Here is a 114363-nt window from a genome sequence, read left to right on the forward strand (position 1 = left end):
CCGCCGAAGAGATCCTCGAGTCACTCGCCCGATTTTGTAGGCGAATTTCCGGCGCGGGACACTAGCGTCGCGACATCGAGCCGACCGACCGGAGGCAAGTCATGGCAGAGAAGACACAGCGCACACCCGGTACCCCCGGCGCGTTCTCGCGGTGGATGCAGCAGAAGGCGAACGCCCGCATCTGCCGCAAGATCCGGCGTGGCAAAGGCGGGTTCATGGGCATGGACGTCCTGATACTCAACACAGTCGGCCGCCGCAGCGGGCAGCGGAGGGAAACCCCGGTGGCGTGGTTCGCCGACGGCGAGGACGCCCGGCTGATCGTCGCGTCCGGCGGCGGGAGCAGGCACCCGGACTGGCACGCGAACCTGATGGCGCGCCCCGGCAGCGCGACGATCGAGCTGCCCGGCGGCGAAGCCGTCCCGGTGACACCGCACCGGCTCGACGGCGCCGACCGCGAACAGGCGTGGCAGCGGATCACCGCCGCCCAGCCCCGGCTCGCGAAGTACCAGGACAAGTCCGACCGGAGGTACCCGGTCATCCGCCTCATCCCGAGGTGAGGCAGCCGGAACCGCCCGCGAACCTGCCCGGAAAGCCGACTGAACCGGGCCACCGACCCGTACGTGTATGCACCGAGCGGGTTGGTGGCTCATCGTCGGCACACGCACGGACAGGAGAAGGTCATGGCGCAGCGCGGTCCGCTGGTCACAGCGGTCGTCGTGGTGGGCGGTCTCGTCGGTCTCATGACGGCCAACGCCTCCGGCGGTCTCGTCACCGCGGGCAACACCACGCCGGACCAGGAGAACGTCGCGGCGACCGGCACCACAGCGCCTGTCACCACCACAGAACCCCCTGCGCCGCCGGTCACCACGACCGAGCCGCCGCCGCCACCCGCCTCGACGACCACCGAGCCACCCGCGCCGCGCAAGCCCGCGTTCCCCGCCGAGGCGGTCTACGCCGGCCGCGCTGCCGACAGCCCGCTCGCGATCGCGGTCGCGGTGAAGGGCGACGAGGCCGCCGCCTACCTGTGCGACGGCGCGAACGTCGAGTCGTGGCTCAAGGGCACGGCGAGCGAGGGCACGCTCGAACTGAAGTCCAAGGACGGCGCCACGACGCTGACCGGTGAGCTGGTCGGCGCGAACCTCAACGGCACGATCACGGTCGCCGGGCAGCCCCAGCAGTTCAGCATCGCACCGGCGTCCGCACCGGCCGGGCTGTACCGCGGCGATGGCGACGCGACCACGCTCGGCTGGATCCTCCTGCCCGACGGCACGCAGGTCGGCATCGCCCGTTCCGCGTCCGGCACCGCACCCGCGCCGCCGCTCGACCCGGCGAAGGGCGCGGTGACGGTCCGCGGCGAACGGGTCGGCGCCGAGAAGGTCTCCGGGCAGACCAGGTTCGGCTGAGCCGCGATCTCCGGTTCCGCGGGGGAACCGGGGCATGCGACAGAGGGTGCCGGGGTGCTGTGCCCCGGCAGCACGAAGGAGATTCCGATGACCACGCGACCGCCTGAGCTGCCCGACTTCGGGCCGACCGGACCGCCGCTCGACTCCGACCTCACCCAGCCCGTGCCTTCGCACTGGCTCAACGAGACCGCGACCAACGTCGCGCCGGTGGTGTTCGACGACGAGGACGACTACCGGGACCCCGTGAACGTCCGCGGTGTCGTCGGCGCGCTGGCGATCGGTGCGCTCGTCGCCGTCGTCATGGGGGTGTACTGCAGCACGCACGAACCCACCGGCGAGGCGCTGAACCTCGCGGGCTTCTCCGACGGCATCCACGCCAAGGCGTGGCTGGGTTCCGTCGCGTTCGTGCTCGCGATCGTCCAGGTCCTGTCCGCCATGGCGATGTGGGGCAGGCTGCCCGGCTTCGAAGCGGGCCGCGGCACCGCGGTCCTGCACCGCTGGTCCGGCCGGGTCGCGGTGGTCGTGTCGCTGCCGGTCGCCGCGCACTGCCTGTACGCACTGGGATTCCAGGCCTTCGACACCAGGGTGCTGCTGCACTCGTTGTTCGGCTGCTTCTTCTACGGCCTGTTCGTCTGCAAGATGGTTCTCCTCACCCGCTCCCGCACCCCCGGTTGGGTGGTGCCCGTCGCCGGCGCGGCCGTGTTCACCGCGCTCGTCGTCCTGTGGGTGACGTCCTCCCTCTGGTTCTTCTCCGAGTTCGGGGTGAGTCTCTGATGAGTCACGAGATCCCCCGCCGCGCCGCGGTGGGGTTCGCTGTCGTGGGCGCCGCCTGTGCCGCGTGCACCCGGTACGGTGCGCCCGCCGCGCAACCCGAGACGCGCACGACCCCCGACGCGCCACCCCAGCTGCTCGGCAAGGCCATCGACGTGCCGGTCAACGGCGGCGTCGTGTTCCGGGACCAGAAGCTCGTGGTGACCCAGCCCGCCGAGGGCGAGTTCAGGGGGTTCTCCGCCGTGTGCCCGCACCAGGGCTGCATCGTCGACAACGTCGCCGCGGGCACCATCAACTGTGACTGCCACGGCAGCAAGTTCGCGCTCGACGGGTCGGTCACCACCGGGCCCGCGACGCGGCCGCTGCCCCCGGTCGAGGTCAGCGTCAACGAACGAGGCGACCTCGTCACGGGCACGACGGAACCGGGGACGACGGAACCGGGGACGACGGAACCGGGGACGACGGAACCGGGGACGACGGAACCGCCCGCGCCACCCGAGCAGGCGCCGACCACCGGCGCGCCGGAAGGGCTCGCGTCGACGGGGGACATCCCGGTCGGCGGTGGTGCGGTGTTCCAGGCCGAGCAGGTCGTGATCACACAGCCCTCGCCGGGCGAGTTCCGCGCGTACTCCGCCGTGTGCACCCACCAGGGCTGCCTCGTCAACGAGGTCGCGGGCGGCACCATCAACTGCGACTGCCACGGCAGCAAGTTCGCGCTCGACGGATCCGTGTCGCAGGGACCCGCCTCCGCACCCCTGCCCCCCGTTGCCGTTAAGGTGACCGGGGATCAGATCTCGTTGGCATGAACCGAACTCGGTTCACAACCGTGTTCCAGTCGTGAGCGAAGTTGCGTCAAGTACCCTGCTCATCGACCGGCCACTCGGGCAGGTGATGGCGGCCGTGGCAATGATCGGCAGACGTTCCCGGCGCACCCGCGCCGCGAACCCGGCCGAGGACCTGATCAAGTCCCTCTACGCCGAACACGGCCGGAGCCTGCTCGACTACGCGACCCGGCTGACCGGCGACCGCGCCGCGGCCGAGGACGTCGTGCAGGAAACCCTGCTGCGGGCGTGGAAACACGCCGACGCGCTGCAGTCCGGCGTCGGTTCCGTGCGCGGCTGGCTCCTGACCGTGGCCCGCAACCTCGTCACCGACCGGGCCCGCGCCCGCGCCGCCCGGCCGACCGAGGTCAACCAGCCCGTCGACGTGCCTGCCGCACAGCGCGACCACGCCGACGCCGTCGTCGACACCATGACCGTCATGGGTGCGCTGGAGGGCCTGTCGCCGGAGCACAGGGCGGTGCTCGTGGAGGTGTACTACCGGGGCCGGACGGTGAACGAGACCGCCGCCGTGCTCGGGATAGCTCCCGGTACCGTGAAATCGAGGACGTATCACGCGGTCCGCGCGCTGCGGGCGACGCTTGGCCATTCGGGGGAGGTGCGCCGATGACCGGTCCGGTGCACGACCGGGCTCAGCTCGGCGCGTACGCACTCGGCGCACTCGACCCGGTCGAGGCACGGCAGGTGCACGAGCACCTGACCACCTGCGTGGACTGCCAGCGCGAGGTCAACGAGCTGATGATGATCCGGCGCGCACTGGACCAGGTGCCCCCGGAGGCGTTCGTCGACGGTCCACCCGAGAACGGCGATCTGCTGCTGCGGCGCACGCTGCGCCAGGTCCGCACGGAGACACCGGAGGCACCGCGCCGCCGCCTGTCGGCCGGGTTCGCGGTCGCGGCCGCCGTCGCGGTGGCCGTCGCACTGGGCGGCGGTGTCCTGCTCGGCCGCGAGACCGTGTCCACACCGGTCGCCCAGTCCCCGACGTCCACCCTGCCGTCCAACGCCCGCCTCGCGGCGGCCACCGACCCCGGCACCGGCACCTCGATGAACATCGCGATGGAGCCGAGGAAGGGCTGGGTCTGGGTCAACGCGAACGTGCGGGGCCTTGCCGCGGGACTGCACTGCGAGATGTACGTGGTCGCCGAGAACGGCGAGGAGATCCTGGCCGGTGGCTGGCTGGTGTCCGAGGAGGGCTCGGCGAACGGCACCGACCTGGAAGGCACCGCCCTGATCGAACCGGACCAGGTGCGTGCCATCGAGATCCGCACTCAGGACGGTCAGACGATGGTCTCCGTCCCACTCTGACCCATCCCGCTCCGCCCCGGCGCGTCCGCAGAGACGGGTGCCCTGAAAGGCGCGTTCAGGGCGCTCAGCGCCCTGAACGCGCCTTTCAGGGCATTGGGCATGCGTCCTGGCCGGGTGGTGGTGTGACCCACGTCACACATCTCCGGGTTGGTGATCTGAACGTTGCCACCGTTACCAAACGTATATACGGGTAGCACCTGCAACGAGGCGTGCCCGCGAGAAAAATCTTGACGCGGCTTTATCGTTCTGATATCTACTGCAGAGGAGTTCATCCATGAGGATGCCGAGCTCTAGAGTTGCCGGGCTCGCTGTACTGGCAACCATCTCCGCGCTCCTCCTTGGTGGCTGTCAACTGCGCGAAGGTGCGGGCAGCGAGTACGGCGACATACAAGGCATGTGGAAATCGGCTGCGCAATTCGGAATGGGACAAAACTGAGTCGCGGGCGAAGACAACCATGCGACACAGAATTGTTCGCTGGACCGTTGCCGTGTTCCTCGTGGTCCTCGGCGCCGCCTGCCCCGCGGTGGGTGTCGCGATGGCGAGCGCGAGTCAGGCGGCTCAGCCCGGCCAGCAACGTGCCCAGCAGCCCATCTCCGACCTGGACCGCGAGTTCCTCACGGTGATCCGCTTCGCCAACCTGTGGGAGATTCCCATGGGCAAGCTCGCGGCCGAGCGGGGCAACTCCCAGGCGGTCCGCGACACCGGCGCCGTCCTGGCCGCCGACCACACCAAGCTCGACGTCGCGGTGAAGGAGCTCGCTGGCCGGTTCGGTGTGCGGCTGCCCGACAAGCCCTCGTCGTCGACGCAGGGGTGGATGAACGAGATCTCGGCCAAGACCGGCGACGACTTCGACAGCACGTTCGCCGATCGGCTGCGTGCCGCGCACGGCACGGTGTTCGGGCTGATCGCCGAGGTGCGGTCGGGGACCCGCGACCCGGTCATCCGTGACTTCGCCACCCAGGCCAACGAGATCGTGATGAAGCACATGACCCTGCTGGAGGGCACCGGGCACGTCAGCGCCGAGCACGGCATGTTCGCCGAGGCCGCGGCCCGTCAGACCAGCTATCCGGAGAACACGTTGACACGTGGCGACCTACTGCTCGCAGGTGTCGTCGCCGTCCTGATGATGGCGGCCACCATCGGCATCGTGCGGACCTTCAGCGCACCCGGACCCGCGGAATGATCGCGATCGCACTGCCACAGCACGACATCGGTGTCCGCGAGGTCGCCGCCCTGTCGGCGCGGGCCTCCTACGTCTTCATGTGCCTGACGCTCTGCTGGGGCGTGCTCACCGCCACCGGCTGGATCAAACGGCTCACCGGGCACCAGGCCATCCGCTCCGCGCACATGATCCTCGCGGTCTTCACGCTCGCGACCGGCATCACGCACGCGATCGTGTTCCTGCTGCTGCGGGAACAGGGCCTCGACGTCTTCGGCATCACGGTGCCCTTCACCGGCAAGCTCCGGCACGCGCTCGGCATCCTCGGTCTCGAGATCATGCTGGCGATCACCGTCACCACCGGCATGCGGCGGTTCATCCGCTACCGCAACTGGCTGCGGTTCCACCAGTTCGCCTACGTCGCGGTCGGCATGGTGGTCGTGCACTCGTGGTTCGGCGCCATCGCCAACGGCCACCTCGCACTGCTGTGGCTCGGTGGCATCACGGTGCTGACCCCGGCGGTGACACTGACCGCGCTGCGGTTCCTCCCGCCGAAGCTGCTGATCCGCGCCGGGCTGCTCGCGGCGGCACCGGCCACCACCGGCACCCAGCTCGCGGTGGTCGAGCCGCCGCCACCCGGCCCGCGCGTCGGGAGGAAGGTGCAGGTCAGCGTGGACAACCAGCGCTGCAAGCGGTACGGCATCTGCCAGGCGGAGTCGCCGCAGCTGTTCCAGCTCATGGAAGACGGACGACTGCGCTACGTCCGTGACCCCGACACAGACAGCCGCGCGCAGGCGCAGGCGGCGGCCCGGTCCTGCCCCATGCAGGCCATCCAGTTGCAGGAGGTACGCACCCGATGAACCGGGACGAACGGATCGTCGTGGTCGGCGCCGGCCTGACCGGTCTGCGGACCGCGGAACGGCTGCGCGAGCTCAAGTTCGAGGGCGAGATCATGCTCCTCGGTGACGAGAAGCTGCCGCCGTACCACCGGCCCGCACTGTCCAAGCAGCTGCTCATGGGCACGCTGCGGTCGAGCGACCTCACCCTGCCCGCGTACGAGGACCTCAACGCGAAGTGGCGGTTCGGCACGCAGGTCCGGCAGCTGGTGCCGCACAACAAGGTGCTGCACCTGCCAGGCGGCGAGGAGCTGACCTACGACGGTCTCGTCATCGCGACCGGCGTGGAAGCCAAGCGCCCCAACGACCTCCCGTACTACGACCCGCGCGTGCTCGTGCTGCGCACCATGGCCGACGGGCTGGAACTCGAACGCGTCATCGGGTCCACGAAGGGCCGGGTCGCGGTCGTCGGTGGCGGGTTCACCGGCTGCGAGATCGCGGCGAGCCTGCGGCACCTGTCCCGCGAGGTGACGCTCATCGGCCGCCAGGACACCCTGCTCGGCAACGTGCTCGGCCCGGAGCTCGGCGAGTGGCTGACCAACCTGCACCGCGACCACGGCGTCGACCTGGCGCTGGGCAACTCGGTGCAGGAGTGGTCGCCGGGGCCCGAGGGCATCGGCCTGCGGCTGACCGACGGCACCACGCTGCTCGCGTCGTGCGTCGTGGTCGCGGCGGGCACCGTGCCGCTCACCGGCTGGCTGCGTGGTTCGGGTCTGCCGCTGGACAACGGCGTCGTCTGCGAACCGACGTGCCACGTGGTCGGCGCGGAGGACGTCGTCGCCGCCGGTGACGTGGCCCAGTGGCCGAACCTGCGGTTCGACAACGTGCCAAGGCGCGTCGAACACTGGCTGAACGCGGTCGAGATGGGCCGTGCGGCCGCGGAGAGCCTGCTCGCCGGCCGCGGCGCGGCGGAGCCGTTCACGCCGATGCCGCGGTTCTGGACCGAGCAGTACGGCGTCCGCATCCAGGCGGCCGGGATGCCGAAGCTGGGCAAGGACATCATCACGCTCGGCACCCCCGACGAGGGCACCGGCACCGTGTACGGGTACTCCAAGGAAGGCCGCCTGATGGGCGTGGTCGGCCTGGACTGCCCGTCGTCGGTGCTGGCGTGGACCGACAGCGTGAGCAGACAGAACCCCGCGCCGCGCAGGAGCACACCCGTCGAGCAGGCACCCGCGGTCGCCGTCGGCGGCGGCGCGGCGAAGCGTGGCAAGGGGCGGCATTCCCTGCCGGCCAAGGGCAAGCAGCGCCAGCGCGAGGAGAAGCGCGAACACGAGATCGCGTACGTGGAGGAGCCACCGCACGAGGTCGGCGTCGGTACGGGCCAGGTCCCCGCGGGACGGCCCAAGAGCGTGGTCGACTCGTTCAGCCGGATGCTGCCGGTGAAGGTCCGGCAGCCGCGCGGCGGCCCGGTGCCACCACCGCCCGGCACCCCGGTGCCGCCCGGTGCGCGGTCGAACGGTGCGCCGGTGCCACCGCCTCCCGCCGCGCGGTCGAACGGGATGGCGACGCCGCCGCCGGGCACGCCGGTGATCGGCACGCCGGTGCCGCCGCCCGGGACGCCGGTGCCGCCGCCGGTGCCGCCGTCCGGCCCCCCGCACTTCGGTGCGCCGTCGAACGGGAGCGGCCGGGTCGCGCCCCCGCAGTTCCGCGCCGCGGGCCCGCCGGAGCCGCTGAGCGGCAGGCTGGCCGCGGAGGAGGCCCTCGCGATCGACGTGACCGGCCAGATGGCACTCCTCGACGCGAACGGGCACGTCCGCCCACCGGAGTTCCACGACCCGATGTCCGGTCCCGCCACCATGGTCGAGGGCATGCCACCCGCCACGGGCGCCGCCATGCCACCGGCCCGCCGCGGTTCGGACGGGTCGTTCGCCCACGGCCCCGTCGACCCCTTCGCCGCACCACTGACCGGACGCGGCCCGTCCGACTCGTTCGGCGCCATGTCACCCGCACGCGGTGGTCCGTCGGATTCGTTCGGTGCACTGCCGCCGGTGCGACGGAGCGGGGTGGGTTCTTCCGGTGGCATGCCTCCCGCAGGTGGTGGTCCGGCGGATTCGTTCGGCGCGCTGCCGCCGGTGCGACGCGGCGGGGTGGGCTCTTCCGGCGGTACCCCGCCAGCCCGGCGCGGCGCATCGGATTCCGTTGGTGCGCTGCCTCCGGTGCGTCGTGGTGGCGAGGATTCGTTCGGTGCGCTGCCCCCGGTCCGGCGTGACGCCGAGGCGTCGTTCGGCGGGCTGCCGCCCGTTCGTCGTGGTGGCGAGGACTCGTTCGGTGCGCTGCCGCCGGTGCGTCGGGGTGCTGAGGGCTCGTTCGGTGCGCTGCCGCCTGCCGGGCGGGGTGGCGGGGATTCGTTCGGTGGCACGCCCCCCGCGCGGCGTGGTGAGGACCTGGGCGGGCTGCCGCCAGCCCGGCGCGGCGCGGCGGACTCCTTCGACGCCATGCCGCCGGTTCGGCGGGCGGTGAACACGCGGCCCCCGCGTGGTTCCGGCGGGGCGTTCGGGCGCGGTACCGCCCGAGGGCCGGAGGACCCCTTCGCGCCACTGGACGAGTCACCCGATCGGACGCCTCCGATCAGCGGGAGTGCCGACGAGACCATCGTCGAGGGGATGCCACCCGCGTCCCGGCACCGCACCGGTGGACCGACCAACGGGGGCCGTGCCGCACGGCGGCGGGCCGAGGAACGGCTCTCCCGCACGATGGATCCCGCCCTCAGCAGCATCCGGCTCGCGCCCGCCCTGCCGAGTGTGGACGACACGTTCGACCGGCTGCCCAAACACAGCAGGCCCGACGACGACTACCTGGTCCGGCCCCGTCCAGGGCCGGAGGACTCCTACGACCGGATGCCCGCGGTCGAGCGCCCGGTTCGGTCTTCGGGAGGCCGGCGGCGCGCCTGACCTTCCCCTCCACCGGCCGCGTGTCACCCGACGAGACGGGTGGCACGCGGTCTGTCCTTTGTGGATGATTACGGTGCGCGATAGCGATGACTGTTCGTAGTCGCGCGTTATCCTCGTCACCATGAAGGTGGTACCGCTGAGGGAGTGTCAGTGGCAAGGTTGTGCCCCGAACACAACCATAGGGGAGTTCGCGTTGATTTGTGACGAAACGGCGGAGGCCGTCCAGTGACCACCGCAACCCGAACGACCAGCTATTTCACCACGGTGCAGCACGAACTGCTGCGTGCCCAGGTTCGGGACTTCGCCGAGGCGAAGGTCGCGCCGCGGGTCGGTGACATGGAGGCGGCCAAGGCCGTCCACGTGGAGCTGTCCCGCCTGATCGCTCAGCAAGGGTGGCTGGGCGTCACAATCGACCCCAGATATGGGGGAATGGGCCTCGGGCACCTCGCCAAGACGATCATCATCGAGGAGTTGTCGCGGGTCAGCGGCGCCATGGGCGCGATGGTCCAGGCCTCTCAGCTCGGGGTCGCGAAGATTCTCCACTTCGGCAGTGAGAAGCAGAAACGCCGCTGGTTGCCCATGATCAGCGACGGTCGCTGCATGCCGACCATCGCCGTGACGGAACCTGAATCCGGCGGGCATGTTCTCGGTATGTCCGCTACCGCCGAACGGGTGAGAAACGAGTATTTCCTCAACGGCAGGAAAGTGTTCGTCGGGAACAGTCACGTCGGTGACCTGCACGGGGTGGTGGTCCGCACCGGACCGGGCTCGCGTGGATTGTCCGCGTTCCTCGTGGAATCGACGGCACCCGGTCTGTCACTCGCCCGCCACCAGCCGACGATGGGACTGCACGGGTTCAGCTTCGGTGAGCTGATCTTCGAGAACTGCCGCGTCCCGGCGGAGAACCTGCTCGGCTCCGAAGGGGACGGTCTCGCCGTCGCCTACTCGTCGAGCGTCCTCTATGGACGGCCGAACCTCACCGCGGTGTCGCTCGGCATCCACCGCGCGATCGTCGAGCAGACCGTCGAATTCGCTACCGCACAGCGCAGGTACGGTGCACCGCTCGCCGATCTTCCCACGGTCAAACAGAAACTGGGCCAGATGCAGTCCCAGCTGATGACCGCGCGGCTGGCCGCCTACCACGCGGCGCACCTACTCGACGAGGGCAGGTCGTGTGACGCCGAACTGATCAGCGCCAAGCTGCTCAACGTCGAGTCCTCTTTGGACAGCGCGCGCACCGCGATGGAGGTGCACGCGGCCTACGGGCTCTACCCCGACAGCAACATCGAGCGCTTCCTGCGCGACGCCAACCACATCTACGCACCGGCCGGCACGTCGGACGTCCAGCGGATCCGGCTGGCGGAGGTGGCGCTCGGCACCTACCGGGAACAGTGGTCGGCGCGGTTCTCCGAGCAGCTCCGCGCGAGCAGCGGGCTGCTCAACGGAGTGGCCCGCGCCGCCGACGAGCCCGTCATCGACGCCGAGGACGGCGACACGTCCCCGTCCCGCTGGTGGCGCCGGTAGCGGGGTGACCGTCCGGCGCCACCCACCGTCACTGCTCGCGGCGGTGGATCAGGTCCACGACCTCGGCGGCCAACGACTTGATCATCTCCAGGCCGGGCCTGCCCCAGGTGCTCTCCTCCGTGTTCACCACGCAGATCGTGCCGAGCGCGGTGCCGGTGCGGTCGATCAGCGGCGCACCCATGTACGCGCGCACGCCGATCGAGTTCACCACCGGGTTGACCGCGAACCTCGGGTACGCGCACACGTCGTCGAGCACCAAAGCCTTGCGCCGCACCACGACGTGCGGGCAGTAGCCGTGCTCACGCGACATCGTCCGCCCCGGCGTCGCGCGGGACGCCGAGGACGCCGCCTCCAGCGCGTCCGCCTTCGCACTGTCCGGGCCGTACAGTCCGGCGAAGTACTGCTCCTCGTCGCCGACGAAGTTGACCATCGCGTACGGCGCGTTCGCCGCCGCGGCCAGCCGGGCAGCGAACCTGTCGAACTCCGGGTCCGGCCGGTCGCCGAGCCCAAGCTGCGCGAGCCGGGCGAGGCGCTGCGGGATCTCGGGGTCGTGCGGCGCCTTCAACAGTCGCTGGTCGAGGATGTCGTGGTTCATGACTGGTGGCTCCGAATCATCGGGGGAGTGGCGGCACGGAACGTCGCCAGGACGGACTCGAGCAGGGTGATCAGCACCGTGCTCGCCGAATGGGTCTTGCGTGCGTCACACCGGACGAGCGGCACGTGCGGCTTCAACGCCAGCGCCTGCCGCACCTCCTCGTCCTGGTAGTGGTACCCGCCCTCGAACTCGTTGAGCGCCACCAGGAACCGGATGTCGCGCCGCTCGAAGAACTCGACCGCACCGAAGCAGTCGGCGAGCCTGCGGGTGTCGGCGAGCACCACCGCGCCGAGCGCGCCCCTGGACAGCTCGTCCCACATGAACCAGAAGCGGTCCTGGCCGGGCGTGCCGAACAGGTAGAGCACGAGGTTCTTGTCGGAGAAGGAAAGGCGGCCGAAGTCCATCGCCACCGTGGTGGTCGACTTGCTCTCGACCCCGGCGACGCTGTCGGTCGCGACGCTGGCCGCGGTCAGTGTCTCCTCTGTGGTCAGTGGCTCGATCTCGCTCACCGCGCCGACGAACGTCGTCTTGCCGACGCCGAAACCGCCCGCGACGAGGATCTTGACCTGGATGGGGAACAGCTCAGACGAACCGTCGGAGGCCATCAATCACCGCCTCCAGAATGGCTGGGTCGTTGGAGTAGGAGTTCTCCGGCGCGAACTTCGCGATCACCGCGCCGAGTTCGATCAGGTCGGAAAGGACCACCTTCGTGACGGTCACCGGCCGGTGCAGCAGCGCGGCCACCTCCGCGACCGACGTGGGGGACGTGCACAGCTCCAGTGCCTTGGAGTGCTCGACCCCGAGCTGGTTCTTCCTGACCATGCCACTGCCGGTCGCCCGCACCAGCGACATCAGGTCGAGCGGGGTGCTCGGCTGGGTCCTTCCACTGGTCATGGCGTACGGGCGTACACCGAACAGGTCGGGGTCGTCGGCGGTGGCCTCGTCCGGACCTCTCATCGTCAACGAGTTCCATTGCCCTGATGCGCGCCCTGGTGGGCGACGTGGTAGCGCGACGGGGTCACGAGCACGGCCGGCACCTGGGTGCACAGGCGCTGCATCTCGTAGCTGAGGATGCCGGCGTCGACCTCACGGGCCGCGAGCACCGCCAGCACACTGCCCGCACTCGCCGCGGTCACGAACAGGATGATCTCGTTGAGCTCGGTGATCACCTGCCGGACGCCGTCGGCGCCGTCCTCGGAGAACTTCTTGCCGACCTGGTTGGCGAGCGAACACATGCTGCTCGCGAGCGCCGCGAGCCGGTCCGCGCCGTCGATGTCGAGGCCGTACCAGTACTTCGGAATGCCGTCCACCGACAGCAACAGCGCGCTGTGCGTGTCGGGTACCGCCTCAACCAGCCGGCGGAGCAGCCAGTTCAGGTCGTCGGCCATGTCGTGGAGTCTCCTCTGTTCGTCGCTTCACGGTTCTGCTCCGCGAGCCAGTGGTCCCGGCCCGCCTGGACGGTCTTCATGAGGTTGGTGTTGTGGCCAGGAACCGGCGTGGTCACCTGCGGCGGCTCGAGCAGCTCCTCCCGCAGGTGGCTGCCCTTGCGCTGCGGCAGCGGCGGCGGCGTGTCACCGCTGACGGCGGCCGGGTCGGCGAGCTTGGCGGCGTCCTCGGGGGAGATCCCGCCCGCGCCACCGGAACGGAGGTCGTCGTAGGAGCGGCCAGGGGCACGCACGGGCAGCCTGGGCAGCTCCTGCTCGCCCCCTGCCCGGTTGTCGGTCCTGCTGTCGGCCCTGCCGCCAGTGGCGGGCTCGGTGGCCGGGTGGCGGTTGGCGGTCGGGCGGATCGGGCCGAGGCCGGGGGTCGAGGCACTGCCGGCGGCGGTGGGTATCGGCAGCGGTGCCGGCACCGGCTCGCTCCTGGGGGTCGGGGACGGCATCGGCGATGGCTTCGGCACCGACGGCAGCGACGGCGACGACGCGCTCGCCGCGGCCGCGACGAGCTGCTCACGCTTCTGCGGCACGGGCTGCGGCACCTGCTTGGCCACGGAAGGTGGCTGCGCGCGGTGCCGGGCGTCCTTCTTGGGCTCCGGCGCGGTCAGCAGCTGCGGCGGGATCACCACGGCGGCCGCGATGCCGCCGAAGATGTTGGACTGGAGGCGGACGCGGATGTCGTGCCGGCGTGCCAGCTCACGGACCACGGCGAGGCCGATGCGGCCGTCCTCCAGCAGCTCGCTGATGTCGATGCGGGTCGAGCCGTCGAGCAGGTGGTTGATGCGCTCCAGGTCCTCGTAGCTCATGCCGAGGCCGCGGTCCTGCACCTCGATCGCGAGGCCCGCGGTCACCTTCTGCGCGCGGACCTCGACCTTCGGGCCGTCCGGCGAGGTGAAGCGGGTCGCGTTCTCCAGCAGCTCGGCGAGCAGGTGGATGATCTCGGCGACCGCGTGGCCGTGGATCTCCACGTCCTCGACCGGCACGATCGCGATCTGCCGGTAGTGCTCGGCCTCGGACACCGCGGCGAGCAGCACGGCGTACACGCTGACCGGCTTGGTCGACCTGCGCTGCGGCGACTCGCCGCCCAGCACGGCCAGGTTCTCGCCCTGCCGCCTGGCCAGCGTGAACAGGTGGTCGATCTCGTAGAGGCCGTCGAGGAGCTCCGGGTCCTCGTTGTCCTGCTCCAGCTCGTCGATCCGCTTGATGGCGCGGTTGATGAGCGACTGCAGGCGCCGCGCCAGCTTGACGAACACCTCGCGGCGCTGGCCGGGGTCGTCGGTGAGCACCATCTGGCCGTCGCCGGGCTGCGACCACAGCGGCGCTGGCTCCGGCGCGCGGGGGACCATCTCGACCGCCCGCTGCTCCTGGACACGTGGTTCCACCGTGAGCGGTTGTGGTGGGGGCATCGGGGCCCTGGGCTGCGCCGGTCTGCGGGCCAGCGGCGTGACCTGCCGGACCGCGGACATCGCCATGAGGACCGCGACGAGCACCGCGACCACACATCCCGCGACGACGCCGACCGACACCGCGAGCGCGCGGGCGTCGTTGGTGGCGATCATCAGCACACCGGCACCGCCGCCGAGCACGACGAAGGTCAGGAGGAACAACCCGATGTGCAGGAGTCTGGTCTGCAGGCGCTCGATGCCGTCCGCATAGGCGGTCTGCATGTCGTTCTCCACCCGTAAACCCCAGGGCGGGGTAGGCGTCTCAGACATCGGGTCCTTCCTGTGCGAGGAGGAGGCAACACGAACCGACGCACGTCGAGCCGGAAAGCGCAGCAGATGCTACCGCAAACGGACTAGTGGACTTTGGCCCTGTGCTTGGAACTCCGGGTTACCACACTCCATCGTGCGCATGTCCGCAGTTCAGCCGGGTGACGTGACCTGGCGCAGCAGTGTCGAGAAAATTTCGCGGTCCACAGTGGACGGATCGATGGCCAGCCAGCCGCCGATCTCGCGGACGAACCGCTCCGGTGTGTACGCGAGACCGTCGCCGACAGTGATCGCCCCTGCTCGGGCGGGGTAGATGAGCAGCGCGCCACGGATCTCCGCGTCCGGCAGCAGTGCTCGGTAGGCGGCGAGCCGCTCCGGCAGCCGGACGCTGCCGCCGCGGAACGGATGTCCGTTGCGCAGCACGGCACCCGAGTCGGCCACCTCGTAGTGCCCTGGCAGCCACGACTCCGACTCGACGAGCACCAGCCTGCGCCCGCACAGCACCGCGTGGTCGAGGTCGGCGAACACGGAGCCCTCCTCCGCGGCGAGGCCGTGACAGATCCGGACGCCGGGAATCCTGGCCAGGTACCGTGCCAGCAGGTCCGCGGTCAACCGTTCCGCGACCTCGTCCTCCTCGACGCCCGGTGAACCGAACACCGTCCGGTTTCCGAACGCGTTGGTGAATTCCCGGTCGACCCGTTGTGCCGCAAGGTGTCTTCGTCCGCATTCGAGCGCCGCGCCGCCGCCTGTCAGCAGGAACACGAGCACCAGCCACGCGGGTGCACCGAGGAGAGCTGTTGCTAGCACAAGAAAAGCGGTCGCGCCAGCCGCCATCAGTGTGACCGTCCGGCCGGGACCGTTCCTCGGTTCGAGCACCACGCGACGCACCCTGCGCACCTCGTCCCACCAGGGGACCGTGGCGGGCTCGATGACCGGCAGCGTCGGCACGTGCGGTGCCCGCGGCCGTGGCCGCCGCTGCCGGACCGGCTCCGGTGGCGGCTCCGGCTCGTCGTCCGGCTCGTCCTCGCCCTCGTCGTAGTAGTCGTCGCCCTGGTCGTAGCCCGCGCGCCGCTCGGGATCGGCGAGGGTGTCGTAGGCCTCCCGGAGCAGCCGGAACGCGCCCGCGGTGCCGCCCGTGTCGGGGTGCATGGCCTTGGCGAGCGCCCGGTACGCGGACCTGATCTCGGCGGTCGACGCGTCTGGCGCCACGCCGAGCAGCTCGTAGTAGTCGATCCCGCGCACCAACACCGCCGTTCGTCAGGTTCCCGCGCGGCACAAGGTTAAGGCCGGTGCGCGGGAGGCGGGCAGGAGGTGGCCCCGGCGTCACCACATCGGTGGAACGCGGAACAACGACGGCCCGCCGGGACTTGACACGGGTAGAACCCGACGAAAGGTGATCCATGTCCCGTGAGATCAAGACACCAGGTCCCGACCACCCCATCACCGTCGGGAAGAACCCGGCACGGGTGATGGTCAAGGTCGGTGACCAGGTCGTGGCGGACACCACGGCGGCGCTCGTGCTCCAGGAGTCGAACTACCCGCCTGCGCAGTACATCCCGATCGCGGACGTCGACCCCGCCGCCATCACCCCGACCGACACCAGCACGTACTGCCCGTACAAGGGCGACGCGAGCTACTACACCCTGGTCACGGGGGACGGCGAGCTGGCAGACGCCGTGTGGACCTACCGCGAGCCCTACCCCGCGGTCGCCGAGATCGCAGGCCACGTGGCCTTCTACCCGAACAAGGTCGAGATCACCCAGAGCTGAGCCGCAACCACGCCAGTGCCTGTCGGGCGTGGTCCAGCACCGAGATGTGCCCTTCCCCCGGCACGAGCCGCAGCTCGGCGCCGGGGATGTGGCGTGCCAGCCATTCGCTGTGCGCCGCGGGGACCATGATGTCGTCGCGGCCGTGCATGAGCAGGGTCTTCGCCGTGATCGCGGCCGGGCCGAAGCCCCACGGGCCCGCGTAGGCGAGGTCGTCGTCGACCGGCGCGTGCCGGTCGCCTGCCAGCGCCGGGCCGACGACCTCGCCGAACCACGACCACGTGCCCGCCAATGCCGCCCAGTCGGCCGGGGTGAAGTCCGGGTCGCCCGGTTCGACCTGCTCACGGGCCGCGCGGCCGGTCGCCGCGGCGCGCAGGGTCGCCGCGCTGTTCGGGCCCATGCCGGCGAACCAGTCGAGCCCGGCCGCGCCGAACGGGGCCAGGCAGGAGATCGCGGCCACCGCCCGCACCCGCCCGGGCAGCAGCGCGGCGCACGCGAGTGCGTGCGGACCACCACCCGAATGGCCCAGCAGGGCGAAGGTGTCGACACCGAGCGCGTCCGCGACCACCTCGGCGTCCTCGGCGGCGGACGCGATGTCGCGGCCGGGACGAGCCGATGATCCGCCGTATCGCGGACGGTCGTAGGACACCCAGCGCAATCCTGGTTCGAAGAGCGGTTCCGGGGGTAGTCCCGTGTTGGGGGTGCCATGGTGCCAGAAGACGACGAGGTCGCCCTGTCCGGTGTCGTACGTGTGCAGCGTTCGCCCGCCGGCAACACGCAGGTCGGTCTCCTTCACGAACCGGCACCCTAGCCGGAACGGGAGGTCATCGTGCCGGACAGTCCACTGTGGAAGGCCGGGCGGCTCGTGCTGGTCGTGGTCGTCGTGGTGGCCGCGCTCATGTGGCTGGTCGCCCAGGTGCCCAAGCTGAACCCGTTCACGACCGAGACCAGGGACCGCACCGGGCCCGCCATGCTCCAGGCGGTCCGCGACCTGAGCCAGTACCACGCCGCGGAGGGCGACTTCCAGGTCGTCGTCGACGTCGAGCACGACGTGGCGTGGGTGCCGGACGTCATCGCCGGGAACCGGACCCTGTTCGTGGCGCGTGGCTCGGTGAGCGCGTACGTCGACCTCGGCACGCTGTCGGACGAGGCGCTCACGGTCGACGAGGAGAAGAAGACCGTGGTGGTCCGCCTCCCCGGCCCGAAGCTCGCGAAGCCGAACATCGACCAGGAACACACCTACCTGTACTCGCAGGACCGCGGCGCGTGGGACCGGGTCAAGTCGCTGTTCGAGGAGACCGACCAGCGCGAGTTCTACCTGCTGGCCGAGAAGCGGATCGGGGACGCCGCCAAGGAGGCCGGGCTGACCACACGCGCGGAACGCAACACCCGGCAGATGCTGACCGGCATCTTCACGTCACTGGGCTACGAGGCGGAGTTCCCGACCGACCGCACGTAGTTGGTGTGAATGGTCGGTCGTCGTGTGCTGGTCGCGTGGTTCCGGTTGGAGTTGTGGGTTTGTCCTCGCCGGACGGGCAGGTCTCGGGGTGGCGAAGGGGCATGTCGGCGGCGGTTTGGGCAGGGAACCCCTATGGGTGGGCTTGCGCCACCGTCGGGGTTGCGTCGGTGCGGGCCCCGCAGCCCGGGTTCGGTGCTGTGAAAGGCGCGTTGACGGCGTGGCAATGCCCTGAACGGCCCATTCACGGCACTCGTTGTGCCGTGAACGCGCCGTCGGGCACCAAAGCCCGGGCGCTACGCGTCCGCCCCGCGAAGCGGGGCCTTGTTCGCGCAATCCCGGCGGTGGCGCAAGCTCACCCGGACCCGACCGCAGCCGAACAACCCTCCGCCAGTGGTTCCGGCACTGGCACGAACCACTAGGGAGTGCCGGTCCAGTCCGCGGGGACGTGGCCGACGCGGACGCGTTGCGGGTGGTCGCCGACCGGCACCGACGCGATCTTGCGGCCCGTCGCGAAGTCGATCGACGTCACCCGGTCCGAGCCGCTCTCGGAGATCACGCACGCGCTACCGTCGCCGGACACCGTTGCCCAGTACGGCTTCGACGCGGTCACCAGCGGTCCCTCCCGCAGCGAGGCCCGGTCGACGACCGTCGCGTAGTCGTCCATCGTCCCGGCCACGCACAGCTTCGTCCCCGCCGGGTTGATCGACATGCCGTGGTGGCGGGAGTCGTTGATCCACGTCGTGCGGTCCTCGCTGGTCGCGGGGTTCTTCGGCAGCGTCTTGTCCCGCGTGATGCGGTCGGTCGCCACGTCGTACTCGAGGAACCCGTTGTAGAACGACACCTGGAAGTACAGTTTCGACTCGTCGGGCGTGAACACGGCGGGGCGCACTGCGTCGGACAGGTCGCGGCGGCCGAACGCGTCGAGGCGTTGCCGCATGTCGACCACCCGGACCTGGTCGAACGTGGTCGCGTCGGCGATCGTGATGCGGCGGTCGCCCTTCGTCCAGTCCAGTGCCGGGGCGTCGAGCGCGGTGTTGACCTCGCCGATGGAGGAGTTCCACACGTACCGGCCGCCGTCGGTGAACACGTTCTCGTGCGGCTTGTCGCCGGTGCGGAACGAACCGAGCTGGCGGCCGGTCACGATGTCCAGCACGTGCACGGTGTTCGACGTGGACGCGGAGACGGCGACCTTCCTGCCGTCCGGTGAGACCGCCATGTGGTCGGCGCGGAAGCCCGACACCGGGAACCGCCAGTTCACGCCGCCGTCGACGAGATCGATCGACACGACGTCGGCGAAGCTGGGCCGCGAAACGACGACCGCGGATCCGTCCGGCGTGGTGTACATGTCGTCGACGAACTGGTCGTGGCCCTCGCCGACGGTCTCCCGGATGCCGAGGAAGAACGCGAGCTTCACGGGGTTGAGGTAGATCTCGCGCAGCCGCTCGTCCTTGTCCGGGATGACGTCGATGCGCCCGATCTTCGTGAGGTCGGGCGTCGACGCAACCACGTCGGCCGTGCCCTCCCAGTTGTTGCCGACGATCAGCACCTCCCGCAGCGCCACCGCGGGTGCGGTGGGTGCGAACGCGGTGATCGACACGGCCGCGAGCGCGGCCGCGAGCAGGGGACGCCACTTCATCGGAGCCTCCGAGCAGGGGTGTTACCGTTCAGTAGCTCACAGCAAACCAGTGGTTCACGCGGACGCGGTAGGCGCTGGGCGCCAACGCGTTCCCGGCCGGTTGTGGCTCGCGCACAAGGCGGTGGCTTCGAACGATGAGCGGGGATGTCCTGGGGGTGGTGCTGGCGGCCCTCGCGGCCGACCCGGCCCTTGTCGACGAGGTGGTCACCGCGGCACGGGAGGCGTCGCCGGAGGTCGCGCGCCTGCCGGAGGCGGAGAACCGCCGCCACATCGCGGTCGTGGTCGCCGCCGCCATCGCCGCGGTCGATGACCCGGCCGAACCCGGTGCCGAGGTGTTCGCCGCAGCCGAGGCGCTCGGCGCGGACCGGGCGGCGCAAGGGATCCCCCTGGAGGCGCTGTTATGCGGCGTGCACGCGGGCCGCACCCGTGCCGTCGACATCGCGGTCGCCTGCGGCAGGGACGCGGGTGTCCCGCCACAGGAGATGCTCGACGCGCTCGTGCGGTTCAACCGGTACGCGGGCGCGCTGGAACGGCACGTGATCAGCGGCCACCACCGCGCGGAGCTGACCGCCCGCGACGCGCACACCCACGTGCTGCGCAGGCTGCTGCACGGCGCGGACGTCGCCGACGAGGAGCTCACGCGGGCGGGCCTGCGGCCCGACGGCCGGTACCACTGCGTGCTGACCGACGTGGCCGACCCGGTCCGCGCACGCGAGCTCGAACACCGCCTGACCGGCGCGGGTGGCGTTTTCGGCCTGGTGGAAGGACGTCTGGCCGGGTTGTCGGTCCGCACCCCGGTGCCCGCCGACGTGCCGGACCTGGTGGTCGTCGCCCCGGCCGCCGCGCTGTCCGAGGTCCACACCCGGTACGACCTGTGCCTGACCGCGATCCACGCCGTCCCCGGCCTGCGCGGTGTCCGGCAGCTCACCGAGCTGGCCGGCGAGACCGCGCTCGCCGCGCAACCGGTGCTGGCCGAGTTGCTGGCGGCGGAGTACCTCGGTGCGCTGGACCGCACCGACCCCTTTCACCACCAGCTCGTCTGCACCGGCCGCGCGTACCTCGACCACGGGCAACGTCTTGACCAGACCGCGGAGGCGCTCCACGTGCACCCCAACACGGTCCGGTACCGGCTGGGCAAGCTCGGTGAGCTGACCGGCACCCGCCCGGCCCCGACCACGGTGCCGGAAACCCTGCGCTGGTGGTGGGCCCTGCACACGTGGCTGGGCTGAGCCGGTTTCGCCAGCAACAGCCATCTGTCGCCGAGGGGGTGTTCGACGCGTGGGCGGCAGAGGCGGGGCATCAACGCTGCCGAGCAGGCCGGATCACCATCTCGTTGACGTCCACGTTCGCGGGCTGGGCGATGGCGTACGCGATGGCGTCGGCGATCGCGGACGGCGGGATCGTGTCCGCGCGGTAGCCGCGCATCATCTCCCGCGCGCCTGGCTCGGTGATGGTGTCCGCCAGCTCCGACTCGACGACACCCGGCGACACGGTCGTGACCCGGATGCTCGGGTCCGCCTCCTGGCGCAGTCCCTCGGTGATCGCCCACGCCGCGTACTTCGTCGCGGAGTACACGGCTGCCGTCGGCACCACCTGGTAGGCGGCGATCGACGCGACGGTCACGAAGTGCCCGCCGTGCTGGCGCTGGAAGTGGGGCAGCCCGGCGGCGATCCCGTGCAGCAGGCCGCGCACGTTCACGTCGATCATGCGGTCCCACTCGTCGACGAGCAGTGAGTCCAGCCTGGACAGCGGCATCACGCCCGCGTTGTTGACGATGACGTCGACCCGGCCGTGCCGGGCGACCGCGCCGTCGACGAACGCGGTCATGTCCGCGCGGTCGGTGACGTCCAGCCGGGCCGCGTCGACGGACCCGCCGTCCGCGCGGATCTTGTCCGCCAGCTCGGTGAGCCGGTCCTCCCGCCGCGCGCCGACGACGACGTGGTGCCCGTCGGCCGCGAGGCGCAGGGCGGTGGCCTGGCCGATGCCGCTGCTGGCGCCGGTGACGAGTACGACCTTCATCTCTTCTCCTTGTTTCGTGGCAGGGGGTGGCACGCCACGTGCGGGCACGCGGCGTCGATGTGCGGAACGGGTTACGCGGTGAGGCTGCCCAGCAGGGACAGTGCTTCCGCCGACGCGCTGCCGGGCTCCGCGTGGTAGACGACCAGCTGCTGGCCGGGCGCGCTGTTCACGGTGAACGCCTCGTACGACAGCGTCAGCTCACCCACGAGCGGGTGCCGGAACCGCTTGGTCTCCCGCGTCTTCTGCCTGACGTCGTGGCGGGCCCACAGCCTGCGGAAGTCCGCGCTCTTGACCGACAGCTCACCGACGGTCTCGATCAGCCGGGGATCGTCCTGGTCGAGGCCCGCCGCCGCACGCAGCCCGGCGACGGTGTTGACGGCCACGCGCTCCCAGTCCGGGTAGAAGTCACGCGCGTCGGGGTCGAGGAACACCAGCCGGACCAGGTCGTCGCTGTGGGCGTGGCCCGCGAACAGCGCCGTGCCGAGGTCGTTGCCGGCCAGCACCTCGAGGCACCGGCCCAGCACCACGGCGGGGGTGGCCGTCCAGGCCGCCATCATCCCCGTCAGCGCGGGACTGACCTGCTCCCGCCGCCTGCGCCGCACCCTGGGCCGGGGCCGGGCCAGCTCGTGCAGGTAGGCGGTGGCCTCCTCGTCGAGGGCGAGCGCGTGCGCGAGCGCGTCGACCACCTGCGCCGACGGGTGCCGTTCCCGGCCCTGTTCGAGACGCACGTAGTAGTCGCTGCTCACGCCCGCGAGCGTGGCGACCTCCTCCCGCCGCAGCCCGTTCACCCTGCGTCGTCCGCCCGGCACGAGGTCGACGTCCTCCGGCCGCACCAGCTCGCGCCGCGCCCGCAGGAACGCACCGATCACGTTGTCCATGTGTTCGAGGCTAGCTCCGCGACCAGCGGAAAGGGTGGTCCTGCGACACCCAGGAAACCCGGTCCCACCCGGCCACGGCGGAACCGAAGATCATCGGTGGCAGTCGAACCGGCGCCGAATTTCCCCAGGAGGGGTTTTGGCGGAGCGGATACGGGGTATCGGGGTCACGAGCTCTCGGGTGCGGACCGGCACCGGTGAGGAGTCCGGAACGGAGGGACGCGATGGCGCAGACACCGGTGATCGAGGACCAGGGCACGCCCATCTTCGACGCGCTCGCCGCCGAGGTCGGCTTCGAGTGGGGCGGCTGGTTCGACCAGAAACCCGAGGCCGACGCCGGGCACGACGGGTGACGGTCGGGTCGGACCCGGGCTTGTGGACCTGCCCGCGCGTGTGCCGCGCCATCCGGCGCGAGGCGTAGAACACGGCCGGCTACAGGGGCCAGCAGGGTTCTGCCAGGCGAAACCGGCTGGAGCTCGTTGCCGCCGGTAGCTGTCGTGCCGCTCGTGACGTCTCCTGAGTCGGACAGAGCGGAGCCGCCGGTCGGTCGGCGGCGTTTCTGTTGATTTCCTGCCCGTAGCACAGCGGGCGGGTTCGACGCGCCTCCGGCGACCGGACCTGGGTCCCCTCGACCGTTCTCCCGTTGGAGGCTGAGTGGCGCCGCGGCTCTCGTCGCTACGGTTTGCGCCCCACGCCCCCGACGATGCAGCGAGCAGCCCCACTGAGACCGCCGATCCTGGGCCCGTCCGGCCACCATTCGGCACACACCGAGAGACCGGGCGGGTCCTGGGCGTTGGGGGCGACCATCTCGAGACCATCGACCATCGCCATGACCTCCGCCCTGGTGCGGAACCGGCCCGCGCCGATCGGCCCGTTGACGAGGACGTCCTCCACGCGCTTGGCGATCGGCGTCAGCTCCGGGGTCTCCGGGTCGATGAAGTGCGAGAACACCACGTAGCTGCCGGGGGCGAGCGCGTCGATGTACTCACGCATGATCCGCGGTGCCGCGGCGTCGTCACAGACGTAGTGCATGGTGCCGACCAGCAGCAGCACGACCGGCACGGTGAAGTCGATGGTGGCGCGCACGGTCTCGTTCTCGACCACCCGCCGCGGCTCGAAGATGTCCGCGTCGACCATGCGGACGCGGAAGTCGTCCTCGAGCAGCGCGCGCCCGTGCGCGAGCACCACCGGGTCGTTGTCCACGTACACGACCCGCGCCTCGTCGTTGTGGCGCTGCACGATCTGGTGGGTGTTCTCGGCCGTCGGCAGGCCCGAGCCGCAGTCGAGGAACTGGCCGATGTCGGTTTGCGTGAGGAAACGGCAGGCGCGGTTGCGGAACCCGCGGTTGCCGCGCGCGAGATCCGCCGCTTCCGGCACGGCCGCGGTGATCTCGGCCATGACCTGCCGGTCGACCTCGTAGACGACCTTGCCGCCCAGGAAAGCGCCGTACACGCGGGCAATGCTGGGCCGGGTCGGATCGACCCCGACCGGGACCTGGCTCGGCGAGGCCGAACGCGACGTCGAATGCGATGTCATCGGGGCAAAAGAGTAGCCGCGCGATCACGCCGCTGTGGCTCTGGTCACTCGGTCGGGCGAAGTGAGCGAGCGACCAAACGGGCCCGGTTGGTGCTCACCCGGACCGTCCCGCTAGGCGGGGTTGCTGGACAGGACCGCCTGCGAGTCGATCAGCCACGTGCCGTTCTGGTTCAGCATGGTGTACCGGTGGCGCTCACGAGTGCGGGTGCCGTCCGTGAACGCGTAGAGGACGGTGGCCTCGACGGTCGTGGGGCCGGTGGTGGCGATCTCCGACGCGGACACGGAGCTGACGCGGCCCCACCAACGGTCGTAGCTCGCGCGGCCCTGGGCCTGGTACCCGGGGCTGAGACGGTTCCACCCCTCGGCGCGGCTGCCGGGCATCATCGCGTAGTAGGCGGCGATCGCGGCGCCGGGATCCGCGGGCTGCTGCGGGGGCTGCTGCGGGGGCGTGGTCGTCGTCGTTGTCGTGGTGGTCGTCGTCTCGGTGGTCTCAGTGGGCTCGGTGGTCTCTTCCGAGGCCGGGGGCTCCTCGGAGGTGGTGGTCGGCGCGGTCGTCCGCGTGGTCTCCCCGGACGGCGCGGCCGTCGAGGGGGTGCCCTCGCGGTTGAGGAGGGAGGTCACCAGTGCGGCCGCCACCGCCACGACGACGAGGACGGCCGCGAACAGGACGGCGCGCCCACGTCTGCCGGTGCGGTCGTCGGGCGGCGGCGGAGCGGACGGTGCCATGGCGGCGGTGGACTCGGCGGCGGCGGACTCGGCAGCGGCGGGCGCGGCTGCCGCCGCTGGCGCGACCGCGGTCGGTATCGGGGTTTCGTAGGTGACACCGGCGAGCGCGTCCCTGGCCTGCACCATCGTCGGCCGCTGCTCGGGGTCCGGGTTGAGCAGCCACATCAGCACGTCGGTCAGCGGCCCGGCCTTCGTCGGCGGCGTGATCGCGCCGGACGCGATCCGGTACAGCTGCGCCATCGGGTTCGAGTCCTTGCCGGAAGGCGGCTCACCCTCGACGGCCGTGTACAGCGTGGCACCGAGCGAGTACACGTCCGACGCGTACGTCGCGGGGTTCCCTTTGGCCACCTCGGGCGCGAGGTAGGCGGGGGTGCCCGCGAACGTGCTGGTCAACGTCCCGGCGATGTCCTCTGCGACCCTGGCGATCCCGAAGTCGGTGATCTTGACCGTGCCGTCCTCACCCACGAGGACGTTCGCCGGTTTGACGTCCCGGTGCACCACCCCGGCCTCATGCGCGCCGGCCAGCCCGGCCGCGGCCTCCGCACCGATCCGCGCGACCTCTTCCGGCGGCAGCGTCCCCAGCCCGGACAGGCTCGTGGACGGGAGGTACTCCATGATCAGGTACGGCTGGCCGCCGTCCTGGACCACGTCGAACACGGTGATCAGCTGCGGATGCTGCAACCGGGCCGCGATCCGCCCCTCCCGCATGGTGCGGCGGATCATCTCCTCACTCTGCGAGGAGGTCAGCTCGGCGGGCACGAGCACCTGCTTGACCGCGACCTTGCGGTGCAGCCGCTCGTCGTAGGCCTGCCAGACGACCCCCATGCCGCCACTGCCGAGCCGTTCGGCCAGCCGGTACCGGCCCGCGATGATCTGCTCGCTCATTGCTCTCCGTCTCGCGCTATTCCCCCTATGGATAGCACGAGGCCACAGGACGGAAACGACTACTGCATGCGCGGGGCGGGTACGTTCGGGAACGGCTCGGCGGCACTGAGTCCGAGCATGTCGAGCAACTCGGCACAGTCGTCGGCGTCCCGGGCCAAGGACGCGACCGCGACCACGGCACGCCTGCGCTGGTCGGCAGACAGATCGACAGCGGTGAGCTGATAGTCGAGGACTTCTTTGGTAGGCATGCCCGCCCTGTACCCGCCCACGCCCCAAGCCAAACCGTCCCACAGGTGCTGTCGGTGACGTGTACCGGGTGGCCGTTCCCATGGCCTGGGTCACGGTGTTCCCCGGCGCCCACATCGGCTTCGGGAACGGGGGGAAAGCGGTGTCAGGGCTCAGCCATGCAGCGTTGGCCGGTAGATGAGCTCCTGGATGCGGCCGTCGAGGGTGCGGCTCTCGATCAGCTCCAGGTCGAAGTCGGCGGCGTCGCGGAAGATCTGGTCCGCTCCGGTCTGGCCGGAGATCACCGGGAAGACCGTCACCTGGACGCGGTCGACCAGCCCCGCGGCCATCAGCGACCGGTTCATCGACAGGCTGCCGTGTGACCGCAACGGCACCTCGGACTCCGCCTTGAGCCGGGCGACGACGTCGACCGCGTCGCCGCTCACGAGGGTCGCGTCCGGCCAGTCGAGCGGTCCCCGCAGCGAGGTCGACACCACGGTGGTCGGCACGTTCCTCATCCGGGTGTTCACGGGGTCGTTCACCTGCGACTCCTCGGTGCTCGGGCCCAGCACCTCCACGAACTGCCGGAAGGTGTTGGCCCCGAGAACCATCCGGTGCTCCTCGCTGTACACGGCGAGGCGGCGGTCGAGAAACTCGGGACCTTGCTTGCCCCAGTAGCCGCCCCAGTCGCCGTTGCTGTTGTAGGAGCCGAAGCCGTCGAGGGTGGAAAAGACGTCGAAGGTGTAGGTGGTGGCCATGATGCTCTCCTCGGGTGCGGTTGATCCGGTGAGGAGACCGACCGGGAACGGCGCCGGTCTCTCACCTGGACAACGAACGGGCTCGACGCCGTTCGACACCATCGCGAAATCTGAAGGCGTACGTCCGGACGCGGTCCCAGGGCTCGGCCGCCAGGGTGGCGACAGGCACCGTGGTCCCCCGAGCGTCATACGCCGATCCGCGGGGCTGGGTCGTTACAGGGTGTAGGTGCGGGCCACCGCGGTCACGTTGCCGTCTTCTCTTGTGCTCGGGGTTGCCGAGTTGGGGATCGGGGTGGTGTCGGGGAGGCCTGCTGTGGTGTCGATGGCTGTCAGCCGGGGGTTGGGGGCTGTCGTCCTGATGGTGAGCGTGACGCCTTCCGCGGGGAGGTCCTGGAAGCGGAGTTCTGTTGGCCACGTGTCCTTGCGGGTGCCCGTGACGGGGGTTGTCGCGGCGTTCGTGCCCGGCACCCTGGCTGTCGCCCTCGTTATCGGTTCGTTCAGCCTCAGGGTGATCGACCTGGCGTTGCGGGGGGAGCGGATGTGGAACGTGATCTCGTCGTTGTTCTTCGTCACGTTCGTCAACTCTGGGCCTTCCGCGTTGATCGCCGGTGCCGGGCCGGTCCACACCGGGCCTCGCTGGTAGCCCTTCGGCAGGGCGTCTGTGTTCCGGGAGTCGACGTGGGTGGCAGCCCAGTCGCCGGGAGTTCGTTCTGCGCTCACCCACGTCGCTTCGCCGGTGTCCGCGTTCAGTACGTAGGCCAGGTGGGTCGGGGCCGGGTGGGCGGCATCGGGCCGGTCCACTGCCAGGCCTGCGGCTACCAGGGCTGCGCTTACCAGTAGTGCCGCGGCTGGGATGGCCTTCGTGGTGTGGCGGCCTCGGGATTTCGCGGCGGAATCGGGTCCGATGCCGGGGAGGAGCAGTTCTGTGGCCGGTAGCAGCAGCAGGCCGAACAGGACCGCGAACGTCGCGCCCACGCCTGCCAGTGACAGGCCTACCGCGCCCAGCAACATGTAGGCGAAGTACGGGAGCAGCGCGCTTCCCGCTATGGAGCCCACCGCCAGTGCCGCCACTGACCACTGTGGACGCGGTGCAAGCAGGGCCACGGTCGCGCCGAGGGTTGCCATCAGTGCCGGGATCGTGAACAGGAACGACGCACCTGGTGCGTATGCGGCCAGCGCAGTGCCCAGCAGGGCGTGCCACGTCAGGCCGCCGAGTGCCAGAGCGGTCGAGCCCAGACGGCGGCGTAACAACAGGTACCACGTCAGCAGTGCCACCACCGCCATCAGCATGACCGCCGCGTTGAACAGTGCCGGGCGGTGCAGCAGGCCGCCGCCCGTCTCGTAGGACGGTCGGGCCCACGTCAGCACCGTCCACACCAGCTGGCCCAGACCGAACGCCACCGCCAGCGGTACCGCCGCTGTGGCCGCCGCGAGTGCCGTCCTGCCGACGGTGGTCAGCCCGCGGCGGGTTGCCAGCCACGTCAGCAGGGCCACGAGCAGCAGCGCCACCACCGCCAGCGGCCACACCAGTGCGTTGGGGTAGCTCACTTTCATGCCCAGCAGGTCGAAGTAGGTGTTGTCGTGGTCCGCGCTCATCGTGCGCAGGTCGGCGTCGCCGAGGGCGCGGGTCAGCGTCAGCATGTTGTCGCCGTGGTGTTGCAGGCTGCCCCGGTCCAGGTTGGCCAGCGAGTCGCCTGCCGTGTGATACCGGGCCGCGCCCTCGATGTAGGCGAAGTTCAGGCCGCTGAAACCGGCCTCCGCGAACCGGGTGAAGTCGGTGTTGTTCGGCAGCACCCGGTACACCTCGACCATCGACGAGTCGCCCCTCGGGTGCGGGACCGTGTCGTTGAACAGGTCCACCAGCCGCGCGTTGTTCTGGGACGTCTCGAACATCAGCGAGGGGCCGCTGACGCCACGTGCCTCGAAGTTCAGCACCACGCCGTCGCGCCGGCCGAGTGGGTGTTCACGCAGGAACGCCTCCGCACCGAGCAGGCCGTGCTCCTCGCCGTCGGTGATCAGCAGCACGACGTCGTTGCGCGGCCGGTCACCGGTGCGCAGCGCACGCACCGTCTCGAGCATGGCGGCCACCGCCGCGCCGTCGTCGGAGGCGCCAGGCCCCTGCGCCGCCGAGTCGTGGTGCGCCGCCAGCACGACCATTCCCGACGGGTCGGTGCCCGGCAGCGTGGCGATGATGTTGTCCACCCGGCCGAACGTGGCCAGTCCGTCCGCCGTGTAAACGCCCACCGCGTGCTGCACCGCCACCGACAGGCCCGCGGCGCGCAACTCGTCCGTCAGGTAGCGCTCCGTGCGTTCGCCTGCGGGACTGCCCATGGGGCGTGGCTCGCGCGCGAACTGCTCCAGGTGGCGCATCGCCCGCTCGGCGCTGAACGTCGAGGGCACGGCCGACGCCGGTTCCGGGGCCACGCCGCGCTGGAGCAGCGCGGCACCGGTGATCACCCCGGCCGTCACCAGGAGGAGCACCAGACCGGCCACGGCGCGGCGGGGTGTGTCGAGAAAGGTCACGAAGGCGACAGTAGGCGGGCAGGGCGGGCAGCGTAATGATGACGGCCGTAACGATTCACTGTGGTGATCAGCAGTAGTGGAACGCGTCTACGCCGTCGACCTGCCCGAGGGAACCGCCGCACGACCGGTGACCGCGCGCCGCGCTTCGTGTTCCGGTCCGCCGGGCGGCGTCGACCTGGACTGTCCACATCGGCCTGTCCGGCGCCGGTTCTGGTTGCGGTTGCCGGGAAGGACGCCTGACGTTCCTCTGCCCGTACTCTGCCCGTACCGCACCCGTACCGAACGCCGCCCACGGATCGACCGGTCGCCGCGGCACCGCTAAAGTCCCGTCGCGGTGGACCGAGTGAGGAGACCGTGCGGATGATTCGGGCTGTTCGAACGATGTTGGCGGGAGTCGTCTGCGCGGTACCGGCCCTGACGGGCTGCTCGGTGAGCGTGGAGACCGAGCCGGAAGCGGTCATCACGGAGGAAGTCCTGGAGAAGGGCATCGCCGACGCGCTGGAGAAGTCCGTCGGGCAGCGGCCGGACTCGGTGGAATGCCCCGGCTCGATCAAGGCGGCGGCGGGGGAATCAGTCCGATGTGAACTGAGCGCTGGTGCCGACCGGTACGGGTTGACCGCGACCGTGTCCTCGTACGACAAGGACAACGGCAACGCGGACTACGACATCGAAGTGGACGACGAACCGGCCGGTTAGCCTACAGAGAAGGAACAGCCAATGACAGGCACATCCCAGGAAGCCGGCGCGGGGGCCGCATGAGCGGCATCGGGAAGTGGAGCCTCGGTGTCGGTGCCGGGCTCATCGTCGTGGCCGTGCTGTGTTCGGTGCTGGCACAGGTCCCCGCCGCGGTGATCACCGGCATTCTGGGCCTGGTCGCGGTCGGCGTCGCCGGGTACGACGCGATCTACTACTGGCTGGACCGGGTCCAGAAGCGCCGTCGAGCGGCCAGGTCGCGCCAGGAACGGGAACGCGAGGCCCGCGAGGGCCGCTGAGCCGTTGTGCCGGGCGGGCCGGGCCGGTAAGACATTGGCGGTACGAACACCCTGCGCCACGAAAGAGGTCGGTATGCGAACACGCAGGATCGGGTCGGCACTGTCGGTGGGGGTGCTGCTCGCCGCGGCACTCACTGCCGGTGTCGCCCCCGCGGGTGCGGAGACAACCGGTGAGCGGCCGTTGGCGGTCGGGCGGGACGGCGCGGTCGTGTCCGACACGCTCGAGTCGACCGAGGCCGGGATCGCGGTCCTGCGCCGGGGCGGCACGGCGGCCGACGCCGCGGTCGCGGTCGCGGCGACACTCGGTGTCACGGACCCGTTCGTGGCGGGCCTCGGCGGTGGCGGCTTCTTCGTGCACTACGACGCCCGCACCCGCAAGGTCTCGACCATCGACGGCCGGGAGACCAACCCGATGGCCGGCGACGAGACGATGTTCATCGACCCGGCGACCGGCCAGCCCTACCCGTTCGACCGGGCCGTGACCAGCGGCCTGTCGGTCGGTGTGCCCGGCATGCTGGCGACGTGGGAACGCGCGCTGCAGCGATGGGGCACCCGCGACCTCGGTGAGCTGCTCCGGCCCGCGATCAGGGTCGCGGAGGACGGCTTCCTCCTCGACGACGCCGTTCGCCGCCAGATCGTCTCGAACGCCGAACGGCTCGCCCAGTTCACGTCCAGTGCCGAACTGTTCCTCCCCGGCGGTGCGGTGCCCGAGGTCGGCACGCTGATGCGCAACCCGGACCTCGCCGACACCTACCGCGAGATCGCGGCGCGCGGCACCGACGCCTTCTACTCCGGCCCGATCGGCCGCGACATGGTCGATGCGGTGCGGACGCCGCCGCTCGCGCCGGACGCCACCATCGACCCACCGGCCGGCCTGATGACCGAGGCCGACGTCGAGGCCTACCGCACGATCGACCGTGCCCCGACACACGTGCGCTACCGGGGCTACGACGTCTACGGCATGGCTCCTGCCTCCAGCGGTGGCATCACCGTCGGGGAGGCGCTGAACATCCTCGAACGGTTCGACATCTCCGGGATGGACCGGGCGCAGGCCCTGCACCACTACCTGGAGGCCAGCAGGCTCGCGTTCGCCGACCGGAACCGCTACATCGGTGACGCGGACTTCGTGGACGTGCCGCAGCGGCAGCTGCTCTCGGACCGCTACGCGCGACAGCGGGCCTGCGAGATCGACCCGGCCGCGGCCGGTGTCAGCCCCGTCGCGCCAGGCAACCCGTTCGGTGGCGGCGCCTGCAAGCAGACCGGGACGGCCACGCCGAGCAAGCCGGAGGGCACGCACACCAACCACTTCGTGGTCAGCGACCGGTGGGGCAACGTCGTCTCCTACACCAACACCATCGAGCAGCTCGGCGGCAGCGGGATCGTCGTGCCGGGTCGCGGTTTCCTGCTCAACAACGAGCTGACCGACTTCAACTTCGCGCCGACCCAGGGCGACGCGCCCGACCCGAACCTGCCCGCGCCCGGCAAGCGGCCGCGCTCGAGCATGTCACCGACGATCGTGCTCCACCACGGCAAGCCGTTCCTCGCGGTCGGCTCGCCGGGCGGGTCGACGATCATCACGACCGTGCTGCAGATCCTGGTCAACCGGATCGACCTCGGGATGAGCCTCCCCGAGGCGATCGCAGCACCGCGTGCCACCCAGCGGAACACACCGACGACGCTGGCCGAGTCGGGGTTCATCAACGCGCCGACCGGCGCGCGGCTGGCCGCGCTGGGACACACGTTCACCACGAGCACGGGTATCGGCATCGCGGCGGGCCTGGAGTTCGGGCCACGCGGCCTGGTCACCGCCGTCGGCGAGCCGACCCGGCATGGCGGCACCTCCGCGGCCGTCGTACGGCCCGCCCGCCGGTGAGGCCAAGGAGGTAGCCGGGCAGGGCCGCCCTGGCTCGCGCGAGCGAGCAGGGCGGCCCTGTTCATTTGTCCTCGCCGGACGGGCAGGTCCCGGGATGGCAGGGAGTCCGTTGGTCGGTGGGCTTGCGCCACCGTCAGGGTCGCGCGGGCAAGGCCCGCTTCGCGGTCGGGCGCGTAGCTCCCTGCACGACAGAACCCACTGGTCACACCTGCGCCGATCAAGGCCGTCCACGCCTGAACCGTCCGGTCCAGGCACGGAACCGTCCCGGCTTCCTGTGGTCCTCGTCGGGTGGGACTCGCACGGCCATCAGCTCGTCGACGACGTCCGCGACCTCTCGGCCGTCTCCCGGGTCGATGGCGCCGGCGATCAGGATCTGGGCCGCCTTGCCCAGCATCGAGCGCCGGTCGTGGTGGTCGATCACCTTGCCGCCGGCGGCTCCGATGTGGCGCAGGCTGAGCCCCTGGGCCATCCCGGTCAGCATCATCGTCAACTCGTCGAGGGAGATCCCCGGGCGCAGCGAAACACCGCGCGCCGCGAGGATCTCCGCGTACACGTCGCGCCAGTAGCCAAAGGAGTGCCTGTACACGCCGTCGAGCGCCTCCCTGATCTGCTCGTGGAAGTCGGCCAGGCCGGTCACCAGGTACTGGAACCGCGCCGAGGTTTCGTCGGCGTACACGACTTTCATGTCCTCGTAGGCGACCTTGTCCACCGCGACGCTGAAGGCCGCCGCCTCGCGCAGCTCGGCACGTGTCGCTTCGTCGAGCATCCCGTCGGTCAGCGAGTACCGGTCGCGCAGGGCGTACCGGACCAAGTCGCCCATGTACAGGGCAAGAGTGCGCCACCGATCCTTCATGGTGCCGATCGAGGGCCTCGTAGCCGCCTTCGTCCAGTCGGGCGGCGTTCCGAAGAGCGCGCGAGCGGTGCGCTCGTCGTGCCGCGCCTCACGAAAGATCAGCTCCGCCTCGTTGGCGATGTTCTCCCGCGTCAGCGTGCACAGCGGGCGGTGCATGTGCTCCTCGCCCACGAAACCCAACAGCTCCCGCTCGGCCAGTCGTCGGCCGCTCTCGAGGCACGCCCGGGTCACCGGGCTGTTGGCCAGCTTCCGGCCGGTGAGCAACCTGCCGCTCTTCGTCCGCACATTGATGGCCACGTCGTCCAGGGGACCGTCATACATGGTGACGGAGTATCCCGGGCCTTGGCCCGAAACTGTTCCTCCGCTCGGGAGGAACGGCGCGGAGTACCAGGTCAGCGTGTTTCCGGGTTTCCTGTGCTCACCGATTACCACAGAGAGGTGACTACGTTGAGCAGGCACTCCCGCAAGCCCCGGCGACAGTCGCGGTTCGTCCTCGTGTCGCAGGTCTGCCTCGTCGTGCTGCAGCTCTGCCTCGCCCTGACCGAGAGCGTGGACGCGATCACCAGGTTGCTGGGCGACCTGTGGTGAACGGCCAGGTCGGCACAGGTCCGGACTCCTTCAGCGCGTGTGCGCTCGACAAGCGCCGGTGCGAGACGAGGCCTCATGCGGGGGCTCGTGGCGATGTTTCCGTCGACAGCAGGAGGCGCGGCTGTCGTGCGGGTGCCTGCCGTCCTTCGACGTCGTCGGCGGGACGTGTCAGTCGTCGTCGGAGACGAGGCGCAGGGAGATCGAGTTGATGCAGTAGCGCTGGTCGGTCGGGGTGTCGTAGCCCTCGCCCTCGAAGACGTGGCCGAGGTGGGAGTGGCAGTTCGCGCACAGGACCTCGACGCGGCGCATGCCGAGCGTGCGGTCCTCGCGCTCGACGATCGCGTCACCGGCCAGGGGCCCCCAGAACGACGGCCAGCCGCAGTGCGACTCGAACTTCGTGTCGCTGCGGAACAGCTCCGCTCCGCAGGCGCGGCACTCGTACACGCCGATCTTCTTCGTGTCGGTGTACTCGCCCGTCCACGGACGTTCGGTGCCGGCCTCGCGCAGCACCGCGTACTCCTCCGGCGTCAACTGCTGACGCCACTCCTGCTCCGACTTCACCACACGCGGCTGCTGCTCGGTGTCCATGCCTTCCAAACTACGCGTCAGCGGGTGAACGTGTTGACCACGAACACAAGCGCGTCCCATGCGGTGATGGTCACACCGAGCAGGATGAGCAGCACGAGGATGGCCGCCATGAGCTTGTAGTGGCCACCGAGGCGGTTGGCCGAGTCGGCGAAGTCGCCGACGTCCGACAGGTAGCCTTCGACCGTGTAGCTGGGCCGCACCTGCTGCTGGCGCTCCAGGTGCCGGGCGAACGCCCGCGTCTCCGGGTCGTCCGGGTCGAGACCGATCAGCTCGTCGTCGATCGGTTGCGACCCGTTCTCCGGTTCGTCCGGATAAGCGGTGGCCGCCATGGTCCCACCGTAACCTCTCTACCTCGCCTTGTCGCCGAGGTCGCGCTCCGGGCCCGTCTCACCCGGTCTGACGTGCACGAACGACGTGAAACCCCACTCCTCCAGACGGCTGAGCTGGGCGCCGAACTTGCCGGACCGGCGCACCGGTGACACCGCCCTTCCCCCCTCCCGCAGCTCGCGGGCGATCGCCAGGACCGAGGGGATCGGCGTGTCCGCCTCGTACAGCACCGCGACCGCAGCACGTGCCGGTGCGGTGGCCAGCAGGTCCACGATCCGCTCGAACCCGATCGAGAAGCCGCAGGCGGGCACTTCCGTGCCGAGGAAACGGCCGACGAGCTGGTCGTAGCGGCCGCCACCGGCCACCGAGCCACCCGACGCCGGGTGCGTGACCTCGAAGATCTGGCCCGTGTAGTAGCCCATGCCGCGGACCAGTGTCGGGTCGAACTCCCAGGTCAGGCCGGGTAGGGCGGCGAGACTCCCGGCCGTGGTGGTCAGGTCGGTCAGCACGTCGTCGCCGAGGCCGGGCAGCGCGGCGGACAGCTGGTCGGTGAGCTTCGCCGCGTCCAGGCCCTGCAGGCCGGTGATGGTCTCCTGGAGCCGGGTGATGGTCGCGTCGTCGATGCCGAGGCGGTCGCTCAGTTCGGTGCGGACGCCCGCCCAGCCGATCTTGTCCAGCTTGTCGAGCGTGATGAACAGGCGGTCCCAGCCCTCGGCGGGCACCCCCGACCGCTCGGCCAGCGCGGACAGGAACCGCCGGTCGGAGACCCGTACGGTCGTACCGGAAAGGCCGGCGGCGGCCAGTGCCGCCGACGTCGCCTCGATCAGCTCCACCTCGGCCAGCACGCTCGGCTCACCGAGGACGTCGATGTCGCACTGGTAGAACTGCCGGTACCGGCCCTTCGCCGGCCGCTCCGCCCGCCACACCGGACCGAACTGGAACGAGCGGAACGGCTGCGGGAGCGTCGCCCGGTTGGCGCCGTAGAAGCGGGACAGCGGCACGGTCAGGTCGAAGCGCAGACCGAGGTCGACCAGCTCGGACAGCGGGGTCCCGGCGGCGACCCGCGGTTCGAGGCCGCGGCGCAGCACCTGGTAGATCAGCTTCTGGTTCTCGCCGCCCTGACCGCCCTGGAGGCGCTCGATGTTCTCCAGCGCGGGGGTCTCGATGCGCTGGTAGCCGTAGCGGCGGTAGACCTCCGTGATCCGGGCCAGCACATGGTCACGCACTGCGACGGCCGAGGGCAGCAGATCACGGGTTCCCCTCGCGGGGGTCAGGTCCATCTTCACCGCCATAACGCTACTTGACCAGGCGAAGCGCTTTTCGGTGACTCTGCGCTGACGGGGGCGGCCGCTAGGCTGGCGTCGTGGCCGAGGCGATGGAGTTCGAGGTGGACGGGCACGCCGTGCGCGTGTCGAGTCCGGACAAGCCCTACTTTGCCGAGCTGGGGATCACGAAGTCCGACGTCGTGCGGTACTTCCTGTCGGTGGGCGACGGCATCCTCGGCGCGCTCCGCGACCGTCCGACCACGCTCGAGCGCTGGCCGGGCGGGGTGTTCGAGGGCGCGAGGCTGTCCACCCGCGCCGACAGCCGAGGCGACGCGTTCTACCAGAAGCGGGTGCCCAAGGGCGCGCCGCCGTTCGTGGAGACCGCCAGGATCACGTTCCCGAGCGGCAGGCCAGCCGACGAGGTCTGCCCGACGACACTCGCCGTGGTCGTGTGGGCGGTCAACCTCGGCACGCTGACGTTCCACCCGTGGCCGGTGCGGCGGCCCGAGGTCGACCACCCCGACCAGCTGCGGATCGACCTGGACCCACAGCCGGGCACCGACTTCCGGGACGCGGTGCGGGTCGCGAGGGAACTGCGCGCGCTTCTGGCCTCGCTGGGCATGGAGGGCTTCCCGAAGACCTCCGGCGGCCGCGGCCTGCACGTGTACGTCCCCATCGAACCGAGGTGGACCTTCGTCGAGGCGCGGCGCGCGGTGATCGCACTCGGCCGCGAGCTGGCGCGACGCATGCCCGACGACGTGACGGTGAGCTGGTGGAAGGAGGAACGCGGCAAGCGGATCTTCATCGACTTCAACCAGATGGCGCGGGACCGGACCATCGCGTGCGCCTACTCGATCCGGCCCACCCCGCGCGCACAGGTGTCGGCACCGGTGACGTGGGACGAGCTGCCCGACGTCATGCCCGCGGACTTCACCGTCCACAGCATGCCGGAACGGTTCGCACAGGTGGGCGATCTCCACGCGGACGTGGCGGCGAAGGCGTTCTCCCTGGAACCGCTGCTGGACCTGGTGGCCCGCGACGAGGCGAAGGGCGAGGGTGACCTGCCCTACCCGCCGGAGTACCCGAAGATGGCGGGCGAGCCGAAGCGCGTACAACCCAGCCGCGCCCGGAACGACTAGACGATCGATCTCGTGGAGCTGGCCGGTCGGGTGCTGGTCTGCTTCTGGGCGTTGTGGCGTGGGTTTGTCCTCGCCGGACGGGCAGGTCGCGGGGATGGCGGGGAGCCCCTCGGTGGTGGGGTTGCGCCACCGTCGGGGTTGCGTGGGTCGTTGCCCGCGCTTCGCGGGCCGGGCGCGTAGCGCCCGGCTTTGGTGCCGTGAAAGTGCCATTCACGGCACCGGGCCGGGCCGTTCGGCGGATGTTCCGGCGGGCGTGTTCAGGGCGTTGGGTTCGGTCGTGAGCAGTGGCTCACCTTGCGGGTGCGCGGGCTCGTTGCCCCGAAAGCGCCTTTCGGGACACCGGCCCTGCCCTGAACGCGCCTTCACAGCACCGGAGCCAGGGCGCCACGCGCCCGGCCCGCGCAGCGGGCCCCCGCCCATGCCACCCCGACGGTGGCGCAAGCCCACCCGAACCCAACCGCAGCCGACCGCTCCTCCGCCACCCCCGAGACCTGCCCGTCCGGCGAGGACAAATCCACCACGCCAGCCGCAGAGACCTCCGGCGAGGACGACCCACCCCGGAGAGGCGAGGACAAACCTCCAGGCAGAAACACGATCGATCATCCAGCTGCTCAGCCGACCTTCTGCCACGGCTCGCAGCCCGCGGTCTCCACCAGTTCGTCGAGGTTGACCGTGAGGGTGCCGGGCCCGGTGATCACGCCGTTGTCGATGAGGCCGCCCTCGCCGTCGGACCTGGTCCAGTAGCAGCCGCCCGCGTTGGTGCCGCTCGGGCCGGTTGTCTGGTAGATGCCTGGTTGCACCTCCACGCCCACGGTGTGGAGGCCGTCCAGCAGCGTGGTGGCCGGGACCTCCGGGGGCGGCGCGACCGTGACCGTGACCCGCACGGCGCTGGTCTGGACCTGGGTCACGGTGACGGTGACCTCGATGGGCGAGGCGCCCGCCGCGTCCTCGCCGCTCGCCGCGGTGCCGACTATGGCCGCGACGACCGTCACGACGATGCCCGCGACGGTCAGCACCAGCCACGGCCACACCGGCCAGCGGCGGTTCGACGTCGTCATGAGGGCGGCTCCTCACCGGGGTGTTGCTGCCTTGGCGTCGTCATCTTTGTCGAAACCGTTACGGCGCCGCGACATCCAATGCGGTGAACATGTGCTTCGTCCGGGGTTTCCGGCGGCGGGCACGCCTGCTGGTTGCTTTCGGCGGGATCGCAAGGAAGCATCGAGGGACGGAAGCCGGAAGGGAGGTCATCGTGACGAAGTCGTACGTCGTGCGCTACGTGGGTGGGCCGCTCGACGGGCGCGTCGACACGCTGCCCGAGCTGCCGGAACAACCACGCGACACCGTCACGCACGTGCACCTGCACGAAGGTCCGAAGATCGTGCACCACTACGACCTCAACTACGCCGTCGAGTACGGCTGCGAGTACAAGGTGCGCGAGACCGAAGACGGCGACTGACGCCCTACGGGCAGCTCCGCCCGCGCGGGCGGCGCGTGGAAGCCTTGGGCGCGCTTCGGTATCGCGTAAGAGTCCTGTGTGGATGTCCGGGCGATCTCGTTTCCCGGTGTGCGGCACGGGGAAGCCGTTCGTGACCGCGACGCCGTACTGGCGCGCCGGGGTGAGCGGACGTCCGCACCACACTGTTGGGTGGTTACGGCGGGCAGACCGTTCCGTTGCGAGGGATCGCGCCGTCGGTGAGGAACCTCGTCGCCGCGGTCGTGGCGCACACGGAGAAGCCCAGAGCGCCGTGGCCCGCGCCCTGCCAGGAGAGGAAGACACCCGAATCGAGCTGCTGTGCGGCGCGCTGGCTGCCTTCGAGCGGGGTGATGGCGTCGCTCGCGGTGCCGAGCACCAGGATGGGCGGTGCGCCGCGGCCGGTGGGGGTCGGAAGCGGGTGGTCGGGCACCGTCCACGGGCCGCAGAACGCGAGGCGCTGCGCGGCGACCGGACCGAACAGGGGGAACTTGTCCTGCCAGTCCTCCGCCGCGGTCCTCACCTGGTCGGGTGACATCCGCGTCTTCATGTCGTTGCAGGTCGTGACCAGCGTGCCGTCGAGGGACGCGGCCTGGACCTCGCTGCCCAGCACGGTCGGGGCCAGGATGGTGAGCAGGCCGCTGCCGTCGCCGTCCGCGGCCTTCGCGAGCGCCGAGGCCAGGTCGGCCCAGGTCCTGCGGTCGGACAGGCCGATCCTGACCGCGTGCATGGTCGCGCCCGCGGTGATGTCGACGCCGTCGGTGCCGGGGAGGGCGTTCGTGCGCAGCTCGCCGAGCAGCTCGAGGAATGCGCGCTCGGGTTCGGCGCCCAGCTCGCAGCCGCGCTGCACACAGTCGGCGACGAACGCGTCCCATGCCGCCTCGCCGCCCTTCGCGACGCCCTCGAGCGCGAGCTGCGCGTCCGGCGTCGGGTCGGGGACACCGTCGAGGACGAGCCGGCCCACCCGATCGGGGAACCGGTCGGCGAACATGCTCACCACGCGTGAGCCTTCGCCGTGGCCGATGGCGTTGAGCCGCGACACGCCGAGACGGTTGCGCAGCGTGTCCAGGTCGGCGGCCGTGCGCCAGGTGTCGAATGCGGGGAGCTGGCGTTCCAGCACGATCGAGCACTGCTGGCCCGCGGTCTGCGCGGCCTCGAACCAGGCCTCGACGTCCAGCGCCGCCGGGTCCGGTTCGATCATCTCCCTGCGGACCTGCTGGGGGAGGCAGTTGGCGGCGGCCGAGTTGCCGGTTCCGCGCCGGTCCATGCCGATGAGCTGGAACTCCTCGAAGAACTCCGGCGGGAGGGACGCGGCGAGCCGGGCGGCGTAGATCGTGCCGGGAAGGCCGTCGACGTCGTTGACGACCGCGATCGGGACCGGGCCGTCACCTGCCTTGAGCAGTTGGATGCGCGCGGTGTCCCGACCGGGGGCGTACGGGGAGTCGAGGACGCCGTTCACCCGCCCGCAGTCGGTTCTCAGCCAATCGGGGAGCTGCTGTGCGGACAGGGCGTCAAGGATCTCGTCGGAGCAGGTGCGCCAGTGGATGCCGCTGTCGGCTTCTTCCAGCGGCGGGACCTCGTCGGGTTGGACCGACTGGGTCACCGATGCGCCGGCGCCGTCGTTGGTGACGATCTCGGGGCGGATCGACGGGCCCGCCGTGCACGCGGACAGCGTCGCCGCGGCGACCAGCATGGCCACGCCTACTCGCCAGGCCGTCACCGTGTCCTGTCCTCCCCTTTGTGTGGTCCGTTGCAGGGTGGCACGGGGGAGGTGAGAACGGGGTGAACGTGGCCCGGCCGCCCGGTGCCCGTCAGGACAGCACGTCGGTCAGGTCGAACCTGACTGGTTCCTCCAGCTGTGCGTACGTGCAGCTCTTCGGGTCGCGGTCCGGGCGCCAGCGGGAGAACTGTGCGGTGTGGCGGAAGCGGACGCCTTCCATGTGGTCGTACCGCACCTCCACCACGCGTTCCGGGCGCAGCGGTACGAACGACAGGTCCTTGCCCGCCTGCCAGCGGCTGCCTTCCGCGTTGCGGGGGGTGCGGTTTCCCTCCTCCTGCTTCGCCCACGCCCACGGGTGGTCGTCGAAGTCCGTGACCAGTTCCTGCATCTCCTCGAACAGCTCTTCGCGCCGTGCGAGGGGGAACGCGCCGATCACGCCGACGCTCGCCAGTACGCCCTCGTCGTCGTAGAGGCCCAGCAGCAGTGAGCCGATGCGGTTCGGGGCGCTCTTGTGGACCCGGTAGCCCGCCACCACGCAGTCGGCGGTGCGTTCGTGCTTGACCTTGTACATCACGCGCTTGTCCGGTTCGTACGGCCCGTCGAGCGGCTTGGCGATGATGCCGTCCAGGCCCGCGCCCTCGAACTGTTCGAACCACTCCTGCGCCACCGCCGGGTCGGTGGTCGCCTTCGTCAGGTGGACGGGGGCCGCCGCCGGGGCCAGGGCCTTCTCCAGCGCCGCGCGGCGTTCGGCGAAGGGGCGCTCGGTGTAGTCGGTGTCGCCGAGTGCGAGGAGGTCGAAGGCGATGATCTTGGCGGGGGTGGTCTCGGACAGCATCTTCACCCGGCTCGCCGCCGGGTGGATGCGCTGGGCCAGCACCTCGAAGTCGAGGCGGTCGCCCGTGGGGCCGACCACGACGATCTCCCCGTCGATCACGCAGCGGGTGGGGAGGTTGGCCTTCACCGCCTCGACCAGCTCCGGGAAGTACCTGGTCATCGGGCGTTCGTTGCGGCTGCCGATCTCCACGTCGTCACCGTCGCGGAAGATGATGGACCGGAAGCCGTCCCACTTCGGCTCGTAGCTCATCTCGCCCGTCGGGATCTTCTTGACCGGCTTGGCCAGCATCGGCTTGACCGGCGGCATGATCGGGAGCTGCATGGCGTCATTCTGACCCGGATGGCGTCGCCTTGCGATAGCGCAGCATCAGAAAACCCTCGTCGGAGAGCACCGACTCCAGCGTGAGGGGCAGCGGCTCCTTCGCGGGCAGGCCGTCCGCGACGCGGACCGCGCCAGCGCCGGTCAGCAGCGGGGCCACCGTCAGGCACAGCTGGTCCACCAGGTCCGCCGCGATGAGGTCGGCGAACAGGGTCGGGCCGCCCTCGCAGCACACCCGCAGCAGGTCGCGGTCCGCCAGCGCGTCGAGTGCCCCGGCCGGGTCGACGCGGTCCTCGCCCGCCACCACCACGTCGGCACCGGCGTCCGCCATGGCCTTGCGCCATTCGACGGGGGCCGCGTCCGAGGTCAGGACGATCGGGGGCACGGTCGTGTGCGCGACCAGCGGGGACGTCGGGTCCACCGAGCCGCGGCCGGTCACCACCGCGATCGGCGGGACGTCGGACAGGCCAAGCCGCGAGCGCCGGGCCGCGCGCAGTTCCGTGTGCTTCACGCCGCGGTAGCCCTCGGTCAGCGCGGTGCCCGCACCGACGAGCACCACGTCGGCCAGGTCACGGCCGAGCGCGAACACCTTCTTGTCCGCGGGGCTGGACAGGCCACGGGAACGGCCGGACACCGTCGCGGCGCCGTCCGCGCTCGCGACGAAGTTGACCTGGACGTAGGGCCGGGTCAGCTCGGTGGGGTAGGCGTAGAGGTCCTCGAGGGCGCGATCGTCGACGGAGGGGCCGGGGCTGAGCAGGTGCATGGCCCAATCCCAGCACGGGTCAGCGGCGCTTGCCGTTCCGGTGCTGGTTCACCAGAGCCCACACGGACACGGCCTGGTTGTCCTCTTCGCCGGAGCGTGATCTGCGCGTGAGTGGATCCGCGCGGCCGGCACCGGACTCGAGCTCCTGTCGGATCTGGTCGTAGATCGGGGTGTCGGACAAGTGCATCCCTCCCGTTCGCAGCCAAACCCTCGCAGGCTACGGAGCGTACCGCTTCGGATCCGTAGCGGCGGCAAGGGGGTTGCTTATGAAAACCGGTCGCCTGAAACGCCCCGATACCGGACGATCTGCGCTATGGGCGCGGGATTTCTGGAGGCAGGCGGGCTTGGCCATCGGCTCGACGACGGCAGACAACTGTTCACCGACGCGTCGTTCCGGGTCGGCACGGGGCAGGTCGTCGCGCTCGTCGGCGCGAACGGGGCGGGCAAGACGACGCTGCTGCGGTTGCTGTCCGGTGACCTGCCGCCCAAGCAGGGCGGCGTGACCGTCCAGGGCGGACTCGGGGTGATGCCGCAGTTCATCGGGTCGGTGCGGGACGAACGCACGGTCCGGGACCTGCTGCTGGCCGTCGCGCCACCCGCGTTGCGGGCGGCGGCCACCGCGCTCGACGAGGCCGAGCTGGCCATGATGGACACCGACGACGAGCCGACTCAGTTGCGTTATGCGACTGCTCTCGCCGGGTGGGGCGAGGCGGGCGGCTACGACGCGGAGGTCCTGTGGGACACCGCGACCGTCGCCGCGCTCGGTGTCCCCTATGACCGTGCGCAGTTCCGTTCCGTGTCGACGCTGTCGGGCGGCGAGCAGAAACGCCTCGTGCTGGAGGCGTTGCTGCTGGGCCGCGAGCAGGTGCTGCTGCTCGACGAGCCGGACAACTACCTCGACGTGCCGGGCAAGCGGTGGCTGGAGGAGCGGCTCGCGGCGTGCGGCAAGGCCGTGCTGCTGGTCAGCCACGACCGGGAGCTGCTCGCGAGCGTCGCCACCCACATCGTCACGCTCGAAGGCGGCACGACCTGGGTGCACGGCGGCGGGTTCGCCACCTGGCACGCGGCCCGCGAGACGCGCTGGGACCGCATGGCCGAGCTGCGCAGACGCTGGGACGAGGAGCACCAGAAGCTGAAGGACCTGGTCCGCAACCTGCAACAGGCCGCCATGATCAGCGACGGTCTCGCACCCAAGTACAAGGCCGCCCAGACCCGGCTGCGCAAGTTCGAGGAGGCCGGGCCGCCGCCGCTGCCGCCCAAGCAGGAACGGGTGCGGCCGCGGCTGCGGGGCGGACGGACCGGGCTGCGCGCGATCCAGTGCCACGGTCTCGAGCTGACCGGCCTGATGAAGCCGTTCGACCTGGAGGTGTTCTTCGGCGACCGGATCGCGGTGCTCGGGTCCAACGGCTCCGGCAAGAGCCACTTCCTGCGGCTCCTCGCCGGTGACACCGTCCGGCACGAGGGCGCGTGGAAGCTCGGCGCGCGAGTCGTGCCCGGGTTGTTCGCACAGACCCACCAGCACCCGGAGTGGGTTGGGCGGACGCTGCTCGACGTGCTGTGGCGTGGCGAGGGCGACCGCGCGGGGCTCGACGAGGGCGCGGCGTCGTCGAAGCTCTCGCGCTACGGTCTCGCCGGCGCCCGCTCGCAGCGGTTCGAGACGCTCTCCGGCGGACAGCAGGCCCGGTTCCAGATCCTGCTGCTCGAACTGTCGGGCGCCACGCTGCTCCTGCTGGACGAGCCGACGGACAACCTGGACCTGACGTCGGCGGAGGCGTTGCAGGAGGCACTGGAGGCGTTCGAGGGAACGGTGTTGTCGGTGACGCACGACCGCTGGTTCGCCAGGTCGTTCGACCGGTTCCTGGTGTTCCGGTCCGACGGTCAGGTGGCCGAGACGGACGGGCCCGTGTGGGACGAGACGCGGGTGCGGCGGGCGCGGTGAGCGACGCGGTCGTGACCGGTGGGGCACCCGGCGTCGATGCGGGCCTCGGCGTGAGCGGTGCCAAACGTTTGCGCGCGGACGGGCACCCGGAGGGCATCGCACCCGCGGTGGTGGTGATCACCGGGATCATGGCGGCAGGCAAGTCGACGATCGCGCAGCTGCTCGCCGGGCGGTTGCCGAAGGCAGCGCACGTGCGGGGCGACCTGTTCCGCCGGATGATCGTGTCCGGACGGGCCGACATGACACCGGGCGCGGACGAGGAAGCCGTGGCGCAGCTGCGGTTGCGGCACCGGCTGACCGCCGCGGTGGCCGACGGGTACGCCGACGCCGGGTTCACCGCGGTCGTGCAGGACGTGCTGCTCGGCGACCACCTCGACGACCTGCTCGACGCGGTCGCGACCCGGCCCAGGTACCTCGTGGTGCTGGCACCCGAGCCCGCCGCGGTGGCGGCACGGGAAGCGAACCGGGCGAAGACGGGTTACGGCGCGTGGACGGTCGAGGACCTCGACCAGGGACTGCGGGCGATGCCGAGGCGCGGGCTGTGGCTCGACTCGACCCACCTGACCCCGGCGGCCACCGTGGACGCGCTGCTGGCGGGGCTGGACGAGGCAGCGGTGTAGGTGGTCCCGCACCCGGCCGGACGGGTGGGGGACCACGTTCTACCGCACCCGGTGGTTGGCCAGCGGGACCAGGCTGACCGGGCCCAGTGCGCTGTCCTCCAGTGCGACCACCGCCAGCGCGAGCGTGTTCTTCCCTTGTGTGCGCAGCACTCCCGAGGGCAGGACGAACTCGCGTTGCGGGCCGAGGTCGGCCGTGAACTGACCCATCTGCCAGCCGTTCACGAACATCAGCACCCGGTAGGCGCCGGTGCCGTCGAACCGCAGTGCCACCGGGACGTCCTGGTCCCGAGGCAGGTCGAGCCCGAACTCCGTGCGGTACCAGGTGACGCCGGGCGCCAGCGTGCCCGCCGCCGGTCGCCAGTCACCTGACGTGTGACCAGGCAGGTGCCAGCCCGCCCGTTCGCCGAGCAGGCCGCCGTTGTTCAGCGGGCCGCGGACCGGGTCCGGTTCGTTGCCGCGCAACCGCCACGAGACCGGAGTGTCCGCACCGGTCAGCGACGCGCCGACCAGGCCGCGCGGCTGTTTGAACCGGGTGTCGTCGGCGGTCCAGTCGTCGTTGTGGCCCATGTTCCCGACCAGGACCGTCAGCACGGCGGGCGTGCCGGGGGCCAGCGGCGGCAGCGTGAACGTGCCCGGTCCGGGGTCCGGGTTGACGGGTGCGTCCGAGTCGGCCTGTGTGCCGCCCTTCGCCCAGCCGAGGTACGTGTCGTTCAGCCACACCTGGTAGACGCCGTTCTTGCCGGTGATCGCGTTCAGCTTGACCGCGGTCTCCGCACCGGTGGCCGTGAAGCGCCCGCGGTACCAGATGTGCCCGTGGTCGTAGCCGTACGTACCGGCAGGCAGCCCTCGGTCGGCGACGGTCCAACCCGAGTCGTCCACGACGGACTCGCGCTGGGTGCGCCAGCCGGTCAGCGCGGGCAGCCGCACCGGGTCCGGGCCACGCAGCGTGCCGACGAGGGATCCGCTCGACGTCGTGCGGGTCGGTATCACCGTCGAACCCACCACGAGCCGCCGTGCCGGACCGAACACCTCCACCGACGTCCGCGCCGACGTGTCCGCCCGCAGCCGCACCGTCGAGCCGGACACCGACGCGTCACGGACCAGCGACGGGCTGCGCACCAGCACCGAGCCGTACTGCCAGAACTCCGCCGCCGTCTCGTTCGTGCCCAGCAGCAACAGCATCGGCGGGCGGCCGCCACCGGTCACCAGCACCCGGGACAGGCCCTGGTGCCGGTAGCCGAGCTTCAGGTCGCCATCGGCGAACGACGACCGTACCGACCCGGCCAGCACCTTCACCGTGGGTCGCGACGCGTACCGCAGCACCGTCGAACCGTCGGTCCCGGTACGCCCGTACAGCACCGCGACGTCGCGGCCACCGGAACGCGTGTGCGTCATCAGCTCCGACGACGACCACACGAGCCGCTGCCCGCCCATGTCGTAGCCCGCGACCAGCACCAGCGCGTCCCGCGCGCCGACCGTCACCGGCACGGTGTACCGGCCGTCCGGTGTGGACCAGTCCAGTGTGGATGATCCGCCGCCGGGAGAGCGGGCGAGCACGAACTGCGTTCCCGTGTCCGGGTTCGCCCTGGCCAGGGTCTCGACCGCCGAGGAGGACGACACCGGTGCGGTCGCGGGATCCGTGTGGGTCAGCGGTGTCACCGCGCGCACGAAGTGGCCCTGCCGCTTGAACTCCGCGTACTTGTCCGTCAGCTGCCGCGACTCGGTGATCGCCGCGCCGTAGTCGTAGGACGTGTACACGTCGTTCGGCTGCCCGAGCCAGCCCCAGTTCGTGCCGCCGAACGCCATGTAGTACCCGAACATGGTGGCGCCACTGGCGATCAGGTTCGACTTGTAGAAGTACCGCATGTACGACGGCCCGGTCAGCTCGCGGCAGCGGTCGTACCCGGCGCGGTTGAGGTCGATCGCCCCGGCCTGGTACTCGGCCGCGTACACCGGTGCGTCCTCCGACAACCGTTCCGTGGTCCCCGGACCCCACGGCCCCCACAGCTCCGGTGTCTGGCACTCGAACGACTGCGGGTAGTCGTCGACGCCCGGGATCTGCACGGCGCCGAGACCGGAGGCCCATGTCGGGGTCCATGACGCGTCGCAGCACTGGTTGTGCGTGATCGGCACGTCGATGCCCGCCGCCCGCGCGGTGTCCTGCAGGTCCTGCATGTACTGCGCGTCGGTGTTGGCAGCGTACTCGTTCTCCACGTTGTACGCGATCACCGAGCCGCCCCGGGTGATCTGGTGCCGCGCCAGGATCGGGTTGATGTTGGCCAGCCACTCCCGGTACGCGGCCGTGTAGCCGGGGTCGCTCGACCGCGCCCGGCCGGGGACCTGCTTGAGCCACGCGGGGAACCCGCCGCCGCTGACCTCGGCGTTGATGTAGGGCCCCGGCCGCACGACCACGTACAGGCCCAGCTCCTCGGTGAGCCGCAGCAGCCGGTCCACGTCCCGCACGCCGGAGAAGTCGTACTCGCCGGGCGCCGGCGAGTGGTATGCCCAGTTGAAGTACAGCGAGACGCCGTTGAACCCGGCCGCCCGGACCTTCTCCAGCACGTCCCGCCACAGCGCGGGGCTCGGCAGGCGGAAGTAGTGGAACTCGCCGCTCCACAGGAACACCCGCTGCCCGTCGACCTTCAGCGAGTACCGGTCGTAGGTCACGGTGTGCGCAGGGGCCGCCGCCGCGGCCACTGGCGTGACAGCACCCGTGACCAGCAGCAACGCCAGCAGCAGAACCAGGCGCCGCACGACGCCGTTCGCTCCTCGGGTCCCGCTCATCGGATCGTGAACGTGTCGACGCGCAGTTCTCCGGTGAGCACCAGGTACACGTCGTGCCTGCCGTCCGCGCCGGTCAGTGCGGCGGCGACGGAGGTGTAGGTGTACTTGTCGGCGGTGCCCGGCGAGGTGGCCGTGCCGAGGAGTCTCCCGGCCGGGCCGCCGAGCCGGACCTCGATCGTGCCGGCACCCGCGACCCGCGCGGTGAAGGAACGCGCCCGCCGCAGTTCGCTGTCGTGGAAGGAGACCCAGCCGGGTCCGCCGACCGAGTCGCCGCGTGCCTTCGACGTGTCCACCAGGGACACGTCCGCGTAGTCGTCGAAGTCGACCGCGCGGGTGGTGCGGGACAGGTTGCGCGCCGGGATCGTCTCGCCCCGCACCCGCACCGACCCCCGCTGCCGGATGTCGGCGCAGGACGCGCCGACCAGCACGTCGTAGGTGCCGCCCTCGACGACCCAGCGGCCGCGGGTCACGTCCCAGTGCGCGAGGTCGCGCACTGGGACGGAGAACCGGACCGTCCTGGTCTGTCCCGGCAGCAGGTGCACGCGCTGGAACGCACGCAGCGTCCGGTCCGGTCGGGGATCACGTGACTCGCGCTGGTGGGTGTAGAGCTGGACGACCTCGTCGCCTGCCCGGTCGGACGTGTTGGTGACCGGCACGCTCACCTCCAGCGCCGACTCGGTCGTCAGTGGACCCTGGGAAGCGACCCCCGGGCCCCCGTACCGGAACGTGCTGTAGGACAGGCCGTGCCCGAACGGGTACAGCGGATCGCCCTCGAAGTACTGGTAGGTGCGGCGGGCCTTGATGATGTCGTACTCGAGGATGTCGGGCAGGTCCGCGTCGCGGCGGTACCACGTCTGCGTGAGCCGCCCGGCCGGGTTGACGTCGCCGAACAGCACGTCCGCGACCGCGTGCCCGGTCTCCTGGCCCGCGTGCGTGGTCCACAGGATCGCCGGGACGTTGTCCTGTTCCCACGTGAGCGTGGTCGGGTAGCTGTTCTCCACCACGACGACCGTGTTCGGGTTCGCCGCGTGCACGGCCCTGACCAGCGCGGACTGGCTCTCCGCGAGTGCCATCGTGGTGCGGTCGTGGTCCTCGCGGCCGTTGATGAACGGCATGCTCCCGACGACCACGACCGCCGCGTCCGCGCCCTCGGCCGCGGCGACGGCCTCGGCGATCCCGCTGGAGATCGTCTCCTTGACGAACGGAGTCGCGCCGGCCGCGTCCGGGGAACCGAGCAGGAGCCCGCCGTCGGGCGCCACCGTGAGGTAGTTGTTCGGGCCCTCCCAGTCGTTGACGGTCTCGTAGCCGACGTACCTGACGACGACCGTGCCGCCACCCGCGTCCTCGAACGTGAACTGCTGGTGGACGAACCAGTCGCGGGGCTGCGGAGCCCGGTTCACGAATCCGCTGGTGGCGCCGAAACCGTCGCGCTCGACGTACTTGCCGTTGGCGACGCTGCGCAGCGTCACCACGCCCTGGCCCCAGTCGAACACGTCGAACCGCTGGGCCTCGCCCGCGGCGGAACCACCGACCGTGAGCGGTGCCCCGTCCGCCGCGGTGCTCGCGGTGACGTACCGGCCGTCGGTGGTGCGCAGGGCGATCCGGTCGACCGCCTCGCCGCCGGTGACGGTGACCCGTTCCGCGATGCCCGCGCGCGGCGTGACCACGTACGGCAGCCTGCCGGAGTACCAGTCGGTGTACAGGGTGTCGGCGAGCGGACCGACCACGGCGACCGTGCCCGCGGGCCGCAGCGGCAGTGCGCCGTCGTTCTTCAGCAGCACCACGGCCCTGCCCGCGGTCTCCCTGGCGAGCCGCCGGTGTGCCGGGCTGTTCACCACGTCCATGGTGATGCCGCCGTACGGGCCGCCGCCCGGGTCGAACTCGCCGAGCCGGAACCGGATGGTGAGGATGTGCCGCACCGCCGAGTCCACATCGGACTCCGCGAGCAGGCCCTGCGCCAGCGCGGCGTTGACCGCGTCGATCGTCGGTCCCGCGTTGGTGTTGTCGACGGTGAAGCTGTCCAGTCCGGCCTTCAGCGTGGCCGCGTCCGCCTGCGCCAGGGTGTCGAAGTACGCCTGCGAGCCGATGAGGTTGTTGGGGTTGCCCGCGTCGGTGACGTTCATGAGCACCTGGTCGGTCCAGGTGCGCACCACGTCGTCGAAGTCCGGCAGCACGGTCGCGGGGCGCCCGTTGACCAGGTTGTACGCGGCCATCACGCCGGTGGCCGCGCCGGCGGCGATCGGAGCCCTGAAGGGGACCTCGTAGTACTCCTTCCTGACCCGCGGCGGCAGGTTCGACGACGTGCGGTCGCGGCGGATCTCGTTGTTGTTGGCCAGGTAGTGCTTCAGCGTCGGCGCGGTCTTCAGGTGGCGGGGGTCGTCACCGGCCATGCCGCCCGCGTACGCCGTGGCGATCACGCCGGTCAGGTACGCGTCCTCGGAGTAGCCCTCCTCGTTGCGGCCCCAGCGCGGGTCCCGCAGCAGGTTCACCACCGGCGCCCACGCGTTCAGGCCCCACACCACCGGGTTGTCCGAGTGGTACCCGCGGATCTCGTCGCCGACCACCGAGCCGACCCGCCTGATCAGCGCCGGGTCCCAGGTCGAGGCGAGCCCGACGGCCTGCGGGAACACCGTCGCGACCGCGGTGCGCACCGCGCCGGGGTCGGGGGTGGACGTGATGTCGGTGGACCACGCGACGCCGTGCAGCGCCTCGGTGCCGGTCTTGAACATCGCCATGCCGAGGCGGGGGATCGCGGGCTGGTACTGGTGCAGCAACGAGACCTTCTCCGGCAGCGTGAGCCGGGTGAGCAGGTCCTCGACGCGGGATCGCAGTGGGAGCCCCGGGTTGCGGAACGGGTGACCCGTCGCACTGGCCTGGGCCGGGACCGCGAGCGCGGCCGCCGTGACACCTGCTACCGCTAGGAACGTACGTCTTCTCATGACCACTCCATCGGGTTCAGAGGCGGACGGTGAGCGAACCTTCTTCTGCGTCGACGGGTTCGGCGCCCGCGACGGCGACGCGCCAGCGGGCGGGCGGCTGGTCGGCGACGACCTCGACGACCGCGCCGCGCCGGGTGGTGGTGAAGGTGACGGCGACGTCGCCGGACACCGTGGGGACGACCGTCGTCACCGGCGAACCGTCGGCCAGGCCGTACACGTGCAGGGTGACGCCGTCGGCGTAGTCGTAGTCGGGCCGGTCGTCGACCGCGCCGACGGGGAGCACCGCGCCCGGCCGGACCAGCAGCGGCACGCTGTCGACGTCGTGGGTCTCCCGGACCCAGCGCGGCCCGGTCACGGTCCCACCGGTCAGGAAACGGGTCCATTCCCCGGCGGGGACGTAGTAGTCGACCACCCCGTCCTCCCGGAACACGGGCGCCACCAGCAGGTCCGGGCCGAGCATGTACTGGCGGTCGAGGTGTGTGCAGGCCGGGTCGTCCGGGAACTCGACGACCATCGCACGCATCATCGGAACACCGGTCAGATGCGCGGTTCTCGCCGCCTGGTACAGGTAGGGCATCAGCGTCGCCTTGAGCTTCGTGAAGCGCCGCAGCACGTCGACGGCCTCCTCGTCGAACGCCCACGGCACGCGGTAGGAGTAGTTCGCGTGCAGACGGCTGTGCGAGGACAGCAGTCCGAACGCGATCCACCGCTTGAACAGCCACGCCTCCGGGGTGCCCTCGAACCCGCCGATGTCGTGGCTCCAGTAGCCGAAACCCGACATCGTCAGCGACAGTCCGCCGCGCAGCGACTCGGCCATCGACTGCGGCGTTGAGAGGTTGTCCCCGCCCCAGTGCACGGGGAACTGTTGCGTGCCGACCGTCGCCGACCTGGCGAACACGACCGCGTCCCGCTCGCCGCGCCGCTTGCGCAGCAGGTCGAACACCGTCTTGTTGTAGAGGTAGGTGTAGTAGTTGTGCATGTCGACGGGATCGGACCCGTCGAAGTACTCGACGTCGGTCGGGATCCGCTCGCCGAAGTCGGACTTGAAGCAGTCGACCCCCATGTCCAGCAACGCGTCGAGCTTGGCCGCGTACCACTCGCGGGCCTCCGGGTTGGAGAAGTCCACGACCGCCTGGCCCGGCTGCCACAGGTCCCACTGCCACACGTCACCGCCGGGCCGCTTCAGGAAGTAGCCGCGTGCCCTGCCCTCCTCGAACAACACGGAGCGTTGCGCGACATAGGGATTTATCCACACGCACACCTTCAGGCCGCGTGCCTTGAGCCTCGCCAGCATCCCGCGCGGGTCGGGGAAGGTCTTCGGGTCCCACTCGAAGTCGCACCACGACAGCTCCCGCATCCAGAAGCAGTCGAAGTGGAACACCGACAGCGGCAGGTCCCGCTCCGCCATGCCCTCGATGAACGAGGTGACCGTGGCCTCGTCGTAGTCGGTGTTGAACGACGTCGACAGCCACAGCCCGAACGACCACGCGGGCGGCAGCGCGGGCCTGCCGGTGAGCGCGGTGTACTTCGCGAGGATCTCCTTCGGGGTCGGCCCGTGGATCACGAAGTACTGCATGGTCTGGCCCTCGATGCTGAACTGCACCTTCGAGACGTCCTCGGACCCGACCTCGAACGACACCGGCCCAGGGTGGTTCACGAACACGCCGTAGCCGGCGTTGGTGAGGAAGAACGGCACGTTCTTGTACGCCTGCTCGCTGCTCGTGCCGCCATCGGCGTTCCAGATGTCGACCACCTGGCCGTTCCTGGCGATCGGGCCGAACCGCTCACCCATGCCGTACACGGCGTCGCCGACGCCGAGGTTCAGCCGCTCCCGCACGTGCGGACCGTCCGGTGTGGACATCAGGCCGAGGTCGTGCTCACCGCTGGACGTGAGCACCCGGCCGGCCGCGACGAACTCCAGCCGCCACGGGTTCCTGTGCACCCGTACCGACAACGCGCCCGAGGTCAGCGTGGCGGTCCGGTCGTCGACCGAGGTGGTCGCCTGCGGGCCGGACGGGAACAGCTCGAACCGCGGTGACTTCGTGGCGCCGCCCGCGTGGTGGGTGACCCGCACGCCGACCACGTCCGGCATCGGCGAGGTGAGGTCGACGGTCAGCACCGCACCGCTCTGCAGGTCCCGCCGGTTGCGCACCGCGTAGGTGGGGGCCAGGATCCGCAGCCCCTCCGGGGTGTCCGCCACGTCGAGCACCTCGACGGGGTAGGCGGGCGTGACACCCGTGCGCATCAGCCAGTGCCCGTCCGTGAACTTCATGCCGCCGTCCCCTCGCAGGCTCCGTGACGGCCCGTGTCCAGTTGGTTCACTCCGCAAGCTCCGCTCACTTGACCGCTCCCACCGCGATGCCCCGTGTCAATGTCCGTTGGAAGATCAGGAAGAACACCACCGCCGGGATGATCCCGAGCAGGGCCGACGCGCTCTGCGCGGTGGCGTCCATGAGCCGTTGCCCCTGCAGCACACCGAGTGCGACCGGGACCGTCTGGTTGTCGTTGGAGACCAGCATGATCATCGGGAGGAAGAACTCGTTCCACGTCCAGATGAAGAAGAACACCAGCAGCACCGACAGCGTCGGCCAGCTGATCGGCACGACCACGCGCCACAGCACCTGCCAGCGGTTCGCGCCGTCGATCCTGGCCGCCTCGACGATCTCGCGCGGGAACGTCGAGAGCACCGAGGACAGCAGGTAGGTGCCGAACGCGGCCTGGATCGCGGTGAAGATGATGATCACCGCGAGCTTCGTGTCGTAGAGGCCGACCTCCTTCGCGAGGAAGTACAGGGGGTAGACGAGCGCCTCCTGCGGCATCAGGTTCGCCAGCAGGAAGACCGCGACGATCCACATGCGACCCTTGACCCGGCCGATGCCGAGCGCGTACGCGGTGAGGACCGACACCAGTACCGCGAGCACCGCGACCGAACCGGCGATCACCGTGCTGTTGAACAACTTCGTGCCGAAGTCGACGCGGACCCAGAAGTCCACTACGCCCTGGAAGTACAGGGCGTCCGGAAGTGCCAGCGGGCCGTTCGCCGTGTAGTCCCGCGGCGACTTGAACGCGTTGAGCGCCACCAGCAGGAACGGGAACAACGTCAGCGCCGCGAGGACGGCGAGCACGGCGACGACGAGTCCGCGGGCGTGTCGATGATCCGCTGCGCGAGCTCCGCTCATGGCTCCTCCCGGTTCTGCAGGCGCAGGAACCCGAAGGCGAGCGTGCCGATGATCGCGGTCAGCACCGTCGCGATCGCGGCGCCGTAGCCGACGTTGGCCTTCTCGAAGAAGTTCTGGAACGAGAAGTACGCCGGGGTGTTCGTCGACCCGCCCGGCCCGCCGCGGGTCAGCACGAAGATCTTGTCGAACGACTTGAGCGCCGCGATCGTGCAGGTCAGCAGTACGACGAAGATCTCCTGCCGGATCTGCGGCACGGTTACCGACCACAGCCGCTGCCACCAGTACGCCCCGTCGAGCGCCGCCGCCTCGTACAGCTGCGGGTCGACGCGCTGCAGCCCGGCCATGAAGATCACCAGCGGGTAGCCGATCTGGATCCACACCAGCACGAACATCACCGACAACAGCGCGGTCTTCTCGTCGCCGAGCCAGTTCTGCGTCCACGAGCCGAGCCCGAGGAACCGGAGCAACTCGTTCGCCGACCCGTGCTCGGGGTGCAGGATCCAGCCCCACACCACGCCCGCGACCACTGCCGGGAGCACCTGCGGCAGGTAGAACGCGGCCCGCAACGCCGTGGTGGTGCGCGGGTTGCGCTTGGCCACCACGTCGAACAGCGCGGTGGCGAGCAGCAGCCCGACGAACGTCGGGACGACCGCCATGGCGAGGATCAGCGCCGCGTTGTTGCGGAAGGAGATCCAGAACGTCTCGTCCGCGAACAGCTTCCGGTACTGGTCGAACCCGACCCAGTCAGGTTCGCCGACGCCCTGCCACCTGGTGAAGCTGATGCCGACGTTCATCACCAGCGGCACCGCGATCACCGCGGCGAACAGCAGCACCCCCGGCACGAGGTAGGGGAGATACCCCCGCCCCCCGCCGCGCCTTCGGCGAGTGCCCCGAACGACGCTTTCGGGACGTTCAGCGTCCCGAAGGCGTCGTTCGGGGCTTTTCTCAGCCACCGACATTGGCGAGGTTCTCCTCGTAGGGTCCGGCCAGCTCGGCCAGGACCTCGTGCGGCGACGCCGAGCCGTTGATCAGCTTCTGCGTCGCGGAAACCAGCACGTCGTAGTAGCCGGGCGCGGGCCAGTCCGGGTAGTAGCCGAGCCCGTCGCGGTCCACCAGCGTCTGGTAGTCCTCGATGAGGTGCTTGCTCTTCTCGTCGGTGATCGCCGCCGGGTCGGCCGCCACCGGGATGCCACCGGAGTTGCCGAGCAGCTCCTGGTTCGCCTTCTGCATGGTGATGTCGATGAAGTCGTACGCGAGGTCCTTGTTCTCCGAACCCTGCGGCACGACCCAGAGGTTGCCGCTGGAGCCCAGTGCCAGGTCGCTGCCGGGGAACAGCGCGGTGTCCCAGTCGAACTTCACCGTCGACTGGACCCGGCCGTACCACCACGAGCCGGACATCATGATCGGGAACTTGCCGGACATGAACGCGACACCCATGCTCTCCGCGTCGATGCCGGCCGCGTCCTCGCCGATGTAGCCCTTGCGCACCCAGTCGGCGAACGTCTCGGCGCCGTAGGTCCACGCCTCGTCGTGGAAGTCGACGTCGCCCTTGTACTGCTGGAGGTTGTCCACCCACTCGGTGTCCGCCCTGGACAGCGCGAGCTGGTAGAGCAGCTGCTGCGCCGGGTACTCCTTGCCGCCGACCGACAGCGGCGTGACCCCGGCGGCCACGAACCGGTCCATCGCCGCGACCAGGTCGTCGAACGTCTCCGGCACCTCGACGCCGTGCTGCGCGAACAGGTCCCTGTTGTAGTACACCATCGTGTACTCGGCGTAGTTCGGGACGCCGAACCACTTGTCGCCGCCCATCACGCCGCGCTCGTCGTACTTGCACGTGGTCTGCAGGCTCTCGCTGAGGAGCTTGTCCCAGCCGCGCTCGGTGACCTCGGCGGACAGGTCGGTCAGCAGCCCCTGCCTGGACAGCAGGCCGGCGGTCGCGTTGCCCTTGTTGTACTCCATGAGGTCCGGCGCCTCGTCGGAGTTCAGCACCATCTGCGCGTTCTTCTGGATCTGCTCGAAGCCCTTCTCCTCGAACGTCACCCGCACGCCGGGATGGGTGCGCTCGAACTCCTCGATCGCCGCGGCCCACGCCTTGCCCATCGCGCTGTCCGGGCCCTCGTAGTGCCACAGGCGCAGCTCGTCCTGGTCGCCGCCCGCGTCGTCGCCGCAGGCCGCGAGCAACGGCACGGCCAGCGCGAGTACCGCGATCAGGGCCTTTCCTGGTTTGAACATCGTTGTTCCTCCCGTCTGTCGAATCGCTTCGACGACGTGCCTGCCGGATGGGTGGGGGAGTGGGAGTGGCTACCTGGGGACGCTGGTGCTGGCTCGGACGGTCAGTCGCGGGGGGAGCAGTGTCGCGTCGGGCACCTGACGGCTGGTCAGCTTCGCCATCAGCAGCCCGACCGCCTGCCGCCCGACCTCCTCGGCCGGGATGGCCACGGAGGTCAGCGCGGGCATGGTGTACTCGGCGAGCTCGTCGGGGCAGATCGCCACCACCGACAGGTCGTCGGGCACCGACCGGCCGGCCTCGCGGAACGCGGCGAGCAGCGGTGCGACGACGGGTTCGTTGTGGACGACGACGGCGGTGAGATCGGGATGCTCGGCCAGCAGTTCCGCGGCCACCTTCTGGGCACCGGCCTGCGTGGCCTCGCACGCGTGCACGCTGGCGGCGACACCGTGCCGTGCCGCGGCCTCGGTGAACCCGGCCGTGGTGCGGGAGGCGAACCCGGTCTCCCGTTCGTAGACCTCGGGTGGCGACCCGACCAGCGCGACCCTGCGGTGGCCCAGCTCCGCGAGGTGATCGACACACGCCGCGCCCGCCGCGGTGAAGTCGAGGTCGATGCAGGTCAGGCCGTCGGTGTCGGCGGGGAAGCCGATCAGCACGGCCGGCCGGCCCAGGTCCTTCAGCACCGGGATCCTGGGGTCGTGCAGCTCGACGTCCATGACGATGATCGCGTCGACCATCGACGTGCCCGCCACGCGCCGCAGCCCGGCCTCGCCCTCGTTCTGGGTCAGGAGCAGGACGTCGTGGTCGTGCTCGCGGGCCGCGATGACGACCGAGGTCGCGAACTGCATGATCACCGGCACGTGGATGCCGGTGCGCAGCGGCACCACCAGCGCGACCACGTTGCTGCGGTTGGACGCGAGTGCCCTGGCCCCGGCGTGCGGCTGGTAGCCCAGCGCCCTGATGCTGGCGAGCACCCGCCTGCGGGTCTCCTGGGTGATGGACCGCTTGCCGGACAGCACGTACGACACCGTGCTGGGGGCGACCCCAGCGTGCCTGGCGACGTCCTCGATCTTGGCTGTGCCCATCGGTCGCTCCGCAAGCTTCGCTCCGTGTCGAACCGCTTCGACGATGAATGCTAGGTAGCCCATCGGGGCATGGCAATGGCTTGGGCTTGCTGAAAGCCCCTGCAAGGTTTTACATGTCACTCATGAATCAGGAGTGGTGGCGAGACGCCGTCATCTACCAGGTGTACGTCCGCAGCTTCGCCGACGCGGACGGCGACGGCGTCGGTGACCTGCCGGGCGTGCGCTCACGGCTGCCCTACCTTGCCGACCTCGGCGTCGACGCGGTGTGGCTGACCCCGTTCTACGCCTCGCCGATGGCCGACGGCGGCTACGACGTCGCCGACTACCGCGGGGTCGACCCGCTGTTCGGCACCCTCGACGACGCGAAGGGCCTGGTCGCCGACGCGCACGCGCTCGGGCTGCGGGTCATCGTCGACATCGTCCCCAACCACACCAGCGACCGGCACGAGTGGTTCCAGCAGGGCATGAAGGACCGGTACGTCTTCCGGCAGGGGAAGGGGGACGCGCCGCCCAACGACTGGGAGTCGGTCTTCGGCGGCCCGGCGTGGACCCGCACGGAGGACGGCGACTGGTACCTGCACCTGTTCGCGCCAGAGCAGCCGGACCTGAACTGGGACAACCAGGAGGTGCGCGCGGAGTTCCTCGACATCCTGCGGTTCTGGCTGGACCTCGGCGTCGACGGGTTCCGCGTCGACGTGGCCCACGGGATGGTGAAGGCCGAGGGGCTGCCCGACGTGGGCCGGCCCGGCCAGAGCGCGCTGCTCGGCTCGGCGCCGCTGCCGTACTTCGACCAGGACGGCGTGCACGACATCTACCGCGAGTGGCGCCGGGTGCTCGATTCCTACGACGGCGACCGGATGGCGGTGGCCGAGGCGTGGGCGCCGAGCCCCGAGCGGACCGCCCGCTACCTGCGCCCTGACGAGCTGCACCAGGCGTTCAACTTCCACTTCCTCAAGACCGACTGGGCGGCGGAGCCGCTGCGCGCGGTCATCGACGCGTCGCTCGCGACCGGGACACCCGCGACGTGGGTGCTGTCGAACCACGACGTGGTGCGGCACGTGACCCGCTACGGCGGCGGCGAGACCGGTCGCAGAAGGGCGCGGGCTGCGGCACTGCTGATGCTGGCGCTGCCCGGGTCCGCGTACGTCTACCAGGGCGAGGAGCTGGGGCTGCCGGAGGTGCTGGACCTGCCGGACGAGGTGCTCCAGGACCCGGTGTGGGAGCGTTCGGGGCACACCGACCGCGGCCGCGACGGCTGCCGGGTGCCGATCCCGTGGACCAGCACCGGCCCCTCGCTCGGCTTCGGTCCCGGCCCGGCGTGGCTGCCGCAGCCGGAGTCGTGGGCCAAGCTCGCCGTCGCCGAGCAGCAGACCTCGCCGGAGTCGATGCTCTCGCTGTACCGAGCGGCCCTGCGGTTGCGCGGCAGGCTGGCGTTCGGGTCGTTCGAGTGGGTGGCCGCGCCCGTGGACGTGCTGCACTTCCGCCGCGGCTCCTTCCACTGCCTCGCGAACCTGAGCCAGTCGGTGGTGCGGCTGCCCGACCCCGGCCCGGTGCTGCTCGCGTCGTCGTACTACGGGCTCGACGGCGAGGTCGTGCTGCCCCCGGACACCGTGTTGTGGTGGGAGGAATGAGGTGGCTCGCCTAGAGTCGTCAGGTGTGACCGCCCGTCTCAGTGACATAGCGACGCAGGCGGGTGTCAGTGAGGCGACGGTCAGCCGGGTGATGAACGGCAAGGCGGGCGTGTCGGCGGCGACGCGGCAGGCCGTGGTCGCCGCCATGGACGTCCTCGGCTACGAACGCCCGCCCCGGCTGCGGGAACGCAGCAGCGCGGGCCTCATCGGGCTGATCACCCCGGAGCTGTCGAACCCGATCTTCCCGGCGCTCGCACAGGTGATCGAGCAGGTGCTGACATCACGCGGCTACACGCCGGTGCTGTGCACGCAGACCCCCGGCGGGTCGACGGAGGACCAGCTGACCGAGCTGCTCGTCGAACGCGGCGTCACGGGGATCATCTTCGTGTCGGGCCTGCACGCCGACTCGACCGCGGACATGGACCGGTACGTGAAGCTCGCGGGCCGCGGCGTGCCGTTCGTGATGATCAACGGGTACACGGAGAAGGTGTCCGCGCCCTTCGTGTCCACCGACGACCGCGCCGCGATGCGGCTGGCGGTGTCGCACCTCGCGGAGCTTGGCCACGAGCGGATCGGCCTGGCGATCGGGCCGAGGCGGTTCGTGCCGGTGCTGCGGAAGATCGAGGGGTTCGTACAGCACATGCGGACCGCGCTGCCCTACACCGCGGAGCAGGCCGAGGAGTTCGTGCAGCACTCGCTGTTCACTGTGGAGGGCGGGCAGGCGGCCGCGTCGGCGTTGCTGGACAAGGAGTGCACGGCGATCGTGTGCGGCAGCGACCTGATGGCGTTCGGCGCGATCCGCGCCGCACGGCAGCGCGGCCTCTCGGTGCCGTCGGACGTGTCGGTGGTGGGGTTCGACGACTCGCCACTGATCGTGTTCGCCGACCCGCCCCTGACCACGCTGCGGCAGCCGGTGGAGGCGATGGGGCAGGCCGCGGTCAACGCGCTGCTCGAGGAGATCGGCGGCACCCCCGCCCCGCACGCGGAGTTCGTGTTCATGCCGGAACTGGTGGTACGCGGTTCGACGGCGGCCAGATCACGTTAGATGGTGGTCGGTGCCGGTCGGGTCGGGTACGCGGCGTGATCGGGCGTTGCCAGGCCGACGGGATGGCAGGAGCCCCTTTCGAGTGGGCTTACACCACCATCGGGGGTGCCCTGGCTTTGGTGCCGTGAAAGGCGCGTTCAGGGCGTCGGGCGCCCTGAACGGCCCATTCACGGCACTGGTTGTGCTGTGAATGGGCCGGGCGAGCGGGGGCTCACCTCAGCGGCGGAACCAGCCGCCGTCCACCGTCACCGTGCCGCTCGAACCGGTGCGCATGGTCCGGTTCGCTCCCGTCTCCCAGAGCACGGGCTGCCCGTCCTGCCTGATCACGAACTTGTACTCGATGTTCGTGTTCGCGGGGAGCACCCCGGCGCCGTCCCAGCGCGGGTACGTCGACGAGTTCGTCGTCAGCGGCACCGCGTTCGCCGGGTTCCACGAACCCAGCTCCGGGACGTTGCCCACGACGAACACGTTCTGCCCGAAGGCGGTCTCGGCCTGCACCGTGTACGAAGCGCTGACCTGACCCGGGTTCTGCGTGCCGCCGCCGATGTGGAACGCGACCGCCGACTTCGCGGGTACCGGCACCGTCGCCCGGCCGCCGGACACCGTCACCTGGTTCGCACACGCCGTGATCACGTTGCAGTACGAGCCGTCGGGCATGCCCGTGGCGAACGAACCCGTGTACGCGCCGCCGCTGTTGTTGATCGCCACGAAACCGGCCGAGCCGCGGCTGAAACCGATCACGTTCGACCTCGGCGACTGCCAGTTCGCCACCGCCGCGGCACCGACCGCGTTGTGGAACGCCACCATGCCGGTCACCGCCCGGTCGCGGTTGAGGCAGTACCAGCCGTTGCCACAGTTGGTGTCCGTGACGAACCCGCCCGAGTTCGGCGGCGCGCCCTGCGGGTCCGAGTACTCGAAGCCCGCGTACACCGTCGGTGTCGTGTGCTTGTACGCCAGCTGGAACACGTTCGCGAGCACCGCGGTCGCGCCGTCCTTGTACGTGAGGTGCCGCCCGTCGCGCTCGGTGTCGTGGTTGGTCACGAACGACACCGAGTTGGCCGCGGGCAACAGTCCCTGCCCGAACGACGACAGCGACGTGATGTCGCCCCGGAACGCGGACTTCAGCTTGTCGCCGTAGGTGAAGTCGAGCACGTCGCCGCTGCCGTAGTAGTCACCGGGCGACGGCGGCTGGCCGGGGAACACCTCGTGGAACACGTACGGGCGCGCACCGGAGGTCGTGTTGTTCAGCCTTGCCACCACATCCGCCAGTTGCGCGGCGGGGATGTGCTTCGCGGCGTCGACGCGGAAACCGTCGACGCCCAGTGCCAGCTGGGAGTTGAGGTAACCGGCGAGCTTGCCGCGCACCCCGGGGTCACTCGTGTCGAGGTCCGGCAGGTCGAGCAGTTCGCAGTGCTGGACCTCCCACAGATCGGACCAGTTCGCGATGTCGCGGTCGCAGACGTCGACGTTGTACTCGCCCCGGTCGTACATCGGCGGGTCGTACTTGTCGCCGAGCACCGTGCCGTCGTAGCCGGTGCCGGTCTGCGCGGCGGTGTGGTTGACCACCGCGTCGGTGTACACCTTGATGCCCGCCGCGTGGCAGGTGCCGATCATCGACGCGAACTCGGCCCGGGTGCCGAACCGGCTGTTCAGCTTGTAGGAGTAGGGCTGGTAGACGTCCCACCACACGCCGCTCGGGTGCTTGAGCGACTCGGCTGGCGGGGCGACCCACACCGCGCCGTACCCGGCGGGGTCGAGGTGGTCGGTGCACTCCCTGGCCACGGAACGCCAGTTCCAGGACCACAGGTTCGCGATGACGTCCCCGTTGGGGACTCCGGTGTCCGCCGCCGCCGTGTTGGCCGAGGTGGTGACGAGCCCGGTCGCGCACAGGACAGCCACGGCCGACAGAGCGGCCGTGCGCAACAGTGATCTCCGGGGAGCGACCCCCGGGCCCCCGGCACGTCGTCGTTCCATTCTGGTCTCCTCGTTGAGCCGGTCATGGACCCGGCGAGCGAGCGGTTCACCGCTGCTCGCCCGCTCGCCGGGAGACTTTGCGCAAACTGCTGAAAGTTCTTGCAGAATAGCCCCGCGTCACGGCCGCTGTAAACCGGTAGACCGCTGCCCTGAAAGACGCTTTCGGGACGTCGGGCGTCTCGAAAGCGTCTTTCAGGGCAGTCGGGGGTGCCGTGCGGTCAGCGGGTCAGTACCGCCGCGATCGTGTCGATGCCGCGGTCCAGGTCCGCCTGCGAGATCATCAGCGGCGGCGCGATCCGCAGCGTCGTGTCGTGCGTTTCCTTGCACAGGACACCGCGGGCCATCAGCTCCTCGCTCGCCTCGCGGGCGGTGCGGCCGCCCGGCGCGATCTCGACACCCGCCCACAGGCCGCGGCCCCGCACGTCGGCGACACCGTGGCCGATCAGCTCGGCGAGCCGGGTGTGCAGGTGGGCGCCCAGCGTCACCGACCTGGACAGGAAGTCGCCGTCGCGCAGCAGCCGGAGCACCGCCCGGCCGACCGCGCAGGCGAGCGGGTTGCCGCCGAACGTCGAGCCGTGCTCACCCGGCCGCAGGACGCCGAGCACGTCGCGCCTGCCGACCACCGCCGACACCGGCATGATCCCGCCGCCGAGGGCCTTGCCCAGCGTGTACAGGTCCGCGGTCACGCCCTCGTGCTCGCACGCGAACAGCGTCCCGGTCCGGCCAAGACCTGCCTGGATCTCGTCGGCGATGAACAGCACGTTGTTGTCGGTGCACAGCTGGCGCACCTCACGCAGGTAGCCGGCCGGCGGGGTCAGCACCCCGGCCTCGCCCTGCACCGGCTCGATCAGCACCGCGGCCGTGTGCGGGGTGAGCACCGCCTCGAGTGCCTGTGCGTCGCCGTACTTGACGACCACGAAGCCCGGCGTGAACGGCCCGAAGTCGTTACGGGCGGTGTCGTCGGTGGAGAAGGAGACGATCGTGGTGGTGCGGCCGTGGAAGTTCGACCCGGCGACGACGATCTCCGCCGCGCCGTCGGGCACACCCTTGACCTGGTAGGCCCACTTGCGCGCGATCTTGAGCGCCGACTCGACCGCCTCGGCGCCGGAGTTCATCGGCAGCACCATCTCGGTGCCGGTCAGCTCCGCCAGCTCCTGGCAGAACGGGCCGAGCTGGTCGTGGTGGAAGGCACGGCTGGTCAGCGTGACCCGGCCGAGCTGCTCGACCGCCGCGGCCACCAGGTCGGGATGGCGGTGACCGAAGTTCAGCGCCGAGTAGCCGGCGAGGAAGTCCAGGTATCTCTTGCCGTGCACGTCGGTGACCCACGCGCCCTCCGCCTCGGCGATCACCACAGGCAACGGGTGGTAGTTGTGCGTGCTCCACTGTTCGTCGAGCGCGATGAGATCGGCAGCAGTCATCGACATGTGAACAGGTTAAGGCCGGTTTCCGGGTGTTTCATCCGCAGACTGTTGCGTCCAGCGCCGCTTCGTTGCGTGCTCGGCCCGATTGTCAGCCGTTCGTTGCGAAGGCAGCGCGGTAGGCGTGCGGGCTGGTGCCGACGACGCGCCGGAACCGTTCGCGGAACGCGGTCGGGGAGCCGAAGCCGACCTCGCCCGCGATCCGGTCGACCGGGTGGGTGGTGTGTTCCAGCAGGTACTGGGCCCGCCGGACGCGTGCCCGGTGCAGCCATTGCAGCGGCGTCGTGCCGGTCTGTTCACGGAAGCGGCGGTTGAGGGTGCGGGTGCTCATGCCGGCGCGCGCGGCGATGCCGGCGAGCGTCAGGTCCTCGTCCGCGTTGGCCTCCAGCCAGGTCAGCAGTGGTTCCAGCGCGGCGCCCCTCGGTGCCGGCGGCTGGTCGTGGACGATGAACTGTGCCTGCCCGCCCTCCCGTTCGAGCGGCATGACCGATCGGCGCGCCGCGTCGGCGGCGACGGCGGACCCGTGGTCGCGGCGGATCATGTGCAGGCACAGGTCCAGCCCGGCGGCCGCACCGGCGGAGGTCAGGATCTGGCCGTTGTCGACGTAGAGGACGTTCGGGTCGACGTCGATCCGCGGGTACCGCTTCGCCAGCTCCGCCGCGCCGAGCCAGTGCGTGGTGGCACGCAGCCCGTCGAGCAGGCCGACGGCGGCGAGGACGAACGCGCCGACACAGATCGACGCGATGCGGGTGCCCTTGGCCGCCGCGGTCCGCAGCGCGGCGGCGACCTCGGCCGGGACCGGCGCGTCCGGCTCCATCCGCCCCGGCACGACGATCGTGTCGGCACCGGCCAGCGCGTCGAGGCCCCACTCCGGCTGGATGGTGAACACGTCGGTCCTGACCGGGCCCGCGCCGCAGACCAGGACCCGGTAGGCGGGGTGGTCGTCGTGCAGCCTGGCGAAGCTGAACGCCTGCACCGGCGTGGCCAGGTCGAAGGTGATCACGTCGGCCAGCGCGAGCACGGCCACGGTGTGCATGGGACTCCTCGGAGGCGGTGGCGAGAATCCGTTGGTGGTTGTCATTCTTGCCGATTTCCGGGTGGTCGTGTCGTGGTTAGCGTCGCGTCGTGACCAAGGTCCTGTTGTCTCTGCATGTCATCGCGGCGATCCTGGCCGTCGGCCCCGTCGCCGTCGCGGCCAGCATGTTCCCCCCGGCCCTCCGGCGTGGAAGGGCCGAGCACCTCGCGCTGCTGCACCGGATCTGCCGGGTCTATGCCCGGATCGGCATCGCCGTCCCGCTGTTCGGGCTGGCCACCGCGAGCGCCCTGGGGGTGCTCGGCGACGCGTGGCTGATCACGTCGATCGGCCTGACCGCCGCGGCGGCCGCGGTGCTGGTGTTCCTGATGCTGCCCGGCCAGGAGCGCCTCCTCGCCGAGTCGGCACCGAGCGGGCGGCTCGCCATGCACACCGGGATCTTCAACCTGCTGTGGACGACGGTCACGGTCCTGATGATCGTCCGGCCCGGCTCCACGACGGGGGTGTGAACGCGATGTTCTGCATGGCCGCGGTGGTGGAGTGCGTGTCGCTGGTGGTGCTGCTGGCGAACCTGGTGACCGTCCACCTGCCGGTGATCACCTCGCTCGGTGGGCCGGTACACGGGATGGCCTACCTGGTGGTCGTGGTCGCGACACTGCGCGACCCGGCCGCGTCCGGGGCGGCGAAGGTGCTGGCGTTGGTGCCGGGGATCGGCGGGCTGCTGGTACTGCGCCTCTCGCGGGGTGACAGCGCGACTATGGCGTCACGCCCCTAGCTTTCGTCCGATGTAAGCGATTCTCGCCGTGCCATTCTCAGGGACCAGCCGAAAGTAGATGCGGCCAGGACCTGGCGTGAATCGGCCGTGGAGTCCGAACACTCGTGGCATCCCGTCGATGTCCGTGAAACGACACAGCTCCTGGCGGCTCATGGACTCGCCGGTGACTTTCGTTTGCCATTCCGGTGAGGCGGCATTGTTGGGCGACCAATTGGCCACTGCGCGCTCCATGCTGGAAAGCAGTTTGGCGATGGGGTGCACCCAGTCCTGACCGCATGCATCGAAGTCGGCTTTGACGCGCGGCAGGAAGGTCAGATGGGGGAAAAATTCACCCCTGTTCTCCCAGATGGCGCGGCAAGAACGGAGCTTGTGTTGCCCCTCGTGCTGAAGCCAGCCATGGTGTTGGTCCGCATGTTCCGCAGTTGCGATGTGGCGTACGAAAACCTCATCGTCGACCACTGCCAGGTCACCGGAATCATCTTCGGTCAATGTCGACCGGGTGATCACGATCGAGGCGTGGTTCCATGGTTCGGCTACAGGAAGGCTGAGTGCGACAGAGTCGAGCAGGTGTGCCCCACCGAGCCCTTCGGCAGGGCGGTCGTCGTGTCGGTACTCCAAATAGCCGGAACCGTCCGGCGTGACAGACCGGAACGGCGCCCGGTTCTCGATCGCCCTGATGAAGCGCCAACGATCGCGGTTTGCTGGTTCTGCCGAGATCCACTGGCTTATGTAGAAGTCATCAGCCAACTGGATCGAATTGAACCTAACGTGTGTAACCAGGGCTATGTCTTGCCGGATTCGTCGTATCTTCCGCACCACCTCCACGAATTCGGTCATCGCTTGCCCGACTTCGCGTGCTGGCGTGTTGGTCGCACACGACAGCTCGTTCAGGAAGAGCAGAACTGACAACGAACGATCCTCTCGATATGCGGTTCAGTCAAGAAGCTGGTCCAGTTGCCTGTCCCATTCGTCGAAGAACCCCTCCGGCCATTCTGAGACCATTCCGTCGGGGCCGACGTCCGGAGACACGATCTCGGTCGCGCCGTTGTCTCCACGGCGAAAAAAGTGCAACAGGATGTCGTTTGAGTGGATCAGGCCCCGTTTGACGGAGAGGCGCGCTCCGTTGAGGACGTGGTCGCTGTGGGTTTCGACGATGACCTGCGCGCCTGCGGCTGTGGCGGCGCAGGTCAATGCTGCCATGGCTGTCTGGCCGCGAGGGTGCAGGTGTGCTTCAGGGTTCTCGAGAAGGATCAGGCCGCCCGGGCGTGCGGTCAGGCAAGCGACGATCACTGGGAGGACGTAGGTCAGGCCGAAGCCGACGTTCGTAGGTCGGTAACGGTTGCTCGACGACAGACCAGCAGTCCCGAAACGGAAGCTCAGGCGCACGAGGTCGGTGGACTCCACTGCGTCGGCTTGCAGGTTCACGCCGGGGCAGATGTCCTGCATCCAGGCTTCCGCCTGGTCGAGCAGTCGCCTCGACCTGGCGTGCGGATGCTGAAGTCGGCGATCCTTGACTGGTTCGTCCTGGAAGTGGCGGAGGTAGTTGATTGTGTGTTCGCCCCGTGCGCCGAGGAAGCCGCGCCGGATTGCGATGTCGTGGGACCGCGGGTACGTGACGGCCGGTGTGATCCGGTCCGCTCGCAGGTACTGGAAGCCGGTGCCAAATATCGAGGAAAGGTTACCAAGGTCGGCACTGGAGATTAGTTTAAGAAGGTCGGCTTCACGTTCATACCTGGCGGACCAGGAATACGAATCCGAATCCGTACGAACAGAAATGGAGATGGTGGGCTCTGCGTGCTCTGACACGTAATTCTCGTGTAGGACATCTTGGCCGGTGCCCAGTTCGACAAGGTCGCCATTGAGAAGCAGGCCGCCGTCGTGCTCGGTGAGAGCCTCCTGTGACTGCCGAAGAAGAGCTATCGCTTGGAGGACCGTGCTCTTTCCGGTGGAGTTCAAGCCGGACAGCAGCGTGTACGGGGCTAGTGCAATTTTCGCTGACGCAAACGCCTTGAAGTTGGTTACGTGTAGCTGCTCGATCATTGGCTACACCTGGTTAGCATATTCTCGATTTCTGCGAACCGCATGTGTACCTTGGCAACGTCACCCGTGCCCACTGAGATCGCCCGGTCGAACGGTACATGGTCAAGGAGTGTGGATATCTCGTTCAGAATCAGTTCGCGACGCGTCGACAACGTCCTCAAAGCATGGTTGTCCAGTTGAGCAAGATTGACGGAGATGGCTTCAAATAGCGCCTTGTTTATCGGTGAACGTCGTGTTTGGCCGTAGTGGTACTTCCTGAAAGCATGCTCACCGAAAATTCGCTGCGCCCAGTGCATTGCCCGGATGAAATCGACCTCAAGGCGGTCGATGTGTCCATCGTCGAGCTGGTTGATGTTGTGCATGGCTTCGCGCAGAAATTCGTCGAAGTCCTGGCGGCGGTAGGTCGAGGGACTCGTCATTCTGAACGCCAGGAATCGGAGGACCATTTCCCGGTCGTCCATGCGGGCGGGCGACACCGTACCGAGGGTCGCCCCTCGGTACGCGTTGGACTCTGCCAGTCTTCGCAGGAGATCGCGCGCGGGTCCGGGAAGTAGCGCATGACGGAGTTCCTGCCGAGTCAGTGGACGTCCTCCAGTGTTGATCCGGGCGAAGATGTTGAACATCACCTGCTCGGGAGTGCCGGATCGAATGAGATGCAGAACGACCTCGGTTTCGAGGAGGCGGGTTTGTAGTCGGCCGGGTAACTGGTCGAACCTCTTGCCGTCGTACTGGCGCAGGTACTCCAGGCCGGTCAGCGTAAGAGGGGCTTCCGCCGGGATGCTCTCGGGTGAAATAAACCGTGCGATGGCCGTGAGCCGCTGGATTCCGTCCACCACCACCCACTGTTCGTCCGCCACCTCGGATGCATAGAAGGTTGGAAGGGGGATGCGAAGCAACATCGACTCGATCAAACGGCTCTGGGCTTGTGGCTTCCATATGCCTGCCAGGCGCTGGAAGTCCGGCTGGAGGTCGAGGCCGCCACGCCTAAGCCGGGATAGCAGCAGGTCGATGGTCGGCGTGCGCGTCGCGACATCGATCTCCTCGGGGTCGAAAGGCTCTTCGATGACCTCGTCGTTCGGCGTCTCCCTCTCGACCCCCACGCTGCGTCCCTCGGAGTCGAGCTCGACCATGAGGTCGAGCTCGATCGCCCGCGGGGCCTCGCCGTCTGGCGTATCGCTGGTCGTCACGCTTCCCATCCCATGTGGTCTCTTGTGGCGCAGCATACAAATACATAGTGCGCGGCTCACGACTGACCGTGGTCCCGAAAGGATGGCTGATCGCGGATACGATAGTGGCAGGACCCGGAACTGCTTCGCAGCAGCTTCGTCACCCTGGCGCATCCGTCGATGGTGGTGCTGACCGGCCGTGTTGTGACCTGTCACACCGTCAGTTTCGGGATGATGTCCGATCCGTACGCGGCCAGGGTCTGCTCCTTCTGGTCGTGCATGAGGTACAGCGCGAACTGGTCGACGCCCAGCTCCGCCAGCTCGGTCAGCCGGTCCACGTGTGCCGACGCGGGCCCCACGAGACAGAAGCGGTCGACGATCCCGTCGGGGACGAAGTCCGTCGACGGGTTGCCCGCCTTGCCGTGGTGCGCGTAGTCGTAGCCCTCGCGGCCCTTGATGTAGTCGGTCAGCTCATGGGGCACCGGCCCCGACTCGCCGTACCGGGCCACCAGGTCCGCCACGTGGTTGCCCACCATGCCGCCGAACCACCGCAGCTGGTCGCGCTGGTGCGCCACGTCCTCGCCGACGTACGCGGGCGCCGCGACACACATCGTGATGTCGCCCGGATCGCGCCCGGCGGCCCTGGCCGCGGCGCGAACGGCGTCGATCGTCCACTTCGTGATCGCGGGATCGGCCGTCTGCAGGATGAAACCGTCCGCGTGCTCGCCGACCAGTTGGAGCGCCTTCGGGCCGTACGCGGCCATCCAGACCTCCAGCCGCCCGTCGCGTACCCACGGAATCCGCACCGGTGCGCCATGAAGTGAGACCTCCCGTCCTTCCGCGAGATCGCGGATCGCGTGGATGGAATCACGCAGCACCGACAACGACGCGGGCTTCTGCCCGATGACCCGTCGCGCGGAGTCACCGCGGCCGATGCCGCACACCGTTCGGTTGCCGTACATGTCGTTCAACGTTGCGAAGAGTGACGCGGTCACCGACCAGTCGCGTGTGGACGGGTTCGTCACCATCGGCCCGACGACCAGGCGTTCCGTCGACGCGAGGATCTGCGAGTAGATGACGAACGGTTCCTGCCACAACACGACCGAGTCAAATGTCCACCCGTACGTGAAACCTTGCTGCTCAGCCGAGACCATCAGGTCCACGACCGCCGACGCGGGCGGGTCCGTCTGCAGCACCACACCGAAGTCCATGCCGACCCCAATCAGTTATTCACTCAGACGAGGTACTGCGACAGCTCGCGCGACAGGAACTTCCCGTGGCCCTCGGACCCGTGGAACTCGCCGCCGTCGATGACCACCGAACCCCGCGACAGCACCGTGGAAACCCCGCCGGTGATGGACATGCCCTCGTACGCCGAGTAGTCCACCGCCATGTGGTGGGTCTCGACGCCGAGCGTGTGCTGCTTGACCGGGTCGTACACCACGATGTCCGCGTCCGCGCCCGCCGCGATCACACCCTTGCGCGGGTACAGCCCGAACATCCGCGCCGGCGTCGCCGACGACACCTCGACCCACCGGCGCAGCGACAGCTCACCGGCCACGACACCCTGGTGCAGCAGGTCCATCCGGTGCTCGACACCGGGGATCCCGTTGGGGATCTTCGAGAAGTCCCCGCGGCCCATCTCCTTCTGGTCCTTGAAGCAGAACGGGCAGTGGTCGGTCGACACCACCGACAGGTCGTTGGTGCGCAGGCCGCGCCACAGGTCCGCCTGGTGCTCCTTGGGCCGCAGCGGCGGCGACGCCACGTACTTGGACCCCTCGAAGTCCGGCTTCGCCAGGTCCTCGATGGACAGGTACAGGTACTGCGGGCACGTCTCGGCGAACACGTTCTGCCCGGTGTCGCGGGCCTCCGCCACCGCGGCGAGTGCCTGCGACGCCGACAGGTGCACGATGTAGAGCGGCGCGCCGGTCACCCGCGCGAGCTGGATGGCCCGCGACGTCGCCTCGCCCTCCAGCTCCGGTGGCCTGGTCAGCCCGTGCTCCACCGGATCTGTGCGCCCGGACGCGAGTGCCTGCGCCACCAGCTCGTCGATCGCGATGCCGTTCTCGGCGTGCATCATGATCGTCCCGCCGATGTCGGCCGCCTTCTGCATCGCGCGCAGGATCTCGCCGTCGGTCGCGTAGAACACGCCTGGATAGGCCATGAACATCTTGAAGCTGTTCACGCCCGCGTCGAGGCAGGACTCCATCTCCTTCAACGACTGGTCGTTGACGTCGGAGACGATCATGTGGAAGCCGTAGTCGACGGCGCAGTGCCCGTCCGCCTTCTCGTGCCACTTGTCCAGCGTCGACAACAGCGAGGTGCCCTTGACCTGCACGGCGAAGTCGATGATGGTCGTCGTGCCGCCCCACGCGGCCGCCCGCGTGCCGGTGAAGAACGTGTCGGCGGAGAACGTTCCGCCGAACGGCATCTCCATGTGGGTGTGGGCGTCGATGCCGCCGGGCAGCACGTACTTCCCGTCGGCCTCGATGACCGTGTCCGCCTCGGTGAACACGCCGGGCGCGGCGACGGCGGCGATCCTCTCGCCCTCCACCAGCACGTCCGCCGTGAGCGTCCCATCGGCGTTGACGACCGTCCCGTTCCTGATGAGGATGCCCACCGTCACGCCCCGGTCAGCGAGTCGTACGTGTCGGGCCTGCGGTCGCGGTAGAACTGCCACAGGTCGCGCACCTCGGTGAGCAGCCCCATGTCGAGGTCACGCACGATGACCTCCTCCTCCCCGTCGGAGGCGGTCTCGCCCACGACCTGGCCACGCGGGTCCGCGAAGTACGACTGGCCGTAGAAGTCGTTGTCACCCAACGGTTCCACGCCCACCCGGTTGATGGTTCCGACGAAGTACTCGTTCGCCACCGCCGCGGCGGGCTGCTCCAGCCGCCACAGGTACTCCGACAACCCGCGCGAGGTCGCGGACGGGTTGAACACGATCCGCGCGCCACCGAGCCCGAGCGCGCGCCAGCCCTCCGGGAAGTGCCGCTCGTAGCAGATGTACACGCCGATCTTGCCGATCGCGGTGTCGAACACCGGGTAGCCGAGGTTGCCCGGCCGGAAGTAGAACTTCTCCCAGAACCCCTTGACCTGCGGGATGTGGTTCTTGCGGTGCTTGCCGAGGTAGGTCCCGTCCGCGTCGATCACCGCCGCGGTGTTGTAGTAGACACCCGGCTGCTCCTGCTCGTACATCGGCACGACCAGCACGACCCCGTGCTGGTCGGCCAGCTCGCACATGAGCTGTGTGGTCGGGCCGTCCGGGATCTGCTCGGTGTAGGAGTAGTAGTCGGCGTCCTGCACCTGGCAGAAGTACGGCCCGTAGAACAGTTCCTGCAGGCACACCACCTGCGCGCCCTGCGATGCCGCGGTACCGATGTGGGTGACCGCGTTCGCGATCATCGACTCCTTGTCACCGGTCCAGCGCTGCTGGACCAGTGCCGCCCTGACGATCTCGGACATCAGTTGTCTCCTTCCGCCTGCTGACCGGTTCGCGCGTGTTCGTTGCGCCGGCCCGCGGTCAGCGCCATGTACACGAGGAAAGCCGCGATGAACCCGACGAGCCAGCTGTAATCGTAGAGACCCTTGAGGAACGGGATGAGCCCGTCGGGAGGGAACGGCCCGGTCCGCGCGCCATCGGCGTCCAGCGTGGAGTACGCGCCGCCGACGGCGAGCAGCGCGCCGACGAGGGTGGCGATCAGTGCCGGCATGTTCCACCCGCCGCTGAACCAGTACCGGCCCCGTTCGACGTACAGCTCCGCGACGTCGAGATGCGTGCGGGCCCGGATCCAGTACCCGGCGACGAGTACGCCCGCGACCGCGGCGAGCAGTCCACCATAGGTGTTCAGCCACGCGAAGATGTAGATGTTCGGGCTCTCCACCAGGACCCACGGGAAGATGAGCACGCCGATGACGCCGGTGATCAGGCCACCGGTGCGGAAGCTGATCCGCTTGGGGACGGCGTTGGAGAAGTCGTAGGACGGGCTGACCACGTTGGCGGCCAGGTTGGTCGACACGGTCGCGACGATCACGATCACCAGGCCGATCAGGATCGCGACCTTGCTGTCGAACTGGATGATCAGCTGGACCGGGTCGAACAGGATGCTGGCGGCGTTCTCGCCGAGCCGCTCGCCGTAGACCTCCACCGCGCTCGACGTGATGATGATCGACAGGATCGCGATGAACGCCATGCTGGTCGGCAGACCGAAGATCTGGCCCTTGGTCTGGCCGGTCTGGCTCTTGGAGAACCGGGTGAAGTCCGGGATGTTGAGCGACAACGTCGCCCAGAACGCGATCATCCCCATCAGCGAAGGTGCGAAGACCTTCCAGAAGTCCGCGCCCCAGCCCAGCTGGGACTCCTGGCTCAGGATCACGCCGAGGCCGCCCGCCTCGCTCACGATCCACACGGCGAGCACGGTCAGGCCGATGGCCAGGACCGGCGCCGACCAGTTCTCCAGCCACTTCACGGTGTTCATCCCGCGGAGGATCAGCCCGATCTGCACCGCCCAGAACAGGAGGAAGCAGGCCCACAACGTCCACGGCTTGCCGAACAGGGCGGCGGCACCGGTCCAGGTGTCGCCGATCAGCACCCCCAGGATGGCGTTGACCGCCGAGCCGCCGATCCAGGTCTGCACCCCGAACCAGCCGCAGGCGACCAGTCCGCGCAGGATCGCGGCGAGGTTGGCGCCGCGGATGCCGAAGAAGGCCCGCGCGTACACCGGGAAGGGGATCCCGTACTTGGTGCCTGCGTGGCTGTTGAGCAGCACGGGGACCAGGACGATCAGGTTCGCCAGTGCGATCGTCATGAAGGCCTGCAGCCAGTTCATGCCGAACGCGATCAGGCCGGCGGCAAGCGTGTAGCTGGGGATGCAGAACGCCATCGCCATCCACAGAGCCGCGTAGTTGTACGTGTTCCACGTGCGGAAGCCGACGGGCACCGGTGCGAGTTCGGCGTTGTAGAAGCGACTGTCCCTGATCGCGGAATGGTCGGACAGATCGACCCGCCCGTCGGGTTGCGTGGTCACTGTGGCGTTGACGGTGGTCATCTCTGCTCCGATGCTCCAGCCGGCTGATGGGTGAGGATCTTCGGCATTCGGGCATCGTTGAGGGTCCCCGGCGGGGTCGGGGAGCGTCAGTGTGTCGGTCGTTGGCTGATTCTGTGGACAGAGTGACTCTTGCGCACGGGGGAGGCGCGCCCGCTGGGCCGCGGCAGTCGGCGGGCTTGTCGGAATTGCCGCACGATCGACACTGTCAGTTAACCAGGCATTGGTCCGAATGGGCGAATTATCGCCATCTTCGGGCGTGATGCTTGCACCGGCGGCACTCCTGGCCGAAGGTCTGGCGCCAGACGGTACCGAGTACGTGCGCGGATGGCGGAAACATGACAAGCGGCCGACTGCCGACCCTGCGACTGGCCGACGAGTTGTTCCTCGCCGCTCACGATCACGACGCGACACGCATGCGACCGCGGTTGCTGCCGGTGGTGCTGGACATCGGCCTGGCGGGTGCCCTGCTCGCCGAGCTGATGTTGGAGAACCGCGTCGGGCAGACCGAAAGCCACGTCCTCGTCGCGAACCCCCGCGCGGTCCGCGGACTGCACCAGGCGGCCGGCGTCGCCGGCTCGGTGACCGACGAGTTCCTGGAACAGGTCGCCCGCTCGCCCGGACAGCCCGTCTCTGCCTGGCTGAGCCAGTTGCGCCACGGCGCCACCGAGGGGGTGGTGGGCAGGCTGACCAGCGCGGGGGTCCTTCGCGAGGCCAGGACGCGCCGCTGGTGGGGTGGCTCGGCGCTGGAGTACCAGGCAGTCGCCCCCAACCAGGCGGTGGGGCCGGAGGCGCGGATCTTCGGGGTGGTGGGCAGCCGGGCCGCCGACGTCACCCTGCCGACGGCGTTGCTGGCCGGCCTGAGCGACGCGACGGGGCTGCGCGACAAGCTGCCGGTGTGGGACCTGCCCGCGGCCGAGGTGAAGGCGCGGATGGCCCGGCTGCGGAACAGGCTTCCCGCGCCACTGAGCGGCCTGCTGGCCGACGTGGAGACCGCGGTCGGCGCGGCCATGCTGTCCACGGGACATCACTGAGTACCCAAGGCCCATGACCTACGCGCTGACACCGGAAGAGTCACGTCGGTTCATCGACAGGATGGCAGGTGAATACGCCTGAGTGACCACGTAAGAGGTTGTGATGACCTGGCGCAAGAGCAGCTTCAGTGGCTCGAATGGCGGCAACCGCGTCGCGGTGGCGGGCACCCTTGGTGCTGTGCACGATTCCAAGAACCCGACTGACAGGCCGCGTGGACCTGTTGATCAGCCCGTTGAAAGCTGCGCCGCGTAACGGATGAGGCCCTCCAGGTCGGGCTCGTCCTCGGTCGGCTGCAGGATCACCGCGTTCGCCCCGGCTTCCGCGAGCCGCTCGACCATCACCGGGATGTCGTCGTTCGCGACGCCGAACTCGTCGGTCTTCTCGCGGTCGACGCGTTCCTGCGCGCCGTCGCCGATGGCGGCCCGGATGTAGACGGTGATCGGGGTGTCCCCGACCAGCTCCCGTGCCCTGCGCACGCCGTCGACGCCCGCGCGGGCCTCGATGATCACCCCGTCGGCCAGTTCCCCGCACAGCGCGACCGACTTCGGGCCGATGGCGCCCGCGTGGATCCGCGCGGGCGCGGGCCACGTCAGCTTGACCCGGTCGAGGCGCACGTACCGGCCGTCCACGGTGACCTCCTCGCCGTCGAGCAGCCGCCGCAGCGCGGTCAGGTACTCGCGCAGCAACGTCAGCGGCGACTCGACCCGCACCCCGGCCTGACCCATCCACTTCTGTGCGCCGTGCCCCCACGCGATCATGGACCGGCCGGGGAACATCCGCTCGATCGTCGCGACCTCCATGGCCGACAGGGCGACGTTGCGGAGCGGCACCGGCAGCAGACCGATGCCGATCCGCACGTTCGTCGTCCACGCGAGCGCGGCGGCGGCCGGTGCGATGCCGCTCTCGTAGAAGCAGTCCTCCCAGAGCCACAGCTCCTCGAGGCCCGCCTCGTCCGCGGTCCTGATCACCGACTCGAACCGCTCCGGGGGGAACTGCGGCCGCAACACGAACCCGAGTGTGGTCATGCCGATTTCATACCAGGGCTACAGCACCTGCGACAGGAACTGCTTCAAGCGCGGCGAGCGCGGGGCGTCGAAGACGGCCTCCGGTGGGCCTTCCTCGACGATGACGCCCTGGTCCATGAACACGACCTTGTCCGCGACCCGGCGCGCGAAACCCATCTCGTGCGTGACCACGATCAGGGTCAGCCCGCGCCCGGCGAGCCCGGCCATCAGGTCGAGCACACCCTTGACCAGCTCCGGGTCGAGCGCGCTGGTGGCCTCGTCGAACAGCATCACCTCGGGATCCATCGCCAGCGCACGCGCGATCGCCACCCGCTGCTGCTGCCCGCCCGACAGCGCGGCCGGCCGGAACGGCGCCTTCTCCGCCAGCCCGACCTCGGTGAGCCGCGCCATGGCGATCTCCTCGGCCTCGGCGCGGGACAGGCGGCGGACGTCCCGCAGCGGCAGCACGATGTTGTCCAGCACGGTCCGGTGCGGGAACAGGTTGAAGTGCTGGAACACCATGCCGACCCGCTGCCGCAGCTTGTCCGGGTTCGACCGGACCACGCTCGTCCCGTCGAGCAGGATGTCGCCGGAGTCGGGTTCCTGCAGGCGGTTCGTGGCCCGCAGCAGCGTCGACTTGCCGGACCCGGACGGGCCGATGACGCACGCCGTCTCACCGGCCGCGACCGAAAGGGACACCCCGCGCAGCACCTCGAGCGTCCCGAACGACACGTGGATGTCCCGCAGTTCCACACTCGAAGAACTCACGAACGCACCGTCCCGGAGGTCACGAGGTCGGGGGCGGCCGCCACCTTCTTGCCCACCCGCAGCCGCTTGTCGATGTGGTTGACCAGGTGCGTCAGCGGCACGGTGATCGCCAGGTACACGAACCCGGCCGCCACCAGCGGCGACAGGTTGCCCGTGTTCGCCGCCAGGTCCTGCCCGATGCGGAACAGCTCCCGCTGGCCGACCAGCAACCCGAGGAAGTACACCAGGCTGGAGTCCTTCACCAGCGAGATGAACTGGTTCACCAGCGCGGGCAGCACCCGCCGCACCCCCTGCGGGATCACCACCTTCACCATCGCGTTGCGGTAGGACATGCCAAGCGCGCGGCTGGCCTCCAACTGCCCCTTGTCGACGCTCTGGATACCCGAACGGAAGATCTCCCCGATGTAGGCGGCGGCGATCAGGGACAGCGCGAGGATCCCCAGCGGGTACGGGTTGGTGCCGACGACGTCCCGCGCGACCGTGCCGAGCCCCTGGCCGATCACGAGGATCGTCAGGATCGCGGGCAGGCCGCGGAAGATGTCGGTGTACACGCGGGCGGGCCAGCGCAGCCACCGCTTGGTGGACAGCCCCATGACCGCGAGCACCATGCCCAGCACGGTGCCGATCACGGCGGACGCGCCTGCCAGGATCAGCGTGTTCAGCAACCCGGTCTTCAGCAGGTCGGGGAAGACCTGCCAGATGTACTCCCAGTTGAGGAACGTCTCGAGGAACTGGTCCATCTACTTGGCTGCGAACTCGGGCGGCGTCGGCGCGTTGGGCTCGAACCGTTCGTGCAGTTCCTCCCAGGTGCCGTCGTCGATGACCTGCCGCAGACCCGCGTTGATCCGGTCGATCAGCTCGGTGTCGCCCTTGTCGAACGCGTACCCGTGCGGCAGGTCCGTGGTGATCGAGTGGACCACCTTCAGCTTCGCGTCCGGGTTCTCCTTCGCGTACGTGTCGGCCGTCGCCAGGTCGAACACCGCGCCGTCGATGGCCTTCGTCTTCAGCGCCGACAGCGCGGCCGCGTCGTTGGGGAACCGGACCGCCTGCGCGGTCGGGTGGTTCTCCCCGAGCCACGAGTCCGACACGGTGCCCTGCACGACACCGATCCGGTTCCCGCCAAGGGTGTTCTCGTCGGTCACCGGTGAGCCCTCGGGGGCCTCGATGCCCAGCGACTGGTAGTTGTACGGGTCGGAGAACGCGACCGTCCGCTTGCGCTCCTCGGTCTGCGAGATGGCGGAGCTGCCGATGTCGAACGTCCCGTTCGCGACCTGGCCGAGCAGCGCGGAGAAGTCCGTCGCCACGAACTCCAGCTTCAGGCCCTGCTTGTCCGCGATGGCCTTCAGCAACTCGTTGTCGAAGCCGGTGAACTCACCGTTCTCCTGGTAGGCGTTGGGCTTCGAGTCGCTCAGGGTGCCGACGCGCAGGGTGTCCTCGCCACCCGCGTCGTCGCTGCCGCACGCCGCGAGCGAGGCGGCCGTCGCCACCGCGGCCAGGGCCAAGAACAAGCGTTTCATCGTCGAGTCACGCTCCTGGGTTCCGCACAGGCAGGCCGGGCCCGCCCTGTGCCAGTTCCTTCGGCAGGGGGGTGTCCTGGTAGAACCTGGACCACAGCTTCGCGACCGTCCCGTCGGCGATGGCGGCGGCCAGACCCTTGTTGAGCTTGTCTAGCAGTTCCTCGTTGTCCTTGCTCACCGCGAAAGCGGACGGGGTCTCCTTTGACTCGATCGTGTACCCCAGCTCCAGCGGCGCGTCGGCGTTCTGTTCAAGGTACTGGGTGCCGATGTCCCTGGGTACCACCCAGCCGTCGAGCGTGCCGTTGCGCAGTTGTGCGAAGCCCGCGTTGTAGTCGGGGAAGCGCACGACCTCGGCGCCGTCGACGCGGTTGGTCGCGAAGTCGTCCTGCACCGAGGCCTGCACCACGCCGAGCCGCTTGCCCTTGAACGCCGCCGCGCTGTCGAGCCTCGCGCCGTCCTCGGTGACGATCGTCGTGTACTCGGTGGCGTAGCCGTCGGAGAACGCGACGGTCGCCTTCCGCGCCTCGGTGCTCGAGATCGTCGAGCTGCCGATGTCGAACCGTCCATTCGCGACACCCGCGAGCAGCCCGGCGAACTCGGTGCCGACGAACTCGACCGCGAAGCCCTCCCGCTTCGCGATCTCGCGCAGCAGCTCGTTGTCGTAGCCGGTGAACCTGCCGTCCTCGAAGAAGATCGCGGGCGGCGCGTCGGTGAGGGTGCCGACGCGGAGCACCTGCCCGCCGTCCCCGGAGTCGCTGCCACACGCGGTCAGCGCCGCGGCCAGCACCCCGGAGACGAGCACGGCGAGAATTCTGGAACGCATTGTGTTGTTCTCCCCTGGAATCCCGATTTCGGGCGCCACAGTATGGATTCGGGGAGGCCGGGCTCACCTCGTCCCACACTGTGGGCGGTGCGCGGTGCCGTCGGTCACAGCGGGAATCAGACGGGATCGGACGGGATCACAGCAGGTCCAGCAGCCACCTCGGGCCGAGCGTACGCGCGCCTTGGGCCGCACAGCGCCGTTTCAGCTCCCGGTCGGCGGTCACGACGTGGACGTCGACGCCCGGCGCCGTGAGCTGGTTCACGGTCTCGACGATCGTGTCGTCGCCGTCGTGCTCGGCGCGGACGGTCCGGACGTGGTCGGTGTCACCGACGTCCTTCGCCTTGCCCTCCACGATCATGACGAGTTCCGGGAAGGCCACGTCGAACGGCGCCAGCGGCACGCCGTCGAGCTTGTCGATCTGGTCGCGGAGGCGGGTCGCCGCGCCGTGCCGGTCCCGCCACCAGCCGTCGTTGCGCGAGCCCATGACGTTCGCGGTGTCGACGACGAGGACGGTCCTGCGGATGGCCGCGCGCACCCGTGGCCACGCGGCGGCGAACGGGGGGAACAGGTCGAAGTCCTCGACCTCGTCGGCGGGCACCCACCGGGCGTCCTTGGTCTCCCAGTCGCCGGGCGCGACGTCCTGGCGCTCCGGCAGGTCGCCGACGACCGTGTCGTAGTGCCAGCCGTCGTGGTCCTCGCGCAGCACGCCGTGCAACCGCACCGCGCTCACGTCCAGAGTGGACTCCTCGGCGGTCTCGCGGAGCGCGGTGGCGACGGCGGCCTCGTCGCGGTCGCGGGCGCCGCCGAACAGCCCCCAGGTCTCGGGGCCGAGCGACATCGCGGACCGCTGCTGGAGCAGCACCGCACCATCGTGGTGAACGAGCAGGCCCGCGGCGCCGAACTTGCCCCAGTGCCGGTGCCCGAGTCCACACTGGACGAACTGGTCGCCCTCCCGCAACATGCCGCCCATGGTACGTGGGTCACCTCGGATCGGAATATACAGACTGGTCTATTCTAGCGTCATGGCAGACACCAAGGGTGCCCGGACGAGCGCACGTCTGGTCGAGTCGATGCTGGAGCTGATCCAGACCCGCGGCTACAGCGGCACCGGACTCAACACCGTGGTGGCGCACGCGAGCGCGCCGAAGGGGTCGCTGTACTTCCACTTCCCCGGCGGCAAGGAGGCACTGGGGGAGAAGGCCGTCGAGCTGGCCGCCGACCGGTTCCGCGCGCTGGTCTCGGCCGGGGGCACTCCCGGCGAGGTGGTCGGCGGCGTGCTGGCCGCGCTGGCACGACTGCTCGAGGAGGGCGACTACCAGCTTGGCTGCCCGGTCTCGGTGGTCACGCTCGAGATGGGCGCGGAGAGCGACCGGCTGCGGACGGCCTGCGCGAACGCCTTCGAGTCGTGGGTCGCGCCGCTGGCCGCGCGCATGGTCGCGCACGGCCGGTCCGAGGAGGAGGCCCGCTCACTCGCGACGGCCGCCGTCAGCATGGTCGAGGGCGCGGTGATCATGTCCCGCGCCCAGCGCTCGGTGGCCCCGCTGCGCTGCGCGGCCGACACCCTCACCCCGCTGCTGGACCGGCCGTGACCGGGCACGGCCCGGGTGCGCGTTCAGCCGTTGATCTCGTGCACCAGCAGCGCGACGTGCAGTGACAGCACCGAGTCCGGGTCGTCGAGCGAGACACCGAGCACCTGCTCCACCCGCGCCAGTTGCTGGTAGTACGCGGTCCGCGACATGTGCGCGGCAGAAGCGGCGGCCGACTTGTTGCCGCCGTGGGCACAGAAGTGCCGCAACGCGTCCAGCAGGCGGCTGCCATGGGTGGTGTCACGGCTCAGCAGTGGCCCGAGCTCGCGGGCGGCGAACGCGGTGACCCGGTCGTCGTCGGCGAGCAGGTGCAGCAGGCCGCGCAGGCGCACGTCGTCCAGCCGGTGGTACTGCCGGTCGTCGGGGGTGCGCAGCGACGCCTTCGCGACGTGGGCGGCCTCGATCAGCGTGCGGCGGGCGTCGGAGGTCTCCTCGACCGTCGTGCCGACCGCGACGATCACCGGCAGCGCCTTCGGTGTGCCTGCCGCCGCCTGGTGGATCTCCTTGGCCAGCCTGCGCAGCACCGCGTCGGAGTCCGCCTGCGGGGTCAGCGACAGCAGCGCACGCACGCTGATGTCGTCCACCACACCCACGAGCGCCGCCACCCTGGCCCGCCGCGCGGCCAGTGCCGTCGCCTCCGCCAGATCGCGCAGCACCTCCTGCGTCGCCATCGACGGGCGGAGCGCGGTCGCGGTCGACGGGCGAACCGACACACCCAGCAGTTGGCGGCGGTGCAGTGGCACGCCAAGCGCGCTCGCCCGGGCCGCGATGTCCGCCGCGGTCGTCGTCGACCCCAGCAGCTCGGTCAGCAACGTCCGGTGCGCGTGCCGTTCCAGGCTCTCCCGGTCACGGGCCACCAGCCGGTGCACGGCCAGCGCCGACGCCGCCCGCTCGGCGATCACCACCTGCCGGTGCTGCGGCTCCACCGGGCAGACCAGCACGAGCCTGCCCCAGTCGTTGCCGCGCGCCCCCACCACCGTGACCAGCCAGCCCGCCTCCGGGTGGTAGCTCGTGCGGGCGTCGACGGTGACCGCCCGCGACCGGATCGCCCAGTCCGCGACCAGCTCGTGCGGGTCGGTGCCGGCCGCGTCGTAGGCCAGCACGTCGTGGCCCAGCGTCTCCAGCACCACCGGCAGCCCGGAGGCCCGCGCCACCTCCCGCAGCACCTCGGCTGGCTCGGCGCCGGCCACGGTCAGCGCCGTGAACGTCTCGTGCACGCGTTCCGCCGCCCGCAGCTCCGCCACCTGCGCGGCCACGATCAGCCCGACCACGGCCTCGGTCACCGCGACGAACCGGGTCTCGCGGGACAGCGTGATCAGCGGCAGCTCGTGCGCGTCGGCGGCCTCGACCAGCGCGGCGGGCAGCTCGCGCTCCCAGTGGCGGACCAGCTCGACCACCACGCCGACCACACCGGCCGCCGCCAGCTCCCGGACGTAGGTGGTCAGCGCGGCCGGGTCGTCCGGCAGCGCGATGCCGGTGGTGAGCACCAGCTCGCCGCCGCGCAGCAGGGCCGCGATGTCCGCGATCTCGGCGATGTGCACCCAGCGGACCTTGCGGTCGAGCCCGTTCGCGCCCGCGACCACCATCGCCATGCCCTGCCGGATCACCGGCAGGGTCAGCACGTCCGCGACGGTCGGGTACATGCACGCACACTGTACGGACGGGCGGCGGTCCGCGATACACACTGTCCATGGCGTGCCGGGGGACGCGTCGGCACACTCGATGGCATGGACCGTCTGATCGACCGCCACCGCGCCGTGCTCCCCGACTGGCTCGCGCTGTACTACTCCGACCCGCTGGAGATCGTGCACGGCAACGGGCGGCGGGTGACCGACTCGAACGGCAGGACCTACCTCGACTTCTTCGCCGGGATCCTCACCAACGCGCTCGGCTACGACGTGGCCGAGGTCAGCGACGCGGTGCGCAAACAGCTCGACACCGGGCTCCTGCACACCTCGACGCTCTACCTCATCCGCAGCCAGGTCGAGCTGGCCGAGGAGATCGCGCGCCTTTCCGGCATCCCCGACGCCAAGGTGTTCTTCACCAACTCCGGCACCGAGGCGAACGAGACCGCGCTCATGCTGGCCACGCAGTACCGGCGCAGCAACCAGGTACTGGCGATGCGCAACTCCTACCACGGGCGTGCTTTCGCCACCGTGGGCATCACCGGCAACCGCGGATGGTCAGCTTCTTCACTTTCACCGGTTCGGGTGTCGTATGTGCACGGCGGGTATCCGTACCGCAGCCCGTTCCGCGGACTGTCCGACGCCGACTACATCAAGGCGTGCGTCGAGGATCTCCGCGACGTGCTCCAGACGGCGACCTCCGGCGACGTGGCCTGCATGATCGCCGAGCCGATCCAGGGCGTCGGCGGGTTCGCCACACCGCCCGACGGGTTGTTCGGCGCGTTCGCGGAAGTCCTCGCGGAGCACGGGATCCTGTTCATCTCCGACGAGGTGCAGACCGGGTGGGGACGGACCGGGGAGCACTTCTGGGGCATCGGGGCCCACGGCGTCACGCCCGACATGATGACCTTCGCCAAGGGGCTCGGCAACGGGCTCGCCATCGGCGGTGTCGTCGCCCGCGGCGAGGTCATGGACTGCCTCGGCGCCAACTCGATTTCCACGTTCGGGGGTAACCCGGTCGCGACGGTCGGTGCACGCGCCGTGCTCGACTACGTGCGGGACCACGACCTCCAGGCCAACGCGGCGGCACTCGGTGCCCGGCTTTTGTCGGGGCTGCGGGATATAGCTGTGTCCGACCCGGTCGTCGGGGACGTGCGAGGCAAGGGACTGATGGTGGGTGTGGAGTTCGTCGAGCCGGGCGGCATGGCGCCCGCGCCCGCCGTGGCCACGCGCGTGCTCGAGGAGACGAGGGCGCGCGGGCTGCTGGTCGGCAAGGGCGGCCTGCACAACAACGTCATCCGCCTCGCGCCGCCGATGACGCTCACGGGTGCGGAACTGGACGAGGCGCTGGCGATCCTGAGGGACGCGATCGCCGCATCGGGAGGAGAACGCTGATGGCCGCATCGATCACGCACTGGATCGACGGCAAGCCGTGGGCCGGCGTGGCCGCGCGCAGGGGCGAGGTGTGGAACCCCGCGACCGGCGAGGTCGCCGGGCACGTCGACCTCGCGTCGCGTGCGGAGGTCGACGCGGCGGTCGCGGCGGCGGCGAAGGCGTTACCCGGGTGGCGGGACACGTCGCTGGCCGCGCGGTCCAAGGTGTTGTTCGCGTTCCGCGAGCTGCTGAACCAGCACAAGGACGAGCTGGCCGCGATCGTCACCGCCGAACACGGCAAGGTGCTTGACGACGCGGCGGGCGAGGTGGGCCGCGCGCTGGAGAACGTCGAGTTCGCCTGCGGTGTGCCCGCGCTGCTCAAGGGCGGGTTCAGCGAGAACGCGTCGACGCGGGTCGACGTGTACTCGATGCGCCAGCCCCTCGGCGTGGTCGGCGTGATCTCGCCGTTCAACTTCCCCGCGATGGTGCCGCTGTGGTTCGTGCCCAACGCGATCGCGTGCGGCAACACGGTGGTGCTCAAACCGTCCGAGAAGGACCCGTCGGCGGCCAACTTCATCGCGGGCCTGTGGCAGCGGGCCGGTCTGCCCGACGGCGTGCTGAACGTGCTGCACGGCGACAAGGTCGCGGTCGACGGGCTGCTGACCCACCCGGACGTGCGCGGCATCTCCTTCGTGGGGTCCACGCCGATCGCGCGGTACGTGTACGAGACGGGCACCGGCCACGGCAAGCGGGTGCAGGCGCTCGGCGGCGCGAAGAACCACATGGTGGTGCTGCCGGACGCCGACCTGGACCTGGCCGCCGACGCCGCGGTGTCCGCCGGGTTCGGCTCGGCGGGCGAGCGGTGCATGGCGGTGTCCGTCGTGGTCGCGGTCGACCCGGTCGGCGACGAGCTGGTCGACCGCATCGCGTCCCGGATGGCCGCGCTGCGCGTCGGCGAGGGCACCAAGCCGGATGCCCAGATGGGGCCGCTGGTGACGGCCGCGCACCGCGACAAGGTCACGTCCTACCTGGACGCCGGTGTCGGCGAGGGCGCGAAGCTGGTGGTCGACGGCCGCGCCCACCCGGTCGACGGCGGCGACTCGGGCTTCTGGCTGGGCCCGACCCTGTTCGACCAGGTGCGCACGGACATGTCGCTGTACCGCGACGAGATCTTCGGCCCGGTGCTGTCGGTGGTTCGCGCGGACAGCTACGAGTCGGCGGTCGAGCTGGTCAACGGCAACCCCTACGGCAACGGCGCCGCGATCTACACCAACGACGGCGGCGCGGCCCGCAGGTTCCAGAACGAGGTCGAGGTGGGCATGGTCGGCGTGAACGTCCCGATCCCGGTCCCGGTCGGCTACTACTCGTTCGGCGGCTGGAAGGACTCCCTGTTCGGCGACACCCACGCCTACGGCCCCGATGGCCTGCACTTCTTCACCAGGACGAAGGTCGTCACGTCCCGCTGGCTCGACCCGTCGCACGGGGGTGTGAACCTGGGCTTCCCGCGCAACGACTGACGAACTTGGTCGAAGCGGAACCACGACGCCGGGCCCACCGTCATAATGCCCGGGTGAACTGCCTGGTCACGGGCGGTAAACTCGGTGCGGTCAAGGGGTAGGGATGGACGAGGGGCGTGGTGGGCGTGCCTGACGGTGCGAACACGGAGAACACTGGCAACGCGGAACAGGAGCCCGGTACACCTGCCGAGCAGGTGGACCAGGAGATCGCGTCCACCGAGGTGCTGAACTGGTGGCGCTCGCTGTTCGGGTTCGGGGGGCAGCCGCAGCCGCACGAGTCGGGCGGCGGCGGGGTCGGCGGACAGTACATGTTCGCGAGCCTCGAGGAGCTCGACACCGTCATCGCCAAGTGGGAGGACGAGCGCGACGGCATCCTGGAGGACCGTCAGCAGATCTACGACGCCTACCACGTGATCCGTGATCCAGCCGCGGACGCCATGAGCCGCTACCAGGCCGACGCGTCGCGCGACTCGATCGCCAACATGTTCCAGCACAACAGCGCCATGCTGCGGTACGCGGAGAACTACATCGAGAAGCTGAAGGCCAGCCGGGAGCAGATGGCGATCATGGAAGACGGCAACCGCGACCGGCTGCGCAGCGTCCGCGACGTCGAGGCCTGAGGCGAGGGGATCGGGGCATGGGCTTCTGGGACACGTTCAACCCGTTCGCCGGGATGACCGGTGCGGAGATCTACCACAACTTCCGCGGCGGCACCGGTGACAACGGCGCCGGGCTCTACAGCGCGGCGTTCAAGGTGCAGCTGCTCGTCAAGAACTACAACGAGCGGACCAAGTCGATCACCGCGCTGACCACGTCGATGGAGAGCGCCTGGGAGGGCGGCGCGGGTGGTGCCGCCCGCCGGGGCGCAGGCCCGCTCGCGGTCGAGCACGGGCTCGCCGGTGACACCATGACCACCGCGGAGACCACGCTGGGCAGCCAGTTCGACGCGTTCCGGTCGGCGCAGCGCACGGTCACCGAGGTCCCGCCGACGCCGGACAAGCCGAGCCCGTGGGAGAACCTGACGAGTCTTGGCGGCGCGAACCGCAACTACGAGAACCAGGTGACGCAGGTCAACGCGGCCAACGACCAGAACGTCCTGATCATGGAGGCGTACGAGGGCGAGTCGGAGGCCAACGCGTCGGCGATGCCGACCACGTACGGCCGGATCACCGACGACTACGCCGAGGTCGGTGTCGAACGCCCGCCCCCGCCCACCCCGCCGGTGGCCTACGAGCGGCCGCCCGGCACGAGCGGTGACCCCGGCAGCGGCAACACGAACAACAACGGCAACTACACCCTGCCGGGTACGAACGACCCGTCGTACCAGAACAACAACCCGAACAACCAGAACAACAACACGACCAACCCGAACCACAACAACCAGACGAACCCGAACGACTTCCGGCCGCCGCCGCCGTCCACGGTGGAGCCACCGCGCTTCCCGCCAGGCCCCAATCCCGGCCAGAACCCGAACCAACCCGGCATGCCGGGCATGCTGCCGCCCCCGGGCTTCGGCCCGAACGGCGATGGTCGCGGCGATGGTCGCGGCGGTGGCCGTGGCTTCGGTCCCGGTGGCGGCCGCGGCTTCGGCCCTGGCGGTGGCGGTGGCGGCATGGGCGGCCCCGGCTCGGGCGGCTCGGGCGGACCTGGTTCCGGCGGCGGCGCGCGCGGCCTCGGTTCGGGCTTCGGCCCGGGTGCGGGCGGCGCGGCGGCAGCGGGCGAGGGCTCGGCGGCACGCGGCGGCATGGGCGGCCCGGGTGGTGGCGCGGCCGGTGGCCGCGGTGCCATGGGCGGCGGCATGGGCGGTGGCGGTCGCCGTGGTGAGGGCGACGACGACACCGAGCACGAGCGGCCGTCGTTCCTGGTCGAGCCCGACCCGCACGACACGTTCGGCACCGACGAGGTCACCGCCCCGCCGGTGATCGGCGGGTAGGGACCCCGGTGCTCGAGAAGCCGCTGACGCTGCACACGGAAGCACTGGCGAGGCTGGTGCGCATGGAAAACCTGGGCGACCTGCACGTCACGCTGAAACCGATGGCCGTCTGGCGCCCGAAGGCCGACCAGAGCCGCCTGGAGACCGAGGCACGGAACGAGTTCCAGCGCCTCGGTCTCCTGGACCGCCGCGGCCGCGTGGAGGTGGAGGTCGCCGCGTCGATGGCGGTGCTCACCCGCGCGGGCGCCGAGTTCTACGGCTGGATCAACGAGGGCGACGACACCAAGGGCGTGCTGGCCGGCGCGATAGGCCGCGAGGCGATCCTGGCGGTCCGCGAGGGCGCCATGGTGACCATCACCCAGATCCGCCCCGAGACGCTGCCGAACGCACTGGTGGCCCAGACCCCGGACGTCCCGCCCTCCCGCGGCGAGGCGGTGAGCGTGCTGCGCTCGGACATGCTGGCGACGGTGGCGGGCCGCCAGCGCACCGCGGCGGGGGTGGGCATGCGCCCGGCCCCGCCAGAAGTACGCATCGTCCAGCAGGTGATCGCCCAACCCACCACCGGCAGCGGCGAACTGTACGTGGCGGTCCGCGACCGCATGGGCCGCAGAACCCCCGTCCGCGCCCCCCTCCGCTACGCCGACACCCCAACGGGCCGCTGGCTGAACCACATGACAGCCGTCGAAGGCGACGAACGCATCCTGGTGGCCCCCGCCTCCCGCAGCGACCTGGCAGGCCGCCTGCAGGAGATGCACCGCAACCTGACCTCCCGCTAGATGGTTGATTCCGTGAAGTCGGTGTGAGTGGGCTTTGCCTGGTCGACGGGATGGCAGGGAGCCCCTTTCGGGTGGGCTTGCGCCACCATCGGGGTTGCGCGGGCAGAGCCCCGCTTCGCGGGGCCGGGCGCGGAGCGCCCTGGCTTTGGTGCCGTGTTGACGGCGTGGCAATGCCCTGAAAGGCGCGTTCAGGGCGCTGGGCGCCCTGAATGGCCCATTGACGGCAGTGGTTGTGCCGTGATGGGCCATTGACGGCGCTGGGTGGGTCTCTGGGGGTGCGCCAGAGACGCTTTCCGGGCATCGGCGGACGTCGCCTACCGTGGCATGTCATGGAAACCATCGGGCTGGTGCTGGTGCTCGTCGGGTTGGGTGTGCTCGGTGGGGCCGTCGTCGGGTTGGTGCGGTTGCGGCGGGAGGTGTCCGCTGTCGAGGCCCGCGCCGTTCGGGTGGCCGAGCGGGTGAACGCGCTGCCGTCGCCGTTGACCGGTGGGTTCGGGACCGGGGACCGGCATGTGATCGTGGTCGAGCTGCTCAACCTGTTCGAGCTCGCCCACCGCGAGAGTGTGCTGACCAGGCCGTTCACCATCCTGACCCCGCGGTTGCTGCGGGACGTGGTCCACCGGAAGCTCGTCGGCAGGGTGCGGGAATCGCTGTCGGCCGCCGGGGTGGCGGCTGACGTGCGGGTGCGTCGTGCTCGCTGAGCTGGTCGTGGTCGCGGGCGCGGCGCTCCTGTTCGGCGCGCTCGTGCTCCTCCGCGAGGTCTCCGACCTGCGCAGCCGGGTCCGGCGCGTCGACTGGCTGCTCACCCGCGCGGACGTCGCGGTCGGCGAGGCCGGTCGGGCGAGCATCACGGTCGGTGGCCTACAGTTGGTCGACCACCTGCTGGGCACGGTTGCCCGGGATGGCGAAGCCGATACCGACACTGCCGGCTGACCCGCCAGGGCCCGACACCGGCGAGTAGATCGCGGAGTTGATGCCGACGACCTCACCGGCGCTGTTGAACAACGGCCCGCCCGAGTTGCCCTGGTTGATGGCCGCGTCGGTCTGGATCGCCTGGTAGGACGTCGTTCCGCCGTCGCCCTGACTGGTGAACGGGAACGGGCTCTGCTGCTGCTCCTCCGACACCGTCACCTTGCGGTCCAGCGCCGACACGATGCCGGTCGTCACGGTGCCCTGCAGCCCGCCCGGTGAACCGATGGCGATGACCTCGTCGCCGACCTCCACCTCGTCGGAGTCGCCGAACGTCGCCGCGGTCAGGTCGCTGACACCCTCGGCCTGGATCAGAGCCAGGTCGCTCGACGGGTCGGTGCCCAGCACCCTGGCGTCGACCGTGCGGCCGTCGGACAGCGTGACCGTCACGGTCGTCGCGTCGGCGACGACGTGGTTGTTCGTCAGTATCCGTCCGTCGGACGACAGGACCACGCCCGAGCCGACGCCTTCTCCGTTCTGCAGGCGCACGTTGACCTGCACGACACTGGGCAGCACCTTCTCGACGACCGCCGACACGTCGGTGCCATCGGCGCCTGCCGACGTGCTGCTGGACGTGGTGGTCGCGGGCAGGCCAATGGCCTGGGCGGCGCCGTCGCTGCCGATCAGCGCGCCGAGCGTGCCACCGAGCCCGCCCGCGACGAGGGTCGCGGCGACCACCGCGGCGACGGTGCCCCGGCGGACACGGCGCGGGGGCCGCGGCGGCACGGGCGGTGGCGGGTAGGCCGGTCCCGGGTAGGTCCACTGGGGAGTCATGTTCTCGCTCATGGGACCCACGGTGCGCCCGCGCCATGAGAGAAGCCTGTGAGAGCGCACAGGCTTGGCTGAGAGTCCGGGGCACCGCGTACCCGTGCTTTCGCCGGGTTCACGGAGAAGTTCGTCACCGGGTGGCGGCTGGTGCGAACGCCACGGCGGGAGCCGGCGAACCGACCGTGCTGAACAGGCCGCCCCGCTCCCTTAAGGTGCGGGGGTGACCAACTCTTTCCTGAGACTGCAGGCCAGGACCCAGCGCTTCACCCTCGGCACGCCCCGCGGCTTCCAGGTCTCGCCGGACGGCTCGCGTGTGCTGTTCCTGCGCTCGGCCTCCGGTGAGGACCGGCAGCACATCCTGTGGAAGCTGGACGTCGCCTCTGGTGAGGAGACGCGGCTCGCCGACCCGGAGGTGCTGCTTGGCGGGCACGAGGAGCTGTCGCCGGAGGAGCGGGCCCGGCGGGAACGCAGCCGCGAGCAGGCGGGCGGGGTGGTCGGCAACGCGACCGACGCGAACGTGCGGATCGCCGCCTTCGCGTTGTCCGGCAAGCTGTTCGTCGCCGACGCGGTGACCGGTGAGGTCCGCGAGCTGGCGACGGAGGGGCCGGTCATCGACCCGAGGCCGGACCCGACTGGCACACACGTCGCGTACGTCGCGGGTGGCGCGCTGCGGGTGGTCGCGGTCGACGGCAGCGGGGACCGGGCGATCGCCGAGCCGGACGGCCCGGACCAGGCGTGCGGGGTCGCCGAGTTCATCGCGGCCGAGGAGATGGGGCGGGCGCGCGGGTTCTGGTGGTCGCCGGACGGCACGCGGCTGCTGGTCGCGATCACCGACAAGAGCGCGGTCCGCCGGTGGCACATCGCCGACCCGGCCAACCCCGACGCCGAGCCCAACGTGGTCTCCTACCCGGCGGCGGGCACGGACAACGTGACCGTGCGGCTCGCGGTTCTGGGGCTCGACGGGTCACGGGTGGACGTCGGCCGCGGCGAGTACGAGTACCTCGTCACCGCGCACTGGAGCGGGGCAGGTCCGCTGCTGATCGCGCAGCAGCCCCGTGACCAGCGGCGCATGGAGGTGCGCGCGGTCGACGTGGCCACCGGCGCGACGACCGTGCTCGCCGAGGACTCCGACGACCGCTGGGTGGAGATCGTGCCCGGCGTGCCCGCGTGGACGGCCGACGAGCGGCTGGTGCGGGTCGCGGTCGCCGACGGCTGGAACCGGCTCGTGGTCGACGGCAAGGAGGTCACGCCGCCGGGGCTGCAGGTGCGGTCGGTGCTGGACGTCGGTGCCGACGTGCTGTTCACCGCGTCGGCGGAGGACCCGACGCAGGTGCACGTGTACCGGTGGGCCGACGACGGCGTCACCCGCTTGTCCACTTCGGACGGTGTGCACACGGCGGCGCGCGGCGGGGACGTCACGGTGCTGGCCGCGTGGTCCCTGGAGTACGCGGGACCGAAGGTGTCGGTGCTGCGGGGTGCCGACACGGTCGGTGCGGTCGCGTCGCTCGCGGTCGAGCCGCCGCTGACCCCGGACGTGCGGCTGATGACCGTCGGTGAACGGGACCTGCGGGTGGCGCTGCTGTACCCGACGGGGCACCAGCCGGGCACGAAGGTGCCGGTGCTGCTCGACCCGTACGGCGGACCGCACGCGCAGCGGGTGCTGTCCACCCGCAACTCCTACCTCGGCGCGCAGTGGCTGGCGGACCAGGGGTTCGCGGTGCTCATCGCCGACGGGCGCGGCACGCCGGGACGAGGGGCCGCGTGGGAGCGGGAGATCGCGTTCGACTTCGCAGGCGTGACGCTGGCCGACCAGGTCGACGCGCTGCAGGCGGTGGCGGCGGCCGAACCGGACCTCGACCTGTCCTCTGTGGCCATTCGCGGCTGGTCGTACGGCGGCTACCTGTCAGCGCTCGCGGTGCTGCGGCGGCCGGACGTGTTCCACGCGGCGATCGCGGGCGCCCCGGTGACCGAGTGGCGGCTCTACGACACCCACTACACCGAGCGGTATCTCGGGCACCCGGACGAGAAACCCGAGGTGTACGACCGGAACTCCCTGATCGACGACGCGCCCGCCCTGGAGCGGCCGTTGCTGATCATCCACGGGCTGGCCGACGACAACGTGGTGGTGGCGCACTCGGTGCGGCTGTCGGCGGCGCTGGTCGCGGCCGGGCGGCCGCACGCGCTGCTGCCACTGCCGGGGGTCACCCACATGACACCACAGGACGACGAGGTCGCGGAGAACTTCATGCTGATGCAGGTTCGCTGGCTGCGCACGGCGCTGGGGGTGGCGTGATGACACGCTGGGGTCTGACGTTGCCGCTCACGGGGGTGCCGCTGGCCGCGCACCGTGACCTGGTGCGATCGCTGCCGGATCTGGGTTACTCGGACGTGTGGTCCGCGGAGACCGCGGGCACGGACGCGTTCACCCCGCTCGCGCTGGCGGCGGAGTGGGCGCCGGGGCTGCGGCTGGGCACGGCGATCGCGCCGATCTACACCCGCGGCGCGGGTCTGCTGGCGATGAGCGCGGCGACGATCGCGGAGCTGGCGCCGGGCCGGTTCGTGCTCGGTGTCGGCACGTCGACACCGACGATCGTGACGAACTGGAACGCGTTGCCGTTCGAGGCGCCGTACGCGCGGTCGCGGGACACGCTGCGGTTCCTGCGGTCGGCGCTGCGCGGCGACAAGGTGACCGAGACCTACGAGACGTTCGCGGTGTCGAAGTTCCGGCTGGAGCGGCCGCCCACCCCGCCCCCGCAGGTGGTGCTGGCCGCGCTGCGGCCGGGGATGCTGCGGCTCGCGGCGCGGGAGGCCGACGGCGCGATCACGAACTGGCTGGCCCCCTCGGACGTCCCGACCGTCCGGTCGGCACTTGGCGAAGGCCCGGAGCTGGTGGCGCGGATCTTCGTGTGCCCGACGACCGACGCCGACGCGGCACGGGGGCTCGGCAGGCTGCTGATCTCCAGCTACCTGACGGTGCCGGTGTACGCGGCGTTCCACGAGTGGCTCGGCCGCGGCGACGCGCTGCGCCCCATGAACGAGGCGTGGGCGGCAGGCGACCGCGCGGCGGCGAACGCGGCCATCACCGACGAGGTCGTCGACGAGCTGATCGTGCACGGACCGCCGGAGAAGTGCCGGGAACGGGTCGCGGAGTACGTCGAGCAGGGCCTGACCACCCCGGTGATCTCGATCCTCCCGACCGGCGACGACCCGTCGGACCTGGTGCGCGCGCTGGGCCGCGCCTGACTCCCGACGCAACCGGCCGCCTGCCCTGAAAGGCGCGTTCAGGACGCTGAGCGCCCTGAACGCGCCTTTCAGGGCAGCGAAGCCACCCCGTGGAGTGCCGGAGGCCGCCGGAGGTATCTGCTCGGTTTCGCGGGGTGCGGCATGCGACGCTGGGGGCTCGGTGTCGTGCCAGGGAGGCTCGGGTGGCGACGGTGGCTCAGCCGGGCAGGGGCGGTGTCTGCCGCCGGATGGCGCAGTGGCGTGCCCGGCATGTGACCGGATGCCCGGATCGGCGCGTCGGCCGCCACCGTGTCACCGGCCGCCACCTGGAGGTCAAGTATTCTGCACCTCTAGTTAGGCTTACCTAAGAAGGAGTCCCATGCTGGCCAGTTCCGCGTCGGTTCGTGATCTCGTCACGGTGGCACTCGACGCCATGGCCGGGGCCGCTCCGGACCGGCCCGTGCCGCCCGGCGGGCCCGCCGCGGTGGCCGCGGCGCTCGACGTCGACCTGCTGCCGGACACCGGGATCGGGGAGAAGGCGGCGCTCGACCAGCTCACCCGGCTCCTCGTCCTCGGCTCGGTCGACCCGGCCCACCCCTGGTGCGCCGCGCACCTGCACGGGCCGCCGCTCGCCGTGTCGGCCGCCGCGGATCTCGTCGCCAGCATCCTCAACCCCTCCATGGACTCCTGGGACCAGGCGCCCATCGCCAGTGAGCTCGAGGCCGCGCTGACGACCGCCCTCGCCCGGCTCGCCGGGCACACCGCCGCGGTGATGACCAGTGGTGGCACCGAATCCAACCTCCTCGGGCTCCTCCTCGCCCGCGAGGCACACGGCACGGTCCAGGCCGTCTGCGGACGCAACGCCCACCACAGCATCGCCCGCGCCGCCTGGCTGCTCGGGCTGCCCGCACCGCTGCTCGTCGACTGCGCGGACGGGCGCATGCGCGTCGACCACCTCCGCGCCACGCTCGCCGGGCTCGACCGGCCCTCGGTCGTGTTCGCCACCGCGGGCACCACCGACACCGGCGCCATCGACCCGATCGCGGACATCCGTGCCGCCGCACCGGAGTCCTGGCTGCACGTCGACGCCGCGTACGGGGGCGCGGTCCTGTTCAGCGACCGGCTCGCGCCACTGCTCGACGGGGTCGCCGATGCCGACTCGGTCGCCGTCGACCTGCACAAGTTCGGCTGGCAGCCGATCGCGGCGGGGGTGCTCGCCACCAGCAGGCCGCTCACCGCGCTGGACGTCCGGGCCGACTACCTCAACCCCGAGGACGACACCGACGCCGGGCTGCCCGACCTGCTCGGCCGGTCGCTGCGCACGTCGCGGCGGCCGGACGCGTTCAAGATCGCCGTGACCCTGCGCGCGCTGGGGCGGCGGGGGATGGGCGCGCTCGTCGAGCACTGCTGCGCGGTCGCCGGTGCGGTCGCCGACCTGGTCGAGCGGCACCCGCGACTGGAGCTGCTGGCCCGGCCCGAACTGTCCACTGTGGTCTTCCGGCCGGTCGGCGCTACCGACGACGCCGTCGCCGCCGTGCGGCGGCGGCTGCTCGAGGACGGCACCGCCGTGCTCGGCCGCGCCACCGTCGACGGGCGGGTGTGGCTCAAGCTGACCCTGTTGCGCCCCGCCGCGACCGCCGACGAGTACGCCGGTCTTCTCGACCTGGTCGCGTCGTGATCGAGGGCCCCTTCGACCTCGTCGGCGTCGGCGTCGGCCCCGCCAACCTCTCGCTCGCGGCGCTCGCCGACCCGCTCGACGGGCTGCACACCGCGTTCTTCGAACGGGAGAGCGCGTTCCGCTGGCACCCCGGCCTGATGATCGACGGCGCCTTCCTGCAGGTGCCCTTCCTCGCCGACCTGGTGTCCCTCGTGGACCCGACGAGCCAGCTGTCGTTCCTGTCCTACCTGCGTGCGCGCGAGCGGCTGTACCCGTTCTACTTCGCGGAGAAGTTCCACATCCCGCGCACCGAGTACGCCGACTACTGCGCGTGGGTCAGCAGGCGGCTGCCCAACCTGCGGTTCGACCAGTCCGTCCGCGCCATCCGGTGGTCCGGGGTGGACGACGCGTTCGAGCTGGACGTCGCGCCAGCCGGGCGGGTGCTGGCCCGCAACGTGGTGCTTGGCGTCGGCACCGAGCCGAAGATGCCCGCGCCACTGGCACCGTTCGCCGTGCACTCCGCCGACTACCTCCCGGCACGGGAACGGCTCGTCGCCACCAGGGACGTGACCGTGGTCGGGTCCGGGCAGTCCGGCGCCGAGGTGTTCCTCGACCTGCTGCGCGCACGGCAGGCCGGGCAGGGCAGGCTGCGCTGGCTGACCAGGACCCCGGCGTTCGCGCCGATGGAGTACTCCAAGCTGGGGCTCGAGCAGTTCACCCCCGACTACACGCGGTTCTTCCACGGCCTCGACGAGCCGACCCGGGACCGGCTCGTGCCCGCGCAGTGGCAGCTGTACAAGGCGATCAGCGCCGAGACCATCGCCGAGATCTTCGACGAGCTGTACCAGCGGACCGTCGGCGGCGGCTGGCCCGACGTCGTGCTCGCACCCGGGGTCGAGGTCACCGCCGCCACGAAGGAGGGCGCTGGTGTCGAGCTGTCGCTGCGGCACGTGCAGCAGGGTGGGCACGCGACCGTCACCACCGACGCGATCGTGTGCGCGACCGGCTACCAGGAACGGGATCTCACCGGCCTGCTCGGTCCACTCGGGACGGAACTCGACCGGGACGCGGCCGGGCGGCTGGTCGTCGACGCCGACTACCGCGTCGGCACCGCCACCCGGGGCTCGCTCTACGTGCAGAACGCCGAGCGGCACACGCACGGTGTCGGCGCGCCGGACCTCGGGCTCATCGCGTGGCGGGCGGCGACGATCCTGAACTCGGTGTGCGGCAAGAAGGTCTACCCGCTGCCGGAGCGGACCGCGTTCACCACCTTCGGATTGTGAGGACTCCAGTGCTGACGACCTGGCGGCAGGCCGGTGCCCTGATCACGCACAAGATGCTCGGCGAGCTGAGCTACGAGGGCCTGTTCGTGCCCACTGTGGACGGTGGGGAGCACGTGCTCGCCCTGCCCGGCGTGACCTACCGGTTTCGAGCGCGGCGGGGCGCGTTCGAGACGTGGCACGTCGAGCCCGGCAGCGCCACCCGCGACGGCGAACCCGCCTGGGACCCGAGGCAGCTCGTGGTCGACGCGCGTGAACAGCTGGGGCTGACGGGTCTGCGGCTCGCGGACGTGCTGAGCGAGCTGACCGCGACCGTCGCCAACGAGGCCGCGCGGCTCGCGCACGCACCGACCGCGGCCGAGTTGGTCGCCATGGACTACGACCACGCCGACGGCCACCTCACCGGGCATCCCCGGCTGGTGCTCAACAAGGGCCGGGTCGGGTTCTCCGCGCGGGACCGCGAGGTCTACGCACCCGAGGCGGGCAGGGCGTTCCCGCTGCGGTGGTTCGCCGTGCACCGCGACTTCGCGTCGTTCAAGTGCACAGCCGAGCTGTCGGAGGAACAGCTGCTGGCCGAGGAACTCGGCGACCGGCTGGCCGAGTTCCGGGCCGGTCTGTCCGCACCGGAGGACTACGTGCTGGTGCCGGTGCACCCGTGGCAGGCCGACGAGATCATCGGCACGCTCTACGCGGCCGAGCTGGCGGCGGGCACCGTCGTGCCGGTCGGCGAGAGCCGCGACACCTACCTGCCGCACCAGACCATTCGCACGCTCGCCAACGTCACGCACCCGACGCGCCGCGACGTGAAGACCGCGGTGTCGGTGCGCAACACGCTCGTCTACCGGGGCCTCGCCCAGGCGGCCACGCTGGCCGCGCCCGCGGTGACGACGTGGCTGCGCACGATCAGCGCGGCGGATCCGTTGCTGGACAAGGAGTACCGTTTCGAGCTGCTCGGCGAGATCGCGAGCGTCTCGGTGAAACACCCGCTGCTCGGCCACATCGAGGAGCTGCCGTACCGGTTCCACGAGACGCTCGGCGCGTTGTGGCGGGAACCGTTGCGCACCCGCGTCGGGCCGGGAGAGCGGGCGCTGTCGTTCGCCGCGCTGCCCTACCGCGGCCCGGACGGCGAGGCGGTGATCACCCGGCTGATCCGGGAGTCCGGTGTGGACACCGGGGAGTGGCTGCGCGCCTGGCTCGACCTGTTCCTCACCCCGCTGCTGCACTGGCTGCTGCGCTACGGCGTCGGGTTCTGCCCGCACGGCCAGAACCTGATCCTGATCACCGACGGGCGCGGGCTCCCGGCGCGGGTCGCGATCAAGGACTTCGCGCAGGGCGTGGACCTGCTCGACGAGGAGCTGCCGGAGTACGCGACGCTCGCGCCGGAGGCGAACGCGGACATGCTGCGGTGGGCACCGCACCTGCTGGCGCAGTCGCTGTTCAGCTCCGTCTTCGCCGGTCAGCTGCGGTTCCTGGCCGAGGTCCTGTTCGAGGATCTCGGCTACCCGAGGGCCGCGCTGTGGGCGAAGGTCCGCGAGATCGTGCGCCGCTACCGCGACGAGCACCCGGAGAGCGCGGCCCGGTTCGACGCCTGCCTGCTGTTCGCGCCGGACGTCGAGCGCGTCACCCTCAACCGCGAACACCTCGCGGGGCAGGGGTTCGACAAGGTCGACAGGGACGACGAGTTCGACGTCCGCTTCGGCCGCGCCAGGAACCCGCTCGCCGCACCGGATCCGGACGGCGCGTGGTGATCGTCAACCCGCGGCCGCGCGGCCCCCGCACGCTGGCGGCCCGCGCGTCGGTCGCGGAGACCGTCGCCGGGCAGTTGCGGGCCAGGATCGACGAGGGCACCGTGCGGCACGTGACGCTGCTGGTGCCCGACCCGCACGCCCGGTTCGCGGCGGTCGAACTCGGTGCCCGGTTCTTCGCCGACACCGTCCTCGCCGACGGGTACGGGCTCTGCACGTACGCGTTCGCGTGGAACCCGGAACGGGTGGCCGTGGCGGCACCGGTGTTCGAGCCGTACACGTCGACCTACGGCGACCTGCGCCTGCGGCCCGACCTGTGCTCGACGCTGCCGGACGGCCCCGACGGGGTGTTCGTCGTGTGCGACGCGGAGGACGTCGGGTTCGCGCCCCGCACGGTGCTGCGGCGCCAGGTCGCCCTGGCGGAGTCGGCCGGTTTCGTGCCCTCGGCGGGCATCGAACACGAGGTCACGTTCACCACACCGGCCGGCGAGCCGCTCGTCGCCGACGGCCTCGACTACGCGGTGGGTGGGCTGAACCCGTTGCGCCCCTTGCTGTCCGCCGTCCGCTCCGCGGTGGCCGACCTGGGGGTGGAGTCGCTGCGGGGCGAGTGCCACCCCGGTCAGTACGAGGTCGTGCTCGGTCACCGCGACGCCGTCGCCGCCTGCGACGACGCGTTGTTGCAGCAGCTCATCGTGCGCCGGGTCGCGGCGGAGCACGGTGTGCGGGCCGGGTACCTCGCGGCGGAGCGGCCGGGAGCGGGCAGCTCGTGTCACGTGCACATCTCACTGTCCTCAGCGGACGGGTTCCCGCTGGAGCACTTCATCGCCGGGGTGCTGCGTGCGGCCCCGGAGCTGACCCCGTTCTGGGCGCCGACGTGGAACTCCTACGTCCGGCTGCGGACCGCCGACTTCTCGCCGAGGGTGGTGCGGTGGGGAGTCGACGACCGGACGGCGTCGGTCCGCGTGGCCGGGACCGGGCCGTCGACCCGCGCCGAGGTCCGGTTCGCGGGCGCCGACGCGCAGCCGCACCTGGTCGTGGCCGCGATCCTGGCGGCCGGGTTGTGGGGGATCCGCGAGGAGCTGTCGCCACCGGGGCCGGGGGAGCTGCCCGCGACACCGTGGCAGGCCCGTGCGGTGCTGGCGTCCTCGGAGCTGGCGCGGCGGCTGCTGGGGGAGCCGGTGGTCGAGGCCCAGCTCGCGCACCTCGACGAGGAGATCGCGGCGGGCTGCGACACGGTCACCGACTGGCAGCGGCACCGGGGTGACCTGCGCCGGTAAAAACAAGCATGCTTGCTTGATTGCGACGCGCGTGCCATCGTGGAGCGCGTGGTGGAGCTGAACGCCCTTGTCGCTGACCTGCGTGCCGAGGGTGCCGAGATCGAAGCGCTGGTGCGGGACCTGCCCGCGGACGGCTGGGCGCGGCCGACGCCCGCCGATGGGTGGACGGTCGCGCACCAGGTCGCGCACCTCGCCTGGACCGACGAGCGGGCGCTGCTCGCGGCGACCGACCCGGAGGGCTTCCAGGCGGAGTTCGCCGAGTACGCGGCGCGGGCCGGGGCGGGCCTCGACAAGGTGGTCGACGCCGAGGCGGGCAAGGCGGCGACGCGCCCCGACCTGCTGGAGTGGTGGCGTGCGGGCCGGGAGAAGCTCGCCGAGACGCTGCTGAGCGTGCCAGCCGGGACGAAACTGCCGTGGTACGGCCCGCCCATGTCGGCGGCCTCGATGGCGACGGCCCGGCTGATGGAGACGTGGGCGCACGGCCAGGACGTCGCCGACGGGCTCGGTGTGCGGCGGACCCCGACCGCGCGGCTGCGGCACGTCGCGCACATCGGCGTGCGGACCAGGGACTTCGCCTACCTCGTGCGGAACCTGCCGGTGCCTGCCGAGCCGTTCCGGGTGGAGCTGCTCGGGCCCGGCGGCGACCTGTGGACGTGGGGTCCCGAGGACGCCGCGCAGCGGGTGACCGGGCCCGCGCTGGAGTTCTGCCTGCTGGTCACGCAGCGCGTGCACCGCGGCGACACGGCCCTCGTCGCGGTCGGGGCCGACGCGGACGCGTGGCTGGACATCGCGCAGACGTTCGCGGGGCCGCCCGGCACGGGCCGCGAGATCGGGAGCCGGGGATGAGCGCGGGCCTGGCCCTCGGCCCCCGGATCCACGCTACCGGCAGGCACCGACAGTTCCGGTCGGGTGCGGGCGGGTTGTCCACAGTCCCGACTTTGTCCACAGGCGCGGTCCGCGTGTGCTCAGGACTGTCGGTGCCCTGCCGTAGCGTTGAACCGGGGGCCGGAGGCCAACCCTCATGATTCGTGTCGGGAACGCGTCCGGGTTCTACGGGGACCGGTTCGCCGCCGTGCGGGAGATGCTCACCGGCGGCCCGCTCGACTACCTCACCGGCGACTACCTCGCCGAGCTGACCATGCTCATCCTCGGCCGGGACCGGATGAAGGACCCCGCCCGCGGGTACGCGCGAACCTTCCTCCGCCAGCTCGAGGACACCCTCGACCTGGCACTGGAGCGCGGCGTCCGGATCGTCACCAACGCGGGCGGGCTGAACCCCGCCGGGCTCGCCGCCGCCATCCGGGAGCTGAACCCGCGGGTCAGGGTCGCCCACGTCGAAGGGGACGACCTGCGCTCACACGGGTTCGACGGCGCGCTGACCGCCAACGCCTACCTCGGCTGCTGGGGCATCGTCGAGTGCCTGAACGCCGGGGCCGACGTCGTGGTCACCGGCCGGGTCACCGACGCGTCGCTGGTCGTCGCGCCCGCCGCGCACCACTTCGGGTGGGGTCGTGACCACTTCGACCGGCTCGCCGGGGCCACCGTCGCCGGGCACGTCATCGAGTGCGGGACACAGGCGACCGGCGGCAACTTCGCGTTCTTCACCGAGATCCCCGACCTCACCCACCCCGGGTTCCCGATCGCCGAGATCGCCGAGGACGGGTCGTCGGTCATCACCAAGCACGACGGGACCGGCGGCGCCGTCACCGTCGACACCGTCAAGGCCCAGCTCCTGTACGAGATCGCCGGGCCGCGCTACCTCGGCCCCGACGTGACCAGCCGGTTCGACACGGTCACCCTCACCCAGGACGGGCCGGACCGGGTCGCGATCGCCGGGGTCACCGGGGAGGCGCCACCGGACACGCTCAAGGTGTGCGTCAACACCCTCGACGGCTTCCGCAACGGCATGACATTCGTCCTGTGTGGACTCGACATCGACGGCAAGGCCACGCTGGCCCGCAAGCAGCTCGTCGCCGCCATCGGCGCGGACGGTCTGGAATGGACGCTCGCGCGGACCGACCACGTCGACGCCGACACCGAGGAGGCCGCGTCCGCGCTCCTCCACGTCACCATCCACACCCCGGACCCCAAGCGTGCCAAGGCGTTCTCGCGGGCCGCGGTCGAGCTGGCACTCGCGTCCTACCCCGGCTTCACCCTCACCTCGCCGCCCGGCGACGGTTCGCCCGTCGGCGTGTACCGGCCGGAGTACGTGCCGCAGGACGCGGTCGAGCACGTCGCCGTGCTGCCCGACGGGACCCGCACGGCGATCGCGCCACCGGCCGTCACCGCCGTCGCTCCCGTGCCGGTCCCGGACGAGACCAGCCCGGTGCCCGGTGGGCCGGCGAAACGGGTGCCGCTCGGCACGATCGTCGGCGCCCGCTCCGGCGACAAGGGCGGCGACGCCAACCTCGGCGTGTGGGTGCGCGACCCGGCCGCCTACCCGTGGCTCGCCGCCGAGCTGACCGTCGACCGGATCCGCGAACTGCTGCCCGAGGCCAAGGAACTCGACATCGACCGGCACCCGCTGCCGAACCTCAACGCGATCAACTTCGTGCTGCACGGTCTGCTCGGCAAGGGCGTCGCCGCGTCGTCCCGGTTCGACCCGCAGGCCAAGTCGCTCGGCGAGTGGCTGCGGTCGCGGTACGTGGACATCCCGGAGGATCTCCTGTGAGCGGAGCGAACCATTGGGGCACTGTGAACGCCTTCGACACGCCGGAACGCAGGGCGCTGCGCGAGACGACACGGCGCTTTGTCGAGAAAGAGGTACGGCCACATCTCGACCAGTGGGAGCGTGCCGGCGAGCTGCCGCGCGACCTGCACCGCAAGGCCGGTGAGCTGGGGCTGCTCGGTGTCGCGTTCCCGGAGAGTGTCGGCGGCGGGGGCGGGGACGTCATCGACGCCACCGTCGTCACCGAGGAGGTGCACTACGCGGGCGGCTCCGGCGGGCTCGTCGCCGCCCTGTTCACCGCCGGCATCGCGTTGCCGCACATCGTCACCGCCGGCGACCCCGGCCACATCGGGCGATGGGTCGGGCCCACCCTGGCCGGGGAGCTGATCGGCGCGCTCGCGGTCACCGAACCCGACGGCGGTTCCGACGTCGCGAACGTGCGCACCACCGCCAAGCTCGATGGCGACCACTACATCGTCAACGGCGCCAAGACGTTCATCACCTCCGGGGTCCGCGCCGACTTCGTGACCACGGTCGTGCGCACCGGCGGCGAAGGCGCCCACGGGTTGTCGCTGCTGGTGGTGGAGCGGGGCACGCCCGGCTTCACGGTCACCCGCAAGCTCGACAAGATGGGCTGGCACTGCTCCGACACCGCCGAGCTGTCCTACGTGGACGTCCGCGTCCCGGCGAAGAACCTGGTCGGCGCAGAGGGCCAGGGCTTCGCGCAGGTCGCGACCCACTTCGTCACCGAACGGCTCGCGCTCGCCGTCCAGGGCTACGCCACCGCGCAACGCGCGCTCGACCTGACCGTCGAGTGGTGCCGCATCAGGGAGACCTTCGGGCGCCCGCTCATCTCGCGGCAGGTGGTGCAGCACAAGCTGACCGAGATGGCACGGCGCGTCGACGTCGCCCGCACCTACACCCGCGACGTCGCGCTCCGGCACGCGGCGGGTGAGCAGGTGATCGCGCAGGCGTGCTTCGCGAAGAACACCGCCGTGGAGACCGGTGAGTGGGTCGTCAACGAGGCCGTGCAGCTGCACGGCGGGCTCGGCTACCTGCGTGAGTCCGAAGTGGAGCGCCACTACCGGGATGTCCGCATCCTCGGCATCGGCGGTGGCACGAACGAGATCCTGACCGGTCTGGCCGCGAAAGTGCTGGGATACCATCGATGAGCAGGCTCAACTCCGTTGTGGACACGACGTCCACCGAGCACAAGGCCAACCGTGCGGCCATGCTCGACAAGCTCGCCGAGATCGAGGCCGAGCACGCGAAGGCGGTCGCGGGCGGTGGCGACAAGTACGTCGAGCGGCACCGCAAGCGCGGCAAGCTGCTCGTCCGCGAGCGCATCGAGCTGCTGCTCGACCAGGACTCGCCGTTCCTGGAGCTGTCGCCGCTCGCCGCGTGGGGCACCGACTACAAGGTCGGCGCCAGCGTGGTCACCGGCATCGGTGTCGTCGAGGGCGTCGAGTGCCTGATCAGCGGCAGCGACCCGACGGTCAAGGGCGGCGCGAGCAACCCGTGGACCACCAGGAAGTCGTTCCGCGCCGCGGACATCGCCGCGCAGAACCGGCTGCCGACGATCAACCTCGTCGAGTCCGGCGGCGCGGATCTCCCGACGCAGAAGGAGATCTTCATCCCGGGCGGCCGGATCTTCCGCGACATCACGCGTGCGTCCGCTGCCGGGTGCCCGACCGTAGCGCTGGTGTTCGGCAACTCCACCGCGGGTGGCGCGTACCTGCCGGGCATGTCCGACTACGTGGTGATGGTCAAAGAACGCGCGAAGGTGTTCCTCGGCGGGCCGCCGCTGGTGAAGATGGCGACCGGTGAGGAGTCCGACGACGAGTCGCTCGGCGGCGCGGAGATGCACGCCCGCACGTCCGGGCTCGCCGACTACCTGGCCGTCGACGAGGAGGACGCGATCCGCATCGGTCGCCGGATCGTCGCGCGGCTCAACTGGCGCAAGCAGGGCCCGGTGCCCGCGAGTGACTACGGTGAACCGCTCTACGACGCCGAGGACCTGCTCGGCATCGTGCCAACCGACCTCAAGGTGCCGTTCGACCCGAGGGACGTGATCGCCCGCGTCGTCGACGGCTCCGACTTCGACGAGTTCAAGCCCCTGTACGGCACGAGCCTGGTCACCGGCTGGGCGCAGGTGCACGGCTACCCGGTCGGCATCCTCGCCAACGCACGCGGCGTGCTGTTCAGCGAGGAGTCGCAGAAGGCCGCGCAGTTCATCCAGCTCGCCAACCAGATCGACACGCCGCTGCTGTTCCTGCACAACACGACCGGCTACATGGTCGGCAGGGAGTACGAGCAGGGCGGCATCATCAAGCACGGCGCGATGATGATCAACGCGGTGTCGAACTCGAAGGTGCCGCACATCTCGGTCCTGATGGGCGCGTCCTACGGCGCGGGGCACTACGGGATGTGCGGCCGAGCCTACGACCCGAGGTTCCTGTTCGCGTGGCCGAGCGCCAAGTCGGCGGTCATGGGGCCGCAGCAGCTCGCGGGTGTGCTGTCCATCGTGGCCAGGCAGGCCGCCGCGAGCCGGGGCCAGGAGTACAACGAGGAGCACGACGCCGCGATGCGGACCATGGTGGAGAACCAGATCGAGGCCGAGTCGCTGCCGATGTTCCTGTCGGGCATGCTCTACGACGACGGCATCATCGACCCGCGCGACACCCGCACGGTGCTCGGCATGAGCCTGTCCGCGATCCACAACGGACCTGTCGGCGGCGTCGGCAACGCCGGTGGCTTCGGCGTCTTCCGGATGTGAGCGGGATGATCACGACACTGCTCGTCGCGAACCGGGGCGAGATCGCCCGCCGGGTGTTCCGCACCTGCCGCACACTGGGGATCGCCACCGTCGCCGTGTTCTCCGACGCCGACGCCGACGCGCCACACGTGCGCGAGGCGGACGCGGCGGTGCGGCTGCCCGGCGTCTCACCCACGGACACGTATCTGCGGGCCGACCTGATCATCGACGCCGCCCGCGAGTCCGGCGCGGACGCCGTGCACCCAGGTTACGGCTTCCTGTCGGAGAACGCCGCCTTCGCCCGCGCCGTCGCCGAGGCCGGTCTCACCTGGGTCGGGCCGACGCCGGCGGCCATCGAACGGATGGGCTCCAAGATCGAGTCCAAGGCGCTCATGGCCGACGCCGGGGTGCCGACGCTGTCCGGGCTCGACCCGTCGGCGATCACCGAGGCCGACCTGCCGGTGCTGGTCAAGGCGTCCGCGGGTGGTGGCGGCCGCGGCATGCGGGTGGTCCGGTCGCTCGCCGAACTCCGGTCCCAGGTGGAGGGCGCGCGTGCCGAGGCGGCGTCGGCGTTCGGCGACGACACCGTGTTCGTCGAGCCCTACCTGGCGACCGGCAGGCACATCGAGGTCCAGGTGATGTGCGACCGGCACGGCACGGTGTGGGCGGTCGGCGAGCGCGAGTGCTCGATCCAGCGCCGTCACCAGAAGATCGTGGAGGAGTCGCCCTCGCCGCTGGTCGAGCGGGTCGCCGGGATGCGCGAGGAGTTGTTCGCCGCTGCCCGCGACGCCGCGAAGGCGATCGGGTACGTCGGCGCGGGCACCGTCGAGTTCCTCGCCGACGAGAACGGCCGGTTCTACTTCCTGGAGATGAACACGCGCCTGCAGGTCGAACACCCGGTCACCGAGTGCGTGACCGGCCTCGACCTGGTCGGCCTGCAGATCGGGGTGGCGGAAGGGCGGCCGCTCCCGGCAGGCCCGCCGCCGTCGCAGGGACACGCGATCGAGGTCCGGCTCTACGCGGAGGATCCGGCCGCCGACTGGCGCCCCCACAGCGGCACCCTGCACCGGTTCGAGGTGCCGGGGGTGTCTTCGACGTTCACCGTGCCGTTGGGCACGGGCATCCGGCTCGATTCCGGTGTGGACAGTGGAACCGCGATCTCCCCGCACTACGACCCGATGCTCGCCAAGGTGATCTCGGTGGCGCCGACCAGGGACGTCGCGGCTCGCGCGCTGGCCGCCGCGCTCACCAGGGCGAAGGTGCACGGCGTCACCACGAACCGCGACCTGCTCGTCAACATCCTCTGCCACCCGGCGTTCCTGGCCGGGGAGACGGACACGGCGTTCTTCGAGCGGCACGGCCTCGACGCGCTCGCCACCCCGCTCGCCACCGGGCCGACGGTCCGGCTGTCGGCGCTCGCGGCGGCACTGGCCGACGCCGCCGCGAACCGTGCCGGTGCGAAGGTGCTCGGCCGGCTCCCCAGCGGGTGGCGCAACGTGGTGGCGACCCCGCAGCGCAAACGTTTCACCGTGGGGGACACCGAGCACGAGGTCACGTACCGCCTCGGCCGCGACGGCCTGGTCGGCCACGACGGCGTGCGGCTCGTCGAGGCCACCCCGGCCTCGGTGGTCCTGGAGGTCGAGGGTCTGCGGCGCCGGTTCACGGTCGCCGCGTACCCTGGGTTGTCCTGTGTGGACTCCCCGTTCGGGTCGGTCGCGCTGGTGCCGGTGGAGCGGTTCGCCGACCCGGCCGCGCAGGTCGCGGCGGGCTCGCTGCTCGCACCGATGCCCGGCACGGTCGTGCGGGTCGCGGTCGAGCAGGGCGAGAAGGTCACCGAGGGCCAGCCGCTGCTGTGGCTGGAAGCGATGAAGATGCAGCACCAGATCAACGCCCCCGCCGACGGCGTGGTCACCGAACTCGGTGTCACCGCGGGGGACCAAGTGGAGGTCGGCCGGGTCCTGGCCGTGGTCGGTGTCGAGGAGGAAGCATGACCGGGTTCAGCGAGACCGAGGAACGCCAGGCACTGCGAGCGGCGGTGTCCGACCTCGGCAGGCGTTACGGCGGCGACTGGTTCCTGAAGAGGGCCCGCGCGGGCGAGAAGTCCACCGAGCTGTGGGACGAGGCGGGCAAGCTGGGCTACCTCGGCGTGAACGTGCCAGAGGAGTACGGCGGCGGAGGCGGCAACATCGGCGACCTCGCGGCGGTGGCCGAGGAGCTGTCCGCGCAGGGCTGCGGGCTGCTGCTGATGGTGGTGTCCCCGGCGATCTGCGCGACGATCATCAGCCGCTTCGGCACGGACGCGCAGAAGCAGGAGTGGCTGCCGAGGTTCGCCGACGGCTCACTGCGCATGGCGTTCGCGATCACCGAGCCGGACGCGGGCTCCAACTCCCACAAGATCACCACCACGGCCCGCCGCGACGGCGACGACTGGGTCCTCAACGGCCGCAAGGTGTTCATCTCCGGGGTGGACGAGGCCGCGGCGGTACTGGTCGTCGGCCGCACGGAGGACGCGAGGACGGGCAAGCTGAAGCCCGCCCTGTTCATCGTCCCCACCGACACCCCCGGCTTGGAGTACCAGCCGATCGAGATGGACATCGTCTCGCCGGACAAGCAGTTCATGCTGTTCCTCGACGACGTGCGCCTGCCGGCCGACGCGCTCGTCGGCTCACAGGACGCGGCGCTGCTGCAGTTGTTCGCCGGACTGAACCCGGAACGGATCATGGCCGCGTCGTTCGCGATCGGCATGGGCCGCTACGCACTGGACAAGGCCGTCGACTACGTGAAGTCCCGGCAGGTGTGGAGCACCCCGATCGGCGCACACCAGGGCGTCGCGCACCCGCTGGCCGAGGCGAAGATCCAGCTCGAGCTGGCGAAGGTGATGACGCAGAAGGCGGCGGCCCTGTACGACGCCGGCGACGACATGGGTGCGGGCGAGGCCGCGAACATGGCGAAGTACGCGGCGGCGGAGGCATCGATCAAGGCGGTCGACACGGCGGTCCAGGTGCACGGCGGCAACGGCCTGACCGCCGAGTACGGCCTCGGCGCTCTGGTGTCGGCCGCGCGGGTGAACCGGATCGCGCCGGTGAGCCGCGAGATGATCCTCAACTTCGTGGCCCAGAACACACTGGGCCTGCCGAAGTCCTACTAGCCTAGTCCGCCTCCCCGGATTTTGAAGTGTTGGTCTCGACCCGGCGACGCCGGCGGACCGCGGGTGGTTGGTGGCTGAGTGCCGTCACGTTCCCCTGAGGTCACTGCTGATCAGGCCCAGACATCTGCACAAAGATCCAAAGGACACGTTCCGATGACCGACGTTGTGCGTGAGCCGCGCCAGGACCGTAGCCGGGCCACCCGGCAGCGGCTCCTGGAGGCGGCCATCGAGTGCCTGGCCGAGGTGGGCTGGTCGGGCAGCACGGTGTCGGTGGTGGCGGAACGGGCGGGTGTCTCGCGGGGCGCCGCCCAGCACCACTTCCCGACCAGGGAGGACCTGTTCACCTCGGCCGTCGAGTACGTGGCCTCCGAGCGGCTCGCGGTGCTCCGGTCCAGGTCACTCGACCTGCCCGCGGGCCCGGACCGCACCCGGGCCGTGGTCGGCATGGTCGAGCTGATGTACACCGGCCCGCTGTTCCGCGCGGCGATCCACCTGTGGGTGGCCGCGTCGTCGGACGAGCGGCTGAAGGAACAGGTGGTCCTGCTGGAGGAACGGGTCGGCCGCGAGACACACCGGACGGCGCTGGAGCTGCTCGGCGTCGACGAGTCCCGTACCGGCGTGCGCGCCGCGGTGCAGGCGACGCTCGACATGGCCCGCGGTCTGGGCCTGGCCAACCTGCTCACGGACGACAGCAAACGCCGTCAGCGGGTGCTGGACCAGTGGTCGACCATGCTGGCGGTCGCACTGCACGAGGACTGACGCGCCTTCCAGAGCAGTCCGCCCTGCGCGGCCGCCAGAGCCGGCGGACCCGCGCCGACCGGCGGGTTTGGCATTGCCTCGAATGTAAGCAATAATCAAAAGCCGACTTTCCTGGGGATAACACAGGAATGCCGGAGTGGGTTGATTATAGCGGATGAGGGGCTCATTTGTCAAAAGGCGATTACGACGCGGAATTGTCGGCCGAGCGGGAACACATCGCGTCGTTGTACGCGCACCTGGACGCCGAACGGACGACCGCGTCCGGCAAACTCGACGGTGTGCTGCTCGACAGCACCGCCGAGACCACGGAGGCCCGGTGGGAGCGGGACGTGGCCGCGAACACGCTGACCAGGCGAATCGGGCTGCTCAGGGTCGCCGACAACGGACTGTGTTTCGGCAGGCTGGACCACATCGACGGCGAGACGACCTACATCGGCCGGCTGGGGTTGTTCGACGAGGAGAACGACTACGAACCGCTGCTCACCGACTGGCGGGCGCCGATCGCGCGGCCATTTTACGTGGCCACCGCCGCGAATCCGGAAGGTGTCACCCGGAGGCGGCATTTCCGCGCCCGAGGGCGGCGGGTGCTCGCATTTCACGACGACGTGCTCGCGCACGGGGTCGCCGACAGTGACGAGGTGTTGCTCGCCGCGCTGAACGCGCCCCGGTCGGAGACGATGGGCGACATCGTCGCGACGATCCAGGCCGAGCAGGACGAGATCATCCGCCTCGGCCGCAACGGCGTGGTCGTCATCGACGGCGGGCCAGGCACCGGCAAGACGGTCGTCGCGCTGCACCGGGTCGCCTACCTGCTGTACACGCACCGCGAGCGGATGTCCCGCCGCGGGGTGCTGATCATCGGCCCCAACACCGGTTTCCTCCGCTACATCGGCGGCGTGCTGCCCTCGCTCGGCGAGACCGACGTGGTGTTCGCGACGCCCGGTGAGCTGTTGCCGGACGTGAAGACCCGCGCTGGGGACCCGGACCGCGAGGTCAAGGGCAGGCTGGCCATGGTCGACCTGGTGCGTGCGGCCGTCGCCGACCGGCAGGAGGTGCCGGGGACGCCGATCGAGATCGAGCTGGACGACGTGACCGTCGAGATCGACGTCGCGGTCGCGGGCCGGGCGCGGGAGCGGGCCAGGAGCACCGGGCGCACCCACAACCGGGCGCAGGAGGTCTTCCGCGACGCGTTGATCCTGGAGCTGGCCGAGCAGGCCGTCGACCGGATCGGGGCGGGCTGGCTGGACGTCCGCGACACCCCGGACCTGGCCGGTGACCTGGCCGCCGACGTGCGCCGCGAGCTGATCTCCAGCGACGCGCTCGCCGCCGCGGTCGAGCTGCTCTGGCCCCGGCTGTCGCCGCGGCGGCTGTTCGCCGAGCTGTACACCTCGCCCGCGCGCCTGGCCGCGATCCGCGCGCCGGAGTCGTTCCTGCGGGAGCGCGGCGACGCGTGGACCGTGTCGGACGTGCCGCTGCTCGACGAGGCGGCGGAGCTGCTCGGCCCGTACGAGTCCGAGGAGGAGGCCGAGCAGACGCTGCGTGAGCAGGAGGCGTACGCGCGGGGCGTGCTCGACATCCTCGACACCGACGAGGACCCGGACGGTGAGCTGCTGCGTGCCGTCGACCTGATCGACCCGACGCAGCTGGCGCAGCGGCAGGAGGAGCGCGACCACCGGTCACTGGCCGAACGGGCGGCCGCCGACCGCGAGTGGACCTACGGGCACGTGGTGGTCGACGAGGCGCAGGAGCTGTCCGAAATGGACTGGCGGGTGCTGATGCGGCGGTGCCCCAGCCGGTCGGTGACCATCGTCGGCGACCTCGCGCAGCGCGAGTCGCCGGCGGGCGCCCGGTCGTGGGCGGCCATGCTCGACGAGTACGTGCCGAACCGGTGGACCTATCGGCAGCTCACCATCAACTACCGCATGCCGGCCGAGATCATGGACGTGGCCGCGTCGCTGCTGTCCACGATGGACACCTCGGCGCAGCCGCCGAAGTCCGTGCGGACGACCGGGGTGCCGCCGTGGTCGCGGCGCGCCACCGAGGACACGCTCGCCGAGGTGGTGACGGAGATGGTCGCGCGCATGGAGGAGGAGATCGGCGCGGGCACGGTCGCGGTGATCGCGCCGGACGGCTCGACGCTCAACGTGGACGCGCTGGTGCTGCCGCCCCGGTCGACCAAGGGACTCGAGTTCGACGGGGTGATCGTGGTCGAGCCCGCGACGATGGCCTCCGGCCCGGCGGGCACCGCGGAGCTGTACGTGGCGCTGACCAGGGCGACCCAGCGGTTGGGCGTGGTGCACACCGAGCCGTTGCCGGAGTACCTGAGGTTGCTGGAAGATGTGACCCCGTGAGGATCCTCGCCAGGACGGTGGCGCCCGCCGTCGATGCCCGTGCCCTGCTGCCGTGGACCACGGTGACCGACGACGGCCTGATCGCGGCCGACGTGCGGGAGCGTGAGTTCACGCAGCGCTGCCTGGAGATCGCGAACGCGGTCGACGAACTGGAGGGCCGTCCCGTACTGCGCTACGACGAGACCAGCACGTCGGTGGACATCGCCGCGCCCATGGACGAGGTGTTCGAGTCGCTCACCGACCGGGAGGTGTTCGCGCGCTGGTTCGGGCTGCCGCTGGCGATCGAGCTGTACCCGGGTGGCCGCTGGGAGATCGAGGGCGGCGGCCCGGTCGGCACGGTCGTCGAACTGGTCGCCGACCGTCGCCTCGTGCTGTCCGAGGACACCGGTGTCAGCACCTGGGAACTGTCCGAAGTGGACACCGGGACGCGGCTGTCGGTCGGCATGGTCCTGCGTGGCGGGCCGCCGCCGCCCGCGAGCTGGTGCGGGTGGCTGAGCGGGATCAACCAGCTCCGCCGGCTGCACGAGGTCCCCGACCGCTGCCCGATCTGGGTAACCTGACCGGGTGGACGTGCGCCGCGCGGGATCCACGGTGAGCTGGACGAGGTCCTGTTCCCGCTCACGCACGGCACCCTGTGGTACTCGGGCATGACGCCGGTCGCGCCGTTCGTGGTCAACGGCGCGGTCGCGTTGTCCGGTGCCGAATACACCGACGCCGTCAAACGCCTCACCGAACGGCTGGTCACCCTGCCGGACGCGGAACCGATCCCGTTCCGCCACCAGAACGGCGGCGACTACGACAGCCACCTCGTCCTCCGCGACGAGCACGCCCCCGGCGAGACCGGCGTCGGCATCCACTACGCGGCCGACGACGTGCACCGCGGCCGCACGGCCAGCGACACCGAGGCGCCGCGGTAGCGCTGCGCGCCGGTCTCCCCGGCGATCAGCGGCGCCTGAGCGAGATCGGCAACCCGTCCTTGGGCAACGGCAGCGCGGTCGGGTCCCAGCGCACGTCGTAGTCGGCGGGCACCGTCCACTCGAAACGGCGGACCAGCTCGTGCGCGATGGTCTTGACCTCCTGCGTGCCGAAATGCATGCCGATGCACTTGTGCACCCCGCCGCCGAAGGGCATGTACGCGAACCGGTGCGACTTGTCCTCGCGCCGGTCCTCGGCGAACCGCGACGGGTCGAAGCGGTGGGGCTCGGTCCAGTACTCCGGCAGCATGTGGTTGATCCACGCCAGCGTCGTCACGAACACCCCGGCCGGCAGGTGGTGACCGAGCAGCTCGGTGTCCTTCACGGTCTTGCGCACCATCCACGGCACCGGCGCCACGAGCCGCATCGACTCCTTCAGCACCAGGTCCAGCGTCGGCAGCCGGTCCAGGGTGGACACCGTGAGTGGCTCGTCGCCGAGCGCGACGGACTCCGCGCGCACCTGGTCCTGCCACTCCGGGTTCTTGCCGAGGTAGTACACCAGCGCCGACGTCGCGATGGTCGACGTGTCGTGTGCCGCCATCATCAGGAAGATCATGTGGTTCACGACGTCGTCGTCGGAGAACATCTCGCCCTCGTCGGTGCGGGCGTGGCACAGCGCGGCGAACAGGTCGTCGGAGTCCGACGCGCGCTTGGCGGGCAGGCTTCTGCGGAAGTAGTCCTCCAGGACCTTGCGGCCCGTGAGGCCCGCGCCCCAGCGGCCGATCGGCAACCGGATCAGCGCGGTGCCCGCCCGGACGGTGTCCACGAAGGCCTTCGTCAGCTTCCGCGAGTCGCCGCCGAGCGACGTGGCCATGAAGATCTTCGTCGCCACGTCCAGCGTCAGCTGCTTGAGCGCCGGGTACACCTTGACCGCGGTCCCGCCCTCCCACGTCGACACGCTGTCCCGCACCACGTCACCGACCTGCGCCATGTACGCCGACAGCCGGTCCGCGGTGAACGCGAGCTGCATGAGCCGCCGGTGGTAGATGTGCTCGTCGAAGTCCAGCAGCATCAGCCCGCGGTTGAAGAACGGGCCGATGAAGTACTCCCAGCCCTGCTGCGAGTACGCCTTGTCCCTGTTGGCCAGCACGACCTGCGTTGCCTCCGGCCCGGACGCCGACACGACGTCGACGCCGAACGCACGCACCCACGACACCGGGCCGTACCGGTCGTAGCGGCGCATCGCGTAGTCGAGACCGAGCCGCAGCATCTCCAGGCTGTGCCCCAGCACGGGCAGTCCCGGGTCGCCGGGGACGGGCTTGAGCCCGGCCGGTGGCGTGGCCAGGTCCTTCCGTGGCCACTCGCGGTCCATCAGCCACCGGTCGAACGCGTTCTTGTCCACCTCGTAAGGTGCACGCAGCGCAGTGGACATGGCTACCTCCCAGCGTCGAGAACCGTCACCGCCAGCTCGGTCAGTTCGGCCGCGATCCTCGGCCGCCGCAGCAGCTTCGGGGTGCGGGCCAGGTCGTTCACGATCGTGAGCGCCACGTGCACCACGACCTTCGCGTCGGGCTCCGGCAGCTCGGGCGCGACCGTGCGCAGCAGCCGGTACCAGTGACCGACGTAGTGCCGCTGCAGCCGCACCAGGTCCTTGCGGTCGCGTTCCGGCAGGTTGCGCAGCTCGTTGGCGAACGTGGCCATGATGTTGTCCGACCGCAGCACGGTGTCGACGTAGGACGTCGCGAGGTGGTGCAGTGCCTCCTGGGCGGGCAGCGTCATCGCGTGCGCCGCCGTGCGGGCGAGCCGGTCGGCCATCCGGTAGCCACCGGCGACCAGTATCGCAGCCTTGCCGGGGAAGTACCGGTAGATGCTCGGGCCCGCCATGCCCGCGCGGGCCCCGATGTCCTCCATGCTCACCGCCGCGTACCCGCGTTCGCGGAACAGCGAGATCGCGGCCGTCAGCAGCTCCTCGCGGCGGGAACCGGGCGTGGTGGGCGCGGGCTCCGGCTCCGGCACCGGCACCGGGTCCCCCCTCGGCACCTCCCACGATGTGATCGCGGACGCCAGCGTGACCAGCAGGTCCTCGAACCGGCGCCGCGGCGGGCTCGTGTGGTGGTCGGACAGGCTCCCGTACACCGACAGGGTGGCCCAGCAGAGCAGCTCGGCGTCGGACTTCGACAGCTCTGGCCGGGCGTCCCGCAGCGCGATGCCCCACTGGGCCATCAGCTCGGCACCCCGGTGCCGGATCTTGGTCCGGTCGGCCTCCGCGAGGTGACGGCCCTCCCAGCGCCACAGCGCCGTGATCTCGCGCCGGTCGACGGCGAGCTCGGCGACCGCGCGCAGCAGGGCGGCCAGCTGGTCGCCCGCGGTGCCGGTGGTCGCGAGCGCACCCTCGGTGACCAGGCCGAACGTGTCCATGCCGGACAACAGGACGTGGGCGAGGATGTCCTGCTTGCCCCGGAAGTGCCGGTAGACGGCCGGGCCGGTGACGCCGGCGGCCCGTGCGATGTCGTTGACGCTGACCTGGTGGTAACCGTGCTTGCGGAACAGCTCGGCCGCGGCGTCGGCGAGCTGGGCCTTGCGGTTGCGTGGCCGCCTTGCCTGCGGCCGGGAAGTCTCCGCCACGGTTCCTCCACGGTGCGGCGTACCCGCCCAACGCTATACCTGGGCGCGGGTTGTTGGCAAACCGCCAACGGGGCCCGAAGTGAACTCAGATTAGCGCGATGACGTGGATTTCGCCGCTGACCGTGAACGGAGTGTGGCCCACGCCCCAAATCGGGTGGCGATCGTTGACAACGACAGATCCAGTGCCAACATGTTAATCAGTATTAGCCCTCGAGAGGACCCCTAGCGTGGCTACCGAAGCATTCGTCTACGACGCGATCCGCACCCCGCGCGGCCGGGGCAAGAAGAACGGGTCGCTGCACGGAACCAAGCCGATCTCCCTCGTCGTCGGCCTGATCGACGAGCTCCGCAAGCGCAACCCCACGCTGGATGTCGACCGGGTCTCCGACCTGCTGCTCGGCGTCGTCACCCCCATCGGTGACCAGGGCAGCGACATCGCGAAGACCGCCGCGATCGCGGCCGGGCTGCCCGACACGGTCGGCGGCGTGCAGCTCAACCGCTTCTGCGCGTCCGGTCTCGAGGCCGTCAACATCGCCGCCCAGAAGGTCGCCTCCGGGTGGGACGAGGTCGTCATCGGCGGCGGCGTCGAGTCCATGTCGCGGGTCGCGATGGGCACCGACGGCGGCGCGTGGGCCATGGACCCGGCCACCGCCTACGACACCTACTTCGTGCCGCAGGGCATCGGCGCCGACCTGATCGCGACGATCGAGGGCTTCTCCCGCGATGACGTCGACGCCTACGCGGTGCGCAGCCAGCAGCTCGCGGCCAAGGCGGCGAGCAACGGCTACTTCGCGAACTCGATCATCCCGGTGGTCGACCAGAACGGCATCACGATCCTCGACCACGACGAGCACATGCGCCCCGACACCACCGTGGCGGGCCTGTCGAGCCTGAAGCCGTCGTTCGCGACGATCGGTGACATGGGTGGCTTCGACGCGGTGGCGCTGCAGAAGTACCACCACGTCGAGAAGATCGACCACGTGCACCACGCTGGCAACTCCTCCGGCATCGTCGACGGCGCCGCGCTGGTGCTCGTCGGCTCCGAGCAGGCGGGCAAGGACATGGGCCTGACCCCGCGGGCCCGCATCGTCGCCACCGCCACCTCCGGCGCCGACTCGACGATCATGCTGACCGGCCCGATCCCGGCGACCGAGAAGCTGCTCGCGAAGACCGGCCTGTCCGTCGACGACATCGACCTGTTCGAGCTGAACGAGGCGTTCGCGTCGGTGGTGCTGAACTACCAGCGCAAGCTGGGAATCCCGGACGAGAAGCTCAACGTCAACGGCGGTGCCATCGCCATGGGACACCCGCTCGGCGCGACCGGCGCGATGATCCTCGGCACCATGGTCGACGAGCTGGAGCGCCGTCAGGCGCGGCGTGCCGTGGTCACCCTCTGCATCGGCGGCGGCATGGGCGTCGCGACCCTCATCGAGCGCGTGTAAGGAAAGACGACCTCAATGACTGAGACCATTCGCTGGGAGAAGGACGCCGATGGCATCGTCGTCCTGACCATGGACGACCCGAACCAGTCGGCCAACACGATGAACCGCGACTACGCGGCGTCGATGCACGCCACGGTCGACCGCCTGTACGCCGAGTCCGACGACATCACCGGCGTGGTGATCACCTCGGCCAAGAAGACCTTCTTCGCGGGCGGCGACCTGAAGGACATGATCGAGGCCAAGGCCGACC

Annotated in this window: 104 protein-coding genes (1 of these 104 only partly in view); 54 read left to right on the top strand and 50 right to left on the bottom strand. The window is 70.4% G+C overall.

Translation table 11 applies throughout. The features are described 5' to 3' along the window. The first annotated feature begins 101 nt into the window (after nt 1-101). From ACFPCV_RS15960 to ACFPCV_RS16005, 10 genes are all read left to right on the top strand, one after another. On the top strand, nt 102-557 hold the full coding sequence (locus tag ACFPCV_RS15960) for a nitroreductase family deazaflavin-dependent oxidoreductase (RefSeq protein WP_378056956.1): 456 nt from the start codon (nt 102-104) through the stop codon (nt 555-557). 123 nt (nt 558-680) lie between these two features. Beyond that, nucleotides 681-1403, top strand: a complete 723-nt coding sequence (locus ACFPCV_RS15965) for a hypothetical protein (protein ID WP_378056957.1) — start codon at nt 681-683, stop codon at nt 1401-1403. Between the two features lie 87 nt (nt 1404-1490). Continuing rightward, entirely contained in the window at nt 1491-2177 is a 687-nt protein-coding gene (locus ACFPCV_RS15970) for a DUF6529 family protein (protein WP_378056958.1), read from the top strand. Then, complete coding sequence (locus tag ACFPCV_RS15975; protein ID WP_378056959.1) at nt 2177-2980, top strand: Rieske 2Fe-2S domain-containing protein; 804 nt, start codon at nt 2177-2179, stop codon at nt 2978-2980. Before ACFPCV_RS15970 ends, ACFPCV_RS15975 begins: the two co-directional genes overlap by 1 nt. Before the next feature lie 94 nt (nt 2981-3074). Continuing rightward, complete coding sequence (locus tag ACFPCV_RS15980) at nt 3075-3623, top strand: sigma-70 family RNA polymerase sigma factor (RefSeq protein ID WP_378057450.1); 549 nt, start codon at nt 3075-3077, stop codon at nt 3621-3623. Continuing rightward, nucleotides 3620-4318 (top strand): anti-sigma factor family protein, encoded by a 699-nt coding sequence (locus tag ACFPCV_RS15985; RefSeq protein ID WP_378056960.1) that lies wholly within the window; start codon nt 3620-3622, stop codon nt 4316-4318. The genes ACFPCV_RS15980 and ACFPCV_RS15985 overlap by 4 nt, the downstream gene beginning before the upstream one ends. 455 nt (nt 4319-4773) lie before the next feature. Beyond that, nucleotides 4774-5502: a DUF4142 domain-containing protein gene (locus tag ACFPCV_RS15990; RefSeq protein WP_378056961.1), complete on the top strand. Its 729-nt coding sequence runs from the start codon at nt 4774-4776 to the stop codon at nt 5500-5502. After that, nucleotides 5499-6338: a ferredoxin gene (locus ACFPCV_RS15995; protein ID WP_378056962.1), complete on the top strand. Its 840-nt coding sequence runs from the start codon at nt 5499-5501 to the stop codon at nt 6336-6338. Before ACFPCV_RS15990 ends, ACFPCV_RS15995 begins: the two co-directional genes overlap by 4 nt. Continuing rightward, nucleotides 6335-9268 carry an FAD-dependent oxidoreductase gene (locus ACFPCV_RS16000; protein WP_378056963.1) on the top strand — a complete coding sequence of 978 codons (2934 nt, stop codon included), beginning with the start codon at nt 6335-6337 and terminating at the stop codon, nt 9266-9268. The genes ACFPCV_RS15995 and ACFPCV_RS16000 overlap by 4 nt, the downstream gene beginning before the upstream one ends. 225 nt (nt 9269-9493) lie before the next feature. Then, nucleotides 9494-10792 (top strand): acyl-CoA dehydrogenase family protein, encoded by a 1299-nt coding sequence (locus ACFPCV_RS16005; protein WP_378056964.1) that lies wholly within the window; start codon nt 9494-9496, stop codon nt 10790-10792. A 28-nt stretch (nt 10793-10820) separates the two neighbouring features. Here ACFPCV_RS16005 and ACFPCV_RS16010 read toward each other — a convergent pair whose 3' ends face one another. The 6 genes from ACFPCV_RS16010 to ACFPCV_RS16035 form a co-directional block, all read right to left on the bottom strand. Continuing rightward, nucleotides 10821-11387 carry a GAF domain-containing protein gene (locus ACFPCV_RS16010; protein ID WP_378056965.1) on the bottom strand — a complete coding sequence of 189 codons (567 nt, stop codon included), beginning with the start codon at nt 11385-11387 and terminating at the stop codon, nt 10821-10823. After that, nucleotides 11384-11992 carry a GTP-binding protein gene (locus tag ACFPCV_RS16015; RefSeq protein ID WP_378056966.1) on the bottom strand — a complete coding sequence of 203 codons (609 nt, stop codon included), beginning with the start codon at nt 11990-11992 and terminating at the stop codon, nt 11384-11386. The genes ACFPCV_RS16010 and ACFPCV_RS16015 overlap by 4 nt, the downstream gene beginning before the upstream one ends. Then, a complete protein-coding gene (locus tag ACFPCV_RS16020) occupies nt 11970-12344 on the bottom strand; it encodes a DUF742 domain-containing protein (RefSeq protein WP_378056967.1) in 375 nt (124 codons plus the stop codon). The genes ACFPCV_RS16015 and ACFPCV_RS16020 overlap by 23 nt, the downstream gene beginning before the upstream one ends. 2 nt (nt 12345-12346) lie before the next feature. Then, the gene (locus ACFPCV_RS16025) at nt 12347-12775 is read right to left on the bottom strand and encodes a roadblock/LC7 domain-containing protein (RefSeq protein ID WP_378056968.1); all 429 of its coding nucleotides are present in this window, start codon (nt 12773-12775) and stop codon (nt 12347-12349) included. Continuing rightward, nucleotides 12760-14490, bottom strand: coding sequence for a sensor histidine kinase (locus ACFPCV_RS16030; RefSeq protein ID WP_378056969.1), 1731 nt, complete (start codon nt 14488-14490; stop codon nt 12760-12762). Before ACFPCV_RS16030 ends, ACFPCV_RS16025 begins: the two co-directional genes overlap by 16 nt. A gap of 198 nt (nt 14491-14688) precedes the next feature. After that, nucleotides 14689-15783: a J domain-containing protein gene (locus ACFPCV_RS16035; RefSeq protein WP_378056970.1), complete on the bottom strand. Its 1095-nt coding sequence runs from the start codon at nt 15781-15783 to the stop codon at nt 14689-14691. A gap of 152 nt (nt 15784-15935) precedes the next feature. Here ACFPCV_RS16035 and ACFPCV_RS16040 point away from each other — a divergent pair, with 152 nt between their 5' ends. Continuing rightward, nucleotides 15936-16304, top strand: a complete 369-nt coding sequence (locus tag ACFPCV_RS16040; protein ID WP_378056971.1) for a DUF427 domain-containing protein — start codon at nt 15936-15938, stop codon at nt 16302-16304. Here ACFPCV_RS16040 and ACFPCV_RS16045 read toward each other — a convergent pair. Next, nucleotides 16291-17097 carry an alpha/beta fold hydrolase gene (locus ACFPCV_RS16045; RefSeq protein ID WP_378056972.1) on the bottom strand — a complete coding sequence of 269 codons (807 nt, stop codon included), beginning with the start codon at nt 17095-17097 and terminating at the stop codon, nt 16291-16293. The genes ACFPCV_RS16040 and ACFPCV_RS16045 overlap by 14 nt on opposite strands. A gap of 33 nt (nt 17098-17130) precedes the next feature. Here ACFPCV_RS16045 and ACFPCV_RS16050 point away from each other — a divergent pair, with 33 nt between their 5' ends. Then, nucleotides 17131-17760 (top strand): DUF4230 domain-containing protein, encoded by a 630-nt coding sequence (locus ACFPCV_RS16050; protein ID WP_378056973.1) that lies wholly within the window; start codon nt 17131-17133, stop codon nt 17758-17760. A 415-nt stretch (nt 17761-18175) separates the two neighbouring features. Here ACFPCV_RS16050 and ACFPCV_RS16055 read toward each other — a convergent pair whose 3' ends face one another. Next, nucleotides 18176-19396: a YncE family protein gene (locus tag ACFPCV_RS16055; protein ID WP_378056974.1), complete on the bottom strand. Its 1221-nt coding sequence runs from the start codon at nt 19394-19396 to the stop codon at nt 18176-18178. A 134-nt stretch (nt 19397-19530) separates the two neighbouring features. Between ACFPCV_RS16055 and ACFPCV_RS16060 the strand changes: the two genes are divergently transcribed. After that, the gene (locus tag ACFPCV_RS16060) at nt 19531-20625 is read left to right on the top strand and encodes a PucR family transcriptional regulator (RefSeq protein ID WP_378056975.1); all 1095 of its coding nucleotides are present in this window, start codon (nt 19531-19533) and stop codon (nt 20623-20625) included. 70 nt (nt 20626-20695) lie between these two features. Here ACFPCV_RS16060 and ACFPCV_RS16065 read toward each other — a convergent pair whose 3' ends face one another. Next, nucleotides 20696-21415, bottom strand: coding sequence for an SDR family oxidoreductase (locus ACFPCV_RS16065; RefSeq protein WP_378056976.1), 720 nt, complete (start codon nt 21413-21415; stop codon nt 20696-20698). Between the two features lie 71 nt (nt 21416-21486). Further along, complete coding sequence (locus tag ACFPCV_RS16070; RefSeq protein WP_378056977.1) at nt 21487-22293, bottom strand: helix-turn-helix transcriptional regulator; 807 nt, start codon at nt 22291-22293, stop codon at nt 21487-21489. A 221-nt stretch (nt 22294-22514) separates the two neighbouring features. On the opposite strand from ACFPCV_RS16070, the gene ACFPCV_RS16075 reads away from it, so the two are divergent. Continuing rightward, on the top strand, nt 22515-22643 hold the full coding sequence (locus tag ACFPCV_RS16075; protein WP_378056978.1) for a hypothetical protein: 129 nt from the start codon (nt 22515-22517) through the stop codon (nt 22641-22643). A gap of 322 nt (nt 22644-22965) precedes the next feature. On the opposite strand, the gene ACFPCV_RS16080 is transcribed toward ACFPCV_RS16075, so the two are convergent. The 5 genes from ACFPCV_RS16080 to ACFPCV_RS16100 all read right to left on the bottom strand — a co-directional run bounded on the left by ACFPCV_RS16080 (nt 22966) and on the right by ACFPCV_RS16100 (nt 28943). Next, nucleotides 22966-23826: an SAM-dependent methyltransferase gene (locus ACFPCV_RS16080; protein WP_378056979.1), complete on the bottom strand. Its 861-nt coding sequence runs from the start codon at nt 23824-23826 to the stop codon at nt 22966-22968. Nucleotides 23827-23937: 111 nt separating this feature from the next. Then, nucleotides 23938-25437, bottom strand: a complete 1500-nt coding sequence (locus ACFPCV_RS16085; RefSeq protein ID WP_378056980.1) for a serine/threonine-protein kinase — start codon at nt 25435-25437, stop codon at nt 23938-23940. Nucleotides 25438-25496: 59 nt separating this feature from the next. Further along, complete coding sequence (locus ACFPCV_RS16090; protein WP_378056981.1) at nt 25497-25685, bottom strand: hypothetical protein; 189 nt, start codon at nt 25683-25685, stop codon at nt 25497-25499. A gap of 150 nt (nt 25686-25835) precedes the next feature. Continuing rightward, nucleotides 25836-26420 (bottom strand): dihydrofolate reductase family protein, encoded by a 585-nt coding sequence (locus ACFPCV_RS16095; protein ID WP_378056982.1) that lies wholly within the window; start codon nt 26418-26420, stop codon nt 25836-25838. 213 nt (nt 26421-26633) lie between these two features. Then, nucleotides 26634-28943 (bottom strand): M20/M25/M40 family metallo-hydrolase, encoded by a 2310-nt coding sequence (locus ACFPCV_RS16100; RefSeq protein ID WP_378056983.1) that lies wholly within the window; start codon nt 28941-28943, stop codon nt 26634-26636. A gap of 381 nt (nt 28944-29324) precedes the next feature. Between ACFPCV_RS16100 and ACFPCV_RS16105 the strand changes: the two genes are divergently transcribed. From ACFPCV_RS16105 to ggt, 3 genes are all read left to right on the top strand, one after another. Next, nucleotides 29325-29639, top strand: a complete 315-nt coding sequence (locus tag ACFPCV_RS16105; protein ID WP_378056984.1) for a DUF4333 domain-containing protein — start codon at nt 29325-29327, stop codon at nt 29637-29639. Nucleotides 29640-29698: 59 nt separating this feature from the next. Further along, entirely contained in the window at nt 29699-29935 is a 237-nt protein-coding gene (locus tag ACFPCV_RS16110; RefSeq protein WP_378056985.1) for a hypothetical protein, read from the top strand. A 73-nt stretch (nt 29936-30008) separates the two neighbouring features. Beyond that, nucleotides 30009-31808, top strand: a complete 1800-nt coding sequence (ggt, locus tag ACFPCV_RS16115; protein WP_378056986.1) for a gamma-glutamyltransferase — start codon at nt 30009-30011, stop codon at nt 31806-31808. 217 nt (nt 31809-32025) lie between these two features. On the opposite strand, the gene ACFPCV_RS16120 is transcribed toward ggt, so the two are convergent. Next, on the bottom strand, nt 32026-32982 hold the full coding sequence (locus ACFPCV_RS16120; RefSeq protein ID WP_378056987.1) for a hypothetical protein: 957 nt from the start codon (nt 32980-32982) through the stop codon (nt 32026-32028). Nucleotides 32983-33108: 126 nt separating this feature from the next. Between ACFPCV_RS16120 and ACFPCV_RS16125 the strand changes: the two genes are divergently transcribed. After that, a complete protein-coding gene (locus tag ACFPCV_RS16125; protein ID WP_378056988.1) occupies nt 33109-33249 on the top strand; it encodes a hypothetical protein in 141 nt (46 codons plus the stop codon). Nucleotides 33250-33417: 168 nt separating this feature from the next. Here the strand turns inward: ACFPCV_RS16125 and msrB are convergent, their stop codons facing one another. Genes msrB through hisS form a run of 3 tightly spaced genes read right to left on the bottom strand, consistent with a single transcriptional unit; the run spans nt 33418 to nt 35444 of the window. Beyond that, the gene (msrB, locus tag ACFPCV_RS16130) at nt 33418-33837 is read right to left on the bottom strand and encodes a peptide-methionine (R)-S-oxide reductase MsrB (RefSeq protein ID WP_378056989.1); all 420 of its coding nucleotides are present in this window, start codon (nt 33835-33837) and stop codon (nt 33418-33420) included. A 17-nt stretch (nt 33838-33854) separates the two neighbouring features. Further along, a complete protein-coding gene (locus ACFPCV_RS16135) occupies nt 33855-34166 on the bottom strand; it encodes a hypothetical protein (protein ID WP_378056990.1) in 312 nt (103 codons plus the stop codon). A gap of 18 nt (nt 34167-34184) precedes the next feature. Next, nucleotides 34185-35444: a histidine--tRNA ligase gene (gene hisS, locus ACFPCV_RS16140; RefSeq protein WP_378057451.1), complete on the bottom strand. Its 1260-nt coding sequence runs from the start codon at nt 35442-35444 to the stop codon at nt 34185-34187. Between the two features lie 95 nt (nt 35445-35539). Between hisS and ligD the strand changes: the two genes are divergently transcribed. Then, complete coding sequence (gene ligD, locus ACFPCV_RS16145; protein WP_465251566.1) at nt 35540-36568, top strand: non-homologous end-joining DNA ligase; 1029 nt, start codon at nt 35540-35542, stop codon at nt 36566-36568. A gap of 611 nt (nt 36569-37179) precedes the next feature. Here the strand turns inward: ligD and ACFPCV_RS16150 are convergent. After that, the gene (locus tag ACFPCV_RS16150; RefSeq protein ID WP_378056992.1) at nt 37180-37626 is read right to left on the bottom strand and encodes a hypothetical protein; all 447 of its coding nucleotides are present in this window, start codon (nt 37624-37626) and stop codon (nt 37180-37182) included. A 191-nt stretch (nt 37627-37817) separates the two neighbouring features. Here ACFPCV_RS16150 and ACFPCV_RS16155 point away from each other — a divergent pair, with 191 nt between their 5' ends. Beyond that, nucleotides 37818-38024, top strand: coding sequence for a hypothetical protein (locus tag ACFPCV_RS16155; protein ID WP_378056993.1), 207 nt, complete (start codon nt 37818-37820; stop codon nt 38022-38024). 193 nt (nt 38025-38217) lie between these two features. On the opposite strand, the gene ACFPCV_RS16160 is transcribed toward ACFPCV_RS16155, so the two are convergent. The 3 genes from ACFPCV_RS16160 to ACFPCV_RS16170 form a co-directional block, all read right to left on the bottom strand. Further along, nucleotides 38218-39759, bottom strand: a complete 1542-nt coding sequence (locus ACFPCV_RS16160) for an alpha/beta fold hydrolase (protein WP_378056994.1) — start codon at nt 39757-39759, stop codon at nt 38218-38220. Between the two features lie 91 nt (nt 39760-39850). Beyond that, entirely contained in the window at nt 39851-40915 is a 1065-nt protein-coding gene (locus ACFPCV_RS16165; protein WP_378056995.1) for an ATP-dependent DNA ligase, read from the bottom strand. Nucleotides 40916-40919: 4 nt separating this feature from the next. Then, nucleotides 40920-41675, bottom strand: coding sequence for a pyrimidine reductase family protein (locus ACFPCV_RS16170; RefSeq protein ID WP_378056996.1), 756 nt, complete (start codon nt 41673-41675; stop codon nt 40920-40922). A gap of 313 nt (nt 41676-41988) precedes the next feature. Here ACFPCV_RS16170 and ACFPCV_RS16175 point away from each other — a divergent pair, with 313 nt between their 5' ends. Further along, on the top strand, nt 41989-43614 hold the full coding sequence (locus tag ACFPCV_RS16175; RefSeq protein WP_378056997.1) for an ABC-F family ATP-binding cassette domain-containing protein: 1626 nt from the start codon (nt 41989-41991) through the stop codon (nt 43612-43614). Next, a complete protein-coding gene (locus tag ACFPCV_RS16180; protein ID WP_378056998.1) occupies nt 43581-44234 on the top strand; it encodes an AAA family ATPase in 654 nt (217 codons plus the stop codon). The genes ACFPCV_RS16175 and ACFPCV_RS16180 overlap by 34 nt, the downstream gene beginning before the upstream one ends. 39 nt (nt 44235-44273) lie before the next feature. On the opposite strand, the gene ACFPCV_RS16185 is transcribed toward ACFPCV_RS16180, so the two are convergent. The 7 genes from ACFPCV_RS16185 to ACFPCV_RS16215 form a co-directional block, all read right to left on the bottom strand. Continuing rightward, the gene (locus ACFPCV_RS16185; RefSeq protein WP_378056999.1) at nt 44274-46988 is read right to left on the bottom strand and encodes a beta-galactosidase; all 2715 of its coding nucleotides are present in this window, start codon (nt 46986-46988) and stop codon (nt 44274-44276) included. A 26-nt stretch (nt 46989-47014) separates the two neighbouring features. Beyond that, nucleotides 47015-49957: a glycoside hydrolase family 3 protein gene (locus ACFPCV_RS16190; RefSeq protein WP_378057000.1), complete on the bottom strand. Its 2943-nt coding sequence runs from the start codon at nt 49955-49957 to the stop codon at nt 47015-47017. A gap of 16 nt (nt 49958-49973) precedes the next feature. Next, complete coding sequence (gene yicI, locus ACFPCV_RS16195) at nt 49974-52229, bottom strand: alpha-xylosidase (protein ID WP_378057001.1); 2256 nt, start codon at nt 52227-52229, stop codon at nt 49974-49976. A 64-nt stretch (nt 52230-52293) separates the two neighbouring features. Then, nucleotides 52294-53136, bottom strand: coding sequence for a carbohydrate ABC transporter permease (locus ACFPCV_RS16200; RefSeq protein WP_378057002.1), 843 nt, complete (start codon nt 53134-53136; stop codon nt 52294-52296). Continuing rightward, nucleotides 53133-53978: a carbohydrate ABC transporter permease gene (locus ACFPCV_RS16205; RefSeq protein ID WP_378057003.1), complete on the bottom strand. Its 846-nt coding sequence runs from the start codon at nt 53976-53978 to the stop codon at nt 53133-53135. Before ACFPCV_RS16205 ends, ACFPCV_RS16200 begins: the two co-directional genes overlap by 4 nt. A gap of 103 nt (nt 53979-54081) precedes the next feature. Next, entirely contained in the window at nt 54082-55368 is a 1287-nt protein-coding gene (locus tag ACFPCV_RS16210) for an ABC transporter substrate-binding protein (protein ID WP_378057004.1), read from the bottom strand. A gap of 69 nt (nt 55369-55437) precedes the next feature. Continuing rightward, complete coding sequence (locus ACFPCV_RS16215; protein WP_378057005.1) at nt 55438-56448, bottom strand: LacI family DNA-binding transcriptional regulator; 1011 nt, start codon at nt 56446-56448, stop codon at nt 55438-55440. Between the two features lie 122 nt (nt 56449-56570). Here ACFPCV_RS16215 and ACFPCV_RS16220 point away from each other — a divergent pair, with 122 nt between their 5' ends. Next, the gene (locus ACFPCV_RS16220; RefSeq protein ID WP_378057452.1) at nt 56571-58079 is read left to right on the top strand and encodes a glycoside hydrolase family 13 protein; all 1509 of its coding nucleotides are present in this window, start codon (nt 56571-56573) and stop codon (nt 58077-58079) included. A 25-nt stretch (nt 58080-58104) separates the two neighbouring features. Continuing rightward, complete coding sequence (locus ACFPCV_RS16225; RefSeq protein WP_378057006.1) at nt 58105-59124, top strand: LacI family DNA-binding transcriptional regulator; 1020 nt, start codon at nt 58105-58107, stop codon at nt 59122-59124. A 216-nt stretch (nt 59125-59340) separates the two neighbouring features. Here the strand turns inward: ACFPCV_RS16225 and ACFPCV_RS16230 are convergent, their stop codons facing one another. The 3 genes from ACFPCV_RS16230 to ACFPCV_RS16240 all read right to left on the bottom strand — a co-directional run bounded on the left by ACFPCV_RS16230 (nt 59341) and on the right by ACFPCV_RS16240 (nt 63552). Then, nucleotides 59341-61047, bottom strand: a complete 1707-nt coding sequence (locus ACFPCV_RS16230; RefSeq protein ID WP_378057007.1) for a carbohydrate-binding module family 20 domain-containing protein — start codon at nt 61045-61047, stop codon at nt 59341-59343. A gap of 269 nt (nt 61048-61316) precedes the next feature. Next, on the bottom strand, nt 61317-62516 hold the full coding sequence (gene rocD / locus ACFPCV_RS16235) for an ornithine--oxo-acid transaminase (protein ID WP_378057453.1): 1200 nt from the start codon (nt 62514-62516) through the stop codon (nt 61317-61319). A gap of 91 nt (nt 62517-62607) precedes the next feature. After that, a complete protein-coding gene (locus tag ACFPCV_RS16240; RefSeq protein WP_378057008.1) occupies nt 62608-63552 on the bottom strand; it encodes a GlxA family transcriptional regulator in 945 nt (314 codons plus the stop codon). An 89-nt stretch (nt 63553-63641) separates the two neighbouring features. On the opposite strand from ACFPCV_RS16240, the gene ACFPCV_RS16245 reads away from it, so the two are divergent. Beyond that, a complete protein-coding gene (locus tag ACFPCV_RS16245; protein WP_378057009.1) occupies nt 63642-64058 on the top strand; it encodes a hypothetical protein in 417 nt (138 codons plus the stop codon). A 5-nt stretch (nt 64059-64063) separates the two neighbouring features. After that, nucleotides 64064-64324, top strand: a complete 261-nt coding sequence (locus tag ACFPCV_RS16250; RefSeq protein ID WP_378057454.1) for a hypothetical protein — start codon at nt 64064-64066, stop codon at nt 64322-64324. On the opposite strand, the gene ACFPCV_RS16255 is transcribed toward ACFPCV_RS16250, so the two are convergent. From ACFPCV_RS16255 to ACFPCV_RS16285, 7 genes are all read right to left on the bottom strand, one after another. Next, the gene (locus ACFPCV_RS16255) at nt 64313-65233 is read right to left on the bottom strand and encodes a hypothetical protein (RefSeq protein ID WP_378057010.1); all 921 of its coding nucleotides are present in this window, start codon (nt 65231-65233) and stop codon (nt 64313-64315) included. The two genes, ACFPCV_RS16250 and ACFPCV_RS16255, sit on opposite strands and share 12 nt — an antisense overlap. Nucleotides 65234-65257: 24 nt before the next feature. Next, a complete protein-coding gene (locus ACFPCV_RS16260) occupies nt 65258-66364 on the bottom strand; it encodes a DUF3696 domain-containing protein (protein WP_378057011.1) in 1107 nt (368 codons plus the stop codon). Continuing rightward, nucleotides 66361-67551: a GmrSD restriction endonuclease domain-containing protein gene (locus ACFPCV_RS16265; RefSeq protein ID WP_378057012.1), complete on the bottom strand. Its 1191-nt coding sequence runs from the start codon at nt 67549-67551 to the stop codon at nt 66361-66363. Before ACFPCV_RS16265 ends, ACFPCV_RS16260 begins: the two co-directional genes overlap by 4 nt. 191 nt (nt 67552-67742) lie before the next feature. Next, entirely contained in the window at nt 67743-68741 is a 999-nt protein-coding gene (locus ACFPCV_RS16270; RefSeq protein WP_378057013.1) for a TIGR03842 family LLM class F420-dependent oxidoreductase, read from the bottom strand. 23 nt (nt 68742-68764) lie between these two features. Next, complete coding sequence (hydA, locus tag ACFPCV_RS16275; RefSeq protein ID WP_378057455.1) at nt 68765-70150, bottom strand: dihydropyrimidinase; 1386 nt, start codon at nt 70148-70150, stop codon at nt 68765-68767. A 2-nt stretch (nt 70151-70152) separates the two neighbouring features. After that, on the bottom strand, nt 70153-70995 hold the full coding sequence (locus ACFPCV_RS16280) for a nitrilase-related carbon-nitrogen hydrolase (protein WP_378057014.1): 843 nt from the start codon (nt 70993-70995) through the stop codon (nt 70153-70155). Beyond that, entirely contained in the window at nt 70995-72578 is a 1584-nt protein-coding gene (locus ACFPCV_RS16285) for an NCS1 family nucleobase:cation symporter-1 (protein ID WP_378057015.1), read from the bottom strand. The genes ACFPCV_RS16280 and ACFPCV_RS16285 overlap by 1 nt, the downstream gene beginning before the upstream one ends. Before the next feature lie 335 nt (nt 72579-72913). Here ACFPCV_RS16285 and ACFPCV_RS16290 point away from each other — a divergent pair, with 335 nt between their 5' ends. Together ACFPCV_RS16290 and ACFPCV_RS16295 are read left to right on the top strand one after the other, a co-directional pair. Then, entirely contained in the window at nt 72914-73609 is a 696-nt protein-coding gene (locus ACFPCV_RS16290) for a GOLPH3/VPS74 family protein (RefSeq protein ID WP_378057016.1), read from the top strand. 103 nt (nt 73610-73712) lie between these two features. Further along, nucleotides 73713-73862 (top strand): DUF397 domain-containing protein, encoded by a 150-nt coding sequence (locus tag ACFPCV_RS16295; RefSeq protein ID WP_378057017.1) that lies wholly within the window; start codon nt 73713-73715, stop codon nt 73860-73862. On the opposite strand, the gene ACFPCV_RS16300 is transcribed toward ACFPCV_RS16295, so the two are convergent. The 6 genes from ACFPCV_RS16300 to ACFPCV_RS16325 all read right to left on the bottom strand — a co-directional run bounded on the left by ACFPCV_RS16300 (nt 73835) and on the right by ACFPCV_RS16325 (nt 78683). Beyond that, nucleotides 73835-74635, bottom strand: a complete 801-nt coding sequence (locus tag ACFPCV_RS16300; protein WP_378057018.1) for an LLM class flavin-dependent oxidoreductase — start codon at nt 74633-74635, stop codon at nt 73835-73837. The genes ACFPCV_RS16295 and ACFPCV_RS16300 overlap by 28 nt on opposite strands. An 18-nt stretch (nt 74636-74653) precedes the next feature. Further along, nucleotides 74654-75382 carry an amino acid ABC transporter ATP-binding protein gene (locus tag ACFPCV_RS16305; RefSeq protein WP_378057019.1) on the bottom strand — a complete coding sequence of 243 codons (729 nt, stop codon included), beginning with the start codon at nt 75380-75382 and terminating at the stop codon, nt 74654-74656. Then, nucleotides 75379-76122 carry an amino acid ABC transporter permease gene (locus tag ACFPCV_RS16310; protein WP_378057020.1) on the bottom strand — a complete coding sequence of 248 codons (744 nt, stop codon included), beginning with the start codon at nt 76120-76122 and terminating at the stop codon, nt 75379-75381. The genes ACFPCV_RS16305 and ACFPCV_RS16310 overlap by 4 nt, the downstream gene beginning before the upstream one ends. Continuing rightward, nucleotides 76123-76899 carry an ABC transporter substrate-binding protein gene (locus tag ACFPCV_RS16315; protein WP_378057021.1) on the bottom strand — a complete coding sequence of 259 codons (777 nt, stop codon included), beginning with the start codon at nt 76897-76899 and terminating at the stop codon, nt 76123-76125. Between the two features lie 7 nt (nt 76900-76906). Further along, the gene (locus ACFPCV_RS16320) at nt 76907-77722 is read right to left on the bottom strand and encodes a substrate-binding periplasmic protein (protein WP_378057022.1); all 816 of its coding nucleotides are present in this window, start codon (nt 77720-77722) and stop codon (nt 76907-76909) included. 136 nt (nt 77723-77858) lie between these two features. Beyond that, complete coding sequence (locus tag ACFPCV_RS16325) at nt 77859-78683, bottom strand: NUDIX domain-containing protein (protein ID WP_378057023.1); 825 nt, start codon at nt 78681-78683, stop codon at nt 77859-77861. Nucleotides 78684-78744: 61 nt separating this feature from the next. Here ACFPCV_RS16325 and ACFPCV_RS16330 point away from each other — a divergent pair, with 61 nt between their 5' ends. Beyond that, on the top strand, nt 78745-79311 hold the full coding sequence (locus tag ACFPCV_RS16330; RefSeq protein WP_378057024.1) for a TetR/AcrR family transcriptional regulator: 567 nt from the start codon (nt 78745-78747) through the stop codon (nt 79309-79311). Between the two features lie 23 nt (nt 79312-79334). On the opposite strand, the gene ACFPCV_RS16335 is transcribed toward ACFPCV_RS16330, so the two are convergent. Next, the gene (locus ACFPCV_RS16335) at nt 79335-80951 is read right to left on the bottom strand and encodes a PucR family transcriptional regulator (protein ID WP_378057025.1); all 1617 of its coding nucleotides are present in this window, start codon (nt 80949-80951) and stop codon (nt 79335-79337) included. 84 nt (nt 80952-81035) lie between these two features. Here ACFPCV_RS16335 and ACFPCV_RS16340 point away from each other — a divergent pair, with 84 nt between their 5' ends. The 7 genes from ACFPCV_RS16340 to ACFPCV_RS16370 all read left to right on the top strand — a co-directional run bounded on the left by ACFPCV_RS16340 (nt 81036) and on the right by ACFPCV_RS16370 (nt 87466). Then, entirely contained in the window at nt 81036-82328 is a 1293-nt protein-coding gene (locus tag ACFPCV_RS16340) for an aspartate aminotransferase family protein (RefSeq protein ID WP_378057026.1), read from the top strand. Then, on the top strand, nt 82328-83824 hold the full coding sequence (locus ACFPCV_RS16345) for a CoA-acylating methylmalonate-semialdehyde dehydrogenase (RefSeq protein ID WP_378057027.1): 1497 nt from the start codon (nt 82328-82330) through the stop codon (nt 83822-83824). Before ACFPCV_RS16340 ends, ACFPCV_RS16345 begins: the two co-directional genes overlap by 1 nt. 125 nt (nt 83825-83949) lie before the next feature. Beyond that, nucleotides 83950-84444, top strand: coding sequence for a hypothetical protein (locus ACFPCV_RS16350; RefSeq protein WP_378057028.1), 495 nt, complete (start codon nt 83950-83952; stop codon nt 84442-84444). Between the two features lie 17 nt (nt 84445-84461). Beyond that, nucleotides 84462-85757: a hypothetical protein gene (locus ACFPCV_RS16355; protein WP_378057029.1), complete on the top strand. Its 1296-nt coding sequence runs from the start codon at nt 84462-84464 to the stop codon at nt 85755-85757. Between the two features lie 8 nt (nt 85758-85765). Then, on the top strand, nt 85766-86533 hold the full coding sequence (locus ACFPCV_RS16360; RefSeq protein WP_378057030.1) for an ESX secretion-associated protein EspG: 768 nt from the start codon (nt 85766-85768) through the stop codon (nt 86531-86533). Nucleotides 86534-86862: 329 nt separating this feature from the next. After that, nucleotides 86863-87234 (top strand): hypothetical protein, encoded by a 372-nt coding sequence (locus ACFPCV_RS16365; RefSeq protein WP_378057031.1) that lies wholly within the window; start codon nt 86863-86865, stop codon nt 87232-87234. Beyond that, entirely contained in the window at nt 87224-87466 is a 243-nt protein-coding gene (locus tag ACFPCV_RS16370; RefSeq protein WP_378057032.1) for a hypothetical protein, read from the top strand. Before ACFPCV_RS16365 ends, ACFPCV_RS16370 begins: the two co-directional genes overlap by 11 nt. Here the strand turns inward: ACFPCV_RS16370 and ACFPCV_RS16375 are convergent. Then, nucleotides 87395-88288: a S1C family serine protease gene (locus ACFPCV_RS16375; RefSeq protein ID WP_378057033.1), complete on the bottom strand. Its 894-nt coding sequence runs from the start codon at nt 88286-88288 to the stop codon at nt 87395-87397. The genes ACFPCV_RS16370 and ACFPCV_RS16375 overlap by 72 nt on opposite strands. A gap of 202 nt (nt 88289-88490) precedes the next feature. Here ACFPCV_RS16375 and ACFPCV_RS16380 point away from each other — a divergent pair, with 202 nt between their 5' ends. From ACFPCV_RS16380 to ACFPCV_RS16455, 16 genes are all read left to right on the top strand, one after another. Beyond that, nucleotides 88491-90563, top strand: a complete 2073-nt coding sequence (locus ACFPCV_RS16380) for a S9 family peptidase (protein ID WP_378057034.1) — start codon at nt 88491-88493, stop codon at nt 90561-90563. Then, entirely contained in the window at nt 90563-91513 is a 951-nt protein-coding gene (locus tag ACFPCV_RS16385; RefSeq protein WP_378057035.1) for an LLM class F420-dependent oxidoreductase, read from the top strand. Before ACFPCV_RS16380 ends, ACFPCV_RS16385 begins: the two co-directional genes overlap by 1 nt. Before the next feature lie 358 nt (nt 91514-91871). Next, nucleotides 91872-93170 (top strand): pyridoxal phosphate-dependent decarboxylase family protein, encoded by a 1299-nt coding sequence (locus ACFPCV_RS16390; RefSeq protein WP_378057036.1) that lies wholly within the window; start codon nt 91872-91874, stop codon nt 93168-93170. Then, entirely contained in the window at nt 93167-94432 is a 1266-nt protein-coding gene (locus ACFPCV_RS16395) for a lysine N(6)-hydroxylase/L-ornithine N(5)-oxygenase family protein (protein ID WP_378057037.1), read from the top strand. The genes ACFPCV_RS16390 and ACFPCV_RS16395 overlap by 4 nt, the downstream gene beginning before the upstream one ends. A gap of 53 nt (nt 94433-94485) precedes the next feature. Further along, nucleotides 94486-96177: an IucA/IucC family protein gene (locus ACFPCV_RS16400; RefSeq protein ID WP_378057456.1), complete on the top strand. Its 1692-nt coding sequence runs from the start codon at nt 94486-94488 to the stop codon at nt 96175-96177. Then, nucleotides 96174-97451: a type I glutamate--ammonia ligase gene (locus ACFPCV_RS16405; RefSeq protein WP_378057457.1), complete on the top strand. Its 1278-nt coding sequence runs from the start codon at nt 96174-96176 to the stop codon at nt 97449-97451. The genes ACFPCV_RS16400 and ACFPCV_RS16405 overlap by 4 nt, the downstream gene beginning before the upstream one ends. 48 nt (nt 97452-97499) lie before the next feature. Further along, entirely contained in the window at nt 97500-98297 is a 798-nt protein-coding gene (locus ACFPCV_RS16410) for a TIGR03084 family metal-binding protein (protein WP_378057038.1), read from the top strand. A 175-nt stretch (nt 98298-98472) separates the two neighbouring features. Further along, nucleotides 98473-100122 carry an acyclic terpene utilization AtuA family protein gene (locus ACFPCV_RS16415; protein WP_378057039.1) on the top strand — a complete coding sequence of 550 codons (1650 nt, stop codon included), beginning with the start codon at nt 98473-98475 and terminating at the stop codon, nt 100120-100122. Nucleotides 100123-100145: 23 nt separating this feature from the next. Further along, nucleotides 100146-101291: an acyl-CoA dehydrogenase family protein gene (locus ACFPCV_RS16420; RefSeq protein ID WP_378057040.1), complete on the top strand. Its 1146-nt coding sequence runs from the start codon at nt 100146-100148 to the stop codon at nt 101289-101291. Then, nucleotides 101288-102895 (top strand): acyl-CoA carboxylase subunit beta, encoded by a 1608-nt coding sequence (locus tag ACFPCV_RS16425; RefSeq protein WP_378057041.1) that lies wholly within the window; start codon nt 101288-101290, stop codon nt 102893-102895. Before ACFPCV_RS16420 ends, ACFPCV_RS16425 begins: the two co-directional genes overlap by 4 nt. A gap of 5 nt (nt 102896-102900) precedes the next feature. Further along, complete coding sequence (locus ACFPCV_RS16430; protein WP_378057042.1) at nt 102901-104865, top strand: acetyl/propionyl/methylcrotonyl-CoA carboxylase subunit alpha; 1965 nt, start codon at nt 102901-102903, stop codon at nt 104863-104865. Then, on the top strand, nt 104862-106022 hold the full coding sequence (locus ACFPCV_RS16435) for an acyl-CoA dehydrogenase family protein (protein WP_378057043.1): 1161 nt from the start codon (nt 104862-104864) through the stop codon (nt 106020-106022). Before ACFPCV_RS16430 ends, ACFPCV_RS16435 begins: the two co-directional genes overlap by 4 nt. Before the next feature lie 153 nt (nt 106023-106175). Next, nucleotides 106176-106781 (top strand): TetR/AcrR family transcriptional regulator, encoded by a 606-nt coding sequence (locus ACFPCV_RS16440; RefSeq protein ID WP_378057044.1) that lies wholly within the window; start codon nt 106176-106178, stop codon nt 106779-106781. A gap of 194 nt (nt 106782-106975) precedes the next feature. Then, nucleotides 106976-109132, top strand: coding sequence for an ATP-binding domain-containing protein (locus tag ACFPCV_RS16445; RefSeq protein ID WP_378057045.1), 2157 nt, complete (start codon nt 106976-106978; stop codon nt 109130-109132). Further along, nucleotides 109129-109692, top strand: coding sequence for an SRPBCC family protein (locus ACFPCV_RS16450; protein WP_378057046.1), 564 nt, complete (start codon nt 109129-109131; stop codon nt 109690-109692). Before ACFPCV_RS16445 ends, ACFPCV_RS16450 begins: the two co-directional genes overlap by 4 nt. 87 nt (nt 109693-109779) lie before the next feature. Next, nucleotides 109780-110049, top strand: a complete 270-nt coding sequence (locus ACFPCV_RS16455; protein WP_378057047.1) for a hypothetical protein — start codon at nt 109780-109782, stop codon at nt 110047-110049. 25 nt (nt 110050-110074) lie between these two features. Here ACFPCV_RS16455 and ACFPCV_RS16460 read toward each other — a convergent pair whose 3' ends face one another. Both ACFPCV_RS16460 and ACFPCV_RS16465 read right to left on the bottom strand, forming a co-directional pair. Next, nucleotides 110075-111478: a cytochrome P450 gene (locus ACFPCV_RS16460; protein WP_378057048.1), complete on the bottom strand. Its 1404-nt coding sequence runs from the start codon at nt 111476-111478 to the stop codon at nt 110075-110077. A gap of 2 nt (nt 111479-111480) precedes the next feature. Then, nucleotides 111481-112671, bottom strand: a complete 1191-nt coding sequence (locus ACFPCV_RS16465; protein ID WP_378057049.1) for a TetR/AcrR family transcriptional regulator — start codon at nt 112669-112671, stop codon at nt 111481-111483. A gap of 227 nt (nt 112672-112898) precedes the next feature. Between ACFPCV_RS16465 and ACFPCV_RS16470 the strand changes: the two genes are divergently transcribed. Together ACFPCV_RS16470 and ACFPCV_RS16475 are read left to right on the top strand one after the other, a co-directional pair. Continuing rightward, the gene (locus ACFPCV_RS16470; RefSeq protein WP_378057050.1) at nt 112899-114113 is read left to right on the top strand and encodes an acetyl-CoA C-acetyltransferase; all 1215 of its coding nucleotides are present in this window, start codon (nt 112899-112901) and stop codon (nt 114111-114113) included. A gap of 15 nt (nt 114114-114128) precedes the next feature. Then, nucleotides 114129-114363, top strand: partial view of a 3-hydroxyacyl-CoA dehydrogenase NAD-binding domain-containing protein gene (locus tag ACFPCV_RS16475; RefSeq protein ID WP_378057051.1) — the 5' end (the start) only. The gene runs 1925 nt beyond the window's last position; 235 of the gene's 2160 nt are visible here — the first part of the coding sequence; the start codon lies at nt 114129-114131; its stop codon lies beyond the right edge, outside the window.

The sequence above is a fragment of the Actinophytocola glycyrrhizae genome (assembly GCF_042653545.1).
Classification (GTDB): Bacteria; Actinomycetota; Actinomycetes; order Mycobacteriales; family Pseudonocardiaceae; genus Actinophytocola; species Actinophytocola glycyrrhizae.

What these genes read in the sequence shown, in the direction of transcription:
- ACFPCV_RS15960 (WP_378056956.1), top strand. Translation starts at nt 102, where the DNA reads ATGGCAGAGAAGACACAGCGCACACCCGGTACCCCCGGCGCGTTCTCG.
- ACFPCV_RS15965 (WP_378056957.1), top strand. Translation starts at nt 681, where the DNA reads ATGGCGCAGCGCGGTCCGCTGGTCACAGCGGTCGTCGTGGTGGGCGGT.
- ACFPCV_RS15970 (WP_378056958.1), top strand. Translation starts at nt 1,491, where the DNA reads ATGACCACGCGACCGCCTGAGCTGCCCGACTTCGGGCCGACCGGACCG.
- ACFPCV_RS15975 (WP_378056959.1), top strand. Translation starts at nt 2,177, where the DNA reads ATGAGTCACGAGATCCCCCGCCGCGCCGCGGTGGGGTTCGCTGTCGTG.
- ACFPCV_RS15985 (WP_378056960.1), top strand. Translation starts at nt 3,620, where the DNA reads ATGACCGGTCCGGTGCACGACCGGGCTCAGCTCGGCGCGTACGCACTC.
- ACFPCV_RS15990 (WP_378056961.1), top strand. Translation starts at nt 4,774, where the DNA reads ATGCGACACAGAATTGTTCGCTGGACCGTTGCCGTGTTCCTCGTGGTC.
- ACFPCV_RS15995 (WP_378056962.1), top strand. Translation starts at nt 5,499, where the DNA reads ATGATCGCGATCGCACTGCCACAGCACGACATCGGTGTCCGCGAGGTC.
- ACFPCV_RS16000 (WP_378056963.1), top strand. Translation starts at nt 6,335, where the DNA reads ATGAACCGGGACGAACGGATCGTCGTGGTCGGCGCCGGCCTGACCGGT.
- ACFPCV_RS16010 (WP_378056965.1), bottom strand. Translation starts at nt 11,387, where the DNA reads ATGAACCACGACATCCTCGACCAGCGACTGTTGAAGGCGCCGCACGAC.
- ACFPCV_RS16015 (WP_378056966.1), bottom strand. Translation starts at nt 11,992, where the DNA reads ATGGCCTCCGACGGTTCGTCTGAGCTGTTCCCCATCCAGGTCAAGATC.
- ACFPCV_RS16020 (WP_378056967.1), bottom strand. Translation starts at nt 12,344, where the DNA reads ATGAGAGGTCCGGACGAGGCCACCGCCGACGACCCCGACCTGTTCGGT.
- ACFPCV_RS16025 (WP_378056968.1), bottom strand. Translation starts at nt 12,775, where the DNA reads ATGGCCGACGACCTGAACTGGCTGCTCCGCCGGCTGGTTGAGGCGGTA.
- ACFPCV_RS16030 (WP_378056969.1), bottom strand. Translation starts at nt 14,490, where the DNA reads ATGCAGACCGCCTATGCGGACGGCATCGAGCGCCTGCAGACCAGACTC.
- ACFPCV_RS16040 (WP_378056971.1), top strand. Translation starts at nt 15,936, where the DNA reads ATGTCCCGTGAGATCAAGACACCAGGTCCCGACCACCCCATCACCGTC.
- ACFPCV_RS16055 (WP_378056974.1), bottom strand. Translation starts at nt 19,396, where the DNA reads ATGAAGTGGCGTCCCCTGCTCGCGGCCGCGCTCGCGGCCGTGTCGATC.
- ACFPCV_RS16060 (WP_378056975.1), top strand. Translation starts at nt 19,531, where the DNA reads ATGAGCGGGGATGTCCTGGGGGTGGTGCTGGCGGCCCTCGCGGCCGAC.
- ACFPCV_RS16065 (WP_378056976.1), bottom strand. Translation starts at nt 21,415, where the DNA reads ATGAAGGTCGTACTCGTCACCGGCGCCAGCAGCGGCATCGGCCAGGCC.
- ACFPCV_RS16070 (WP_378056977.1), bottom strand. Translation starts at nt 22,293, where the DNA reads ATGGACAACGTGATCGGTGCGTTCCTGCGGGCGCGGCGCGAGCTGGTG.
- ACFPCV_RS16075 (WP_378056978.1), top strand. Translation starts at nt 22,515, where the DNA reads ATGGCGCAGACACCGGTGATCGAGGACCAGGGCACGCCCATCTTCGAC.
- ACFPCV_RS16080 (WP_378056979.1), bottom strand. Translation starts at nt 23,826, where the DNA reads ATGACATCGCATTCGACGTCGCGTTCGGCCTCGCCGAGCCAGGTCCCG.
- ACFPCV_RS16085 (WP_378056980.1), bottom strand. Translation starts at nt 25,437, where the DNA reads ATGAGCGAGCAGATCATCGCGGGCCGGTACCGGCTGGCCGAACGGCTC.
- ACFPCV_RS16090 (WP_378056981.1), bottom strand. Translation starts at nt 25,685, where the DNA reads ATGCCTACCAAAGAAGTCCTCGACTATCAGCTCACCGCTGTCGATCTG.
- ACFPCV_RS16095 (WP_378056982.1), bottom strand. Translation starts at nt 26,420, where the DNA reads ATGGCCACCACCTACACCTTCGACGTCTTTTCCACCCTCGACGGCTTC.
- ACFPCV_RS16105 (WP_378056984.1), top strand. Translation starts at nt 29,325, where the DNA reads ATGTTGGCGGGAGTCGTCTGCGCGGTACCGGCCCTGACGGGCTGCTCG.
- ACFPCV_RS16110 (WP_378056985.1), top strand. Translation starts at nt 29,699, where the DNA reads ATGAGCGGCATCGGGAAGTGGAGCCTCGGTGTCGGTGCCGGGCTCATC.
- ggt (WP_378056986.1), top strand. Translation starts at nt 30,009, where the DNA reads ATGCGAACACGCAGGATCGGGTCGGCACTGTCGGTGGGGGTGCTGCTC.
- ACFPCV_RS16120 (WP_378056987.1), bottom strand. Translation starts at nt 32,982, where the DNA reads ATGTATGACGGTCCCCTGGACGACGTGGCCATCAATGTGCGGACGAAG.
- msrB (WP_378056989.1), bottom strand. Translation starts at nt 33,837, where the DNA reads ATGGACACCGAGCAGCAGCCGCGTGTGGTGAAGTCGGAGCAGGAGTGG.
- ACFPCV_RS16135 (WP_378056990.1), bottom strand. Translation starts at nt 34,166, where the DNA reads ATGGCGGCCACCGCTTATCCGGACGAACCGGAGAACGGGTCGCAACCG.
- hisS (WP_378057451.1), bottom strand. Translation starts at nt 35,444, where the DNA reads ATGGACCTGACCCCCGCGAGGGGAACCCGTGATCTGCTGCCCTCGGCC.
- ligD (WP_465251566.1), top strand. Translation starts at nt 35,540, where the DNA reads ATGGAGTTCGAGGTGGACGGGCACGCCGTGCGCGTGTCGAGTCCGGAC.
- ACFPCV_RS16150 (WP_378056992.1), bottom strand. Translation starts at nt 37,626, where the DNA reads ATGACGACGTCGAACCGCCGCTGGCCGGTGTGGCCGTGGCTGGTGCTG.
- ACFPCV_RS16165 (WP_378056995.1), bottom strand. Translation starts at nt 40,915, where the DNA reads ATGCAGCTCCCGATCATGCCGCCGGTCAAGCCGATGCTGGCCAAGCCG.
- ACFPCV_RS16170 (WP_378056996.1), bottom strand. Translation starts at nt 41,675, where the DNA reads ATGCACCTGCTCAGCCCCGGCCCCTCCGTCGACGATCGCGCCCTCGAG.
- ACFPCV_RS16175 (WP_378056997.1), top strand. Translation starts at nt 41,989, where the DNA reads ATGGGCGCGGGATTTCTGGAGGCAGGCGGGCTTGGCCATCGGCTCGAC.
- ACFPCV_RS16190 (WP_378057000.1), bottom strand. Translation starts at nt 49,957, where the DNA reads ATGAGAAGACGTACGTTCCTAGCGGTAGCAGGTGTCACGGCGGCCGCG.
- yicI (WP_378057001.1), bottom strand. Translation starts at nt 52,229, where the DNA reads ATGAAGTTCACGGACGGGCACTGGCTGATGCGCACGGGTGTCACGCCC.
- ACFPCV_RS16200 (WP_378057002.1), bottom strand. Translation starts at nt 53,136, where the DNA reads ATGAGCGGAGCTCGCGCAGCGGATCATCGACACGCCCGCGGACTCGTC.
- ACFPCV_RS16210 (WP_378057004.1), bottom strand. Translation starts at nt 55,368, where the DNA reads ATGTTCAAACCAGGAAAGGCCCTGATCGCGGTACTCGCGCTGGCCGTG.
- ACFPCV_RS16215 (WP_378057005.1), bottom strand. Translation starts at nt 56,448, where the DNA reads ATGGGCACAGCCAAGATCGAGGACGTCGCCAGGCACGCTGGGGTCGCC.
- ACFPCV_RS16220 (WP_378057452.1), top strand. Translation starts at nt 56,571, where the DNA reads ATGAATCAGGAGTGGTGGCGAGACGCCGTCATCTACCAGGTGTACGTC.
- rocD (WP_378057453.1), bottom strand. Translation starts at nt 62,516, where the DNA reads ATGACTGCTGCCGATCTCATCGCGCTCGACGAACAGTGGAGCACGCAC.
- ACFPCV_RS16240 (WP_378057008.1), bottom strand. Translation starts at nt 63,552, where the DNA reads ATGCACACCGTGGCCGTGCTCGCGCTGGCCGACGTGATCACCTTCGAC.
- ACFPCV_RS16250 (WP_378057454.1), top strand. Translation starts at nt 64,064, where the DNA reads ATGTTCTGCATGGCCGCGGTGGTGGAGTGCGTGTCGCTGGTGGTGCTG.
- ACFPCV_RS16260 (WP_378057011.1), bottom strand. Translation starts at nt 66,364, where the DNA reads ATGATCGAGCAGCTACACGTAACCAACTTCAAGGCGTTTGCGTCAGCG.
- ACFPCV_RS16270 (WP_378057013.1), bottom strand. Translation starts at nt 68,741, where the DNA reads ATGGACTTCGGTGTGGTGCTGCAGACGGACCCGCCCGCGTCGGCGGTC.
- ACFPCV_RS16280 (WP_378057014.1), bottom strand. Translation starts at nt 70,995, where the DNA reads ATGTCCGAGATCGTCAGGGCGGCACTGGTCCAGCAGCGCTGGACCGGT.
- ACFPCV_RS16285 (WP_378057015.1), bottom strand. Translation starts at nt 72,578, where the DNA reads ATGACCACCGTCAACGCCACAGTGACCACGCAACCCGACGGGCGGGTC.
- ACFPCV_RS16290 (WP_378057016.1), top strand. Translation starts at nt 72,914, where the DNA reads ATGACAAGCGGCCGACTGCCGACCCTGCGACTGGCCGACGAGTTGTTC.
- ACFPCV_RS16295 (WP_378057017.1), top strand. Translation starts at nt 73,713, where the DNA reads ATGACCTGGCGCAAGAGCAGCTTCAGTGGCTCGAATGGCGGCAACCGC.
- ACFPCV_RS16300 (WP_378057018.1), bottom strand. Translation starts at nt 74,635, where the DNA reads ATGACCACACTCGGGTTCGTGTTGCGGCCGCAGTTCCCCCCGGAGCGG.
- ACFPCV_RS16310 (WP_378057020.1), bottom strand. Translation starts at nt 76,122, where the DNA reads ATGGACCAGTTCCTCGAGACGTTCCTCAACTGGGAGTACATCTGGCAG.
- ACFPCV_RS16315 (WP_378057021.1), bottom strand. Translation starts at nt 76,899, where the DNA reads ATGAAACGCTTGTTCTTGGCCCTGGCCGCGGTGGCGACGGCCGCCTCG.
- ACFPCV_RS16320 (WP_378057022.1), bottom strand. Translation starts at nt 77,722, where the DNA reads ATGCGTTCCAGAATTCTCGCCGTGCTCGTCTCCGGGGTGCTGGCCGCG.
- ACFPCV_RS16325 (WP_378057023.1), bottom strand. Translation starts at nt 78,683, where the DNA reads ATGTTGCGGGAGGGCGACCAGTTCGTCCAGTGTGGACTCGGGCACCGG.
- ACFPCV_RS16330 (WP_378057024.1), top strand. Translation starts at nt 78,745, where the DNA reads ATGGCAGACACCAAGGGTGCCCGGACGAGCGCACGTCTGGTCGAGTCG.
- ACFPCV_RS16335 (WP_378057025.1), bottom strand. Translation starts at nt 80,951, where the DNA reads ATGTACCCGACCGTCGCGGACGTGCTGACCCTGCCGGTGATCCGGCAG.
- ACFPCV_RS16340 (WP_378057026.1), top strand. Translation starts at nt 81,036, where the DNA reads ATGGACCGTCTGATCGACCGCCACCGCGCCGTGCTCCCCGACTGGCTC.
- ACFPCV_RS16345 (WP_378057027.1), top strand. Translation starts at nt 82,328, where the DNA reads ATGGCCGCATCGATCACGCACTGGATCGACGGCAAGCCGTGGGCCGGC.
- ACFPCV_RS16355 (WP_378057029.1), top strand. Translation starts at nt 84,462, where the DNA reads ATGGGCTTCTGGGACACGTTCAACCCGTTCGCCGGGATGACCGGTGCG.
- ACFPCV_RS16365 (WP_378057031.1), top strand. Translation starts at nt 86,863, where the DNA reads ATGGAAACCATCGGGCTGGTGCTGGTGCTCGTCGGGTTGGGTGTGCTC.
- ACFPCV_RS16375 (WP_378057033.1), bottom strand. Translation starts at nt 88,288, where the DNA reads ATGAGCGAGAACATGACTCCCCAGTGGACCTACCCGGGACCGGCCTAC.
- ACFPCV_RS16385 (WP_378057035.1), top strand. Translation starts at nt 90,563, where the DNA reads ATGACACGCTGGGGTCTGACGTTGCCGCTCACGGGGGTGCCGCTGGCC.
- ACFPCV_RS16390 (WP_378057036.1), top strand. Translation starts at nt 91,872, where the DNA reads ATGCTGGCCAGTTCCGCGTCGGTTCGTGATCTCGTCACGGTGGCACTC.
- ACFPCV_RS16400 (WP_378057456.1), top strand. Translation starts at nt 94,486, where the DNA reads ATGCTCGGCGAGCTGAGCTACGAGGGCCTGTTCGTGCCCACTGTGGAC.
- ACFPCV_RS16415 (WP_378057039.1), top strand. Translation starts at nt 98,473, where the DNA reads ATGATTCGTGTCGGGAACGCGTCCGGGTTCTACGGGGACCGGTTCGCC.
- ACFPCV_RS16425 (WP_378057041.1), top strand. Translation starts at nt 101,288, where the DNA reads ATGAGCAGGCTCAACTCCGTTGTGGACACGACGTCCACCGAGCACAAG.
- ACFPCV_RS16430 (WP_378057042.1), top strand. Translation starts at nt 102,901, where the DNA reads ATGATCACGACACTGCTCGTCGCGAACCGGGGCGAGATCGCCCGCCGG.
- ACFPCV_RS16435 (WP_378057043.1), top strand. Translation starts at nt 104,862, where the DNA reads ATGACCGGGTTCAGCGAGACCGAGGAACGCCAGGCACTGCGAGCGGCG.
- ACFPCV_RS16440 (WP_378057044.1), top strand. Translation starts at nt 106,176, where the DNA reads ATGACCGACGTTGTGCGTGAGCCGCGCCAGGACCGTAGCCGGGCCACC.
- ACFPCV_RS16455 (WP_378057047.1), top strand. Translation starts at nt 109,780, where the DNA reads ATGACGCCGGTCGCGCCGTTCGTGGTCAACGGCGCGGTCGCGTTGTCC.
- ACFPCV_RS16460 (WP_378057048.1), bottom strand. Translation starts at nt 111,478, where the DNA reads ATGTCCACTGCGCTGCGTGCACCTTACGAGGTGGACAAGAACGCGTTC.